Origin of the sequence: Streptomyces sp. NBC_01116, assembly GCF_041435495.1 — a bacterium.
Lineage (GTDB): Bacteria > Actinomycetota > Actinomycetes > Streptomycetales > Streptomycetaceae > Streptomyces.
Genome location: NZ_CP108644.1, coordinates 2,809,577 through 2,923,421, shown reverse-complemented (window position 1 = coordinate 2,923,421; position 113,845 = coordinate 2,809,577). Strand labels below are relative to the sequence as shown.

The 113,845-nt window shown below is 71.9% G+C and carries 97 protein-coding genes, 4 tRNA genes and 2 pseudogenes (1 of these 103 only partly in view); 42 read left to right on the top strand and 61 right to left on the bottom strand.

The genetic code is table 11. The annotated features are described in order from the left end of the window. Both OG245_RS12695 and OG245_RS12690 read left to right on the top strand, forming a co-directional pair. A protein-coding gene (locus tag OG245_RS12695; RefSeq protein WP_371623628.1) for a class F sortase crosses the window boundary here: on the top strand, positions 1–512 show its 3' portion. It extends 223 nt beyond the left edge of the window; only the last 512 of its 735 coding nucleotides appear in the window; its start codon lies off the left edge, out of view; its stop codon occupies positions 510–512. 398 nt (positions 513–910) lie between these two features. Then, the gene (locus tag OG245_RS12690; RefSeq protein WP_371623627.1) at positions 911–1,948 is read left to right on the top strand and encodes a glycoside hydrolase family 6 protein; all 1,038 of its coding nucleotides are present in this window, start codon (positions 911–913) and stop codon (positions 1,946–1,948) included. A gap of 66 nt (positions 1,949–2,014) precedes the next feature. Here OG245_RS12690 and OG245_RS12685 read toward each other — a convergent pair whose 3' ends face one another. The 3 genes from OG245_RS12685 to OG245_RS12675 form a co-directional block, all read right to left on the bottom strand. Then, positions 2,015–4,015 carry a galactose oxidase-like domain-containing protein gene (locus OG245_RS12685; protein WP_371623626.1) on the bottom strand — a complete coding sequence of 667 codons (2,001 nt, stop codon included), beginning with the start codon at positions 4,013–4,015 and terminating at the stop codon, positions 2,015–2,017. Next, positions 4,012–5,961, bottom strand: coding sequence for a glycosyltransferase (locus OG245_RS12680; RefSeq protein ID WP_371623625.1), 1,950 nt, complete (start codon positions 5,959–5,961; stop codon positions 4,012–4,014). Before OG245_RS12680 ends, OG245_RS12685 begins: the two co-directional genes overlap by 4 nt. Positions 5,962–6,503: 542 nt before the next feature. After that, positions 6,504–6,577, bottom strand: a tRNA-Lys gene (locus OG245_RS12675). Positions 6,578–6,769: 192 nt separating this feature from the next. On the opposite strand from OG245_RS12675, the gene OG245_RS12670 reads away from it, so the two are divergent. The 4 genes from OG245_RS12670 to OG245_RS12655 all read left to right on the top strand — a co-directional run bounded on the left by OG245_RS12670 (position 6,770) and on the right by OG245_RS12655 (position 13,083). Next, complete coding sequence (locus OG245_RS12670) at positions 6,770–8,062, top strand: peptidoglycan-binding protein (protein ID WP_371623624.1); 1,293 nt, start codon at positions 6,770–6,772, stop codon at positions 8,060–8,062. A gap of 5 nt (positions 8,063–8,067) precedes the next feature. Beyond that, positions 8,068–10,575 (top strand): SPFH domain-containing protein, encoded by a 2,508-nt coding sequence (locus OG245_RS12665; RefSeq protein ID WP_371623623.1) that lies wholly within the window; start codon positions 8,068–8,070, stop codon positions 10,573–10,575. 238 nt (positions 10,576–10,813) lie between these two features. Further along, positions 10,814–11,404 carry a lytic polysaccharide monooxygenase gene (locus tag OG245_RS12660; RefSeq protein ID WP_026290621.1) on the top strand — a complete coding sequence of 197 codons (591 nt, stop codon included), beginning with the start codon at positions 10,814–10,816 and terminating at the stop codon, positions 11,402–11,404. A gap of 26 nt (positions 11,405–11,430) precedes the next feature. Further along, positions 11,431–13,083, top strand: coding sequence for an AMP-binding protein (locus OG245_RS12655; RefSeq protein WP_371623622.1), 1,653 nt, complete (start codon positions 11,431–11,433; stop codon positions 13,081–13,083). 55 nt (positions 13,084–13,138) lie between these two features. Here the strand turns inward: OG245_RS12655 and OG245_RS12650 are convergent. From OG245_RS12650 to OG245_RS12620, 7 genes are all read right to left on the bottom strand, one after another. Beyond that, positions 13,139–13,212, bottom strand: a tRNA-Lys gene (locus OG245_RS12650). A gap of 84 nt (positions 13,213–13,296) precedes the next feature. Further along, positions 13,297–14,055: an IclR family transcriptional regulator gene (locus OG245_RS12645; RefSeq protein WP_371623621.1), complete on the bottom strand. Its 759-nt coding sequence runs from the start codon at positions 14,053–14,055 to the stop codon at positions 13,297–13,299. A gap of 167 nt (positions 14,056–14,222) precedes the next feature. After that, the gene (ehuA, locus tag OG245_RS12640) at positions 14,223–15,080 is read right to left on the bottom strand and encodes an ectoine/hydroxyectoine ABC transporter ATP-binding protein EhuA (protein WP_371623620.1); all 858 of its coding nucleotides are present in this window, start codon (positions 15,078–15,080) and stop codon (positions 14,223–14,225) included. Then, a complete protein-coding gene (gene ehuD, locus OG245_RS12635; RefSeq protein ID WP_073801073.1) occupies positions 15,070–15,711 on the bottom strand; it encodes an ectoine/hydroxyectoine ABC transporter permease subunit EhuD in 642 nt (213 codons plus the stop codon). The genes ehuA and ehuD overlap by 11 nt, the downstream gene beginning before the upstream one ends. Continuing rightward, positions 15,708–16,439, bottom strand: coding sequence for an ectoine/hydroxyectoine ABC transporter permease subunit EhuC (gene ehuC, locus OG245_RS12630; protein ID WP_371623619.1), 732 nt, complete (start codon positions 16,437–16,439; stop codon positions 15,708–15,710). The genes ehuD and ehuC overlap by 4 nt, the downstream gene beginning before the upstream one ends. A gap of 22 nt (positions 16,440–16,461) precedes the next feature. Beyond that, the gene (gene ehuB / locus OG245_RS12625) at positions 16,462–17,364 is read right to left on the bottom strand and encodes an ectoine/hydroxyectoine ABC transporter substrate-binding protein EhuB (RefSeq protein ID WP_371623618.1); all 903 of its coding nucleotides are present in this window, start codon (positions 17,362–17,364) and stop codon (positions 16,462–16,464) included. Between the two features lie 227 nt (positions 17,365–17,591). Next, a complete protein-coding gene (locus OG245_RS12620) occupies positions 17,592–18,566 on the bottom strand; it encodes a D-2-hydroxyacid dehydrogenase (protein WP_371623617.1) in 975 nt (324 codons plus the stop codon). Positions 18,567–18,812: 246 nt separating this feature from the next. Here OG245_RS12620 and OG245_RS12615 point away from each other — a divergent pair, with 246 nt between their 5' ends. Both OG245_RS12615 and OG245_RS12610 read left to right on the top strand, forming a co-directional pair. Continuing rightward, on the top strand, positions 18,813–19,577 hold the full coding sequence (locus tag OG245_RS12615; RefSeq protein WP_371623616.1) for a decarboxylase: 765 nt from the start codon (positions 18,813–18,815) through the stop codon (positions 19,575–19,577). A 173-nt stretch (positions 19,578–19,750) separates the two neighbouring features. Next, the gene (locus OG245_RS12610; RefSeq protein WP_371623615.1) at positions 19,751–20,920 is read left to right on the top strand and encodes an LLM class flavin-dependent oxidoreductase; all 1,170 of its coding nucleotides are present in this window, start codon (positions 19,751–19,753) and stop codon (positions 20,918–20,920) included. Positions 20,921–20,987: 67 nt separating this feature from the next. Here OG245_RS12610 and OG245_RS12605 read toward each other — a convergent pair whose 3' ends face one another. Next, positions 20,988–22,862, bottom strand: coding sequence for a putative bifunctional diguanylate cyclase/phosphodiesterase (locus tag OG245_RS12605; protein WP_371627869.1), 1,875 nt, complete (start codon positions 22,860–22,862; stop codon positions 20,988–20,990). Positions 22,863–23,338: 476 nt separating this feature from the next. Here OG245_RS12605 and OG245_RS12600 point away from each other — a divergent pair, with 476 nt between their 5' ends. Next, positions 23,339–24,580: a M6 family metalloprotease domain-containing protein gene (locus OG245_RS12600; RefSeq protein WP_371627868.1), complete on the top strand. Its 1,242-nt coding sequence runs from the start codon at positions 23,339–23,341 to the stop codon at positions 24,578–24,580. A 69-nt stretch (positions 24,581–24,649) separates the two neighbouring features. Here OG245_RS12600 and OG245_RS12595 read toward each other — a convergent pair. The 7 genes from OG245_RS12595 to OG245_RS12565 all read right to left on the bottom strand — a co-directional run bounded on the left by OG245_RS12595 (position 24,650) and on the right by OG245_RS12565 (position 31,228). Next, a tRNA-Lys gene (locus OG245_RS12595) sits at positions 24,650–24,723 on the bottom strand. Continuing rightward, positions 24,714–25,409 carry a bifunctional DNA primase/polymerase gene (locus OG245_RS12590; protein ID WP_371623614.1) on the bottom strand — a complete coding sequence of 232 codons (696 nt, stop codon included), beginning with the start codon at positions 25,407–25,409 and terminating at the stop codon, positions 24,714–24,716. The genes OG245_RS12595 and OG245_RS12590 overlap by 10 nt, the downstream gene beginning before the upstream one ends. A gap of 228 nt (positions 25,410–25,637) precedes the next feature. Beyond that, positions 25,638–25,979 carry a hypothetical protein gene (locus tag OG245_RS12585; RefSeq protein ID WP_371623613.1) on the bottom strand — a complete coding sequence of 114 codons (342 nt, stop codon included), beginning with the start codon at positions 25,977–25,979 and terminating at the stop codon, positions 25,638–25,640. Positions 25,980–26,115: 136 nt separating this feature from the next. Continuing rightward, positions 26,116–27,450, bottom strand: coding sequence for an AAA domain-containing protein (locus tag OG245_RS12580; protein WP_371623612.1), 1,335 nt, complete (start codon positions 27,448–27,450; stop codon positions 26,116–26,118). 28 nt (positions 27,451–27,478) lie between these two features. Next, positions 27,479–29,098: a hypothetical protein gene (locus tag OG245_RS12575; protein ID WP_371623611.1), complete on the bottom strand. Its 1,620-nt coding sequence runs from the start codon at positions 29,096–29,098 to the stop codon at positions 27,479–27,481. Further along, positions 29,089–30,096: a hypothetical protein gene (locus OG245_RS12570; RefSeq protein ID WP_371627867.1), complete on the bottom strand. Its 1,008-nt coding sequence runs from the start codon at positions 30,094–30,096 to the stop codon at positions 29,089–29,091. The genes OG245_RS12575 and OG245_RS12570 overlap by 10 nt, the downstream gene beginning before the upstream one ends. 106 nt (positions 30,097–30,202) lie before the next feature. Beyond that, on the bottom strand, positions 30,203–31,228 hold the full coding sequence (locus OG245_RS12565; protein ID WP_371623610.1) for a phosphatase PAP2 family protein: 1,026 nt from the start codon (positions 31,226–31,228) through the stop codon (positions 30,203–30,205). Positions 31,229–31,474: 246 nt separating this feature from the next. Between OG245_RS12565 and OG245_RS12560 the strand changes: the two genes are divergently transcribed. Next, positions 31,475–32,071: a histidine phosphatase family protein gene (locus OG245_RS12560; protein ID WP_371623609.1), complete on the top strand. Its 597-nt coding sequence runs from the start codon at positions 31,475–31,477 to the stop codon at positions 32,069–32,071. 337 nt (positions 32,072–32,408) lie between these two features. Here the strand turns inward: OG245_RS12560 and OG245_RS12555 are convergent, their stop codons facing one another. After that, entirely contained in the window at positions 32,409–33,890 is a 1,482-nt protein-coding gene (locus OG245_RS12555) for a tetratricopeptide repeat protein (RefSeq protein ID WP_371623608.1), read from the bottom strand. A gap of 243 nt (positions 33,891–34,133) precedes the next feature. On the opposite strand from OG245_RS12555, the gene OG245_RS12550 reads away from it, so the two are divergent. Both OG245_RS12550 and OG245_RS12545 read left to right on the top strand, forming a co-directional pair. Further along, a complete protein-coding gene (locus tag OG245_RS12550) occupies positions 34,134–34,553 on the top strand; it encodes a hypothetical protein (RefSeq protein WP_371623607.1) in 420 nt (139 codons plus the stop codon). Between the two features lie 76 nt (positions 34,554–34,629). Beyond that, entirely contained in the window at positions 34,630–35,595 is a 966-nt protein-coding gene (locus tag OG245_RS12545) for a spermidine synthase (protein ID WP_371623606.1), read from the top strand. Between the two features lie 21 nt (positions 35,596–35,616). On the opposite strand, the gene OG245_RS12540 is transcribed toward OG245_RS12545, so the two are convergent. Beyond that, a complete protein-coding gene (locus tag OG245_RS12540; protein ID WP_371623605.1) occupies positions 35,617–36,189 on the bottom strand; it encodes a hypothetical protein in 573 nt (190 codons plus the stop codon). Between the two features lie 154 nt (positions 36,190–36,343). Here OG245_RS12540 and OG245_RS12535 point away from each other — a divergent pair, with 154 nt between their 5' ends. Next, positions 36,344–37,084 (top strand): response regulator transcription factor, encoded by a 741-nt coding sequence (locus tag OG245_RS12535; RefSeq protein WP_371623604.1) that lies wholly within the window; start codon positions 36,344–36,346, stop codon positions 37,082–37,084. Further along, the gene (locus OG245_RS12530; RefSeq protein ID WP_371623603.1) at positions 37,081–38,514 is read left to right on the top strand and encodes an ATP-binding protein; all 1,434 of its coding nucleotides are present in this window, start codon (positions 37,081–37,083) and stop codon (positions 38,512–38,514) included. Before OG245_RS12535 ends, OG245_RS12530 begins: the two co-directional genes overlap by 4 nt. A 273-nt stretch (positions 38,515–38,787) precedes the next feature. Here OG245_RS12530 and OG245_RS12525 read toward each other — a convergent pair whose 3' ends face one another. The 3 genes from OG245_RS12525 to aspT (OG245_RS12515) are packed head-to-tail and all read right to left on the bottom strand — an operon-like array spanning position 38,788 to position 43,845. Next, on the bottom strand, positions 38,788–40,440 hold the full coding sequence (locus OG245_RS12525) for a bifunctional aspartate transaminase/aspartate 4-decarboxylase (protein ID WP_371623602.1): 1,653 nt from the start codon (positions 40,438–40,440) through the stop codon (positions 38,788–38,790). 23 nt (positions 40,441–40,463) lie between these two features. Next, a complete protein-coding gene (gene aspT / locus OG245_RS12520) occupies positions 40,464–42,167 on the bottom strand; it encodes an aspartate-alanine antiporter (protein WP_371623601.1) in 1,704 nt (567 codons plus the stop codon). A 1-nt stretch (position 42,168) separates the two neighbouring features. Then, entirely contained in the window at positions 42,169–43,845 is a 1,677-nt protein-coding gene (gene aspT, locus OG245_RS12515) for an aspartate-alanine antiporter (RefSeq protein WP_371623600.1), read from the bottom strand. A 362-nt stretch (positions 43,846–44,207) separates the two neighbouring features. On the opposite strand from aspT (OG245_RS12515), the gene OG245_RS12510 reads away from it, so the two are divergent. From OG245_RS12510 to OG245_RS12485, 6 genes are all read left to right on the top strand, one after another. After that, complete coding sequence (locus OG245_RS12510; RefSeq protein WP_371623599.1) at positions 44,208–45,530, top strand: extracellular solute-binding protein; 1,323 nt, start codon at positions 44,208–44,210, stop codon at positions 45,528–45,530. 140 nt (positions 45,531–45,670) lie between these two features. After that, positions 45,671–46,669 (top strand): carbohydrate ABC transporter permease, encoded by a 999-nt coding sequence (locus tag OG245_RS12505; protein WP_371623598.1) that lies wholly within the window; start codon positions 45,671–45,673, stop codon positions 46,667–46,669. 14 nt (positions 46,670–46,683) lie between these two features. Then, positions 46,684–47,604 (top strand): carbohydrate ABC transporter permease, encoded by a 921-nt coding sequence (locus OG245_RS12500; protein WP_371623597.1) that lies wholly within the window; start codon positions 46,684–46,686, stop codon positions 47,602–47,604. A 151-nt stretch (positions 47,605–47,755) separates the two neighbouring features. Beyond that, positions 47,756–49,225, top strand: a complete 1,470-nt coding sequence (locus tag OG245_RS12495) for a GH1 family beta-glucosidase (protein WP_371623596.1) — start codon at positions 47,756–47,758, stop codon at positions 49,223–49,225. A gap of 173 nt (positions 49,226–49,398) precedes the next feature. After that, positions 49,399–50,436: a LacI family DNA-binding transcriptional regulator gene (locus OG245_RS12490; protein ID WP_371623595.1), complete on the top strand. Its 1,038-nt coding sequence runs from the start codon at positions 49,399–49,401 to the stop codon at positions 50,434–50,436. A 224-nt stretch (positions 50,437–50,660) separates the two neighbouring features. Continuing rightward, the gene (locus OG245_RS12485) at positions 50,661–51,251 is read left to right on the top strand and encodes a lytic polysaccharide monooxygenase (protein WP_371623594.1); all 591 of its coding nucleotides are present in this window, start codon (positions 50,661–50,663) and stop codon (positions 51,249–51,251) included. An 82-nt stretch (positions 51,252–51,333) separates the two neighbouring features. Here OG245_RS12485 and OG245_RS12480 read toward each other — a convergent pair. From OG245_RS12480 to OG245_RS12470, 3 genes are all read right to left on the bottom strand, one after another. Further along, positions 51,334–51,406, bottom strand: a tRNA-His gene (locus tag OG245_RS12480). Between the two features lie 120 nt (positions 51,407–51,526). Next, positions 51,527–52,132 carry an oligoribonuclease gene (orn, locus tag OG245_RS12475; protein WP_371623593.1) on the bottom strand — a complete coding sequence of 202 codons (606 nt, stop codon included), beginning with the start codon at positions 52,130–52,132 and terminating at the stop codon, positions 51,527–51,529. A gap of 10 nt (positions 52,133–52,142) precedes the next feature. After that, positions 52,143–53,360, bottom strand: coding sequence for a helix-turn-helix domain-containing protein (locus OG245_RS12470; RefSeq protein ID WP_371623592.1), 1,218 nt, complete (start codon positions 53,358–53,360; stop codon positions 52,143–52,145). 1,039 nt (positions 53,361–54,399) lie between these two features. Here OG245_RS12470 and OG245_RS12465 point away from each other — a divergent pair. Beyond that, entirely contained in the window at positions 54,400–54,921 is a 522-nt protein-coding gene (locus OG245_RS12465; RefSeq protein ID WP_026290787.1) for a universal stress protein, read from the top strand. 107 nt (positions 54,922–55,028) lie between these two features. Here the strand turns inward: OG245_RS12465 and glmS are convergent, their stop codons facing one another. From glmS to OG245_RS12410, 11 genes are all read right to left on the bottom strand, one after another. Then, complete coding sequence (glmS, locus tag OG245_RS12460) at positions 55,029–56,858, bottom strand: glutamine--fructose-6-phosphate transaminase (isomerizing) (RefSeq protein ID WP_371623591.1); 1,830 nt, start codon at positions 56,856–56,858, stop codon at positions 55,029–55,031. A gap of 74 nt (positions 56,859–56,932) precedes the next feature. Continuing rightward, positions 56,933–57,208 (bottom strand): hypothetical protein, encoded by a 276-nt coding sequence (locus OG245_RS12455; protein ID WP_003968990.1) that lies wholly within the window; start codon positions 57,206–57,208, stop codon positions 56,933–56,935. A gap of 86 nt (positions 57,209–57,294) precedes the next feature. Then, positions 57,295–58,182, bottom strand: a complete 888-nt coding sequence (locus OG245_RS12450; protein ID WP_371623590.1) for a DUF4429 domain-containing protein — start codon at positions 58,180–58,182, stop codon at positions 57,295–57,297. Positions 58,183–58,299: 117 nt separating this feature from the next. Continuing rightward, the gene (locus OG245_RS12445) at positions 58,300–60,078 is read right to left on the bottom strand and encodes an IucA/IucC family siderophore biosynthesis protein (protein WP_371623589.1); all 1,779 of its coding nucleotides are present in this window, start codon (positions 60,076–60,078) and stop codon (positions 58,300–58,302) included. Continuing rightward, on the bottom strand, positions 60,075–60,644 hold the full coding sequence (locus tag OG245_RS12440) for a GNAT family N-acetyltransferase (protein ID WP_371623588.1): 570 nt from the start codon (positions 60,642–60,644) through the stop codon (positions 60,075–60,077). The genes OG245_RS12445 and OG245_RS12440 overlap by 4 nt, the downstream gene beginning before the upstream one ends. Next, complete coding sequence (locus OG245_RS12435; protein WP_371623587.1) at positions 60,641–61,918, bottom strand: lysine N(6)-hydroxylase/L-ornithine N(5)-oxygenase family protein; 1,278 nt, start codon at positions 61,916–61,918, stop codon at positions 60,641–60,643. Before OG245_RS12435 ends, OG245_RS12440 begins: the two co-directional genes overlap by 4 nt. After that, positions 61,902–63,350 carry an aspartate aminotransferase family protein gene (locus OG245_RS12430; RefSeq protein WP_371623586.1) on the bottom strand — a complete coding sequence of 483 codons (1,449 nt, stop codon included), beginning with the start codon at positions 63,348–63,350 and terminating at the stop codon, positions 61,902–61,904. The genes OG245_RS12435 and OG245_RS12430 overlap by 17 nt, the downstream gene beginning before the upstream one ends. 258 nt (positions 63,351–63,608) lie before the next feature. Then, on the bottom strand, positions 63,609–64,511 hold the full coding sequence (locus OG245_RS12425; RefSeq protein ID WP_371623585.1) for a siderophore-interacting protein: 903 nt from the start codon (positions 64,509–64,511) through the stop codon (positions 63,609–63,611). 119 nt (positions 64,512–64,630) lie between these two features. Continuing rightward, complete coding sequence (locus tag OG245_RS12420) at positions 64,631–66,052, bottom strand: FG-GAP and VCBS repeat-containing protein (RefSeq protein WP_371623584.1); 1,422 nt, start codon at positions 66,050–66,052, stop codon at positions 64,631–64,633. A gap of 123 nt (positions 66,053–66,175) precedes the next feature. Then, positions 66,176–66,826 carry a GNAT family N-acetyltransferase gene (locus tag OG245_RS12415; protein WP_371623583.1) on the bottom strand — a complete coding sequence of 217 codons (651 nt, stop codon included), beginning with the start codon at positions 66,824–66,826 and terminating at the stop codon, positions 66,176–66,178. Between the two features lie 134 nt (positions 66,827–66,960). Continuing rightward, positions 66,961–68,367 (bottom strand): MFS transporter, encoded by a 1,407-nt coding sequence (locus OG245_RS12410; protein ID WP_371623582.1) that lies wholly within the window; start codon positions 68,365–68,367, stop codon positions 66,961–66,963. A gap of 216 nt (positions 68,368–68,583) precedes the next feature. Between OG245_RS12410 and OG245_RS12405 the strand changes: the two genes are divergently transcribed. Beyond that, positions 68,584–69,027 (top strand): winged helix-turn-helix transcriptional regulator, encoded by a 444-nt coding sequence (locus tag OG245_RS12405; RefSeq protein ID WP_371623581.1) that lies wholly within the window; start codon positions 68,584–68,586, stop codon positions 69,025–69,027. Positions 69,028–69,065: 38 nt separating this feature from the next. Here OG245_RS12405 and OG245_RS12400 read toward each other — a convergent pair whose 3' ends face one another. Next, complete coding sequence (locus OG245_RS12400) at positions 69,066–69,458, bottom strand: DUF6281 family protein (RefSeq protein ID WP_371623580.1); 393 nt, start codon at positions 69,456–69,458, stop codon at positions 69,066–69,068. Positions 69,459–69,597: 139 nt separating this feature from the next. Here OG245_RS12400 and OG245_RS12395 point away from each other — a divergent pair, with 139 nt between their 5' ends. Both OG245_RS12395 and OG245_RS12390 read left to right on the top strand, forming a co-directional pair. After that, entirely contained in the window at positions 69,598–70,140 is a 543-nt protein-coding gene (locus OG245_RS12395) for a DUF1707 domain-containing protein (RefSeq protein ID WP_371623579.1), read from the top strand. Between the two features lie 162 nt (positions 70,141–70,302). Then, positions 70,303–70,998 (top strand): alpha/beta hydrolase, encoded by a 696-nt coding sequence (locus OG245_RS12390; RefSeq protein ID WP_371623578.1) that lies wholly within the window; start codon positions 70,303–70,305, stop codon positions 70,996–70,998. Between the two features lie 116 nt (positions 70,999–71,114). Here OG245_RS12390 and OG245_RS12385 read toward each other — a convergent pair whose 3' ends face one another. From OG245_RS12385 to OG245_RS12370, 4 genes are read right to left on the bottom strand one after another with little or no spacing between them, the layout of a single operon-like run. Continuing rightward, entirely contained in the window at positions 71,115–72,281 is a 1,167-nt protein-coding gene (locus tag OG245_RS12385; RefSeq protein ID WP_371623577.1) for an acyl-CoA dehydrogenase family protein, read from the bottom strand. 8 nt (positions 72,282–72,289) lie between these two features. Continuing rightward, a complete protein-coding gene (locus OG245_RS12380; RefSeq protein WP_371623576.1) occupies positions 72,290–73,261 on the bottom strand; it encodes a hydroxymethylglutaryl-CoA lyase in 972 nt (323 codons plus the stop codon). Beyond that, the gene (locus tag OG245_RS12375; RefSeq protein ID WP_371623575.1) at positions 73,258–75,201 is read right to left on the bottom strand and encodes an acetyl-CoA carboxylase biotin carboxylase subunit; all 1,944 of its coding nucleotides are present in this window, start codon (positions 75,199–75,201) and stop codon (positions 73,258–73,260) included. Before OG245_RS12375 ends, OG245_RS12380 begins: the two co-directional genes overlap by 4 nt. Before the next feature lie 7 nt (positions 75,202–75,208). Continuing rightward, positions 75,209–76,831, bottom strand: coding sequence for a carboxyl transferase domain-containing protein (locus OG245_RS12370; RefSeq protein WP_371623574.1), 1,623 nt, complete (start codon positions 76,829–76,831; stop codon positions 75,209–75,211). A 157-nt stretch (positions 76,832–76,988) separates the two neighbouring features. Between OG245_RS12370 and OG245_RS12365 the strand changes: the two genes are divergently transcribed. Continuing rightward, the gene (locus OG245_RS12365) at positions 76,989–77,606 is read left to right on the top strand and encodes a TetR/AcrR family transcriptional regulator (protein WP_371623573.1); all 618 of its coding nucleotides are present in this window, start codon (positions 76,989–76,991) and stop codon (positions 77,604–77,606) included. A gap of 113 nt (positions 77,607–77,719) precedes the next feature. Next, positions 77,720–78,385: a GPP34 family phosphoprotein gene (locus OG245_RS12360; RefSeq protein WP_371623572.1), complete on the top strand. Its 666-nt coding sequence runs from the start codon at positions 77,720–77,722 to the stop codon at positions 78,383–78,385. 123 nt (positions 78,386–78,508) lie between these two features. Here OG245_RS12360 and OG245_RS12355 read toward each other — a convergent pair whose 3' ends face one another. Then, positions 78,509–79,420, bottom strand: coding sequence for an NmrA family NAD(P)-binding protein (locus tag OG245_RS12355; RefSeq protein ID WP_371623571.1), 912 nt, complete (start codon positions 79,418–79,420; stop codon positions 78,509–78,511). Positions 79,421–79,525: 105 nt separating this feature from the next. Between OG245_RS12355 and OG245_RS12350 the strand changes: the two genes are divergently transcribed. After that, positions 79,526–80,095 carry a TetR/AcrR family transcriptional regulator gene (locus tag OG245_RS12350; RefSeq protein WP_371623570.1) on the top strand — a complete coding sequence of 190 codons (570 nt, stop codon included), beginning with the start codon at positions 79,526–79,528 and terminating at the stop codon, positions 80,093–80,095. 16 nt (positions 80,096–80,111) lie between these two features. Here OG245_RS12350 and OG245_RS12345 read toward each other — a convergent pair whose 3' ends face one another. After that, positions 80,112–83,159: an SGNH hydrolase domain-containing protein gene (locus tag OG245_RS12345; RefSeq protein WP_371627866.1), complete on the bottom strand. Its 3,048-nt coding sequence runs from the start codon at positions 83,157–83,159 to the stop codon at positions 80,112–80,114. Between the two features lie 23 nt (positions 83,160–83,182). Beyond that, positions 83,183–84,895: a glycosyltransferase family 2 protein gene (locus OG245_RS12340; protein ID WP_371623569.1), complete on the bottom strand. Its 1,713-nt coding sequence runs from the start codon at positions 84,893–84,895 to the stop codon at positions 83,183–83,185. 369 nt (positions 84,896–85,264) lie between these two features. On the opposite strand from OG245_RS12340, the gene OG245_RS12335 reads away from it, so the two are divergent. Continuing rightward, entirely contained in the window at positions 85,265–86,101 is an 837-nt protein-coding gene (locus OG245_RS12335; protein WP_371623568.1) for a phosphatase, read from the top strand. A gap of 79 nt (positions 86,102–86,180) precedes the next feature. On the opposite strand, the gene OG245_RS12330 is transcribed toward OG245_RS12335, so the two are convergent. Genes OG245_RS12330 through OG245_RS12320 form a run of 3 tightly spaced genes read right to left on the bottom strand, consistent with a single transcriptional unit; the run spans position 86,181 to position 89,274 of the window. Beyond that, positions 86,181–87,158: a cation diffusion facilitator family transporter gene (locus tag OG245_RS12330; RefSeq protein ID WP_371623567.1), complete on the bottom strand. Its 978-nt coding sequence runs from the start codon at positions 87,156–87,158 to the stop codon at positions 86,181–86,183. A gap of 56 nt (positions 87,159–87,214) precedes the next feature. Beyond that, positions 87,215–88,099, bottom strand: a complete 885-nt coding sequence (locus OG245_RS12325; RefSeq protein WP_371623566.1) for an acyl-CoA thioesterase — start codon at positions 88,097–88,099, stop codon at positions 87,215–87,217. A gap of 17 nt (positions 88,100–88,116) precedes the next feature. After that, entirely contained in the window at positions 88,117–89,274 is a 1,158-nt protein-coding gene (locus OG245_RS12320; protein ID WP_371623565.1) for an acyl-CoA dehydrogenase family protein, read from the bottom strand. A 253-nt stretch (positions 89,275–89,527) separates the two neighbouring features. Here OG245_RS12320 and OG245_RS12315 point away from each other — a divergent pair, with 253 nt between their 5' ends. The 4 genes from OG245_RS12315 to OG245_RS12300 all read left to right on the top strand — a co-directional run bounded on the left by OG245_RS12315 (position 89,528) and on the right by OG245_RS12300 (position 93,392). Continuing rightward, a complete protein-coding gene (locus OG245_RS12315; protein WP_371623564.1) occupies positions 89,528–89,869 on the top strand; it encodes a DUF5713 family protein in 342 nt (113 codons plus the stop codon). An 82-nt stretch (positions 89,870–89,951) separates the two neighbouring features. Next, positions 89,952–90,371, top strand: coding sequence for a helix-turn-helix transcriptional regulator (locus OG245_RS12310; protein WP_371623563.1), 420 nt, complete (start codon positions 89,952–89,954; stop codon positions 90,369–90,371). 10 nt (positions 90,372–90,381) lie between these two features. Continuing rightward, positions 90,382–90,795: a VOC family protein gene (locus tag OG245_RS12305; RefSeq protein WP_371623562.1), complete on the top strand. Its 414-nt coding sequence runs from the start codon at positions 90,382–90,384 to the stop codon at positions 90,793–90,795. A gap of 209 nt (positions 90,796–91,004) precedes the next feature. Continuing rightward, on the top strand, positions 91,005–93,392 hold the full coding sequence (locus tag OG245_RS12300) for an ATP-binding cassette domain-containing protein (protein ID WP_371623561.1): 2,388 nt from the start codon (positions 91,005–91,007) through the stop codon (positions 93,390–93,392). A gap of 30 nt (positions 93,393–93,422) precedes the next feature. Here OG245_RS12300 and OG245_RS12295 read toward each other — a convergent pair whose 3' ends face one another. Genes OG245_RS12295 through OG245_RS12285 form a run of 3 tightly spaced genes read right to left on the bottom strand, consistent with a single transcriptional unit; the run spans position 93,423 to position 95,095 of the window. Then, entirely contained in the window at positions 93,423–93,632 is a 210-nt protein-coding gene (locus tag OG245_RS12295) for a DUF397 domain-containing protein (RefSeq protein WP_371623560.1), read from the bottom strand. Then, positions 93,625–93,825, bottom strand: a complete 201-nt coding sequence (locus OG245_RS12290; protein ID WP_371623559.1) for a Scr1 family TA system antitoxin-like transcriptional regulator — start codon at positions 93,823–93,825, stop codon at positions 93,625–93,627. Before OG245_RS12290 ends, OG245_RS12295 begins: the two co-directional genes overlap by 8 nt. Before the next feature lie 55 nt (positions 93,826–93,880). Beyond that, positions 93,881–95,095: an RNA-guided endonuclease InsQ/TnpB family protein gene (locus tag OG245_RS12285; protein ID WP_371623558.1), complete on the bottom strand. Its 1,215-nt coding sequence runs from the start codon at positions 95,093–95,095 to the stop codon at positions 93,881–93,883. A 50-nt stretch (positions 95,096–95,145) separates the two neighbouring features. On the opposite strand from OG245_RS12285, the gene tnpA reads away from it, so the two are divergent. Further along, complete coding sequence (gene tnpA / locus OG245_RS12280) at positions 95,146–95,574, top strand: IS200/IS605 family transposase (RefSeq protein ID WP_274029715.1); 429 nt, start codon at positions 95,146–95,148, stop codon at positions 95,572–95,574. 111 nt (positions 95,575–95,685) lie between these two features. On the opposite strand, the pseudogene OG245_RS12275 reads toward tnpA, so the two are convergent. Further along, a pseudogene (locus OG245_RS12275) lies at positions 95,686–96,254 on the bottom strand (Scr1 family TA system antitoxin-like transcriptional regulator); the annotation flags it as partial. Positions 96,255–96,387: 133 nt separating this feature from the next. On the opposite strand from OG245_RS12275, the gene OG245_RS12270 reads away from it, so the two are divergent. Together OG245_RS12270 and OG245_RS12265 are read left to right on the top strand one after the other, a co-directional pair. After that, positions 96,388–96,732 carry a hypothetical protein gene (locus OG245_RS12270; RefSeq protein WP_371623557.1) on the top strand — a complete coding sequence of 115 codons (345 nt, stop codon included), beginning with the start codon at positions 96,388–96,390 and terminating at the stop codon, positions 96,730–96,732. Positions 96,733–96,774: 42 nt separating this feature from the next. Beyond that, positions 96,775–97,341 carry a YciI family protein gene (locus tag OG245_RS12265; protein WP_371623556.1) on the top strand — a complete coding sequence of 189 codons (567 nt, stop codon included), beginning with the start codon at positions 96,775–96,777 and terminating at the stop codon, positions 97,339–97,341. Positions 97,342–97,360: 19 nt separating this feature from the next. Here the strand turns inward: OG245_RS12265 and OG245_RS12260 are convergent, their stop codons facing one another. Beyond that, positions 97,361–97,855 carry a hypothetical protein gene (locus OG245_RS12260; RefSeq protein WP_371623555.1) on the bottom strand — a complete coding sequence of 165 codons (495 nt, stop codon included), beginning with the start codon at positions 97,853–97,855 and terminating at the stop codon, positions 97,361–97,363. Between the two features lie 27 nt (positions 97,856–97,882). Between OG245_RS12260 and OG245_RS12255 the strand changes: the two genes are divergently transcribed. Next, positions 97,883–98,473 carry a GNAT family N-acetyltransferase gene (locus tag OG245_RS12255; protein WP_371623554.1) on the top strand — a complete coding sequence of 197 codons (591 nt, stop codon included), beginning with the start codon at positions 97,883–97,885 and terminating at the stop codon, positions 98,471–98,473. Here OG245_RS12255 and OG245_RS12250 read toward each other — a convergent pair. Both OG245_RS12250 and OG245_RS12245 read right to left on the bottom strand, forming a co-directional pair. Continuing rightward, a complete protein-coding gene (locus OG245_RS12250) occupies positions 98,460–99,377 on the bottom strand; it encodes an alpha/beta hydrolase (RefSeq protein WP_371623553.1) in 918 nt (305 codons plus the stop codon). The two genes, OG245_RS12255 and OG245_RS12250, sit on opposite strands and share 14 nt — an antisense overlap. Before the next feature lie 175 nt (positions 99,378–99,552). Further along, positions 99,553–99,837 (bottom strand): DUF1905 domain-containing protein, encoded by a 285-nt coding sequence (locus tag OG245_RS12245; RefSeq protein WP_371623552.1) that lies wholly within the window; start codon positions 99,835–99,837, stop codon positions 99,553–99,555. 251 nt (positions 99,838–100,088) lie between these two features. On the opposite strand from OG245_RS12245, the gene OG245_RS12240 reads away from it, so the two are divergent. Next, positions 100,089–100,769 (top strand): GPP34 family phosphoprotein, encoded by a 681-nt coding sequence (locus OG245_RS12240; RefSeq protein WP_371623551.1) that lies wholly within the window; start codon positions 100,089–100,091, stop codon positions 100,767–100,769. 124 nt (positions 100,770–100,893) lie between these two features. After that, positions 100,894–101,822, top strand: a pseudogene (locus OG245_RS12235) (N-acetyltransferase). 86 nt (positions 101,823–101,908) lie between these two features. Here the strand turns inward: OG245_RS12235 and OG245_RS12230 are convergent. Beyond that, positions 101,909–102,811, bottom strand: coding sequence for a trans-aconitate 2-methyltransferase (locus tag OG245_RS12230; protein WP_371623550.1), 903 nt, complete (start codon positions 102,809–102,811; stop codon positions 101,909–101,911). A 193-nt stretch (positions 102,812–103,004) separates the two neighbouring features. Between OG245_RS12230 and OG245_RS12225 the strand changes: the two genes are divergently transcribed. Then, positions 103,005–104,423, top strand: a complete 1,419-nt coding sequence (locus OG245_RS12225; protein ID WP_371623549.1) for an FG-GAP and VCBS repeat-containing protein — start codon at positions 103,005–103,007, stop codon at positions 104,421–104,423. A gap of 61 nt (positions 104,424–104,484) precedes the next feature. Here the strand turns inward: OG245_RS12225 and OG245_RS12220 are convergent, their stop codons facing one another. From OG245_RS12220 to OG245_RS12205, 4 genes are all read right to left on the bottom strand, one after another. Beyond that, positions 104,485–105,315 carry a hypothetical protein gene (locus OG245_RS12220; RefSeq protein ID WP_371623548.1) on the bottom strand — a complete coding sequence of 277 codons (831 nt, stop codon included), beginning with the start codon at positions 105,313–105,315 and terminating at the stop codon, positions 104,485–104,487. A gap of 345 nt (positions 105,316–105,660) precedes the next feature. Next, positions 105,661–106,443: a hypothetical protein gene (locus OG245_RS12215; protein ID WP_371623547.1), complete on the bottom strand. Its 783-nt coding sequence runs from the start codon at positions 106,441–106,443 to the stop codon at positions 105,661–105,663. Further along, positions 106,440–107,360, bottom strand: a complete 921-nt coding sequence (locus OG245_RS12210) for a hypothetical protein (protein ID WP_371623546.1) — start codon at positions 107,358–107,360, stop codon at positions 106,440–106,442. The genes OG245_RS12215 and OG245_RS12210 overlap by 4 nt, the downstream gene beginning before the upstream one ends. Beyond that, positions 107,336–108,898: a PucR family transcriptional regulator gene (locus tag OG245_RS12205; RefSeq protein WP_371623545.1), complete on the bottom strand. Its 1,563-nt coding sequence runs from the start codon at positions 108,896–108,898 to the stop codon at positions 107,336–107,338. Before OG245_RS12205 ends, OG245_RS12210 begins: the two co-directional genes overlap by 25 nt. A 104-nt stretch (positions 108,899–109,002) precedes the next feature. Here OG245_RS12205 and OG245_RS12200 point away from each other — a divergent pair, with 104 nt between their 5' ends. From OG245_RS12200 to OG245_RS12190, 3 genes are all read left to right on the top strand, one after another. After that, positions 109,003–110,481, top strand: coding sequence for a sodium:solute symporter (locus OG245_RS12200; protein WP_371623544.1), 1,479 nt, complete (start codon positions 109,003–109,005; stop codon positions 110,479–110,481). A gap of 155 nt (positions 110,482–110,636) precedes the next feature. Next, positions 110,637–111,635, top strand: a complete 999-nt coding sequence (speB, locus tag OG245_RS12195) for an agmatinase (RefSeq protein ID WP_371623543.1) — start codon at positions 110,637–110,639, stop codon at positions 111,633–111,635. Further along, complete coding sequence (locus OG245_RS12190; RefSeq protein ID WP_371623542.1) at positions 111,632–113,314, top strand: thiamine pyrophosphate-binding protein; 1,683 nt, start codon at positions 111,632–111,634, stop codon at positions 113,312–113,314. Before speB ends, OG245_RS12190 begins: the two co-directional genes overlap by 4 nt. A gap of 86 nt (positions 113,315–113,400) precedes the next feature. On the opposite strand, the gene OG245_RS12185 is transcribed toward OG245_RS12190, so the two are convergent. After that, complete coding sequence (locus tag OG245_RS12185; RefSeq protein WP_371623541.1) at positions 113,401–113,763, bottom strand: hypothetical protein; 363 nt, start codon at positions 113,761–113,763, stop codon at positions 113,401–113,403. Positions 113,764–113,845 lie beyond the last annotated feature (82 nt).

Here is a 113,845-nt window from a genome sequence, read left to right as displayed (position 1 = left end):
AGGTCCCCTCCGTGGGGATCTCGGCCCCCGTCATCGCGCGCGGCCTCGACCCGGACGGGGCCATCGACCCGCCTCCGTACGGCATGCCGAAGACGGCCGGCTGGTACGGCGACGGCGCCCGGCCCGGAGCGGAGGGCGCGGCCCTGTTCGTCGGCCACGTCGACACCGACACGAAGCCGGCGGTCTTCTACGGGCTCAGCGCGGTGAAGCCGGGCGCCCGGATCGAGGTCGCCCGGACCGACGGCAGCGTCGCGGAGTTCACCGTGGACGACGTCCAGCTCGTCACCCGGACACGCTTCGACGCGCAGAAGGCGTACGGGCCCCGCGAGGACGGCCGGGCCGAGCTGCGGCTGATCACCTGCGGCGGAACGTACGACCACAGGACCCGCTCCTACACGGCGAACGTGGTCGTCTCCGCCTACCTCACCGGAGCGCAGGACGCGAGGGATGCCGGGGACGGCGGGGAGGGTGGGGAGCGCGTACAGGCCGTGAGCCACGGAAGCCGCGGCTGACCCGCCGTACCGCGCACCCACACGTCACACACCCACACGGCACGCACCGCGCGCCACGCGCACGACGCGCGCCACACGGTCAACCCGGCCCGGCCGGCCGCCTCTCACGGGGCGTGCGGGCCGGGCCGGTCCTCGACCGCGTGCGCCCGGCCGCGGGAGTCGCCCGGCGCGGTACGGGAGGTCGATGCGGTGGGAAGGCCCGATCCCCCGTCACTGTAGGCGCCCCCGGTGGACGGATGACCGGCTTTCGAACGGGATGTCCGGAACCGGCGACCCTGCGAGCGCGTTGTGCGGGCGGCGGCGTGGGCGCCCGGCCGCTGTGCCAGGATGGATCGGGCCGCCAGCACAACGGTGCAACCAGTGAGAACGGTGCAGGCAGTGCACCCAAGGGGGAGTGGATGTACGGCAGTTACACCGGCCGGTCCCGGACGCGCGGGCGCGCGGCGGTCCTGCGGACGACCGCTGCGGCGGCGCTCGGGGCGGCCCTGCTGCTGGCGGGCTGCTCCGGCGACGGGGACGGCGGCGAGAGCGCGCCGGCCATCGGCCAGCAGCCCAAGGCGAAGGACCCGTACTGGGTGAACCCCGACGGCACCGCGGCCCGTCAGGTCGCCGCGTACCAGGAGGACGGCGACCAGGAGAAGGCCGACCTGATCCGGCGGATCGCCGAGCAGTCGGCCGGCGAGTGGATCGGCCCGGGCGCCCCGGAGGACGAGGCGCGGCGCGTCACCGAGGCCGCGGCGAAGGCCGACCGGTACGCGCTGCTGGTCCTCTACAACATCCCGCACCGTGACTGCGGCCAGTTCTCCAAGGGCGGCGCCGCCGACGGCGACGCCTACCGCGCCTGGGTGGACGGCGTCGCCAAGGGCATCGGGGACCGCCAGGCGACCGTGATCCTGGAGCCGGACGCCCTGCTCCACCTGGTCGACGGCTGCACCCCCCAGGAACACCACCAGGAGCGCTACGACCTGCTCGAAGGAGCCGTCGAGCGGCTGAAGCGGCAGCCCGCCACCAAGGTCTACGTGGACGCGGGCAACGCCGGCTGGCAGTCGCCCGGGGCCCTGCACGAACCGCTGTGGCGGGCGGGCATCGAGAAGGCGGACGGCTTCTCGCTCAACGTGTCCAACTTCCGTACGACGGCCCTCAGCACGGAGTTCGGGAAGAAGCTGTCGGTGAAGGTGGGCGACAAGCCCTTCGTCATCGACACCAGCCGCAACGGCAACGGCCCCTACGAGGGCGGCGACCCGGCCGAGACCTGGTGCAACCCGCCCGGCCGCGCGCTCGGCGAGCCCCCGACCACGAGGACGGGCGACGAGCTGGTCGACGCGTATCTGTGGATCAAGCGGCCCGGCGAATCCGACGGCGGCTGCAAGGGCGGCCCGAACGCGGGCGAGTGGTGGCCGGAATACGCCCTGGGGCTGGCCCGCGCCACCGAGTAGCGCCAGGGCCGCATCCGCCTGCGACACCCGCGCGGGTACGCCCACTGTGGCCCCGCGCGGGTACGCCTACGGCACCTCCACCCACATCCCCTCGGACGGGGTGCCCTCCTCGTCGGTGACGAACAGCATGTACCAGCCCGACGGCACCAGCGCCCGGTTCTTCGGCACGGTGACCGTGATCCCGTCCGCCGACTTCTCGACCGCCAGATCGATGCTGCGCTGGTCGGTGTCGGTCACATGGGTGACCGCCGAGGGGCGCATCAGCTTCGCCGAGGTGATCGAGGAGGCCTGCCGCGTGGTGAACAGGCCGGTTCCGCCGCGCTCGATGCTCTTGGGCCCGGCCGTGAGCTCCGGCCGGGAGCCGCGGTAGAGGTAGGGCGGGGTGTAGATCTCGATGCGCTGCTCGAAGGTGCCCGGACGCGTGTTGATCTTGTCCGAGTAGAGCGGGTCCGATCCGAAGATCATGACCCGGCCGTCCGGCAGCAGCACGGACCCCGAGTGGTAGTTGCGCCCCACGGCCGGGTCCGCGACCCGCCGGTAGGTGTCCGTCTTCGCGTCGTACAGCCGGGCCTCCAGCACGTCCGAACCGCCACGCCCCCGGTAGTCGCCGGAGCCGCCCGCCACGAGCAGCGAGTCGTCGGGGAGCAGGGAGGCGCTGGGATAGCGGGTGCCCTTGTCCAGGGAGGCGCCCTCGGTGAACTTCGGGTTCTTCTCCTGGAGGTCGACCAGCCGGGACTTCGGGGTGGACTTGTCCGACTCGCCGACCCCGCCGCCGCCGATCACCATGAACCGCTCGTCCTGGGCCGGAGGCAGCCGTACGGTCGCCGAGGTCTCCATCTGGTCCGCGTCGGCGAGGCCGGGGATCTTGTCGAAGTCGTTCGTCCGCACGTCCCAGATCCCGGGGGTGCGGCCCTCGCTCTGGAGCCCGTAGCCGGAGTTGGAGCCGGAGTAGAACAGCCTGCCGTCGTTGAGCAGGAACAGCGCCGGGTAGGTGGCGAACTTCCGGACGATGCCGCTGTCCTTCCAGCTCTTCTTCTCCGGGTCGTAGACCTCGGCCTTGCCCACGTCGATCTGGCCGATGTCGTCCAGGCCGGAGACGGCGAGGACCTTGCCGTCCTCCAGCGTCGTGAGGGTGGGGTACCAGCGGGCCTTGGCCATCGGGTCGACGGGGATGTACTTCTCCGCGACCGGGTCGAACTCGTAGGCGTCGTTGATGCCCTGGAAGTCCTTCTTGTCCAGCGCCAGCTTCTGGGCGATCCCGTAGACGTTACGGGTGTCCTCGGCGGAGAGGCCCGAGACGCGGTAGTTGTCCTCGGTGCCGGTCTCGTACTTCCGCCCGGACTTCTCGGCCTCCACGTAGATGCGGCCGACGCCCGCTTCGTTGCGCTGGTACTCACCGGTCTTCTTGTCGAAGACCTTGGTGGCCTTCTCCACCAGCAGCGGGTCCTGGGAGATGAAGGTCTTGCCGCTCTCCTTGCCCGTGAAGCGGGTGCCCGCGGGGAGAGTGATCGGCTTGCGGGGGTTCTCGTTCCGGACGATCATCAGGCCGCCGGCCTTGGTGACGTCGCCCCCGAGCTTCTCGTAGCGCTTGGTGCCGCCGGCTATGAGGAGATTGCCGCCGGGGAGCTGGGTGTGACCGGCGCAGAACAGGTCCTTGGGCGTGTGGATGTCCTTGAAGACGTTCGTCTTCGGGTCCCACAGCACGGAGCGGAAGCTCTTCGCGTCGAAGTTCTTCTCGTTGTTGCCGGAGCCCGCGACGAGCAGCACCTTGCCGGTGCGCAGCAGCGCGGCGTGGACGGCGTTGACCCGGTGCTCGGCGGGGATGTCCAGGAAGTCCCAGTGGCCGTTGGCCTCTTTGTAGGACTGCTTGTTGATCGTGTAGTGGTGGTAGCGCTCGGTGCCGAAGCGGTAGAGCCACGGCCCGTTCGCCCCCGCGAGGGCGACCACGGCGACCGTGCCGATCGCGAACCGGCGCGTACGCAGACCGGAGCGGCGGGCCCGGACCCCCGCGCGGCGGGAGGTCCGGCCGACGGCACGGCGGGCACCCCGGCCCGAATGGCTTGTCATGACTGCGGTCCCCCCAGGGCGATGTTCATGGTCTGGTCAGAGCCGGGCGCGGCCCGGCCCGACGGTGGTCCGGCCGACGGTGGTCCGGCCGGCGGTGGTCCGGCCGGCGGTCGTCGGCCGGACGAGCCCGCCCGGCGCCGGCCGCGGCGCTTCTTCTTCTCCGCGCGGACCGTGTACCGCCAGCCGATGATCGGCGCGGCGGTGATCAGCAGCGCCAGCGTGGCCCAGGTGACCATCGCGGGGTGGCTGTGGCCCAGGAAGAACGAGGCGATCATCGACCCGCCGAAGACGACGATGAAGAACAGGTGGATGCGGAAGGTGCCGAACAGGGTGTCCGGGCTGGACGAGTCGCCCTTGGGGGTCACCACGAACGAGCTCTTGCGGCGCAGTACCGCGTCCATCATCGAGCGGGCGTAGATCGGCGCGGAGAGCGCGGACATCACCATGCCGGCCAGACCGCCGGAACCCTCGGGCTCGTGCGGCGAGACGTTGTGGCGGCGGTTCCAGACGTACAGGCCGATCTGGAGCGCGGAGGCGTTGCCGTACAGCATCATCCAGATCGTCGGGTCGATCTGCACGCCGGAGGCGCCCATGCCGAGGAACAGCGCGCAACTGAGGGCCGCGAGGATCCAGTTCAGGGCCGACATCGGATAGAAGATGATCATCATCGTGTAGTTGAAGAGCTTGCCGGGCGGCATGGTCCCGAAGCCCTTCCAGAACTGCCCGATGATCGTCTCGTAGGTGCCCCGGGACCAGCGCAGCTGCTGGGTGAAGAAGTCCGTCCAGGCGGTCGGGCCCTCGCCGACGGCCAGCACGTCCGGGGTGTAGACCGAGCGCCACTTGTTCCCCGTGGCCGGGTTGCGGTGGCGGTGGATCTCGAAGCCGGTGGCCATGTCCTCGGTGATCGAGTCGTACAGGCCGCCGATCTGCTTGAGCGCCGAGATGCGGACCGCGTTGCTGGTGCCGACGAACATGGGCGAGCCGTAGCGGTTGCCCGCGCGCTGGATCAGGGCGTGGAAGAGGAACTGCTGCGACTCGGCGGCCTTGGTGACGAACGTGTCGTAGTTGCCGTAGACCTGCGGGCCGATGACGAAGCCGATGTCCGGGTCGCGGAAGTAGCCGAGCATCCGCTCCAGGTAGTTCGCCATCGGGATGTGGTCGGTGTCGACCGAGGCGAAGAAGTCGTAGTCGCCGCCGTGCGCGTCCAGCCAGGCGTTGTAGTTGCCGTGCTTGGTCTTGGCGCGGTGCGGGCCCTTGGCCTGGTTCCAGTGCGCCACGCCCTTGCGGGAGAAGTGGTGCACGCCGAGCCGGGCGCAGACCTCCTTGACCGCCGGGTCGTCGCCCTCGTCCAGCAGCCACACGTGCATCAGACCGCGGTGACGGATCCTCACGGCCGCCTCCAGGGTCTTCGTCACCATCTCCAGCGGCTCCTTGCCGGGGACGAAGGAGGTGAGGAAGGCGACCTTGGTGCCGGACTCCGGTATCACCGGGACCGGGTCGCGGGCGACCAGGGTGGCATGCGCGTTCGACAGGACGTTCATCGTGCGGAACAGCTCGATCAGACCGATCGAGACCAGCATGACGATGTCGAGGGCCAGCAGGAGATCGTCGTCCAGGTTCGGATCGCGGTCCGTCCAGTGACTGGGCTGTATCAGCCAGGCGAAGAGGCCGAGCGAGACGAGGGGAGCCGCGCCGAGCAGGAGTGCCGCGCGCACCCGGTGCGGCTCCTGCGATATGAGCGAGCGGTACCGGACCTTGTACGGCTTGCCCGCGGGAGGCTGCGTCAGCGGTCCGGCGAGCCGGCTGTAGTGCTCGTAGTCGTAGCGCGGCAGTTCCTTCTTGGCACGCCGCCGCGCCGTGCCGGACCGCAGCCCCGCGGGTATCCGGAGCTGCGTCGTCCGGGAAGCGTCGTTCTCCTGCCGGTCGCCTGGCGGCGTCGACGTCATGGGTACATCCCCCTGCACGCATGCTGGTGCGTGACTGTTCGGTCTCTCTCTTCGTGCGCGGCGAGCCCCCGTTCTTCACCGGGCACGCACACGGTGGCGGGCCACCGCCCCACAGACAGGGGACCGCAGCCTTCCGGTTGCATGATGCCCCCTCGGCGTCCGCCCTTGAGCGGGACCCCCACCCCGCGGCGCACACAACCGGAACGTCACGCTCTGCTGCGCCAACTGTACGGATCAGCAGACCCCTTGGGGCCGACGGCCCCAGACAGATTGTCCGACACCGAACGGGACCGCAAGGGTGAAACGGACCGTTTGTCGGTCATGCGCACGATTTGGACCCACCTTGCGGAGGGGCTGTGATGAAGTGGAGACCGGTGGAGACCGGCCCCCACTCCCTGGCCCCTCACCGCTCCGTCATCGCTCGGTCACGGTCCGCAGTTCGGGTGGGTAGCTGTGCGTACACGGCCATCGGGTGTCACCGGACGCTGGACGGGGAATGATCAAAGCCCCCTCACGTTCAGTGAGGGGGCTTTGACTGTGCGTGCGCCGTCAGGGACTCGAACCCCGGACCCGCTGATTAAGAGTCAGCTGCTCTAACCAACTGAGCTAACGGCGCCTGCTGACCTGGAGAACTCTACCCGACTCCCAAGGGTGCTCCGAACCATTTACCGGCCGCCACGCCCCGTCAGATAGTCGTTTTTTTCCTTTGTTCCGTCAAAATGCCCTATGTAAGGAGAATTGAACGGCTGACGCCCGTTACGGCTGCGCCCAAAGATCTTGACGAATGACGAGTGCGGAGGGGAATCGCATGACTGTGCCGGTCTTCGAGGAGTACGAACCCGCCATCGACTGCGGATGCGCGGGGTGCGCGGTGCGGCGGCGCTCCGCCGCGAGGGCCCTGCCGGTGCGTCGCGGCGGTCACCCCGCCGCGCACGGTGCGCGCCGTGCCCTGGTGCTGGCCACCGCCGCCGGGGTGGTCCTCTCCTGCGGAGCCGCGGGGGCGGCCACGGCCGCCGGTCCTGCCCCCGGGCCCCCGCGCGCCGACGGGGGAGTCGATCCCGAACCGGCGACCCCGCAGGGTGAGCAGGGGCCGCTGCGGGGCACCGGCGCCTCGGGCCCGCCGTCCGCCGGCTCGGCCGTGCCGAAGACGACCCGGGCCGACATCATCGACCGGGCCAAGCGGTGGGTGAGCGCGAAGGTCCCGTACAGCATGGAGAAGTACTGGTCGGACGGCTATCGCCAGGACTGCTCGGGCTATGTCTCGATGGCCTGGAACCTCGGCAGCAACGAGTGGACCGGCAGCCTCGCCGCCTACGGGACCCGGATCGCCCGCGCCGACCTCCAGCCCGGCGACATCCTCCTCTTCCACAACCCGGCCGACCCCTCCAAGGGCTCGCACGTCACGATCTTCGGCGGCTGGACCGACTCCGCGCGCACCCATTACGTCGCCTACGAGCAGGCGCGCCCGCAGACGCGGAAGCAGTCGACGCCCCTGGCGTACTGGAACAACTCCGACCTCTATGTGGCCTACCGGTACAAAGGGGTCACAGAAGGTTCGCCCGGCTCCGGATCCTCCATCGCCTTCCCCGGGGCCGGGCAGTTCGGCCCCGGCAGCGACAACAAGCACGTCACCCAGCTCGGCCGGATGCTGGTCCAGCGGGGCGGCAAGCGCTTCTACGCGGTCGGCCCCGGGCCCGAGTGGAGCGCGGCCGACCGGCGTGCGACCCAGGCGTTCCAGCAGGCGCAGGGCTGGCAGGGCAAGGAGGCCGACGGCATTCCGGGCCCGGACACCTGGCGCCTGCTGGCGACCGGCGGCGGACGGAACATTCCGGCCGCCGGCGCGGGCGGCAGCCCTGATACAGCCGCCGCGTTCCCCGGACGCGGCCATTTCCAGCCGGGTCAGTCCAACAGCCATGTCGACCGGCTCGGCGAACAGTTGGTGAAGAAGGGATACGGCAGGCACTACGTGTCGGGCCCCGACCCGCGCTGGACCGAGGCCGACCGCCGCAACGTCGAGGCGTTCCAGCGGGCCCAGGGCTGGCGCGGCGGTGCGGCCGACGGTTATCCGGGGCCGGAGACCTGGCGCCGGCTCTTCGCGTGACGGACGTGACGGAAAGGAATCGGCAACCGGTGACCCCCAACGACGACCAGACCCCCCGGACCACCCCCACCTCAACCCCTCACCCTCTGGACGACCAGCTCCCGCCGTCCCTCTTCGCCCCGCCGGGCGAAGGGAGCCCGCCTCCGCTCTTCGGTTCCGCCGACGGCAGGGCCCCGACGCCGGAGGCCGGCCCTCCGCAGCGCCTGGACGCCGGGCTGCCGCCTCCGCCGTCCGACCGCGCGGCTGGGGACTCCCGGTCACCGGCGGGCGAGCTTCCGCCGCCGCTGTTCGGCCGGGTGGGCGGGGGCGCGGCCCCGACGGCCGGTGGCAGCACCCCGCTGTCGGAGGGCGACAGCGTCCTGCCACCGGACGGCGAGCTTCCGCCGCCGTCGGAGGGTGGCGGTGTTCTGCCGTCGGGCGACAGGCTTCCGCCGCCGCTCTTCCGTCCCGTCGGGGACAAGCCCCCGCCGCCGGATACGGACAGGACCCCGCCCACGCCGCCCCGGACGTCCGCGGAACCCCCGAGCGCGAGCCTGCACCTCGGCCCGCCCCCGGACCGGCACCGGGATGGAGCTGCTCCGGACCGGCCCACCCCGGACCGTCCGACGTCGGACCGGCACACGGATGGAGCCGCTCCGGACCGCTCGGCTCCGGACCGGCACCGGAATGGGGCTGCTCCGGATCGGCCCACCCCGGACCGTCCGACATCGGACCGGCACACGGACGGGGCCGCTTCGGACCGGCTGGCCACGGACCGCTCGGCTTCGGACTGCTCGGCCACGGACCGGCCTGCTCCGGACAGGCCGACGTCGGACCGGCCCACCCCGGACTGCCCGGCCACGGACCGGCCCACCCCGGACCGCCCGGCTTCGGACCGCCCGGCTTCGGACCGGCCCACCTCGGACCGGCCCACCCTGGACCGGCCCACCCCGGACCGCCCGGCTTCGGACCGGCCCACCCCGGACCGGCACCCCGACCGTCCGACCCCGACCCCGGCCTCGGCTCCTACCCCCGCCGCCGCCCCCGGCCGCCCCGCGCCCGCGCACCCTGTGCCCCTCGACGGGAACCTTTACCTCAAGCCCGTCCGGCGTTTGAGGACGGAACCCTCGGCGGAGTGGACCCCGCACCCTTCCTACGGGGCTGAGCCCGAGGGCGGGAAGAGGCCCGCCCGGACGGGCCCGGTCGGACGCGGGACCCAGGGTGCCCCCGCCAGGGGACCCGTGGACGACCCCGGGCCCGACACCGAGCTGGACCTCGTCCTGGACCTGGCCCCCGGCGGTCGGACCGCCTCCGCCACGTTCTCCGTACCCGCACCCGTACCCGCGGCCCCGACCGCCGCCACGACACCCGCTCCGGCCACGGAGAAGCCCCCGTACCCCGGTCGCCGCCACTCCGTCATCGCCAACGAGACCACCGCCTCCATCCCCGTACACCTCCTCTTCCGCGACGACCAGGAGCCGGCCGAACCGGGCACGGCGGCCGGCCTGCCCGCGGCCCTCGTCCGCCGGCCCGCCACCGGGGACCGCTCGCCCGCCACCCGGCGGCCCCCCGTGCCGCGTTCGCCGCGGACCCGGGTCGAGCCGTCGACCCGGCCCGCCCCTCCCGCCGACCCGCGCCTCGCCGAACGCCCCGGACCCGCCCTGCCCGGCTCCGCGGCCCTCCTCGTCGGCGCGGCCGGAATCGCCGGCGCGCTGGCCGTCCTGTGGTGGCGCGGCGTGCTGCCCGCCGCCTGGCAGACGGCCGTCGGCCTCGCCCCCCGGGCCGACCTCGGCATCGGCTTCGGCGCCTGGGCCCTGCTCGCCCTCCTCACCACCGTGGTGCTGCTCGCACTCGGCGGCCTCGGCCGGGGGAAGGTCGGGTACGCGTGGGTGCTGACGCTCTTCGGCGACTACCGGGGCAGCGTCCGGCGCACCGGTCTCGTCTGGGTCTCGCCCCTGCTGCTGCGCCGCCGCGTCGACGTACGGCTGCGGCACTGGCGCAGCGAGCCGCTGCCCGCCGTCGACGCGAACGGCACCGCGCTGCGCGTGGTCGTCCTCGTGGTGTGGCGGATCAAGGACACGGTCCGGGCGGTCCTCGGCATCGAGGACCACGAGGCGTACCTGAGCGCACAGGTCGAGGCCGCGATGGCCCGGGTCCTCTCCCAACTGCCCGCCGACGCGTTCCACGAGGACGCCCCGAGCCTGCGCGACGCCGAGGCGGTCGGCGACGCGCTGACCCGCATGCTGAAGGCGGACTGCGAACCCGTGGGCGTGGAGGTGTACTCGGCCCAGCCGACCGGCATCGAATACGCCCCCGAGGTCGCGGCGGCGATGCAGCGGCGGCGGATCGCCGCGATCGACTCCAGGCACCGGGACAGCGTGCTCACCTCCGTCGTGGACGCGGTGGACGACACGGTCAACCGGCTCACCACGCGCGGCATCGTCGAGCTCGACGACTACGAACGCAAAGCGCTCGTCAAGGACTTGACGGTCGCCTTCTACACCGGTCGCAGCGGAGGAGGAGACGGGGCCTGAGGATGCGGGGGAGGGCCGTGCGAGGTCGGAGAGGGGTGTGGGGGCGGTCCGGGGCAGTTCGCCGACCCGCCGGAATATGACCCTCATTGGTCTGGACATGTTCACGCCGCGTCAATAATCTAAGACTTGGTCTAGACCGCAGTACCTCGCATGCACAGCACCACGCACACGTACCAAGCGCGCAGTAGTCGAGCAATGCTCATGGAACCTCCCCCACGTTCTAGAGGAGCGACAGCCCATGCGGAAAAAGGCAAGCGCGGCCGTGATCGGTCTGGCGATAGCGGGCGTCTCGGTGCTCGCGACCACGAGCGCCAGCAGCCACGGCTACACGGACTCCCCGATCAGCCGTCAGAAACTTTGTGCCAACGGCACGGTGACCGGCTGCGGCAACATCCAGTGGGAGCCGCAGAGCGTCGAGGGGCTCAAGGGCTTCCCGGCGGCGGGACCGGCGGACGGCAAGATCTGCGCCGGCGGCAACGGGCAGTTCGCCCAGCTCGACGACCCGCGTGGCGGCAACTGGCCCGCCACCCAGGTCACCGGCGGACAGGGCTACAGCTTCCGCTGGCAGTTCACCGCCCGCCACTCCACCAGCGACTTCCGCTACTACATCACCAAGGACGGCTGGGACTCCACCAAGCCGCTCACCCGGGCCGCGCTCGAATCGCAGCCCTTCATGACGGTGCCGTACGGCAACAAGCAGCCGCCGTCGACCCTGACCCACCAGGGCACGATTCCCACGCAGAAGAACGGCAAGCACATCATTCTCGCCGTCTGGAACGTCGCGGACACCCCCAACGCGTTCTACGCCTGCTCCGACGTTAAGTTCTGACGCTCCTTCAGTTATCGTGCGGCGCCATGAGAGGCACCGGCACCGTCGCGGAACTCGTAGGACGTCAATGGGGTGACCACCGGCCCGCCCTGAAGCACGGCCCCACCGTGCTCAGTCATCACCAGGTGGTCGAGGGCGCCGCCGCACGGGCGGCGCTCCTCGCGGACCTCCTTCCGCGAGGCGGTGAGCCGCATCTCGGCGTACTGCTCGACAACACCCCGGAGTTCCCACTGTGGCTCAGCGCGGCGGCCCTGGCCGGGGCCGCCGTCGCGGGGATCAACCCGACCCGGCGCGGCCCCGAGCTGGCCCGCGACATCCTGCACACCGAAGCCCCGGTCCTGATCACCGAGCGCGCCCATCTGCCGCTCCTCGACGGCCTGGACCTCCCGGGGGTACGGGTCCTGGTCACCGACACCGAGGCGTACGCCGCCCTGCTCGCCCCCTACGCGGGCGCCCGGCCCGGCGACGCCGTCGTCGCCCCGGTCGGCCGCGACAGCCGTATGCTCCTCTACTTCACCTCCGGCTCCACCGGCGCGCCCAAGGCCGCGATCTGCACCCAGGGCCGGCTCGCCGGGGCCGGTGCGTCGCTCGCCGGACACTTCGGTGTACGGCCGGACGACGTCCACTACATCTGCATGCCGATGTTCCACGGCAACGCGGTCCTCGCCGACTGGGCCCCCGCCCTCGCCGCCGGAGCCGCGATAGCGCTGCGCCCCCGCTTCTCCGCCTCCGCCTTCCTCGACGACGTACGCGCCTACGGGGCGACGTACTTCACCTACGTCGGGCGGGCCGTGCAGTATCTGCTGGCCACCCCCGAGCGCCCGGACGACCGGAACCACCCGCTGCGCCTCGGCTTCGGGACCGAGGCCGGCGCGGTGGACGCGGCCCGGTTCCGGGAACGGTTCGGGGTGCGGCTCGTGGAGGGATACGGCTCCTCCGAGGGCGGCGCCGCCATCCAGCGCACCTCCGGCACCCCGCCGGGCGCGATCGGCCGGGCCGCCCCCGCCGACGACCTCGCCGTCGTCGACCCGGAGACCGGAGAGGAACGGGCCCCGGCCCGCTTCGGCCCGGGCGGGCGCCTGCTCAACGGTGACGAGGCCATCGGCGAGCTGGTCAACCGGGGCCCGACGCCCTTCGAGGGCTACTGGCGCAACCCGGAGGCGGACGCGGAGCGGGCCCGCTGCGGCTGGTACTGGACCGGGGACCTCTTCTACCGCGACGCCGACGGCTTCCTCTACTTCGCCGGCCGCACGGACGACCGGCTCCGCGTCGACAGCGAGAACCTGGCCGCCGCGACGATCGAGCACATTCTGGCCCGCTGGGAGGAGGCGGCCGCCACCGCCGTCTACGCCGTCCCGGACCCGGTCACCGGCGACCAGGTGATGGCCGCTTTGGCGCTCCGGGCGGGCGCGGTCTTCGACCCGGCGGCCTTCGCCGCGTTCCTGCGGGCCCAGCCGGACCTGGGGACGAAGATGGCTCCCCGGTTCGTCCGGATCCTCGGCCGGATGCCGGTCACCGCGACGAACAAGATCCACCGGGTGGAGCTGCGCCGGGCGGGCTTCCGCTGCCCGGACCCGGTGTGGTGGGACCGGGACGGCGACCGCTCGTACGCCCTGCTGGACGCCGAGGGTCTGGAGGGCCTGCTCGCCCGGTACGCCGACCACGGCAGACCGCTCTGACCTGGGCAAAGCACAGTGGGCGGCCTCCGTGAAGGAGACCGCCCACTGCGTGTCGTGCGCCGTCAGGGACTCGAACCCCGGACCCGCTGATTAAGAGTCAGCTGCTCTAACCAACTGAGCTAACGGCGCCTGCTGACTCGAAAATAATACCTGGTCCGCAAGGGTGCTGATGACACCCATCGTGGCCCCGCCCTCCGGGGGCGCCCCCGGCCGCTACAGAGCCAGCGACAGCAGGACCGGAGCCGCCCGGCGGCTGAGGGTGTCGGCCGCCGCCCGCAGCCGGTGCGCGTCCTCGATCGGCAGCGACAGGGCGAGGCAGCCCGCGGCGGAGCCGGCCGTCAGCGGCACGGCCGCGCAGACGGTGCCCACCGCGTACTCCTGGATATCCAGCACCGGGACCGTGACGGACTGCGCGTCCAGCTGGGAGAAGAGGATCTTCTCGTCGGTGATCGTCCGGGAGGTGAGCCGGGCCGTCCGGTGCCGGGAGATGTGGTCGCGCCGCCCGTCGTGGTCGAGCTGGGCCAGCAGGCACTTGCCGACCGCGCTGGCGTGCGCGGAGGAGCGGAAGTCCACCCACTCGTTGACCGCCGGGGTCAGCGGCCCGTCCGCGACCTGCTGCACGCTGACCTCGCCGTCGACGTAGCGGCTGAGGTAGACCGCCGCGCCGACGGAGTCGCGCAGCTCGCTCAGGGTGTGCTGGAGGCGGTCCTCCAGGGCCTGGCGGCGGGCCGCCCCGGAACCGAGCAGCAGCAGCGAGGCGCCGATGACGTACGCGCCGTCGCTGACCTGCTCCACGTATCCCTCGCGGCGCAGCGTGAGGAGCAGGGAGGCGAGGTGGCCGGTCGGCAGCCCCGTCTCGCGGGAGATCTGGGCATCGGTCACGCCGTTGCCGTGCTTGGAAACCGTTTCGAGCACGCGCAGGGCGTACTGCACCGAATGGAACGGCGCGGTCGGCTCGGGCTTCAACGCCACGGTGTCCCCCTACCAGGTTGTGACCGCAAGCTTTCGCCCCACGATAGCCGCCGGAACGCCGTCGCGGGGCGGCAGTTGACGGGTCGGTGGGCGCGCCCCGGAGCTGTCATCTGGGGCGCACCCGTCCGGCATATGCCAGCGTCATGGGCGCAAGCGCAACTGCGAGGTCACAGCACCGCGTTGAGGAACTCGCGCGTACGTTCGTGTGACGGATCGGAGAAGATTTTCTCCGGGGATCCGGACTCCACGACCCGTCCCGCGTCGAACATCAGCACCTTCTGCGAGACGTCCCGGGCGAAGTTCATCTCGTGGGTCACGCAGAGCATGGTGATGTCGGTGTTCCGGGCGATGTCCCCCAGCAGCTCCAGCACGCCCGCCACCAGCTCCGGGTCGAGCGCCGACGTCACCTCGTCCAGGAGCAGGATCTCCGGCTCCATCGCCAGGGCGCGGGCGATGGCGACCCGCTGCTGCTGGCCGCCGGAGAGCTGCGAGGGGTGGGCGTCGACCTTCGCGGAGAGCCCGACCAGGTCCAGCAGCTCCCGGGCCCGCACCTCGGCCTCCTCGCGGCTCTTGCCGAGCACGCTGACCGGGGCCTCGGTGATGTTCTCGATCACCTTCATGTTGGGGAAGAGGTTGAACTGCTGGAAGACCATCCCGATCTTCTTCCGGGACGCGCGCAGCTGCTTCTCGCCCGCGGGCTTCAGCGAACCGTCGGGGGCCCGTACGTGGGTCAACGGCTCGCCGTTGACCCAGATCACCCCGCCGCTGACCTTCTCCAGCGTCATCAGCAGCCGCAGGATCGTGGTCTTGCCCGAGCCGCTGGGCCCGATCAGCGTGACGTGCTCGCCGCGGTCCACGGTGAAGTCCAGCTCGTCCAGCACCACATGGTCGCCGTAGCGCTTCACCACCTTGTCGAACCGCACCAGCGGCTCACCCGTGCGGGCGGTGGCCGGCACCGCGTCCTCGGGAGCTGCGGCCGGCCCCGGCGACTCCGTCTTCTGCAGGGGGAGGGGTTCAGTGGCCAAGGCGCTTCTCCAGCTTTCTCATCAACAGCGACGTGGGGTAGCTCGCGACCAGGAAGATCAGGCCGGCGAGGGTGAACACCTCGGTGTACGCGAACTGCTCGGCCCCGTACTTCCGGGCCTCGAAGACCATCTCCTGCACCGTGATCACGGCGAGGAACGGCGTCTCCTTGAACATCGAGATCGCGTAGTTCCCGAGCGCGGGCAGCACGTTGCGCACCGCCTGCGGCAGGATCACGGCCTGCCAGGTGCGCCGGGGCGACAGCGACAGCGCGCGGCACGCCTCCCACTGGCCCTTCGGCACGCCGTCGATCCCGGCCCGGTAGACCTCGGAGGTGTACGCGGCGTAGTGGACGCCCAGCACGGCGATGCCGATGTACAGCGGCTCCACCGTGTTGAACAGGGCGGCAGCCCCGACCAGTTGGACCAGCAGCGGGGTGGAGCGGACGAACTCCGTGACGAGGCGCACCGGGACCGTCACGAACCTGCTGGGCGCGCGTCCGGCCATCGCGACGGCCAGGCCCAGCACGGCCGCCACCAGGGTGCCGAGCACCGTGGCGAGCAGGGTGACCTTGAACCCCTCCAGGAGAAGGGGCAGGGACTCGCCGACGGCGTTCCAGTCGAAGCCGTTCACCGGGTACCTCCCACGGCGGTCGTGGACGCGCTGCGGCTCTTGAACAGGCTCTTCGCGCCGGTGTCCAGGCCGAGCCGTCGCTTGGCGCTCCGCTCCAGCAGGTTCATCAGCATCGTGAGCGCGTAGGCCAGGACGAAGTAGGCGGCCAGCAGGGTCAGATAGGCGGTGAGGGTCTCACCGGTACGGTCGCGCAGCTGCTGGATCACCGTCATCAGATCGGCGGCGGAGATCAGCCACAGCAGCGGGGTCGCCTTCAGCAGCTGGATCAGCAGGTTGGTGAAGCTCGGGATCATCTGCACCCAGGCCTGCGGTAGGATCACCTTCCACAGCCGCCTGTTCGGGCTCAGGTTGAGCGCGATCGCCGCCTCGTACTGCCCGCGCGGCACGGAGTTGATCGCGCCGCGCACCACTTCCGCGCCGTACGCACCGAAGTTGAGGCCGAACGCGACCACCCCGCAGACGACCGGGGTCAGTTCGTAGCCGGTCAGCAGCGGCATCGCGTAGTAGAGCCAGAACAGCTGGATGTAGAGGGAGGTGCCCCGGAAGAACTCCACGACCACCCGGGAGACCCCCCGGGCCAGGAACAGCCGGCTGCCCGCCATCAGCCCGAGGGCGAAGGCCAGCACCCCGGCCAGCAGTGCGCCCAGGACCGTGGCCTGGAGCGTCACCCACAGACCCGACCGGACTCTGGGGAACTCCTCGACGAGGAGGGAGAGGAAGTCGCTCATGCGCGCGCGCCCGCCCGCCCCGTCAGCCCTCGCACAGGTCCGCCGTCTTCAGGTCGGCGGGCGGGATCTCCGTCTCCCCGAAGCCGTACGGCTCCAGCAGCTGCACATAGCGGGAGCGGTCCGACACGATCTTCTTCAGCTCGCGGTTGAAGGAGTCCCGCAGGTCCTCGTTGCCCTTGCGGAACACCGCGCCGCCGGGGGAGAACTGCTCCTTGCCGTCCAGCTCCGGCACGAACGCCTCGGTGACCTCGGTGTCCGGGTTGGTCTTCGCCAGCCAGCGCAGCGAGATGCCGGTGAGCAGGAAGGCGTCGACCCGGCCGCCCTTGACGGCGTCGGCCCCGTCCTGCGGCTTCTGCAGCGTCTTGATCCTGTCCTCGGCTATGCCGGCGCCCTTGGCGTAACTGCCCTCGACCGCACCGGACATCACGCCGACGGTGATTCCCGCTTCCTTCGCGGAGGCCAGGTCGGTGATCTTCTTCGGGTTGCCCTTCCGCACCATCAGCGCGGTCGGCGAGATGAACTCCGGCTCGGAGAAGATCGCGTTGCCGCAGCGCTCCGGGGTGATGGCCATGCCCGCGCTGACCACGTCGTACTTCCCGGCCTGGAGCCCGGGGATCAGCCCGTCCCACTCGGAGAGCGTCGGCTTCAGCTCGTCCACCCCGAGCGCCTTGAAGATCTCCCGGTGCAGCGTCGGGGCCTCGCCCTTGAGCTCCTTGCCCTCCAGGTAGCCGTACGGGGCCTCGTTCGCGTACGCCACCCGTACGAAGCCCTGCTTGCGGAGCTTGTCCAGGGCGCCCTCGCCGGTCGCGGAGCCGGCGTCGGTCTTGCTGCACGCGGTGAGGAGGCCGGGAACGACGAGGAGGCCGCCCACGGCAGCCGATCCGTTGAGGAAGCCCCGGCGGGACAGGTTCGGGAATTCAGCCATGGTTCGCAATCTCCTGGAGGTCGAACAGTCCGGACAGGGTGAGCGCCTGCCCGATCCCGTACGTCTATGCAGGAGGCCGGAGTCATGTAACCCAACAGTGGCCGGAAGGTGACCTTCCCGTGCCCGAACGGGGCAGAGTGCGACCGGGGGAGTGCGGGGCGTGTTCCCCGGTGGGGAAGGATTCATGACAGCGCGTCAGTGAGAGGCCGGTCACTCCGTGCGGCGCGTCAGTGCGCGGGGCCGTCCTCGGAGAGGTCGGTCGACGGGACGTAACCGAGCTTCTTGTCCACCGTGTTCGGCAACGGCGCCCCGCGCGACCACTGTTCGTACATCGCCACGAAACGCTCGCCCAGCCGGTCCCGCCAGCCCGCGGTGTTCCCGCCCAGGGCCGGGGTCAGGACGAGACCCGGGGCATCCCACAGCGGGCTCCCGGGGGCGGGCGCCTCCTCCTGGAAGGTGCTGAGCGCCGCCCCCGCGAGCCAGCGGCGGTTCAGCGCGTCCACCAGGTCGGCCTCGACCACCGTCGCCGCGCGCCCGGCGTCGATGAACCGTGCCGACGGCTGGAGCAGCCCGAAGAACCGGCTGTCGAACATCCCGCGCGTCGACTCCGTGAGCGGGACCGCCGCGATCACCCAGTCCGCGCGCGCCGCCAGCCGGTCCAGATCCGCCACCCCGTGGATCGTGCGCCGGGCCGTCCGCCCCACCAGCGCCACCGTGAGCCCCAGGCCGTGCAGCAGCCGGGTGATCTCCCGGCCGATCGGCCCCGCGCCCACCACCAGCGCCCGCGAACCGGCGACCCGCTGCCCCTCCCGGTCGTGCGGGCGCCGCTCCCGCCGGCACTCCAGGACGCCGGGCAGATCCGTGGCGAAGGCCAGCACCAGACCCGCCACGCTCTCCGCGACCGGCCGCTCGAAGACGCCCCGCGCGTTGGTGAGGACCGTGTCGGACGCGACCAGCTCCGGGCAGAGCAGCCGGTCCACGCCCGCGCTCGCCGTGTGCACCCACCGCGGCCGCGCGCCCGGCCCGGGCCAGGCCCGCCGCACCGCGTCGGACGCCAGGTCCCATACGAGCAGCACATCGGCGTCCGGGAGCAGCCCGGCGAGCGAGGAGGCGTCCGCGTACCGCACGTCCACCCGGCCGGTCAGCCGGCCGAGCCGCGGGGAGGGCGCCGCGTCGAGGACGAGCAGGACGGGATCCGGCATCGCTGGTCGGCCCTCCGGGACGGAACGGACGTACGGGATCCGCCCACGCTCGCAGCAGGCTCCCCCGCCGTCAACGAGGCCCGGCCGCGCGCCCCGGAGCCCGCCCGGGGGAATACTGGGAACAAGGCGGGGCAAGAGTGACCGGTCGCGCGGTCACGGCCGCCGGAGCGTCCGGACGGCCCGCAGCGACCCCGTAGCGGGGTCGCCCGCCGTGCGGCCAGCCGTCGACGCACAGGAAGGGTGGACATGACGACCGTAGGACTTCTCTACCCGGGCCACGCCGCCGAGGACGACTTCCCACGGACCGAGATCCTGCTCGACACCGACATCCGACTGCCCCTGTTCTCCACCGAGACCGGCGAGGACGCCTACCGCGCCGACGCGCTGCGCGAGCAGGGCGCACCCGCCCGGATCGCCGAGGGCGTCGAGGAACTGCGTCTCGCCGGGGCCGAGGCGCTGCTGTGGGCCTCCAGTGGCGGCAGCTTCGGGCAGGGCTGGGAGGGCGCGCACGAGCAGGTCGCCACGCTCGCCCGGAGCGCGGGCCTGCCCGCCTCCAGCACCTCGATCGGCTTCGTCCACGCGGTACGGGAGCTGGGCGCGGGCCGGGTCGCGGTCGCCGCCCCCTACCCCGAGGACGTCACCGGGCTCTTCGCGGAGTTCCTGGCGACGGCGGGCGTGGAGGTGGTGGCCGCCGTGTCCGGCGGGGCCGCGTCGTCGGCCGAGGCCGGTGGCTGGGCCCCGGAACGGGTGAAGCGGCTGGCGCGTGAGGCCGACCACCCGGACGCCGAGGTGGTGCTCGTCCCGGACACCTCCCTGCACACCACCGCGTACGTCCCCGAGCTGGAGGAACTCCTCGGCAAGCCCGTCCTCACGGCGAACCAGGTGACGGTGTGGGAGGGGCTGCGTCTCACCGACCGCCGGACCTGGGCCCCCACCCTGGGCACCCTGTTCGCCACCCGCGAGCCGGTGCTGAGGTCGCTGGAGCCGAAGGGCATCGAGGTACGGGAGTAGCCCGGCGGCGTCCGGTCGTCGGGTCGTACGGTCGTCGGGCCGTACGGTCGTCAGGTCGTCCGGGGCGTCGGGACGTGGCGCCCCGGACAGGTGCGGGAATAAACGGAGTCATCCTCCTGTTGCACCCCTCCGATACGCACCCGTACGACAGCAGCACCGGGAGAGGCCGACACGTGGACGAGATCCGAGGCGACGAGACCCGCAGCGACACGCGAGGTGACGCGACCACCGGGGGCGCGAGCGGCGGCCCGGCCGACGCCGACGGGATCCGGGGCGCCGCAGCCGGAACGGCCGCCGTTCCGCTGTCCGTCCTCGATCTCGTCACCGTGGGGCAGGGCAGCACCGCGACGCGGGCCCTGCGCACCAGCGTGGACATCGCGAAGCTCACCGAGAGCCGCGGCTTCCACCGCTTCTGGGTCGCCGAGCACCACTCCATGCCCGGGGTCGCCTCGTCCTCCCCGGCCGTGATCCTGGCGCACATCGCCGCCCACACCGAGCGTATCCGGCTCGGTTCCGGCGGGGTGATGCTGCCCAACCACGCGCCGCTGGTGATCGCCGAGCAGTTCGGCACCCTGGAGGCGATGGCCCCGGGCCGCGTCGACCTCGGCCTCGGCCGCGCCCCCGGCACCGACGGGGCGACGGCGGCGGCCCTGCGCCGCAGCGACCGGCTCAACGAGGGCGCGGACGACTTCCCGCAGCAGCTCATGGAGCTGATCCGGTTCCTGGACGACGACTTCCCCGACGGGCATCCGTACGCCCGGATCCACGCCGTGCCGGGCCCGGTCCAGGCGACCGCCCCCGGCGGCGTGCAGTCCGCGCACCGCCCGCCGGTCTGGCTGCTGGGCTCCTCCGGCTTCAGCGCGCGGCTGGCCGGGACGCTGGGGCTGCCGTTCGCCTTCGCGCACCACTTCTCGGCGCAGAACACCATCCCCGCGCTGGACCTGTACCGCGAGTCCTTCCGGCCCTCCGCCGTGCTGGACGCCCCGTACGCCCTGATCGGGGTCTCGGCGCTGGCCGCCGACGACGAGCGCGAGGCCCGCCGCCAGGTGCTGACCGGAGCCCTGTCCATGGTCCGGCTGCGCACCGGCCGCCCGGGGCTGATCCCGAGCCCCGAGGAGGCCGCGGCGTACGACTTCTCCCCGATGGAGCGGGAGTTCGTCGACGGCTGGCTCGCCAACGTCGTCCACGGCACCGCCGACGAGGTCCGCGGCGGCCTCGACGACCTGGCCAAGCGGACCGGCGCCGACGAGCTGATGATCACCGCCAACGCGCACGGCGGCGAGGCGCGGCTGCGCAGCTACGACCTGATCGCGGACGCGTACGGCCTGCCCGCGGCCCCGTAGCGCCGTGCGGGGCCCGTGGCGCCGTGCGGGGCCCGTGGCGCCGTGCGGGGTCCCGGCCGGGGGGGGGTCAGCCCTCCAGCGGGCGGGAGCCGATCAGCCCGGCGATCTGCTCCGGCGCCACGGCCCGCGAGTACAGCCAGCCCTGCCCTGTGTCGCAGCCGATCCGCCGCAGCCGCTCCGCCTGCCCGGCCGTCTCCACGCACTCCGCGGTGACGGTCAGGCCCAGGCGGTGCGCCAGCTGCACCATGGCCTCCACGATCGTCTCGTCGGCCGGGCTCGGGTGCGTACCGTCCTCGTACCGGAAGCCCTTCACGAACGCCCCGTCCAGCTTCAGCACGGAGACGGGCAGCCTGCTGAGGTAGGCGAGGTTCGAGTAGCCGGTCCCGAAGTCGTCGATGGCGATCCGTACGCCCATGTCGCTCAGGGCCTGGAGCGCCCGCAGCGGACGGCCGCCCGACCCCATCACCGCCGACTCGGTCAGCTCCAGCTGGAGCAGCCCGGGGGCCAGCCCGGTCTCGGCCAGGATCTCGGCCACGTCGGCGACCAGGTCGGAGTCCCAGACCTGCCGTACGGCGACGTTGACGCTGATGAACAGCGGCGGCTCGTCCGGGTGGTCCAGCTGCCAGCGCCGCGCCTGCCGGCACGCGGTGCGCAGCACCCACCGGCCGAGCTGGACGATCGAGCCGTCCTCCTCGGCGATCTGGACGAACCGATTCGGCGGCAGCACGCCGAACTGCGGATGGTTCCAGCGCACCAGCGCCTCGACGCCGCGCAGCACCCCGTCCGCCATCCCGACCAGCGGCTGGTACTCCAGGGTGAACTCGCCGCGCTCCACGGCGGGCCGGAGCGTGGAGGAGAGCGACTGCCGGGTCATGCGGTGGGCGTTGCGCTCGGGGTCGAACAGGGTCCAGCGGGCCTTGCCGTCCGCCTTCGCCCAGTACAGCGTGGTGTCGGCGGCCTGCATCAGACCGGTGGGCGAGGTGCCCGCCGCGGTCCGTTCGACCACCCCGATCGACGCGGAGACCGAGAGCCGCTGTCCGGCGAGGTCGAACGGCTGCTGGAGCGCGGCGAGGACCGAGCGGGCCAGCTCGGTCAGCTCCTCGGTGCCCGTCGAGTCCTCGACCAGGATCGCGAACTCGTCGCCGCCCAGGCGCGCCACCAGCCGGCTGCCCCCGGCGTGGCGGGAGGCGTCGTTCTCGGCGCAGTCGGTGAGCCGTGCGGCGACGGCGGCCAGCAGCCGGTCCCCGGTCCGGTGCCCCAGCGTGTCGTTGATCGCCTTGAAGCCGTCCAGGTCCAGATAGCAGAGCCCGATCCGGGCGTGCCGCCGCGGCGGCATCGCGTCGTCCTGGTACGGCGGGGTCTCCAGGGCCGAGGCGAGGCGCTCGAAGAACAGCGTCCGGTTGGGCAGCCGGGTCACCGGGTCGTGCATCTGGAGGTGGCGCAGCCGCTCCTGGAGCTCGCGGCGGTCGCTGACGTCCGCGACCGTCAGCAGGACCCGGGCGGGCTCCGCCGCCGACGTTCCGGTCATCGGCACGATGGTGACCTCGGCCCACAGGGAGCGCCCGTCGGGATGCTTGAGGCGTCGGGTGCAGCGGAACCGGGAGCGGCGGCCCAGGAGGACCTCGCGATAGGCGTGCCAGGTGCGGTCGTCGGACGCGAGGTCGAGCAGTTCGCTCGCCCGCCGGCCGGTGAGGACCGCCACCGCGGTGCCCAGGAGCCCGCCGAGCGCATCGTTGGCCCGCACGACGTGGCCCCGGCCGTCGACGACGCCCATGGGGAGTGCGGCGGCGTTGAAGGCGGCCCGGCAGTCGCGCAGCTCGGAGGCGGTGGGGCCGTGACCGGCGCGGTCGCCGTCGCCGTCGCCGGCGGGGGGCGGGGCCTCGGCGGCCGGGGCCCCGGGTGGTGGGGCCGTGGCCGGTGCGTCCGTGACCAGCGGTTCCATCGCCGTCATATGACGCTCCGTGACCGGCGCGGGGGGCACGCCGGAGGCCGTGCCCGCCCGTGCGCTCGGCCCTTCGGAGGTTCCGCTCACCGCTCGCTCCCGCTGTGAAGGTCGTCGTGAACTGGTGGGGTCGGACTGGTCACCGGGTGGCGGTCCCGTGAACGGGCCCGTTCCACGCGGGAAAGCGTGGTGAAGCATAGAGGGTGCCGCGTCGGCCGTTCCAGCTCACCGTCAGGTCCGGGCCATCGCGCGCGTTCGCGAGGGGACGGGAGCAGGCGTTCCGCTTTGCCCGATCCTGGTTGTTTCTGTGCGGATCTGTTTCGTTGGATGGCTGAAATGGCTGGCAGTGACGTTCCGTGAAGGTGTGGGCGACGATTCTGACCGCTTACCCGTGTGGGGCAGCACAACAGGGCGTGGCGTGGTGAAGCGGCACAGGGTGGACGGGATGGACCGTGTTTCCCCACCCGGAGGTCGATGTGCCGTGCCGTCGCGGACCCGGGGGAGCGGAACGGCCGCCACTGCGCAGTCTGGCCGCCGCCGCCACCTCCCTCCTGGCGCTCGCCGCCACGTCCCTCGTCGCGGGCCCCGCCGCGGCCGCCGCGAGGGACGCGGCACCCTGCGCCCTGCCCCGGTCGGCGGCGCACCACTCGCTCGGGCTGAACACCTGGAACGCGGCGTACCCGCGCCCCGACCAGGGTCTCGACGCGGTCATGATCTTCCTGTCCTTCCCGGACTCCGAGCCCGTGCTCACCCCCGAGGCGCTCACCGCCGACCACTTCCCCGCCACGACGCGCTTCTTCGAACGCGCCAGTTATGGCCGGTTCACCCTGCGCCCCCATCCGCAGCGGACCTGGACGCGGATGCCGCGCGACTCCACCTGGTACGGCATAGAGCGTGACTGGAACGCGGAGCGCCGCACCGCCTATCTGCGTGACGCCATCGACGCCGCCGACCCGGAGGTGGACTTCTCCCGGTACGACGTCGTCTACCTGGTGGCCGACCCGGACGCCCCCGGCGTCGACTCCGACGCCACCAAGGTCGTCAACTTCGACCGGCCGCTCCGCGCCGACGACAGCGACATCCGGCGCGTTGTCACGGTCTTCGAGCAGCACCCGCCCGACCGCAACGTCCTCGCCCACGAGACCGGGCACGTCTTCGACCTCGCCGACCTCTACCACCGGCCCACCGACGGCAAGGGCGACTGGGACACCCACGTCGGCGACTGGGACGTCATGGGCAGCCAGTTCGGCCTCGCCCCGGACCTGTTCGGCTGGCACAAGTGGAAGCTCGGCTGGCTCGGCGGACGCCAGGTCGTCTGCGTCCAGGGCTCGGCCGACCTCACGCTGGAACCGGTCGCCGCCGCCCCGGTGCCCGGCGGGTCGATCGGGACCCGGCTCGCCGTCGTCCGTACCGGCGCCGACAGCGCCCTGGCCATCGAGGCCCGCAGCGCCACCGGGAACGACCGGGGCACCTGCGCCGAGGGTATCCTGATCTACCGCGTCCGCAGCGGGACGGCCTCCGGTGGCGGGCCCGTCGAGGTGGTCGACACCCACCCGGACACCGGGGCCTGCTGGGACCGCTCGGTCTACCCGCCGCTGGCCGACGCCCCGCTCGGGATCGGGGAGACCTTCACCGTGCCGGGCGACGACACCCGCATCGAGGTCGCCGACCGCACCCCGTCCGGCTCCTGGACCGTCCGGGTCACCACCGGCGTCTGAACCGGCCCGGGGCGCGGGCCTCCGTACGCGAAGAAGCCCCCCGCTTCCGCGGGGGGCTTCTTCCGTCTGTGCGCCGTCAGGGACTCGAACCCCGGACCCGCTGATTAAGAGTCAGCTGCTCTAACCAACTGAGCTAACGGCGCCTGGTGACGTCGTAGACATTAGCACCCTGATCCGCCCGAGGAAAAATCGCCTGCGCGGCACCCGGACAGGACGCGGACCGGCTCACCCGCACACACGCCCAGAGCAGCACATCGGGGCCCGGGAGCCACGGATTACGGGTGTCGGGGGCGACCACCCAGCGTGGCCCGCTCTCGGACGACGCGCAGGTCAGCGGCGGTACGGTCACGGCGTCGCCGGTGCCGTGGCAGAGCAGCGGCGGCACCGTGCCGCGCCGCTTCCCGGAGTCTCCGGCGCCCCCGGAACCGCTGGTTCCCCACTCCTCCCAGGCGAGCAGCGAGGGCAGCCGCTGGGCCGTTCCCGGGGCGGCGAACAGCAGCATCCGGCCCCGGTGCGTGGCGACCGGGCCGGAGCCGGGCCCCTCCGCCCAGAGCTGCTCCAGCATCCGCCGCCCGAACAGCGCCGGCACGTTCACGACGTCGAAGGCGGAACCGCAGGGCAGCACACCGGGGGCCTTGGGACGCTCCTCCCAGTGGGCGAGCGTGCTGCGCGGGTAGGGGGCGGCCCCTGCCAGCCAGGCGGCGCCGGCCGCCGTGACCTGTGCGGCCTGGGGTCCGGACTGGTCCCGCAGCAGGGCGAAGATGTCGACGCCGTGGTGCGGGGCGGCACCGGTCTGCAGGGTCGTTTCGTCTTTCGGCCATGCGCTCATGGAGCAAGGTCTACCGGGAGTAATGGAGAGGATTCCGAGAGTTGCGGGAAACCGGGACAGGCCGGGAGGGGAAGGGGTATCTTGCCCGCCGGAATATGCCACGGGACCTGACCCCCGGTCTGGCGCAACATCATCCGCCCCGGCCGCCCCACAGGCCCTGTCCACCCTCACAGGTCACATCGGCATCACCGACCCCACCGGCCGCAGCGGCCTCGCGGGCCCCGTAGGTCAGGCTCCGGGCGCGTCGAGCAGCGAGCGGCCGAACTCGATCATCTTCTTCGCGTAGTCCTCGGTCCACTCCGCGCGCTCCGCGACGTCCGCCGCGGTCAGCCGGTCGAACCGGCGCGGGTCGGCGAGCTGCGCCGCCGCCATCGCCTGGAACTCCACCGACCGGTCCGTCGCCGCCCGGAAGGCATGCGTCAGCTCGGTCGCACGGGCCAGCAGCTCACGGGGGTCCTCCACCGACTCCAGGTCGAAGAAGTGCTCCGGATCCGCGGTGGCCTGAGACGGCTCGAAGAGCAGCGGCGCGGGGCGCAGCCGCTGCCGTTCGTTCCGCTCGGACTGTGTCATGTGGGGTTCCTCCCTCGGACGACCTGATGACCGGAGGATCCGGACGGCCACCCTCCATTGTCCAACCCCGCGCAAGGGGGCCGGGGCGTGCGGCGGGGGCGCGCCCCCGGGCCGAGGGCGTGGACGCGCCCCCGGCTCAGGGCCGCCACCGCACCCGCCGTTCCGAGAGGTGTGCCAGCACCGCGTGGTTCGCCTCCCAGCCGTCGGGGAACTTCACCGTGACGCCCAGCTGGACCGGCTCCGTGGACGGGTGCTCGTCCAGCAGGTCCGCCACCCCCTCCCGGCACACCACGACGCAGGCGTGCCGGTGCCGCGAGGCCAGTACGCACAGGCGGCCCGTCTCCAGGTGGAACGCGGTCGCGTCGGGCCGCCCCGACAGCGGGTGCAGCACCACCGTGACGTCGAACTCGCGGCCCTGGAGGCGGTTGGCCGTGTCCACCGCGACCCCGGTGACGCCCAGCTCCGTGAGGGCCGCGCGCACCGCCGCGGCCTGGTCCCGGTGGGCCGTCCCGACCGCCACCCGGTCCGCCGTCACCGGCACCGGCTCCTCGGCCCGCTCGCTCGTCGCGACCCCGCCCCGGTCCAGCATCCGCCGGACCACCAGCGCCACCGCCCGTACCGCCTCGGGATCGGTGCGCGGGGTGTGCCGGGCGGGCAGCTCCAGCAGCCCCCACCCGGACTCCGCCGCCTCGTCCAGCACCCGGTCGGGCCCCGAACCGTCCGACGCCACCCCGAAGGAGAGCTTCCGGTCCCCGTGGTCCGTGCCGCTGCGGAACGGCGTGTACGGGTAGAACGCGTCCGACACCAGCGGGGCCGCCGACGCCGGGAGCCGCCAGGACACCGGCAGCCGGTGCTGCGGCAGCTCCGGATTGTGCGCGAGCAGCGTGGACACCGCACTCGCCGACGGGTCGTAGCTCAGCCCCGCCCACTGGTCCGCGCCGACGATCGAGAACGGGTCCAGCTGGCCCGGGTCCCCGACGAACAGCGCCCGCTCGAACAGCCCGGCCACGGCCAGCAGCGCGTCCGAGCGCATCTGGTACGCCTCGTCGACGATCGCGTGCCCCCACGGCTCCACGTTCTTCACGTGCGCCCACTTGGCGGCCGTCGAGATCACCACGTCGAGCCCGGCCAGATCCGCCGCCTTCGCCGACTTCGTCACGTTGCCCAGCCCGTCCAGGACCTTGTCGTACGGGTCGGAGTCGCTGCTGTGCAGCCGGCCGACCGGCAGCTCCGGGTCCTTCTCCGCGAGCCGTACCACCAGGTCGTCGACCTGGGCGTTGGTCTGCGCGATCACCATCAGCGGATGCCCGGCGGCGGCCAGCTCCAGGGCCGCCCGGACCACCAGCGTCGACTTCCCGGCGCCGGGCGGGGAGTCCACGACGATGCCCCGGGCGGTGCCGCGCAGCGTGTCGTCGAGGATCGCCCCGGTCGCCCGCGCCGCCGCCGCGCCCGGGTCGAAGACGGTCGTCATCACAGCAGGCCCTCACAGACGGCGGTGGTCACAGCAGGTCCTCCGGGGTCACGGGGTCGGGTCGCTCCGCGCGCGTCGCGGCGTCCGCGCCCGGCGGGCCGCCGTGGGTCCACGGCGTCTCCTCCGGGTCCGGCAGCTTCGGGCCGCCGCGCTGGTCGTGCTCGAACAGGGTCCAGGCGATCCGCTCGCCGGGCTCCGGCACCGAACCGGGCGCGGGCTCCTTGCCCCGGCCCATCCGGTCCAGGATCCGCAGCACCAGCGGGATCTCCCCGTCGTCGGCCGGAGGTCCGTCCGCGTACCGCACGAACTCCGCCGTCTGCGGCTTGCCCTCCAGCGAGCGGTAGACCTTCGTCCGCTCGGCCAGGTGCGGACGCTCGTCCGTGCGGACGGTGACCAGCGGGCGCGGGGAGGGCCGCTTGGACTCGGTGTACGCCATCTCCACCTCGGACACCGTGGCGAGGAACGCCTCGCCCGCCAGCCGCCGCCCCGCCAGCACCAGCGGATCGTCCAGTGCCTCCTGCGCCTCCAACTGGGCCTGGGCGGTCTCCCGGGAGGCCAGCTTCTGGGCCGCCGTCACCGCGTCGTCACGGCGCGGCTGCGGCGGCTCGCCCGAGCGCACCCGGTCCCGGTGCCCGGTGAACGACCACCGGTCCCGGGTCCAGCGGTCCTCGGCCCGCGACCCCTCGGGCAGCTCCCGCAGCAGGTCGAGACCCCGCCAGACCGCGTCCCAGGTCGGCAGCATGACCCGCGCCAGCAGCGAGCGGATCTCCCGCTCGGCGGCGCTCAGCTCACCGAGGCGGGCATCGGCGGCGAGGCCGTCCTCGGCGGACGCGAGCGCGGTGCGCGCCCGGTCGTACCGCTCGATCGCCGGGGCGAGGAGGCGGTTGTCGAAGTCCGGGTCGGTGGCCGGTCCCGCCGGCGGGCACAGCAGCTGGCCCTCCCAGTCCCGGGCCAGCTCGGCCCGGAGCGCGGCCTCGGCCCCCGACGAGCCGGCCGGCGGGTCGATCCAGGCCAGCAGCGCGCCCAGGTGCTGGTCCTCCAGGCTGCTCTGCCCGGTCGCCCAGTGCCGGTTCAGCAGATCCGTGACGGCGGGCAGCAGCGAGGAGCCGGGCACCCGGGCCCGCTCCCCGTAGTGCGTCAGCCAGCGGCCGAGCAGCGGCACCCGCGCCGGGGCCGGATACGGCGTGTCCGGATCGTCCTCGGCGGTGCGCCGGAACCGCATGGACCGCCCCAGCAGCCGGACGAACTCGACGCCCGCCCGGCTCGGCACGATCAGCTGGGCGGCGTCCGTGCACAGCTCGACCTCGACCTTGGTCTTCTTACCGGTCGCCGGGTCGGTCTCGTTGCGCTCGGCGGGCTCGACGACGTCCGCGTACGCCTCGATGTGCGGCAGGACCGCCTCCGCCAGCTCGGCCAGGAACGCGAACCGCAGGTCCCGGTCGCGCGGCTGGGCGACGGCCAGCAGCCGGGGCGCCTCCCGGTCCGTGCCGACCAGCGCGCCGAGCGGGGCCCCGGCCTCGCCGGCGGTGGTCAACGGCACCAGCACGAGCGGCCGGTCGGTGAGATGGCGGTGCCGTACGGTCGCCAGCGGCTGGGCGCGGCCGGTGTCGACGGCCTCCAGCCGGGCCAGGGTGGTGATCAGCGACATGCGCCCGCACCCTCCGGCGCCGCGGTCCCGGCACGTGCGGCGGACGCGCTCTCCAGCGCCTCGGCGCGCAGGGCGGCGGCCCGGCGCAGCGCCGCGACCGTCGGATCGGCGGGATCGCCCTCCTTGCCCGCGGCGGCGGCCAGCACCCCGGCCACCGTGGTCAGTCCGCCCAGCTCGCCGCGCACGCTCCGGCCCAGCGCCTCCACGGCCCCCTCGGCCCGGGACCTCGACCGGCAGTGAAAGGCCAGCTCGCAGGCGGCCAGACACTCCGGGGCGTACGCCGGGGGCACGGCTGCCACGGCGGCGTCGAGCTCCTCGGGCGGGCACGCCGGATCGAACGTCGTCCCCTCCGGCAGCGCCGCCGCGATGTCCTCGACGCGCGTCAGCCGGGTCAGCTGCCGACGGGTCACGGCACGCTGCTTGCGCACGTCCACGACGGAGGCGGTCGGCAGGTTCGAGAAGTCCTTGGGGCAGACCAGCAGCACCCGGTGCCCGACCTCCGCGCCCTCGGTCACCGCCGCGACCCGCTCCAGCGCCAGCACGTACACCGCGGCCTGCCGGGCGGCCGCGCCGACCTTCGACGGGTCGGCCGACGCGTCGATCATCGGAAACGACTTGATCTCGACCACCGTCCACCGGCCGTCGGGGTGCACCACGACCGCGTCGGGCTCCAGATAGGCGGGGGAACCCGCCACCTCCAGGGCCAGCATCGGGTGGTCCAGCAGCGCCCAGCCGCCAGCCGCCGTGGCCTCGCGGAGCGCGAGCGCGGTGCGCGCGGCACGGCCCTCGGGACCGGCGGCACTCAGATCGGGTGCGGCGGCGTCCCCGGCCGGGGCCTCGGCCCCGCCGCCGAGCCGTTCGTACAGCAGGCGCAGCAGCTCGGCGCCGCCGTCGGCCTTGACCCTCGCCTCGAACGCGTTGCCCCGCATGAAGGCGAACTGGGACTGCCCGAAGGGGGCGGGGGAGCCGAGCGCGGTGGCCAGCACGCTCTTGTCCACCCCGGCGCCGTCGAGCAGGGCCCGCCGCTTGCAGCCGGGGTTGGCGGCGAGGGCGGCCAGGGCTCTCGCGTCGAGCGGGTGCGGCTGGACGGACGGGCCGCGCAGCTCAGCGAGCCGCTGCCGGAGCGTCGTCGCTCGCGGACGCGTCGGCGTCGTCGCCGGCTGTCGTGCCGCTGACTGCCGGGCCGGGGGGATCTGCGGAGGTGGTCCGCTGGCCGGGGATTCGCTCACCCGGGGAAGTCTTGCATCCGGTACTGACATTCGGGGGCACGGTCGCGGATACGGTCGCGGACACGGACCCGGCGACGGTGCTCCGGCCGCCCTCGCCGCGGCCCGCGAACAGGACGGCGGCGGGCCCGGTGAACCGCGCCGCGCCCCACGCCTTGAACCGGTCGGCGATCCGCATGACGGGCCTGACCAGCAGGGCCCCGACGCCCATCACCGCGGCGCCCGCGACGGCGTCCAGGAAGTAGTGGTTGGCGGTGCCCATCACGATGACCGTGGTAATCAGCGGATAGGCGATTCCCGCCGCCCGTATCAGGGGGTGGCGGCCGTGCCGCCACAGCAGGATCCCGCACCAGAGCGACCATCCGACGTGCAGGCTGGGCATCGCCGCGTACTGGTTGGTCATCCCGCTCAGCCCGCGCGGGGCGCTCGCCCCCTCGCCCCACCAGCCGTACGCGCTGTACTGCGCCATCGTGTCGACGAAGCCGTGGCTCGCGTCCAGCAGCCGGGGCGGACAGGTCGGCATCAGCGTGAAGCCGACCAGGCCCAGCAGTGTGGAGTTCATCAGCCAGACCCGGGCCGCGCGGTACGCGGCCGACCTGCGCCGGAACATCCATATGAGGACGGCCGGGGTGACTACGTAGTGCAGGGACGCGTACGCGAAGTCGGCGGGTATCCCGAGGGACGGGGTGCTGGTGAAGAGACGGTTCAGCGGGTGCTCGGCGTTGAGGTACAGCGCCTGCTCCAGCCGCAGGATCGCCAGACCGTGGTCGACCGCCGTCGACACGTCGCCGCGCACCAGGAGCCGGCCCACCGAATACAGCGCGTACACCACCGCGATCAGCGGCAGCTCCGTCCACCAGCGGGGGCGATGACCGGTTGCGGGCGGCGCGGTGGCGTGCGGCATCCGGTAGCTCTCCCCATGTTCATGCGGCCGACGACGAACGTTCAACCGTACGGCGGCGCCGTGCCGCCGATCCCCCCGGGGGTCCCCTTCCGGACGTCCCGTACGCAGCGGTCCCCGCCCTGGTCCGAGCTGTCGGCCGGGGCGCTGCTCAGGGTGGGACGCCCGCACGTCCCGGGAGGTTGCCTGTCCGGGTGGTACGGGATGATGGAAGATCCCAACAGCACCAACGTTCCAGGGAGAGCCTTCATGGCACCGCGCATCCTGCTCGCCCGGCACGGCCAGACCCAGTGGTCGGTCCGGGGCAACCACACCGGCAGGACGGACATCCCGCTCCTGGACGACGGGCGCGAGGGCGCGAAGCTCCTCGGCGAGCGGCTGCACCGGGCGCCGTGGGCGGGGCTGCCCGGCGTCGAGGTCCGCACCAGCCCGCTCGTCCGGGCCGCCGAGACCTGCGAACTCGCCGGGTTCGGGGAGCGGGCCGAGCCGTGGGACGCGCTGATGGAATGGGACTACGGGGCGTACGAGGGCCTGACCCCGGCCCAGATCAAGGCGGACCGCCCCGACTGGCTGATCTGGCGCGACGGGGTCCCGGACGGGGAGTCCGTCGCCGACGTCACCGCCCGCGCGGACGAGATCGTCGACTGGGCCCGGTCGGCGGACCGGGACGTCCTGGTCTTCGCCCACGGCCACATCCTGCGGGCGCTGGGCGCGCGGTGGCTGGGCGAGGACCTGTCCTTCGGCGCCCGCATCCGCCTGGAGCCGACGTCGCTGTCGGTCCTGGGCTGGGCGTACGGCCTGCCGGCCGTGGAACGCTGGAACGACACGGGCCACCTGGACCGGTAGCGGCATCGGTCCGCCGGGACCCGGCCCACCCAAGCCCGTCCGGCGCTTGAGGACGGAACCCTTCGTCCGGTGGGCGTGCTCTCCGCGGGTCCGTGGCGCGGGAGGCCCTGATCAGCACCCTGGAACGTGCTTGCCGGTTCCGTCCTCAAACGCCGGACGGGCTGGGATGGCCGCCGGACGGCTGCGGCAACCGCCGGACGGGCGTGGGCGGCCCCCCACAGGTCGGTATGGCCGCCGGACGGGCTGGGACGGCCGCCGGACGGCTGCGGCAACCGCCGGACGGGCGTGGGCGGCCCCCGACGGGCTGGGGCGGCCGCCGGAGCGGCCAGGTGTCGACCTACCGGCCGGGGTGGCCGCCGGCGTTGCCCGGGCCGGCAGGGATGCCGGGCACGGCCGACTCCTGGTGGCGGGTCAGGAAGGCCGCCACCGGGCCCGCCCCGGCCCGCGGCTCCAGCACCCGCGCCGCCCCCGCCAGCATCCCCCGGATCCGCGAGGACTGGACCCGGGTCAGCAGGTCCAGCACCTGCTGCCCCGTCGCCGCAGCCTCGTCCGCCCGGCCCGCCCGGGCCAGGTCACCCGTGAGCTGGGCCCGGTACAGCGCCAGGTTCCGGGTGAAGTGCGGGTCCTGGAGCGCCGTCGCCCGCCGCCCGTGCCGCGCCGCCCGGGACCAGTCGCCCAGCGCCGACCAGCACTGCGCCTCCAGCAGCTCCAGCTCCGCCTCCCGGAAGAAGCTCATCCACTCCGGATCACCCGCCGCCGTGCCCCGGTCGAACGCCGCACGGGCCCGCCCGATCGCCCGGTCGCACCCCGTCCGGTCCCCGAGCCCCGCCCGGCCCCCCGCCTCCCGCAGCGCGAGCAGCGCCAGCAGCCGGGGCGACCCCAGCGTGCGGGCGGCCCGCTGGCCGGCCTCCGCCGCCCGTACCGCCTCCCGGGGCCGCCCCGCGTCCCGGGCCAGGAACGAGGTGTTGCAGAAGGCGTGCGCCTCAAGACCCGCGTCCCCGGCCAGCCGCGCCGTGGCCAGCGCCTCCGCGTAGTGCGAGCGGGCGTCGTCGAAGCGGCCCGAGTCGTGGGCCAGCCAGCCCACCGAGATGGCCAGCTCGCCCGCGCCCGCGTGCAGCCGGTCCGAGGTGGCGCGCCGTGCGGTGGTCCCGGCGTCCAGCAGCTCGTACGCCGTGCGCAGCGGCTGGGCGGCCCGCCGGTACAGCCCGTCCGCGCCGTGCCGGTCGTCCAGCAGCCGGATCTGCCGCACCGCCTTCTCGACGGCGTTCACCTCCGCCTCGCCGACCCGGCGCTGCGTGGGCAGAGAGACCCGGGCGGAGGCGGGCGCCCCGCCGAGACCCAGGGAAGCGGCGGCCACCGTGGTGGTCCCGCTCGTCATGAACACGCGACGCAGCACGTCGCTCTCCTCGGGGAAGTCGTCGGTTTCGGTGTCGCGGTGGAAAGGGGCGGGACGGGAAGGGGACAGGGAAGAGGGACGGGAGGCGGAGGGGGGAGCGGCGGATACGGTCGGGCCCGGGCCCGTCGTGGGCGGAGGTTCGGACACGATCCGGGCGCCCCGCCCCCGTACGCTCTCGCGTGCCGAGAACCCCAGGTCGGCCAGGGACGCCCCGGGAAACATGTGCAGGAACACGCGTTCGTAGGCGTAGTTGGGGCAGCGGATCTCCCCCGACTCCACCCGCCCGATGTAGCGGGCGTCGCACGCGACCTGCTCCCCGATCTCCCGCGCCGCTCTGCGGACGGCCGCCGCGAACTCCCCGGCGGAGCGTTGTCCGCGCAGCCGGCGGAAGGCGAGGTTGGGAACTGCCGCTGTCGACACCATGGCCGGCCCCTCTCTGGTGCGGCCGGAGCCCGTGGTTCCCGGTGTCCCGGCGGAGCAAGAACGTACCTGTTGTGACGGGTCGCACACGCAGCGTTTCGTTGCGAAAGGGGCATACCACCCGTGATCTGCCATGAACTGCCACCCTTTGCGGCGGTGTGGGCCCGTAGCCCTTGACGCACTCGGGGCGTTGGTCCATGCGGAGACGGAGCGTGGCTCCGTTCGGCGATGAGAGGAGGGGTTCCCTTGTTGCATCTCGGCAGGGAGACCGGCTCACGGACGACCGCGACGAAACCGACGGCCCCGGCGCAGGGGGACCAGTCCTGCGACCTCGTCACGGTCCCGGCCCGGCAGGGGCTGGAAGCCGTCGACATCCTCCGCCGCGGACGGGACCAGGAGGCCGTCGGCCCGGTCCTGCACGACGGCGCCTGCGACACCCTCGGCTTCCTCGTCCCGCCGGGCACCGCCGACGCCTGGGACGTACCGGGCAGCGCCTGTACGCGGACCGACGGCCGCGGGCTGCGCATCCCCGCCGAGCCGCCCGGCTCCGGCTCCGGCTGGCTGCTTCCGCCCGCCGAGGACGCCCCGGTCACCGATCCGGCCGTGCTCCGCGCCGCCCTCGACCAGGCCGCCCGGCTCATCGAGGCGGTCGACAACTGCCGCTGAGCCCATAATGGCCGGACGGGCGGAACACCTCCGCGCGGCCGGCGAACCGGGCCCCCACCAGCAAGGACCAGCGAACGTGGCACGTCGAGGAGCGTCCGCCCAGGGCAAGGACAAAGCCGCGGGCAAGAACAAGGCCACGGGCAAGGGCAGGGCCGAAGGCGCGAAGGGGCGGCAGGGCGGCGGCCGGGGAGCCGGCCGGGCCGAGCGGGAGCCGGTCTCGCAGCAGGTCGGCGGCGGGTTCGCGGAGCTCATACCCGACCGGGAGCGCCCGGGCGCCTGGACGCTCCTGATCGACGGCGCCCCGCAGTCCCACGTGGACCTCGACGACCCCACGCACCTCGCCTTCGCCTATCAGCGCCGCCTCGGGCACGTCATCGACCTCGCCGCACCCCCGCTCCAGCCGCTGCACGTCCTGCACCTGGGCGGCGGCGCCTTCACCCTCGCCCGCTACACCGCCGCGACCCGCCCCCGCTCCACCCAGCAGATCGTCGAGCTCGACGCGCCCCTCGTGCAGCTCGTGCGCGACCGCCTCCCGCTGGACCCCCAGGCCCGGGTCCGGGTCCGGGCCGCCGACGCCCGCGAAGGGCTCGGCAGGTTCCCGGACGGCTGGGCCGACCTGATCATCGCCGACGTGTTCAGCGGGGCCCGCACCCCCGCCCACCTGACCTCCGCCGAATTCCTCGCGGAGGTGCGCCGGGTCCTGAAACCCGAAGGGCGGTACGCCGCCAACCTCGCCGACGGCCCACCGCTCGCCCATCTGCGCGGCCAGGTCGCCACCGCCGCCGCCGTCTTCCCCGAACTGGCGCTGGCCGCCGACCCGGTGGTCTGGCGGGGCCGCCGCTTCGGCAACGCGGTCCTGCTCGCTTCGGCCGTGGCGCTCCCGGTCGCGGAGTTCACCCGGCGGGTGGCGAGCGATCCGCACCCCGGCCGCGTCGAACACGGCCGCGCGCTCACCGACTTCACCGGCGGCGCGGCCGTCGTCACCGACGCGGCGGCCAGACCGTCGCCCGCGCCGCCGCCATCCGTCTTCGAGAACCCGTGACCACTGCCGGCCCGGCCCGGATCAGGGTTCGACGACCTGCACCGTCGGCCGCGTCCCGTTCCAGGTGCAGAACACCGAGTACGTCGTCCCGTCCTTCCCGCCCCCGTCGCTGAAGTCCACCCGGATCCAGGCGTCGTTGGTCCACACCTGCATCGACCAGCCCGGCTCGGGCGTCGCCGAGACGAGCTTCGCCGAGCGCGCGGCGAACTCGAACACCACCCGGCCGCCGTCGGTGCGATAGCTCTTCACCTCGCTCTGCGCCTTGTCCGGGGCCGACGGCGCGGGCGGCTTCTTCGGCGTGGCCGAAGGCGTACGCGAAGGGCGCGGGGCCGACGGCGAGGGGCTCGACCCGCGGGTGCGCGACGGGGCGGAGGCGGACGGGGCGGGCGAGGTCCGGTGCGTCGAGGAGACGAGCGGCGCCCCGGTGCTCTGCCCGATGCGCTGAGGAGGCCCCGAACCCAGCGAGACCGGCACGGCCCGGGGCGGGTCGTAGGCCGTCCCCGTCATGACCGTGTGCACGCCCCACCACGAGAGCGTGACCGCCGAGCCGGTGGCGAGCGTCCACGCCAGCGCGTGTACGAGTCCTCGTTTCATCGGCACATCCTGCACCACCCGGCCCGTCCTGGCCCGCCCCGGTCCGCGCCCGCTCTTCCTCCCGGGCCCCGGACAACCGCTCTTCTCCGGTCCTTTGCGGAGGTTTCCGGCGGGGCCGGGACCGGGCCTGCCGGCATGGCGTACGGTGCGGCCCATGGCAAGTGTGCTCGTGGTCGAGGACGACCAGTTCGTACGTTCCGCCCTCATCCGGCACCTCAGTGAGGCCTCCCACACGGTACGGAGCGTGGGCACCGCGCTCGAAGCGCTGCGCGAGGTCGCGCACTTCCGCTTCGACGTGGTCATCCTCGACCTCGGGCTGCCCGACCTGGACGGTGCCGAGGCGCTGAAGATGCTGCGGTCCATCACCGATGTGCCCGTGATCATCGCCACCGCCCGGGACGACGAGGGCGAGATCGTCCGGCTGCTCAACGACGGCGCCGACGACTACCTGACGAAGCCGTTCTCCGTCGAGCACCTCTCCGCCCGGATGGCCGCCGTGCTGCGCCGCTCGCGCGCCGCCGGGGGCGGGGCGCCGCCGCCCCGGGTCATCCGCGTCGGCGGACTCTCGATCGACCCGCTGCGCCGCACCGCCGAGCTGGACGGAGCCGAACTCGACCTGACCCGACGCGAGTTCGACCTGCTCACCTTCCTGGCCGGGCGGCCCGGCGTGGTCGTCGCCCGCAAGGAGCTGCTGGCCGAGGTCTGGCAGCAGTCCTACGGCGACGACCAGACCATCGACGTCCATCTGTCCTGGCTGCGCCGCAAGCTCGGCGAGACCGCCGCCCGGCCGCGCTATCTGCACACGCTGCGCGGCGTCGGCGTGAAGCTCCAGCCCCCGGCCGACGCCCAGGTCGGCACCCCGGCCGATACACCGGTCACGGAGCCGCCCGGATGAGATGGGCCCTGGTCAAGGTCTGCCTGGCGGTCACCGCCATGGTCGTCATCGCCTTCGCCGTGCCGCTCGGACTCGTCATCCGGGAGATGGCCAGCGACCGGGCGTTCTCCGACGCGGAACGCCAGGCCGCGATGATCGCCCCGACGCTCTCCATCACCACCGACCGCGAGAAGCTGACCCGGGCCGTCCTGTCCACCGAACCGGGCGACCGGGGACGCCTCGCCGTCCATGTCCCCGCCGAGGGCGCGCCCTTGGACATCGGCACCCGCCGCGCCACCGCCAAGGACGTGGCGACCGTGCGCAAGGCCGGCCGCGCCTCCATCACCGAGGTCACCGACGGCTTCGCACTCCTCCAGCCGACCGCGCTGGGCACCGGGGACATCGCCGTCGTCGAGGTGTTCGTCCCCGAGCGCGAGGTCTCCCACGGGGTCGCGACCGCCTGGCTGACGCTGGCGGGCGTGGGCGTCGCGCTGATCGTCGGCTCGGTCGCGGTCGCCGACCGGCTCGGCATACGGATGGTGCAGCCCGCCCAGCGCCTCGCGGGCGCCGCCCAGGACCTGGGGGAGGGGCGCCTGGGCACCCGCGTCCCCGAAGAGGGCCCCACCGAACTGCGTTCCGCCGCCGTCGCGTTCAACTCCATGGCCGACCAGGTCGTCCAGCTCCTGGCCAACGAGCGCGAGCTGGCCGCCGACCTCTCGCACCGGCTCCGCACCCCGCTCACCGTGCTCCGGCTGAACGCCGCGTCCCTCGGCGAGGGCCCGGCGGCCGAGCAGACCCGGGCGGCGGTCCAGCAGTTGGAGCACGAGGTCGACACGATCATCCGCACCGCCCGCGAGCAGCGACCGCAGCCCCAGAACGGGCAGGCGGGGGCGGGCTGCGACGCCTCCGAGGTGATCCGCGAACGGATGGGCTTCTGGTCGGCGCTCGCGGAGGACGAGGGCCGCGAGGTGCGCCTCGCGGGAGTCGACCGTACGGTGCGCATCCCCGTGGCCCGGCCCGAACTGGCCGCAGCCCTGGACGCGTTGCTCGGCAACGTCTTCCGCCACACCCCCGAGGGCACCGCCTTCTCCGTCGACGTCCACCACAGCGGCGACGCGGTCATCGTGCTCGTCTCCGACGCCGGCCCGGGAATCTCCGACCCGAAGGCCGCCCTCGCCCGGGGCGCCAGCGGGCGCGACGCGGCGAGCGGGTCCGTCGGCTCCACCGGCCTCGGTCTCGACATCGTGCGCCGGGTCGCCGAGTCCACCGGCGGCGACCTGCGCATCGGCCGCTCCGTCCTCGGCGGCACGGAGGTCCGGATCTGGATCGGCCTGCACGGCAGCCGTCCCGAGCGCGGCCGGCGCGGACACGGCCGGCGGGTCGGCCGCCGGACCGGCTGGCAGCGGCGCAAGGAGCCCCGGTCCCCGGCCGCCCCCGGCCCCCAGCATTAACCCCCGCCCATGGGTTCCTTAAGCCCGCCCTAAGAACACCGGCCGCGGCCCGCAATGCCCTCTTCGCCCGTTCCGTTGCCGCTAGCGTGATCGTCGTACCTCCTCGTCGGCGGTACGGACCCCCACGCCGGCCCCCACCGCCACCGGTCGCCCCGGTGGCGGCGGGGAAACCGGCGGCCAGCAGCCCGAACGCCCCCTCGGGCCCAGAACCGCACGGCCCCCCACCGCGCGCTCCGGCCGGACCCCACCCCACCTCCGGCCGGAGCGTGCACCTCACCCGGCCTGCGCCCGCCACTCCTGCGCGTACGCGTCGAAGATCGCCCGCAGATGGTGGCCGATCTTCAGGTAGTCCAGGTCGTCCAGGTTGGCCAGCGACACCCGCACCGACCACTCCGGGCCGTCGAAGCCGCCGCCGTTGAGCAGCACCACCGACGTCTGCTCGGCCAGTCGGAACAGCGGGTCGACCGGCTCGTAGTTCTTCTCCAGGAAGTCGGCGAACGGCTTTCCGTGCACCCGCTCCGCCTCGGCCAGCAGATCCAGCTCGATGTAGTACGCCGCCCGCTTCGGGTCCTCCGAGACCTTCATGTGCACGCCCTCCAGCAGGAGTTCGAGCCGCTGCTGGACGATCGCCCGGATCCGGTGCTTGTACGCCTGGCCCTCGTCCAGCATGTCGAACAGCGAGAACAGCACCATCATCGTCTGCTGCGGCAGCGACAGGCCCGCCGTGTGGTTCAGCGCCACCTGCCGGGAGTCCGCCACCAGCCGGTCGATGAACCGGATCTTCTCCGGCTCCAACGACAGTGTCCCGTACCGCCTGTCGAGCCGGTCCTTCTGCGCCCGGTCCTGCTCCGCCAGCATCGCGTCGATCACGTTGTCGTCGTGCAGCGCGATCACCCCGAGCCGCCAGCCGGTCGCCCCGTAGTGCTTGGAGTAGGAGTAGACGAGGAGCGTGTTGCGCGGCAGGTCGGCCGCGAGCGAGCGGAAGCCCTCCACGAAGGTCCCGTACACGTCGTCGGTCACGATGATCAGGTTCGGGTTCCGCTCCCCGACGATGGAGACGATCTGCTCGGCGACCCGGGTGGAGAGCGCGAGGGAGGGCGGGTTGCTCGGGTTCACACAGCAGACCAGCTTCACCGACGGGTCCGCCAGCTTGGCGACCTCCTCCTCCGGATAGCGCCACTGCCGCACCCCGGTCTCCGTGAACAGACTCGCCTCCACCCGCACCACGTCGAAGTCGTACGTGTCCAGCTCCGGGATCTCCAGGTACGGGGTGAACACCGGCACCATCAGGGCGATCCGGTCGCCCTTCTTCAGGATGCCGTTCTGCATCAGCGAGTCGAAGACGTAGCACATCGCCGCCGTGCCGCCCTCGGTCGCGAACAGGCTCAACGTCTGCCCCTCCGGCGGCCGGTGGTCGAACATCTCGTCCGCGATGTAGCCGCGCACGATCTGCTCGGTGTGGTGCAGGATCCGGTCCGGGACGGGATAGTTGTCGCCGATCGAGGAGTCCGCCAGCTCGTGCACGAACGCGTCCCGGTCGAAACCGAACCGCTTCAGCGCCAGGTCCACGCTCGCCTTCAGCAGCTCGATGCCCGGCAGCTCCGGGTGCGTACGGACGAAGTGCTCGAAGCGGTCCGCGCACCCCGACTGCTCCGGCATGCCGCCCAGGTTGTCGGCCGTCCACACCCGCCGGGACTCCGCGATCGCGAAGTAGCCGAGCGCGTGGTACGCCTCGCGGGGTCCCGTGGCCACCCAGTTCGGGTTGCCGCGGCCCGCGTTGAGCATCGTCCGGGTCGACTTCCCCTTCTGGCCCGGCTGATCGCTCTGCGCGGCCGTCGCGATCTGGATGAACTTATCCTTCAGCTCGAACGGGGAGAGCTGGGCGAACGAGCGGATCTCTTCACGGCTGAGGCTGGTCTTGGGCATGGTGGTGTCCACTCCGTAGCGGGTCAGTGGTTCAGCAGGACGATCACGGCGCCCCACACCGTCAGCAGGACGTTGCCGACGGCGTACGGGATGGTGTAGCCGAGGGTGGGGATCTGGGACTTCGAGGTCTCGTTGACGGCGCCGATCGCCGCCGTGGTGGTCTGGCCGCCCGCCAGGACGCCCATCAGGATCGGGAAGCGGATCTTCTGCGCGTAGTGCCCGACCAGGAACCCGACGATCAGCGGGACGACGGTGGCGACCGCGCCCAGCAGCAGCAGCCCCCAGCCGGCCGTGGAGAGACCGCTGGTGAAACCGGGCCCGGCGTTGATGCCGACGACGGCCACGAACAGGCAGAGCCCGAGCGTGTCCATGAACCACTGCGCGCCCGGCGGCACGTTCCCGTACGTCGGGTACTTGCCGCGGATCCAGCCGAAGACGAGCCCCATGATCAGGCCGCCGCCCGAGGTCGACAGGGAGATCGGCACCCCGCCCGCCGTCAGCGCCGGAATGCCGATGCAGCCGCCGAGGAAGATGCCGAGGCCGACCCAGACCATGTCCGTCGCGAAGCTCGTCGGGACGGGCTTGCCCAGCGCCTTCCCCGCCGGACCGACCAGGCGTTCCGGGCCGGTGAGGACGAGCGTGTCGCCGCGCTCCAGCTTCGTGGACAGCCGGTAGGGGAAGACCGCCCCCGCCCGGTACAGCTTGTCGATGTACACGCCGACCATGAACGGCTGCCGCCGCACCTCCTCCACGGTCCGGCCCAGCTGAGCCTTCTCCGAGACGACGACGTGCAGCGTCTCCGTGCGGTAGCCCAGCAGCGTCACGTCGTCGGCCTCGGCCCCGATGTGCGTCACCGCGTCGAACGCCACCAGGTCGCCCCGGATCGCGCTGACCGCGACGGTGTCGCCGAGGCGCAGGACGCGGGACTGGTCGTGCTCCAGGACCGTGCCGTCGCGGCGGATCCCGGTGAGGTAGACCCGGCGGCCCAGCGCCTTCTGCTGCTCCTCGAAGTCCGCCACCGAACGGCCCACCAGATCGGGCCGCTGAACGCTGTACGCGCGCAGCACCACCTCGTAGTAGCCCTCGCCCTCGTCCGGGCTCTCGTCCGGCGCGTCCAGCTCCGCCGCCAGCTCCGCGCTCTCCTTCGCCAGGTCACGGCGGTAGAGCCTCGGCAGCACGTTGGCCAGGAGCATCGCGCACAGGATGGTGCCGAGCGGATACGTCACCGCGTACCCGACGGCGACCAGGTTCTCCTGGGTCTTCACCTCGGCGGGGGAGAGGCCCGGCAGGGTGCCGATCGCGTCCTGGGCGACCCCGATCGCGGCCGACTGGGTCAGCGCCCCGCTCATCAGGCCGGCGCCGAGCCCGGGACCGTAACCGAGCAGGTGCGCGAAGAGCCACGACACCAGCAGCCCGGTCACACAGACGACCACCGCGTTGACGACCTGCGGCAGCCCGTCCTTCCGCAGCCCCCGGAAGAACTGCGGGCCGACCCGGTAGCCCAGGGCGAACAGGAACATGATGAAGAACAGGTTCTTCACCGTGTCGTCGATCTGGACCTCGAACTGGGCCCCGAGCAGCAGCCCGGCCACCAGACAGCCCGTCACCGCGCCCAGCGCGATCGCCCGGTAGCGGACCTTCCCGAGCAGGAAGCCGAACGCGACCACGAGGAAGACGAGCAGCTCGGGGTGGGGCTGGAAGATGTTCCGGTTCAGGAAGTCGATCACGTCATGCCCCCAGGACGCCGACGAGGATGGGCCCGGTCAGCGGCAGCAGGAAGTTGGAGAGCGTGTACGTGATCGTGTAGCCGAGAAGCGGTACGGAGCTCTGGGCCACCTGGGTGATGGAGGTGATCGCCGGGGTCGAGCACTGCTGTCCGGCGATCGCGCCGATCAGCAGCGGCTTCTCGATCTTCAGCAGCTTGCGCCCGACGATCAGGGAGATCGTCGCCGGGACCAGCACCATGGCGATGCCCGCGAACGGCAGCAGCGCCCCGTACTCCTTCAGCAGTGGCCAGGCCTGGGGCCCCGCCGCCAGCCCCGTGCAGGCGATGAAGACGGCCAGGCCCATGTCCTTGAGCGTGCTCGCTGCCTGCGGCGGGAACGCGCCGAACGTCTGGCTGCGGGAGCGGAACCAGCCGAAGACCAGGCCGGAGATCAGACAGCCGCCGCCGGTGCCGAGCGACATCGGGATGTCCCCGATCTTCACGACGATCTGGCCGAGCAGGGAGCCCGCCACGATGCCGAAGCCGAGGTAGATGAAGTCGGTGGCGTCGTTCTTCACCACCGCGCCGAGCTTCGCGACGAGCCGGTTCAGCCCGCCCCGGGCGCCGACCAGGGTGAGCACGTCGCCCCGGGCGAGGACCGTCTCCCCGCTGGCGGGCAGGTGCTGGTCGTTGCGCAGCACGTCGGTGACGTAGACGCCGTCCTTGCGGAACTCCGGATGGCGCTTCTCCAGGCGGTCGATCGTGGCGCCGATCGTCTCCTTCTCGGTGACGGCGACCTGACTGGTGGCCAGCGGGGCGTCGAGCCCCGGCACGGCCGGGGTCTCCGGGCCGATCTCCCGGCCCGCCTCGATGATGGCCGCCCGCTCCCCGACCACCTGGATCAGGTCGCTGAGCGTCAGCTCCAGACCGGGGGCGGGCGTCAGCAGCTTGCTGCCGCGCTTGACGCCCTCGACGGTGATCCGGCCGCCCAACGCGCTCTCCAGAGCACCGACGGTCCGCCCGTCGGCCAGCGTCACCAGATAGGTGCGGCCGACCATGCCGGGCAGCGCCTCGCGCTCGTCGGACTCCAGCCCGCCCTGGCCGCCGCGCATCTTCTCCCACAGCTCGCGCGAGGCGTCCGCCAGGTTGATGCGCATCAGCATCGGCATGATCTGGCTGGTGTAGAGCACGATGGTGATCAGGCCGAACAGGTAGCAGACCGTGTACGCGGTGGCGACGTGCCCCTGGTACTGGCTGATCTGCTCGGAGGTCAGGTCCTCCAGCTTGCCGATGGCCTCGGTCGCCGTGCCCACCACGGCGGACTCGGTGGCCGCTCCGGCGAGGATTCCGGACGCCGTGCCCACGTCCAGGTCGAAGGCCTTGGCGAGCCCGTAGGCGATGCCCAGGACGCAGACCAGCTCGATCAGGCAGAGCGTGAAGAAGCGCAGGCTCTTGCGGTTGAGGTTGGCGAAGAACTGCGGCCCGGCCATGTAGCCGAGCGAGAAGATGAACAGCGCGAAGAAGACGGTCTTGACGTCGTCGTCGACGCTGACGTGCCGGGTGCCCAGCAGCAGCGACACGATGAGGGTGCCGCAGATACCGCCGAGCGTGATCGGGCCGACGCGGAGCTTGCCGACGAGGTAGCCGGCCGCGAGGCAGAAGAAGAGGGCCAGTTCGGGATGGTCGCGCAGGACGCCCATCCCGCCTCACTCACCGGGGCTGGGGTCGGCGACCTGGATGATCAAAAGGTACATAAAGGAGAAATTAACAGGGGTCGAGTGCCCCGGCAGCTCGCCCGGCCCGGCCTGCCCCCGTTCACCTTCCGATGGGAGGGCGGCCCAACGCCCCCTCGGTGACGCGCCGGACATCCCTCGGCAACGGAATCGTCTTCAACTCTTGACACCCACCCCCTTCAGGCAGCAACCTTCCGGCAACGGCGCATGGGAGCGCTCCCACTCTGGGGGAAGGTCTCGCGCGCTTCCTCTTCCCGCACCAGATCCGACGCCCTCCGCCCTGCCTCGCGGAACAGCGCCGGTACCACCCCGGAACAAGGAGCAGTGGAATGCGCATCACCCGCAGCGTTGCCGGTCGACGCAGGAGAACCGCCTTCGTGGCCACCACGGGCATCACGGTCACCGCCCTCCTCCTCACCGGATGCGGCGGCTCGTCCGACTCGGACAAGGGAGCCGACGCGGACGGGAACATCACCCTGACCCTCGCCGACTTCGGGCAGTTCGGGTACAAGGAGGCCGGGCTCTTCGAGAAGTACCACGAGCTGAACCCGAAGATCACGGTCAAGGAGGACACCACCGCCGAGGAGAAGAACTACTACCCCAAGCTCCTCCAGCAGCTGAACTCCGGCAGCGGCCTCGCCGACGTCCAGGGCATCGAGGTCGGCCGGATCAAGGAGATCGTCGACACCAAGGCGGACTCCTTCGCCGACCTCTCCAAGACGATCGGCGTGGACGAGTGGGTGTCGTGGAAGGCGAAGCAGGCCACCGCCCCCAGCGGCGCGGTCATCGGCGCGGGCACCGACATCGGCCCCATGTCCCTCTGCTACAACCGTGAGCTGTTCGAGAAGGCCGGACTGCCCACCGACCGCGCCGAGGTCGCGAAGCTGACCGAGGGCGGCTGGGAGGACTTCCTCGCGCTGGGTGAGCGGTACAAGAAGAAGGCCCCCGAGGGCACGTACTTCATGGACTCCGCGAGCGCCATGTTCAACGCCGTGGTCAGCTCCAGCCCCGAGCAGTACTACGACGCGAGCGGCAAGCCGGTCTACCAGGAGAGCGCCGGCGTCGAGAAGGGCTGGAAGCTCGCCGCCGAGGCCGCGTCCAAGAAGCTGACGCAGGGCCTGGCGCAGTTCGAGGACCAGTGGCAGGCGGCCCTGCGCAAGAGCACCGTCGCCACCGTCGTCTGTCCCGCCTGGATGGCCGGCCAGATCTCCACCTACGCCGGTGACGCCAACAAGGGCAAGTGGGACATCACCAGCGCCCCCGGCGACACCTCCGCCAACTGGGGCGGCTCCTTCCTCGCCGTCCCGAAGTCCGGGAAGAACGTCGCCGAGGCCACCAAGCTCGTCAAGTGGCTGACCGCCCCCGAGCAGCAGGCCGCCGTCTTCAAGGCGATCGGCGTCTTCCCGTCCAACCAGGGCGCCTACGACCTGCCGGACGTGAAGAACGCGACCCTGCCGTACTTCAACGACGCCCCCATCGGCCAGATCTACGCCGACGGCGCGAAGTCCATCCCCGAGGCGGTCCTCGGCCCGAAGGACGGCGTGATCAAGGACTCCATCTCGACCCAGATCAACAACATGGAGCAGCGCGGCACCAGCCCCGACGACGCCTGGGACGCGGCCGTGCGGACGATCGACAAGGCCATCGGCTGACCTCCGGCACCTGACACCGGACCGGCCCGAGCCGGTCCCGAGCCGGGGTGGGCGGGCGACACCCGCCCGCCCCGCCGCCCGCCCACCCCTCCAGCCGCCCCGGCCGTCCGTCGGCGCACCCAGGGAAGGACTCCCCGCCCGTGGCAACCTCGACCCCCACCCGGGATGCGTACGTACCCCCGCCCCGCCAGCCGCAGAAGGAACCGCCCAGCGAACGGCGGCAGTTGTGGCGCAGCAGGCTGTGGCGGTTCGACGACAAGGCGTCCCCGTACGCGTACATCGCCCCGTTCTTCCTCGTCTTCGGGGCCTTCGGGCTCTACCCGCTCCTCTACACCGGCTGGATCGCCCTGCACCGGGTGGAGATGACCGGCCTGGACTCGATGGAGTGGGTGGGCTGGGAGAACTTCGACAAGATCCTGCACGACCCCGAGTTCTGGACCTCGGTCAGCAACACCTTCCTGATCGGCGTCATCTCCACCGTCCCGCAGCTCCTGGTGGCCCTCGGCCTTGCCCACCTCCTCAACTACCGCCTGCGGGCCAGCACGTTCTGGCGCACGATCATCCTCACCCCGTACGCGACCTCGGTCGCCTCGGCCGCCCTCGTCTTCGCCCTGGTGTTCCGGGCCGACGGCGGACTGCTGAACTGGGCCATCGGCCTCGTCGGCTTCGACGACGTCAACTGGTCCAACGGGCACTGGACATCGAAGATCGCCATCTCCGTCATCGTCATCTGGCGCTGGACCGGCTACAACGCGCTGATCTACCTCGCGGCGATGCAGGCAGTCCCCAACGACCTGTACGAGGCCGCCTCGTTGGACGGCGCCTCGCGCTGGCAGCAGTTCCGCAAGGTCACCATCCCCTCGCTGCGGCCGACGATCCTGTTCACCATCGTCATCTCCACCATCGGCTCCATGCAGCTCTTCGGCGAGCCGCTGCTGCTGGAGGGCGGCGCGCTGGGCGCCACCGGCGGCAACGAGAACCAGTACGAGACGCTCAGCATCTACCTCTACAACTACGGCTGGAACCTCGGACACCTCGGTCCGGCCGCCGCCGTCGCCTGGGCGATGCTCGCCCTCCTGCTCATCATCGCCGCGGCCAACTGGTTCATCGGCCGATTCGTCCGCAAGTCCGCGGTCTGACCGGGAGCGCCTCCATGACCATGACCAGCCCTACGCACACCGCCCCCGTGAAGCTCGCACCCGCCCCGAAGGGCAGCGCCCCGCGGCGCCCGAGCCGCTTCCGGATGGGCGCCGGACAGCAGATGAGGGGCGGCCCGTTCGCGTACGTCGCGCTCGCCGTCGTCGGTTTCGGCTCGCTGCTGCCGCTCTACTGGACCCTGGTGGCGGCCTCCCGCACCCAGGACGAGGTCCTCGCCTCCACCCCGCCGTTCCTGCCGGGCGGAAAGCTGCTGGAGAACGTAGAGACCGCCTGGGAACAGGCCAACCTCGGCAAGGCGATCCTCAACAGCGTCATCGTCTCGTCCTCGATCACCCTCGCGACGCTCTTCTTCTGCACCCTCGCCGGCTACGCGTTCGCCAAGATGCGCTTCCGGGGCCGGGGCTGGCTGATGACCGCGGTCATCGCCACCCTCACCATCCCGCCGCAGCTCAGCGTCGTCCCGCTGTTCATGATGATGTCCGGCCTCGGCTGGGGCGGGCAGCTCGAATCGGTGATCTTCCCGACGCTGGTGAGCGCGTTCGGCGTGTTCTTCATGCGCCAGTACCTGATCGAGGCGCTGCCGTACGAGCTGATCGAGGCGGCCAGGATCGACGGCGCGAACAACCTCCGCATCGTGGTGAGCGTGGTGCTGCCGGTGGCCCGCCCCGCGATGATGGTGCTCGGGATGCTCACCTTCGTCCAGGCGTGGAACGACTTCTTCTGGCCCTACCTCGCCCTCAACCAGCAGAACCCGACCCTTCAGGTGGCCCTCGGCCAGCTCAGCGCCTCCTACACCCCCGACCAGTCCATCGTGATGGCGGGCGCGCTGATCAGCACGCTGCCGCTGCTGGTGGTGTTCGTGGTCTTCGGCAAGAAGATCGTCGGCGGGATCATGTCCGGCGCGGTGAAGGGCTGACCGACCGCCGCGCGGTGGAGGGCCGACCTACCGCCGCGCGGTGAAGGGCCAGCCACCCTTCACTACCCGACGGCGTCCCGTCCCTCCCGCCTCACCCCGTCCTCGTTCCTCACACCCCTCACCCCTCACTTTCTCAAGGGAGCGCTCCCACATGACAGCCGTCCGACCTGACACGGTCCCGCAGCAGGCCCCCGCCGCCACGGCCCCCTTCCCGACCGGTTTCCTCTGGGGCGCGGCCACCGCCGCGTACCAGGTGGAGGGCGCGGCCGCCGAGATGGGCCGCACCCCTTCCATCTGGGACACCTTCAGCCACACGCCCGGCCGGACCCTCGGCGGGGACACCGGGGACGTGGCGGCCGACCACTTCCACCGCTACCGCGACGACGTCGCCCTGATGAAGCGCCTCGGGCTCCAGGCGTACCGCTTCTCGGTCTCCTGGTCCCGCGTCCAGCCCACCGGCCGGGGGCCCGCGGTGGAGCGCGGTCTCGACTTCTACCGGTCGCTCGTCGACGAGCTGCTCGCCGCCGGCATCAAGCCCGTCGCCACGCTCTACCACTGGGACCTGCCGCAGGAGTTGGAGGACGCGGGCGGCTGGCCCGAGCGTGCGACGGCCGAACGGTTCGCGGACTACGCGGCCATCATGGCCCGCGCCCTGGGTGACCGCGTGGGCATGTGGACGACGCTGAACGAGCCCTGGTGCTCGGCCTTCCTCGGCTACGGCTCCGGGGTCCACGCCCCCGGCCGCACCGAACCGGCCGCCGCGCTGCGGGCCGCCCACCACCTCAACCTCGCCCACGGCCGGGCGGCCGAGGCGCTGCGCGCCAACCTCCCCGCTGCCGCGCAGATCTCGGTCACCCTCAACCTCCACCAGGTGCGCCCGCTGACCGGCAGCGAGGCGGACGCGGACGCGGCCCGCCGGATCGACGCGGTGGGCAACCGGGTCTTCACCGGGCCGATGCTGAAGGGCGCGTACCCGGAGGACTTGCTCACCGACACCGAACGCATGGTGAACTGGGCCGAGTTGATCCGTCCGGGCGACCTCGCCGCCATCGCCGCCCCGATCGACGTGCTCGGCGTCAACTACTACACGCCCACCATCGTCAGCACGCCCGTCTCCGGCGCCGGGGACACCCGCAACGACGGCCACGGCAGCAGCGAGCACTCCCCGTGGCCCGGCTCGGAGCACGTGGCCTTCCACCTCGCCGAGGGCCGGCCGGTCACCGCGATGAACTGGTCGGTCAAGCCGGAGGGTCTCTACGACCTCCTCATGGACGTCTCGCGCGAGCACCCGGACCTGCCGCTGATGGTCACCGAGAACGGCGCGGCCTTCGACGACGCCCCGGACGCGGACGGGCGGGTCCACGACCCGGAGCGGATCGCCTATCTGCGGGGCCACCTGGAGGCGGTACGCCGGGCGGCGGCGGACGGGGCGGACGTACGGGGCTACTTCCTCTGGTCCCTGATGGACAACTTCGAGTGGGGCTACGGCTATGCGAAGCGCTTCGGCGCGGTGTACGTCGACTACGCGACCCAGCGCCGTACGCCGAAGTCCAGCGCCCTCTGGTACGGCGACGTGATCGCCCGCCACGCGCTGCCCCCGGCCGCGGGCCCGGACGCCTGACCCGGTGTCGAGGCGGTGGGCCCGGTCGTCTCCCCGACCGGGCCCACCGCGCTTTTCGCCCCGTCGTTGGGAGCGCTCCCAATACACTGTCCGTACGCTCGTCGGGGTGATCGGTCCAGGACTTGGATTGACTGTACGGCTGTGAGAAATTGACCGGGAACGGGGAGGCGGCCATGGCGGCAGCGCGAGTACGGAGCGGCGGGCGGCCCACGCTCGAAGAGGTGGCGGCACGGGCCGGGGTCGGCCGGGGCACCGCCTCGCGGGTCATCAACGGCTCGCCCCGGGTCAGCGAGGCGACCCGGCAGGCCGTCGAGGCGGCCGTGGTGGAGCTGGGGTACGTCCCCAACCGCGCGGCCCGCGCCCTGGCGGGCAACCGCACCGACGCCATCGCGCTGGTGGTGCCCGAGCCGGAGACCCGCTTCTTCGCCGAGCCGTACTTCTCCGCGATCGTGCGCGGCGTCGGCGCGGCCCTGGCCGACACCGAGATGCAGCTGCTCCTCACCCTCGTGGGCAACGACCGTGAGCGCCGCCGGCTCGCCCAGTACCTCACCGCCCACCGCGTCGACGGGGTCCTCCTGGTCGCCGTGCACGCCGACGACCCGCTGCCGGAGCTGCTGGAGCAGCTGGGCATGCCCTGTGTGATCAGCGGTGCCCGGCACGCGGCCGAGACGCTGCCCTCGGTCGACTCGGACAACTTCGGGGGTGCGCGGGCCGCCGTCGAGCACCTGGTCTCCCGGGGCCGCCGCCAGGTGGCCACGATCACCGGCCGCCTGGAGGTCTACGGCGCCCAGCGCCGCCTGGACGGCTACCGCGCGGCGGTCTCCGCCGCGGGCCTGGCCCCCGACGAGCGCCTCATCGCCCCCGCCGACTTCACCGAGGAGGGCGGTGCGCGGGCCATGCGCGACCTCCTGGCCCGCCGCCCCGGCCTCGACGCGGTCTTCGTCGCCTCCGACGTGATGGCCGCCGGCGCCCGCCAGGTCCTGCGCGAGGCGGACCGCCGCATCCCCGAGGACGTGGCCCTGATCGGCTTCGACGACTCGGTGGTCGCCCGTCACATGCACCCGGCCCTCACCAGCGTCCGCCAGCCCATCGAGGAGATGGGCCGCCGCATGACGCAGCTCCTCCTGGACGAGATCGCGGGCCGGGCCCCGGGCGACGAGCGCCCTTCGCTGGTGCTGCCCACCGAGCTGGTGGTCCGCGACTCGTCGTGAGGGCGGTCGGGCCGGAGCGGCCCCGGGCGCTCCGGGGCCGGCGCGCTGACGGGCGGGTCCGGAGCGGACAGGTCGGCCCCGGTCCTCGGGCCGGGGTCTTTCAGTGGTATGGACATGACCAAAAGACAGGACTAGCCTCCGTCTTGGTCTAGACCAGGATGCGGTGAGCCGCCGCGCCCGGTCCGTCTGTCCGCAAGCTCCACCCCTCACCCCAGGAGCACCACATGCGCAGAAAGATCACCTCCTTACTCCTCGGCCTCGGCATCGCCGGAGCCTCCCTGCTGGCCACCTCCGGCAGCGCGCAGAGCCACGGGTACACCGACTCGCCGGTCAGCAGGCAGCAGCTCTGCGGCAACGGCACCGTCCGCAACTGCGGGCAGATCCAGTGGGAGCCGCCGAGCGTCGAAGGCCTCAAGGGCTTCCCGGCGCGCGGTCCCCGCGACGGCCTGATCTGCGCCGGGGGCAACCAGCGGTTCGCCGAGCTGGACGACCCGCGCGGCGGAGCCTGGCCCGCCTCCGCGGTGACCGCCGGGGCGAGCCACACCTTCCGCTGGCGGATCACCGCCCGGCACGCCACGACCGACTTCCGGTACTACGTCACCAAGGACGGCTACGACCCGGCGAAGCCCCTGACCCGGGCCGACCTGGACCCGCAGCCGTTCCTCACCGTGCCCTTCGGCGGGCGGCAGCCGGGAGCGACGGTCACGCACGCGGGCAACCTGCCGCAGAAGTCGGGCAAGCACCTGATCCTCGGCGTCTGGACCATCGCGGACACCGGCAACGCCTTCTACGCCTGCTCCGACGTCACCTTCTGAGTGACGGGCGGCACACCGCCCCGCAGCAGGCCCGCAGGCATGAAGAAGGGCCCCGGTCCGAAGACCGGGGCCCTTCCCTCAGGGTGAGTAACGGGACTTGAACCCGCGACATCCTGGACCACAACCAGGTGCTCTGCCAGCTGAGCTATACCCACCATGTCGCCCGGTCGTTTCCGACCGGCCGAGAAAAAGTGTACAGGGTCCGGGAGGGTGCTCGCGCCCCCGTTTCCCGGGGCCGGTCCACGGGCGCTCGCGCGCCCGTGACCAGCGGGTTCCTACGGTGCGGCCGGGGCCGACAAACGCGCCGCGATCTCCTTGGCGCGCTCGGAGTCCGGGCCGGGCTGCGGCACGAAGACCGCCTCCCGGTAGTAGCGGAGCTCCGTGATGGAGTCACGGATGTCCGCCAGCGCCCGGTGGTTGCCGTTCTTGGCCGGGCTGTTGAAGTACGCCCGGGGATACCAGCGCCGGGCCAGCTCCTTGACCGAGGACACGTCCACGATCCGGTAGTGGAGGTAGCCCTCCAGCTCCCGCATGTCCCGCGCCAGGAACCCCCGGTCGGTGCCGACCGAGTTTCCGCAGAGCGGGGCCTTGCCGGGCTCCTTCACATGCTCACGGACATAGGCCAGGACCTGCTCCTCGGCCTCCGCCAGGGTGGTGCCCCCGGCCAGCTCGTCGAGGAGGCCCGAGGCGGTGTGCATCTGCCGCACCACCTCGGGCATGGTCTCCAGGGCCGCGTCCGGCGGGCGGATCACGATGTCCACCCCTTCGCCGAGCACGTTCAACTCCGAGTCGGTGACCAGGGCGGCCACCTCGATGAGTGCGTCGTCCGTCAACGAGAGCCCGGTCATCTCGCAGTCGATCCACACCATGCGGTCGTTCATGCGCCCCACCCTACGGGGCACTCCGCTGTCCCGGCAGAGCCGGGCGTCCGGGAACGTACGCGTCAGGGCCCGGCAGGGACAGCTCCCCGGACCCCACCGACGCCGCCATGGCGACGGCCGAGGAGGACAGGGGCGAGCCCCGGCGTCCGGACGGTGGCCCCTGGCTGGGCACCATCGTCTCGACCACCGTCGCGGCGCTCTCCGCCACCCCCTGCGGACGGCGGGCCCGATAGGCGGCCCGGTACGCGGCGGGGGAGGAGCCGAGCTGGCGGCGGAAGTGCCCGCGCAGCGCGACCGGGGAGCGGAAGCCGCAGCGGCCGGCGACCTCGTCGACCGAGTAGTCGGAGGTCTCCAGCAGCCGCTGCGCCTGCAGCACCCGCTGGGTGATCAGCCACTGCAGCGGTGCGCTGCCGGTGAGCGAACGGAACCTGCGGTCGAAGGTCCGCCTGCTCATGTAGGCGCGCGCGGCGAGCGTCTCCACGTCGAACTGCTCGTGCAGATGCTCCAGGGCCCAGGCCACGACCTCGGCGAGCGGGTCGGAGCCGATCTCCTCCGGTAAAGACCTGTCCAGGTAGCGCTCCTGCCCGCCACTGCGCCGCGGCGGCACGACGAGCCGGCGGGCGAGTGCCCCCGCGGCTTCCGTGCCGTGATCGGTGCGGACTATATGGAGGCAGAGATCGATCCCGGCGGCCGTGCCGGCGGAGGTGAGCACATCACCGTCGTCCACGAACAGCTCGCGCGGATCGACGTGCACCGACGGATAGCGCTTGGCCAGCGTCGGTGCGTACATCCAGTGTGTGGTGGCCGGCCGGCCGTCCAGCAGGCCGGCGGCCGCGAGCACGAAGGCTCCCGTGCACAGACCGACGATGCGGGCGCCCTCCTCGTGGGCGCGCCGCAGCGCGTCCAGTGCCTCGGCGGGCGGCGGCGAGGTGATCGACCGCCAGGCGGGCACCACCACGGTGCCGGCTCTGCTGATCGCCTCCAGGCCGTACGGCGCGGTGAGTTCGAGCCCACCGGTGGTGCGCAGCGGTCCTTCCTCGCCGCCGCAGACGAGCAGGCGGTAGCGGGGAACTCCCGCGTCCTGCCGGTCGATTCCGAAAACGGAGAGCGGGATGGAGCTCTCGAAGATAGGGCCGCCGCTGAACAGCAGCACGGCAACGACTTCCCGGCGTCGCCGCCCGGTCAGCTTGCGTGCGGCCTCCGTCGCGGCGGCGGAGTCCTGGCTCATGACGCTAAGCCCCCCTCGGTGTTCGCGTCTCCCTGGTCCTTACGGGCCTGTCGCTCCTGCACGTTTCCCCTCGGTGTCGCACGTGTCCCCAGTCTCCGATTTCCAAGATCGAATCTACTGCGTCGCGTGGTCCCGCCGTGACACCTTCCCCCACCAGCTCAATGTCGATAAGGAAACGTGGCGTGAAGCGTTCGATCACGAAGCGTTTCACCTGCGAAGCGCACAGGGAAGTGCCCTTCGACAACGTGGCCCGTCCGCGTCGGGTGAAAGCGTACCGCGCGGTCCGTTCCTGCCTGGTGGGCGGTGGGCTGTCCGGCCATCTGCGGAAGGGTTGGGCACCCAGGTGAAGTTGGCTGAAAACCATCGGTTGTGTGTGCTGTATCCGGTCACGCCGGGCGCACAACCGGCGCCTGACGGCCGCGCCGGTGCGCTCCCTCGACGCCGTGAATCATGGCGTGTTCGGACCACCGCGGGCGGATACGGCGGGCCGTGGCGACGCGGACGGGGACGAGGCTCCGCGGGGCCGGGTGACCGACCGATGGGCCGTGGTGCCCCAGAATCGCGGGCCTCGGGCGCGGGCGGGGCGTCGGCCGGGGGCGGTCCGGTGGACCGTGCCGTCCGCCGGTCCGGGCGCGATCGCCGGGTCCGGCTCGAACGGAAGTCGCGTCGGGCCCGTCGCGGCGCCGTGCCCCGGGGTGGTGGCCCGGTGACGGTGTGGCCAACAGGGACCGGGTGCGGGCCTCGCCGCCGGGTGTGCCGGGTGGTCGCCGGCCGCCGCGAAAAACAGGACGGCGGACCTTGTTCGCCCCCTCCGAGGCCCGTGTACGACACAACCGGCATTGCCAACGCAGACAGGGTCGGGCATGCTCCCTCCAGCGTCACGCACGCTTTTGCGGGGGTCTGGGCGGTGGAGGAGTGACGCCGTACCCTTGGGGGTATGGGGTTGGGAAGATGATTCCCGGACAGAGCTTCACCACCAGCTGATGCACCTCTCGAAACCGTTTCCCTCCTCACGAGGACTCTCTTCGCCGAGACACCGATGGCCGGTCACGAAATCCCTGAACCCAAAGACCGCAAGCCGGTAGCCGACCCAGGGTCGGAGCCGCGGACGGTCGAAGAAGCACGCCATGCGTGCGATCCCGCCTTCCGGCACGGAGTCGTGGTCGGTTTCGACGGCTCCACGTCCAGCGAGCGGGCTCTCGCCTACGCCATCGGCATGGCCGGACGCTCCGGCTCCGGTCTGATCATCGTCCACGTCGCCAACCGGCTGCCGACCACGGTCTGGGCGGGCTGCGAGCCCCCCGTCTTCGTCGACGTCCCCGATCACCGCACCGAGGTCCTCGGCCTGGAACTGGCCTGCGCGGACTACCTCTCCGAGGTGCCCTGGGTGCTCGTCGAGCGCGGTGGCGACATCTGCCACGAACTGGAGGAGGTCGGCCGGGAGTACGCCGCCGACGCGATCGTCGTGGGCTCCACGCACGGCATCGTCGGCCGCATCTTCGGGTCCGTGGCCGGCCGCCTCGCCCGCCGCGCGCAGCGCCCCGTCATCGTCATTCCCTGAGGGCCGCCCGCATTCCTGAGGCGCCGCCAGAAAGCCCTGGAACGGCACGCGTTGGGCCCCGTACCGTCTTCGTGACGGTACGGGGCCCAAGGTCTGCGAACCGCCGTCTACTCGACCGTCACGGACTTCGCCAGGTTGCGCGGCTTGTCGATGTCACGGCCCATCGCGAGGGCCGTGTGGTACGCGAACAGCTGGAGCGGGATGCCCATGAGGATCGGGTCCAGCTCGTTCTCGTTCTTCGGCACGACGATGGTGTGGTCGGCCTTCTCCTGCACCTGGTGGGCGACGGCGAGGATACGGCCGCTGCGGGCCTTGATCTCCTCCATCGCGGCGCGGTTCTTCTCCAGCAGGTCGTCGTCCGGCACGATCGCCACGGTCGGCATCGCGGGCTCGATCAGCGCGAGCGGGCCGTGCTTCAGCTCGGAGGCCGGGTAGGCCTCGGCGTGGATGTACGAGACCTCCTTCAGCTTCAGCGAGGCCTCGCGGGCCACCGGATAGCCGCGCACCCGGCCGATGAACATCATCGACTTGGCGTCCGCGTACTCCGCCGCGAGCCGCTTGATCTCGTCCTCGCCCGCCAGGATCTCGCTGATCTGGTCCGGCAGCCGGCGCAGCCCGTCGATGATCCGCTTGCCGTCCGCGACCGACAGGTCACGGATCCGGCCCAGGTGCAGGGCGAGCAGCGCGAAGGCGACCACGGTGTTGGTGAAGCACTTGGTGGAGACCACGCAGACCTCCGGCCCCGCGTGGACGTACGTACCGCCGTCGGCCTCCCGGGCGATCGCGGAGCCCACCACGTTGACGACGCCGAGGACCCGGGCGCCCTTGCGCTTCAGCTCCTGGACGGCCGCCAGGACGTCGTACGTCTCGCCCGACTGGGAGACCGCGACGTACAGGGTGTCGGGGTCCACGACCGGGTTGCGGTAGCGGAACTCGGAGGCCGGCTCGGCGTCGGCGGGGATGCGGGCCAGCTCCTCGATCAGCTGGGCGCCGATCTGGCCCGCGTGGTACGAGGTGCCGCAGCCGAGGATCTTGATCCGGCGCACCCCGCGCGCCTCGCGGGCGTCCAGGTTGAGGCCGCCCAGGTGCACGGTGGAGAACCGGTCGTCGATCCGGCCGCGCAGGACGCGGTCCACGGCGTCGGCCTGCTCGGAGATCTCCTTGTGCATGTACGTGTCGTGGCCGCCCATGTCGTACGACTCGGCCTCCCACTCCACGGTGGTCGGCGTGGCCGTCGTGGTCGAGCCCTCCGTGGTGTACGTACGGAAGTCGTCGGCCTTCAGGGTGGCCATCTCGCCGTCGTCCAGCGTGACGACCTGGCGGGTGTGGGCGACCAGGGCGGCGACGTCGGAGGCGACGAACATCTCCTTCTCGCCGATGCCGAGGACGACCGGGGAGCCGTTGCGGGCGACCACGATGCGGTCGTTGAAGTCGGCGTGCAGGACGGCGATGCCGTAGGTGCCCTCGACGTGGCGCAGCGCCTCGCGGACCTTCTCCTCCAGGGTGTCGGCCTGCGCGCGGGCGATCAGGTGGACCAGCACCTCGGTGTCGGTCTCGGAGAGGAAGACGATGCCGTCGGCGGTGAGCTTGGCGCGCAGCTCGGAGGCGTTGTCGATGATCCCGTTGTGGACGACGGCGACCTTGTTCTCCGCGTCCAGGTGCGGGTGGGCGTTCTCGTCGCTCGGGGCGCCGTGGGTGGCCCAGCGGGTGTGGGCGATGCCGGTGGTGCCGGCGAAGCGCTTGGGGACCTTGGCCTCCAGCTCGCGGACCCGGCCCTTGGCCTTGACCATCTTCAGCGCGCCCGGCCTGCCCGCCGCGGCCTTGCCGGTGATGACGATGCCCGCGGAGTCGTACCCCCGGTACTCCAGCCGCTGCAGGCCTTCCAGCAGCAGTGGAGCGACGTCACGCCTACCGATGTATCCGACGATCCCGCACATGTGTTCTCTGCCCCTCCATCGACGTACACGCATTCCCGTTCGGCGCCCCGCACGGGCGCCCGGCCGACCCGGGGTCAGCCGTAGACGATGCGGCGCAGCTGGCGGAGCGAGAGCTCCGGCGGCGCCACGGCGCGGTGCGGCAGCTCGGCCGCGATCCGCTCGAAGATCTCCGTGTTGACCAGGCCGCCGGACTGTAGTTCGCGGTGGCGGCGCCGGACGAAGTCGTCGGTGCTCTCGTCGAAGTACGCCAGCACGTCGAGGATCACCCGGGCCGCCTCGCCGCGCTGGAGCGCGGTGGAGCGTACGAGGTGATCGATGAGGTCGTCATGCGACGAGCGGCGTTCAAGCACCCGTCGATACTGCTTGCCGAGGCGCCCTTACGCAAGAAATCTGCCCGATATCGGGCAGGAGCGCCAGGAAAGGGGGGCCGGACGCGTTACATGCTGCGCAGAACGGCCTGCTTCGCGGCGCTGAACTCCTCGTCGGTGAGCACTCCGGCCCGGTGCAGCTCGCCCAGCTCCCGCAGCCGCCGCAGCAGCGTGTCGTGGTCGCCCGCGGGCGGGGCGGCGGGGGTCTGCTCGGCCGCCTTGGCCAGGGCCGGGGCGGCCTCCGGGGCGGCCGGCACCGCACGGGCCCCGGGCAGCCGCATCAGCACCGCCGCCGCGACCAGGACCGCCGTGTGCTCCTTCTTGGACATCCCCCACAGGTCCAGGGCGTACGTGTCGTACTTCGGCGGGGCCGAGACGGGCCCCTCGACCGGCTCGAAGCGCAGATAGCCGTTCTCCAGGCCGATCGACGGCATCCACCGCACGCCGGCGATCCGCGACAGCGGGAAGGTGGTCGGGCCCCCGGCGGTCTTGGACTCCTCGGCCTTCCAGTTCCAGGTCAGCCGGACGCTCTCGCCGTCGAAGGACGCCGTGCCGTCGCCGCCCCCGCCGGAGACCGGCAGCGCGGGACCCGGCAGCAGGAAGCGGTCCACGGGGCCGTCCGGCACCTGCTCGATCAGCAGCGCGTTGCGGACCTCGTCGACGAAGTACTCCGCGACCCCCGTGCGGTCCTTCTCCACGGTCAGCGCGTAGGGGTCGGCGCCGTCCTTGAGGCGGCCGTCGGCGGCCCGCAGCACCGGGCAGGCGCCGCCGCGCAGGCGCAGCCGCAGCCGCCCGCCCCTGCGGTCCGGTTCGAACGAGACGCCCGCCACCGCCTGCACGGGTACGGCTATCTCACCCAGCTCCTGCCGGACCGGGTGCGCCTTTCCGCCGGGCACGATGCGCACGGTGTCCCCGTCGAAGGTCCATGTGCCGTCCCGCTGGATGATTTCTGCCATGCCCGTGATTCTGCCAGCCCGGTCGCGGGCCGCACCGAGGAAGGTGAGCGCCCGGGGGACCGTCCCCGGGCGCTCACCGGTCAGGAGGGCCGCCGCGGTCCGGCGGCGGGGACCGGCTCAGAACCCGGCGATCGGGTTCTTCAGGCGGCCCACCAACTGAAGCGCTCCGGCAGGGTCGTTGAGGTCGACCATCTGCTGGTTGTTCCGCAGTTGGAGGCGGTTGAGGCAGGAGAGCGCGAACTCCGGCTCGAACAGGTCGTACTGCTTGAACTTGTCCGCGAGATACGGCACCGATCCCTGGTAGTCGCGCACACAGGCGGCGACCGTCCGCCAGAAGGTGTCCTCGTCCAGGACGCCCTCGGTGTCCAGGCCCGCGCCCAGGAAGCGGAAGAAGCAGTCGAAGACGTCGGTAAGGACCGACAGCAGTTTCATGTCCTCGGGGACGTCGGCCCGGATCCGCTCGACCTGCGGCGGCAGCACCGCGTCCGGGTCCATCACCGCGATCTCCTCGGCGATGTCCTTGAAGATCGTGCGGGTGACGACACCGTCCTCCACGACCAGGATCACGTTCTCGCCGTGCGGCATGTAGACGAGGTCGTAGGCGTAGAAGCTGTGCAGCACCGGCACCAGGTAGGCGTCCAGGTAGCGCCGCAGCCACACCTGCGGGTCCAGACCCGACTCGGCGATCAGCGCCCCGGCCACCGAGCCGCCCTCGTGGTCGGTGTGGAGCAGCGAGGCCATCGTCGCGACCCGCTCGCCGGACCCGAGGCCCGGCACGGGGCTCTCGCGCCACAGGGCGGCCAGCATCTTCCGGTACGGGGAGCCCTTGGCGGTGGCCGCCTCGTAGGACCGGTGGTGGTAGCCGATCGCGGCCCGCTCCCGGATGATCGAGAACCCGGCCCCGCGCAGCAGTGCGTCGCGCTCGATCAGGCCGGCCAGCCAGTCGTTGATCGCGGGCGTGGCCTCCATGTACGCGGCGGACAGGCCGCGCATGAAGCCCATGTTCAGGACCGACAGCGCCGTTTTGACGTAGTGCTTCTCCGGGTGGTCGGTGTTGAAGAACGTGCGGATCGACTGCTGGGCGAGATAGCCGTCCTCGCCCTCGCCGAGCACCACCAGATGCCGTGCCGCCAGCTCTCCGGCGAAGGTGACCGCGAGCTTGTTCCACCACTGCCAGGGGTGGACGGGCAGCAGGAAGTAGTCGTCCGGGTCGAGGCCGAGCCCGCGCAGCGTGCCGTCGAACCGCTCCCGGGCCGCCTCGCTCAGCTCGCCCTCGATCAGCGCGTCGTAGTCGAGACCGGCGCCGGCGGTGAAGGTGGCCCGGTCCCGGTGGGCGGCCAGCCAGACGAGCCGGATCTCCGAGGCCGCCTCGGGGGCGTACGCGCGGTACTCGTCCACGCCGAAGCCGAGCCGCCCGTTGTTGGCGACGAAGCACGGGTGGCCCTCGGTCATTCCGGTCTCGATGGCCTGGAAGCCCGCCGCGACGAGCTGGCCGGAGGTCGCCGGTTCCTTGGTGAGTTTGTAGGCGGTTCCGGCCAGGGTGGAGGAGACCTCCTCCAGGTAGACCGGCAGGACCTCCGCGGAGATCCCGAGCGCGTGCCGCAGCTCGATGAAGAACTCCAGCGTGTCCAGCGGAAGTTCGGAGCCGTGACGGTGCCGGGTGATGGTCTCGGCGTCGATCTGCCAGTGGTCCAGGGCGAAGAGGCGCGCGGTGAAGCGGTACTCGGTGGAGGCGTCGTCACTACGGACGGTGTAGCGGTCGTCGCCGAGCGGCGTGGGGGACAGGAGTCGTTCGTGGCTGAATTCCGCCAGCGCTTTGCGTACCAGCAGTCGGTTTGCGGTGGCCCAGCGTCCCGGGGAGAGGTGGGCGACGCTGTCGGTGAGGGCGGTCGTCATCGGTCGTTACCTCCGGTTGCTGCTTCGAACTGCGCACGGGTGCAGGCGCTGAGCAGGGCGTCCTTCTCCGGCTTGGCGATCTCGCGGAGCACCTCGAAGCCGACGGCCTTGTTGAGGGCCTGCACGGCGCTGTTGGTCACGTCGGGCTCGACGACGACCCGGCGCACCGACGGGTCGGCGAACAGGAAATCCATCACGGTGGTGATCACGGCCCGGGTGAAGCCGTGCACCGGGGTGTCGGTGGGGGCGACCAGGAAGTGCATCCCGATGTCGCCGGGCTCCGCCTCGTACAGCCCCTTCAGCTCGACCTCGGTGGGGTCGTAGCGCTCGATCAGGAAGGCGGGTTCGCCGTCGTGCAGCCCGATGAACGCGTCGTGGTGCGGGTGGGCGGCGATGGACCGGTACTCCCGCTCCACGTCCGCGAGTCCGGCGTCGCCCATCAGCCAGAACGCGGCCTTGGGATGGGTCACCCAGCGGTGCACCAGTGCGGCGTCGGCGGCGGGGTCCAGCGGGCGGACGGCGAAGGCGCCGGGTCGGGCGGCGTGGCGTTGGTCGGGGCGGCTCATACGGCGAACTCCTGGAAGGCGATGGATTTCTCGACCGGGTAGACCTCACGGCCGAGCAGCTCGCCGATGATGTACGCGTTGCGGTAGGCGCCCATGCCGAGGTCGGGCGAGGTGATCGAGTGGGTGTGCACCGAGGCGTTCTGGAGGAAGACCCCGCGCCCGGTGGTGTCGATGCTGTAATTGCGGGCCACGTCGAAGCGGCCCCGGCTGTCGTGGCGCAGCCGGCCGCTGACCGGGGCGAGGAAGGCGGGGGCCTCGTACCGGTAGCCGGTGGCGAGGATCAGGCCCTCGGTGGTCAGGGAGTAGTCCTTGCCCTGCTCCTCCTGGCGCAGCCCCAGGCTGTACGCGCCGCCCTCGGCGTCGTGACGCGCGCTGACGAGCGCCGAGTTGGTCAGCAGTCTGGTCGGCGCGGGTCCGGCGACGTTCTTCTGGTAGAGCAGATCGAAGATCGCGTCGATCAGCTCCCCGTCGATGCCCTTGAACAGCCCCTTCTGACCGGTCTCCAGCCGGTAGCGGGTCTCCTCGGGCAGCGCGTGGAAGTAGTCGATGTACTCCGGGGAGGTCATCTCCAGCGTCAGCTTGGTGTACTCCAGCGGGAAGAACCGCGGGGAGCGGGTGACCCAGGTGAGCCGGTAGCCGTACGTGTCGATCTCGGAGAGCAGGTCGTAGTAGATCTCCGCGGCGCTCTGCCCGCTGCCGACCAGGGTGATCGACTTCTTCTTCTGGAGGTCGGCTTTCCCCTCCAGATAGCGGGAGTTGTGCAGGAAGTCCCCGCCGAGCCCCTGGCAGGCGTCCGGGATGTGCGGCGGGGTGCCGGTGCCGAGGACCAGGTGCCGGGACCGGAACAGCCCACCGGAGGCGGTGCGCACGGTGTAGAGCGCGGAGCCCTCGTCGTAGGTCACCGCCTCGACGGTCTGCTCGAACCGGATGCTGCTCAGTTTCGCGGCGGCCCAGCGGCAGTAGTCGTTGTACTCGGTCCGCAGCGGGTAGAAGTTCTCCCGGATGTAGAAGGAGTAGAGCCGGCCGCGCTCCTTGAGGTAGTTCAGGAACGAGTACGGCGAGGTCGGGTCGGCCATCGTGACCAGGTCCGACATGAACGGCGTCTGGAGATGGGCCCCTTCGAGGAACATCCCGGCGTGCCACTCGAAGTCCGGCTTCGACTCCAGGAAGACGCCGTTCAGCTCGTCGATCGGCTCGGTCAGGCAGGCCAGGCCGAGGTTGAACGGGCCGAGCCCGATCCCGATGAAGTCGTGGGGTTCAGGAAGCGCGGTCAAGGGAGTCTCCCAGGTACTTCTCGGCGTGGCCGGAGATCAGGTCGAGGACCGCGGCGATGTCGTGCACGGTCGTTTCGGGGTTGAGCAGGGTGAACTTCAGATACTGGCGGTCGCCCACCTTGGTGCCCGCGACGATGGCCTCGCCGGAGGCGAACAGCGCCTTGCGGGCGTGGAGGTTGGCGCGGTCGATCTCGTCGGGGGAGGTGACACCGGACGGGATGTAGCGGAAGACGAGCGTGGAGAGCTGCGGTTCGACGACCACGTCGAACCGCGGGTCGGCGGCGAGCAGCTGCCAGCCCTCGGCGGCCAGGTCGCAGACCTCGTCGAACAGTTCGCCGATGCCGTCCGCGCCCATGACGCGCAGCGTCATCCACAGCTTGAGCGCGTCGAACCGGCGGGTCGTCTGGAGGGACTTGTCGACCTGGTTGGGTATCCGCTCCTCGGCCATCCGGCGCGGGTTCAGATATTCGGCGTGGTACGTCGCGTGCCGCAGGGTGGCCCGGTCGCGGACCAGCAGGGCCGATGAACTGACGGGCTGGAAGAAGGACTTGTGGTAGTCCACGGTGACCGAGTCGGCGTGCGCGATGCCTTCCAGGAGTCCGCCGCGCTCGCGGGAGGCGAGCAGTCCGCAGCCGTACGCGGCGTCCACGTGCATCCAGACGGCGAACTGCTCGCAGAGCGCGGCGATCTCGGGCAGCGGGTCGATGGACCCGAAGTCCGTGGTGCCGGCGGTGGCGACGACGGCCATCGGGACGGTGCCCTCGGCGACACAGCGCTCCAGGGCGCGGGCGAGGGCCACGGTCCGCATGCGCTTGTCGCGGTCCACGGGGACGGAGATGACGGCGTCGGGTCCGAGGCCGAGCAGTTTGGCGGACTTCTGCACGCTGAAGTGGCTGCACTCGGAGGTGAGGATCCGCAGCCGGGTGAAGTGCTCCGGCCGGATCTTCGCCTCCTCCCGCGCCAGCAGCAGGGCCTGGAGGTTGGACTGTGTGCCGCCGCTGGTGAAGATGCCGTCGGCGGCCGGGCCGAGCCCGATCCGCTCGGTGGTCCAGTCGATCAGCCGGCGCTCGATGAGGGTGCCGCCCGCGCTCTGGTCCCAGGTGTCCAGGGAGGAGTTGATCGCGGAGAGCACGGCCTCGCCGAGCACGGCGGGTATGACGACCGGGCAGTTGAGGTGGCCCAGATAGCGGGGGTGGTGGAAGTAGACGGCGTCACGGAGGTAGACCTCGCCGAGCTCGTCGAGGGCCGCGGCGGCGTCGCCCAGCGGCCGGTCGAGGTCGATCGCGTCGACGACGGGGGAGAGCTCGTCGACACCGACCCCGCTGAAGGGGCGCTCGGTGGCGGCGAGTGTGGCCGCGACCCGTTCCACTCCTGCGGATACGGTGTGCCGATAGTGCTCCGCGGTCGTGTTGTTGAGCAGGTGCGAACGCATGGAGGGTCCTCCCGGGTGAGGGGAACTTCATCGCGGCCCTCCGGGCAGGAAGGGGGGACGAGGGCGCGATGCCGAAGTAAGGTGAGCCTAACCTAACTCCGAGTCGATCGTTTCCCCCGCCCCCGGGGTGCACCACTTGTCCCCCTCTCCTCCCCTTCCTCTGCCCCTTCCCCCGTCGGCGGCGTTCCCGGACGCCCACCGGAAAGGGTGAACCTCGGACGGGCTCCGACGTCGGACCGCGCCGAGGATGTCAGTAGCTCACGACTTCTTTCCCGTGGGTTCTTCGGGACCGCCGCTTCCGGCGCCGGCGGCGGCTTCCGCTTCCGCCCTCCGCAACTGCTCCTCGGGGAGTCCGCGCCGCCAGTACGCGGAGGAGGTCACCCGCGCGCGGTCGAAGCCCCGCTCGTGGACGAGGTGGTGGCGCAGCGCCCGCACCCCGGACGCCTCGCCCGCGATCCACGCGTACGGCGTGCCCCCGGGCAGCGCGGCGGCGCGTACGGTCTCCACGCCGCAGGCGGCCCCCTCGTTCCGGACGAGCCAGCTGATCCGGGCCTTCGCCGCGGTGTTCAGCGCCTGCCGGTCCTCGGTGCACGGGACCTCCAGCCAGACCCGGGCCGGCAGCCCCGCGGGCAGCCACGCCAGGGCGGCGGCCGCGGCGGGCAGGGCGGTCTCGTCGGCCCGGATCAGCACCCAGTCGGTGTCGGCGGGCGGCCTGAAGCGTACGGCGGCGTTGTCCGCGGCGGCGGGGCCCAGCACGGTGAGCCGGTCGCCGGGGGAGGCCGTCAGCGCCCAGCGGCAGCCGGGGCCGCCGACGGCGTGCAGCACGACGTCGACGTCGACCTCGGTGGAGCCGTCCGCCCGCAGCCGCTGGGCCCGTACGGCGTACGAACGCGTCACCGCCCGTTCGTCCTCGGGCAGCGCCCGCCCTCTCTCCCGCCGCGCCCCGATCCCGCCCGCCGGGACCACCGCCTCGCTCTGTCCCGGGCGGGGCAGCAGGACCGACAGGCTCTGGTCGCGGCCCCCGCCGCTGAACCCCTCGGCTCCCGGTCCGCCGAGCGTGATCCGCAGGATGGAGGGGCCCAGCCGCCTGGTCCGCAGAACGGTCATCTCGAAGAACCGGAACGGGGCGACTTCGGGGGCGGTGGCGGTCGTCGGCGTCAACGGGGGCTCCTCCGGGACGGGCCGGAGCGCCGGGCGGACGGGCCCGGCGCTCCGGCTGGGGTGATCCGAAGGAAGGTTAGCCTACCCTTGCTTGATTGGGGGGTGTGTGACGCCCGCGACTACTCCGGCAGATCCGCCCCGGTCTCCCGCAGGACGGCCGAACCGGCCCCCGTCACGCCGCCCTTGGCCCCGGGCAGGATCCGCACCGTGTTCTCGCCCGGCACCGCGACCGCCAGATCGGCGCGCCCGTTCCGGTCGAGGTCCCGCAGCCGCAGGTCGTAACCGAAGTAGTCGTGGGCCACCGTGCCTCCGGCCACGCCGGGCAGAGTCTTGTCGAACACGGCCGAACGCGACCCCTTCAGCCCGCCCGATCCGCCGCGGAACACGTACGCCGCGCCGGCCGCGCGCTTCTTCCCCGCCGTCTCGCCCGGTACGCCGACCGCCAGGTCCGCGTATCCGTCCCCGTCGGCGTCCCCCGCGGCCAGTGAAGCGCCGAACTCGTCGTCCGCCTCCGAGGCCCCCGCGATCCCGGCCGTCGACTGGCTGAACGTGACGCTCCGCGAACCCGGCCCGGCCGAGGCCCCGTACCAGAGGGTGACCGAGCCCCGGCCGCCGCTCGTGTACGGATTGCCGACGGCGATGTCGCCGTAACCGTTCCGGTCGAAGTCGCCGATGACCGCGTCGAGCTGGTTCTTGCCGTCGATGACCTTGGCCGGGCCGGAGGAGAGACCGGCGGCGGCGCCCTTCAGGAACCACGCCTCGGTCCGGAACGTGCTGCCGGTGCCCCGCACCCCGACGGCGACCAGGTCGGTCTTCCCGTCACCCGTGACCTTCCCGGCCGCCAGGCTGTCGGCGTACCAGCCCTGCCCCGACCGGTCGTACGCGGTGACCTTCCCGAGGCCGCCGGACTTGGTGAACCCGCCCCGGTACAGCAGGACGTCACCGGCGTTGACGGTCGCGACGTCGGGCCGTCCGTCCCCGTTGAAGTCGCCGGTCGCGATGTCCCTGCCGAACGCGCCGTACGCCCCACCGCCCTTGCGGGGCAGGGCCGTTCCGCCCTTGAGCCCCTTGGCCGAGCCCCAGACGACGGTGACCGAGCCCACGGGGGTCGTGCCGGACTCCTCGCTGGGGTTGCCCACGACGAGGTCCGCGTATCCGTCCCGGTCCAGGTCCGCACCGGCCAGCGCCGCGCCGAACTGGTCGTTCTCCTCCCCGGCCCCGGGAACCCCCGGCGAGTCCTGGTGGACGAGCTGCTTCTTCGTGGTCAGCCCCTTCGGCCCGCCGAAGGTGACGAGCACCGCGCCGCCCGAGAAGGAGAGCGTGCCGTCGTCGACGCCGTTGTACATGTACGGCACGGCCAGGTCGGGGTAGCCGTCCCCGTTGAAGTCGTCGTAGTGCTTGGCGGCGGCGGCCGACGCCGGACCGGCCAGCAGAAGCGGGGCCGGGCAGGCGGCCAGCACGACGCCCGCGGCGACCGACGCCGCACGGAGGCGGGGAAGGCGCATGCGGGAGGCGCGGGGAAGGGGAGAGGTCTCGGTCATGAAGGGCTGCTGCTCCTGCGTTCGAGGGCCGTGTCCGCCACGGGCACGGCCGGCTGCCGACGACACACCGAAGACCCTTACCGGGGTCGAAGGGTTGTGTGCCGGGAAGCGGAAATCGCCGGTTCAGATCCCGAACTGCGCCCGGCAGGCGTCGAGCCCCTCCACCGACACGTCCACGCGCCGGTGCGCCTCCCACCGTGCCCGGTCCAGCCGCAGCCGCCGCAGGTCGACGGGAACCCCGCGTACGACCTCCGTCTGCAGGCCGTCGTCCGTGTACCCGAGCCGACGCGAGACCCCGAGCGAACCGGGGTTGTCGGTCATGGCGGCGGAGACCGCGTACCGCGCGCCGAGCCCGGCGAACGCGAGGTGGAGGACGGCGGCGCGCATCTCCGTACCGAACCCCTGCCCCTGGTACGGGAGCCCGAGCCACGATCCGGTCTCCGCCTCCCGCCGCACCCCGAACCGCCGGCCCATCAGGTCCTGCCGCCCGATGGCCTTCCCCTCGTGGAGGACGGCCAGACCGAGCGTCCAGTCCTGCGCGGACCAGCCGGCCACGGTCCCCAGCAGGTGCTGGAAGGCCGCCCGCCCCACCTCGTCCGGGGTCCCGTCGGTCCACGGCACGCTGAACGGCATACGGTCCGGGTCGTGCACCCCGTGCGCCGCCGCCGAGGACAGTTCGTCCAGGAGTCCGAGGCCGGGCAGCCGCAGTTCGAGGCGCGGAGTGCGCAGGCGGAGCCCGTAGAGGGGCCAGTGCTGGTGGTGCGTGAGATCCATGAGGAGACTCTGCCGGACCCGCGCGCGGGGTGTCGAACCCGGTACGGGGCGGTGCGGAGATGCCGGCGTACGGCTGCGGGGTGCGGGCGGGTGGTCCCGCCCGCACCCCGCGGCCGTATCTCCCGCCGGCGTCCTCAGACTCCGATCGTGGCGGGCCGCTCGACGCCGCCCGTCGCCGCCGCACGCCGGGCGCGGAGACCGGGCGCGCTGACGGCGGCGGCGGTCAGGGCGGCGGCCAGCGGGACGACCAGGGCCGCCCGGTACCCGTCGAGCAGGGCGGCGGAGGAAGTGCCGTCCGTGGCGGCGATGTTGACGGCGGCCACCGCCGACAGCCCCAGCGCGGCCCCGAACTGGAAGGACGTGTAGAGCAGCCCGCCCGCCACGCCCTGCTCCTCCTCGGCGATGCCGTCGGTGGCCACGATGGTGAGCGGCCCGTAGACCAGGGAGAAGGCCACGCCCAGCAGGAGCAGGCCCGGGAACATCGCCGCGTACGTCCAGTCCGCCGCGACCGGCAGGAACAGGGCGTACGACAGGGACGCCAGGAGCAGCCCGCCGAAGATGACCCGGGCGTTGCCGAACCGGGCCACCAGCTTCGGGGTGAGGAGCGGCGAGAGGACCGCGTCCACCCCGATCACGATCAGCGCGAAGCTGGTCTGCAGGGACGACCAGCCGCGCAGTTCCTGGAGGTAGAGGACGGCGATGAACTGGAAGCCGAAGAACCCCGCGGCGAACAGCAGCCCCGACACATTGGCGCGGACCAGCGCACCGCTGCGGAAGATGCCCAGGCGCACCAGCGGTGACGACGAGGCGCGCTCGATCAGGACGAACGCGAGGAAGAGGAGCAGGGCCGCGCCGATCGTGCCGACGGTCCAGCCGGCCGGGACGTGCGTGGCCCGTTCGACGCCGAAGACGAGCAGCAGGATCCCGGCGGTGACGGTGACCGCTCCGGCCAGGTCGACGCCCTGCCCGGCGCGCTCCGGGCGGGGCGAGGCGGGGATGAGGGCGAGCGCGGCGAGAAGGATGCCGAACGAGAGGACGACCGGGACGAAGAACACCCAGCGCCAGTCGATGGCGGAGAGCAGCCCGCCGACGACCAGGCCGATCGAGAAGCCCCCGGCGGCGGTGCCCGCGTAGAAGAGCAGGGCCCTGTCGCGCTGCGGACCCTCCGGGAAGCCGGTGGTGATGATCGACAGGCCGGCCGGTGTCATGAAGGCCGCGGCGACTCCGGTGACGAAGCGGGCGACGATCAGCATCCAGCCCTCGGTGGCCAGCCCGCCCAGACCGGAGAAGAGCAGGAACACCACGAGCCAGAGGACGAACATCCGCCGCCGGCCGAACAGGTCGGCCGCGCGTCCGCCCAGCAGCATGAAGCCGCCGTAGCCGAGGACGTACGCGCTCATCACCCACTGGAGCGTGCCGGTGGACAGGTCCAGGTCCTCGCGGATCGCGGGCAGGGCCACGTTGAGCATGGCCACATCGATGCCCTCCAGGAAGATCGCGCCGCACAGGACGAGCAGCACGCCCCAGGCGCGGCCGGTCATGCGGTCACTGCTCGATCTCGGAAGGGACGGTGATGGGGACATGGGGCTTCTCCTTGAGCGCGGACGAAACGGGCATGACGAGGTGCCGCAACAGCGGTCTGTCAAAGCCGGGTTGGCAGATGGAGGCCGCAAGCAGCCTGGACCGGCACCGAGTTACCGAAGTGCTGGTCGGTTCCCTCTTGTAACCACTCGAAGCTTGCGGCACCGTGGGGAGGTATGGAAGAAGGCACTTCGAAGTCACCGAGTAACTGCGCGGATACCGGAGTCGGTCAGGACTACGACATCAGCCAGTGGGACGTCCGCGAGGGATGCGAGGTGCGGCAGATCCTCGACCGCGTCGCGGACAAGTGGTCGCTCCTGGCCATCGCCCACCTGGAACGCCGCACGCTGCGCTTCTCCGAGCTGCGCCGGCTGATCGAAGGCATCAGTCAGCGCATGCTGACGGTGACCCTGCGCCAGCTGGAGCGCGACGGCCTGGTGCGGCGCACGGTCTATCCCGTCGTACCGCCCCGCGTGGAGTACGAACTCACCGAACTGGGGGCGACGCTGCACGCGACGATCAGTTCCCTGGTCGACTGGACCGAGACCCATCAGCAGGAGATCGCGAAGGCCCGTTCCGACTACGACTCCCGCAAGGACGCCGAGGTGCCGGTCTCCTGAGCACGCGGGGCCCGGACGCGTCCGGGCCCCACGGCGCGTCACGGGCTGTCGATCAGTTCCCGTATCGCGGGCGGGAGCGTCGAGCCGGAGTAGGAGACGACGAACACGGCGTCCTCGGGTGAACTGCCCACGGCGATGGCGGTCCCAGGGGGCAGGCCCTTCACTCCGTAGGCGCTTTCCCGGGTCGCCCTCTCCGCGGTCTCCTCATCGCCGCCGGTGTCGTCGCAGGGCGGCTGGGTGGCGGTGCCCAGCTTGTCGGTGACCGTGAACTCCACGTTCGCGACGTCCCGATAGGTCCGCCCCTGGTAGGTGACCTCGAATGCGCAGGACGCCTCACCCTCGCCACGGTCGCCGTCGGCGCCGCACCCGGCCGCCGTCATCACCATGACCGCCGCCAGTAACGCGCCCGCGGATCTTCCGGACCGACTCATGTGTCTGCTCCCTCGGTAGGCGCTGCGGAGGGCGAGGACGTCGCCCCTCGCCAAGGATCCCGGCCCCGGGCTCCGGGCGGTGGTTTCCCGGCCATGTCCGTGAGGCCGGGAATTGCGGGTCAGCCCTTAGAGTGAAGCGGTGAACTCGCCCAAGCCGCACGCCACTTCGCGCGTGAGCGAGGACGACCGCGAGAGCGCGGTACGGCGCGTGCGCGAGGCGTACGCCGACGAGCACATCCCGCACGAGGAGATGGACGAGCGCCTCGGCCGGGTGCTGGCCGCCACGACGCACGGCGAACTCGCGGCGGCCCTGGACCAGCTCCCGGCGGAGGACCCGGGCACCACCTCGACGATCGCCGCCGCCGGCGGACGGATCAAGCGGCGCGGCGTATGGCGGGTACCCCGCGTCCTCAAGGTCGAGTCCGCCTTCGGGCGGGTGCGGCTGGACCTGTCCCGGGCGATCATCGAGGGCCCGGTCGTCGACATCGAGCTGAGCCTGGGCACCGGCAACGCGAGCATCACCGTGCCGCGCGACGCGACCGTCGAGGTCGAGGGAGTGACGACCGGCTGGAAGGACCTGCGCTACAAGCCCCAGCAGCCGGCCCGCGCCGGAGCGCCGCGCATCCGCTTCTCGGGAGCGGTGGGCTACGGACGGCTGAAGATCCGGCACGCCTGGCGCTGAGGCGGCCCGACGGGCCCTGTCCTCCACCGTGACCGGGCCGCCACCCTGACCGGGCCCCGGGCGGCCACCTGAATGACGGCTCCCGGCATGCAAGGACGGGCGGACGGGCGTCTGCTGGGGAGGAACGGCTTCCGCCGCGCCCCCCTCGAAAGGCACCGCCCGATGGCTGACGAACCCGCGATCGTCCTGGTCCACGGCTTCTGGGGCGGCGCCGCCCACTGGGCCGGAGTCATCACCGAACTGCACCGCCGCGGTTTCGGCTCCCTGCACGCGGTGGAGAACCCGCTGACCTCCCTGGCCGAGGACGCCGAGCGCACCCGCAAGATGGTCCGGCAGATCGACGGCCCGGTGGTCCTGGTCGGCCACTCCTACGGCGGTGCGGTCATCACGGAGGCCGGCGACCTGCCGAACGTCACCGGCCTCGTCTACATCGCCGCGTTCGCCCCGGACGCCGGTGAGAGCCCCGGACAGATCAGCCAGGAGAAGCCGCCCGCCGCCTTCGAGAACCTCGCCCCGGACTCCGACGGCTACCTGTGGATCAAGCAGGACAAGTTCCACGAGAGCTTCGCCCAGGACCTGTCCGAGGAGGAGGCCCTGGTGATGGCGGTGACACAGAAGGCGCCGCTGGCCTCGACGTTCGGCGACAACGTCACCGCCCCGGCCTGGCGGTCCAAGCCCACGTGGTACCAGGTCTCCGCCGCCGACCGCATGATCCACCCCGACAACGAGCGCCGCATGGCGGCACGGATGCAGCCGCGCAGGACGATCGAGCTGGACGCTGGTCACGCCTCCCTCGCCTCGCAGCCCGGCCCGGTCACCGACCTCATCGAGGAGGCGGCGGGAGCCGCCGGCTCGTGAACCCCGGCCCCGGCCGCCGTTCGCCGGCCCCGACGCCCTTGTCCGGGACAGGCTGGACGACCGCCCCGGCCGCCGTGGGCACATCCACGGCGGCCGGGGCGGCGGCGATCGGAGCGTCAGCCCGGAAGCCCCAACTCCCGGGCGATCAGCATCCGCTGCACCTCGCTCGTCCCCTCGCCGATCTCCAGGATCTTCGAGTCGCGCCACATCCGCGCCACCGGGTACTCGTTCATGAAGCCGTAGCCGCCGTGGATCTGCGTCGCCTCGCGGGCGTTGTCCACCGCGACCGTCGAGGAGTACAGCTTCGCGATCGCCGCCTCCTTCTTGAACGGTTCGCCCGCCACCAGCCGCGACGCCGCGTCGCGCCAGCCCACCCGGGCCATGTGCGCGCGCATCTCCATGTCGGCGATCTTGAACTGGATCGCCTGGTTCGCGCCGATCGGCCGGCCGAACGCGTGGCGCTCGGCCGCGTACTTCACCGACTCGTCCACGCAGCCCTGCGCCAGGCCCGTCGCCAGCGCCGAGATCGCGACCCGGCCCTCGTCCAGGATCCGCAGGAACTGCGCGTAGCCGCGGCCCTCCTCGCCCAGGAGGTTCGCCGCCGGGACGCGGACGTCGGTGAAGGACAGCTCCCGGGTGTCCGAGGCGTTCCAGCCGACCTTGGAGTAGGGGGCGGCGACCGTGAAGCCGGGGGTGCCGGAGGGGACGATGATCGCGGAGATCCGGGGGCGGCCGTCCTCCTTGCGGCCGGTCACCGCCGTCACCGTCACCAACTCGGTGATGTCCGTGCCGGAGTTGGTGATGAAGCACTTCGAGCCGTTGATGACCCACTCGTGCCTGGCCTCGTCCAGCACGGCCGTCGTCCGGGTGCCGCCCGCGTCCGAGCCGCCGTCCGGCTCGGTCAGGCCGAACGCGCCCAGCGCCTCGCCCGCGCACAGCTTCGGCAGCCACTGCCGCTTCTGCTCCTCCGTGCCGAACAGGTGCAGCGGCATCGCGCCCAGCGAGACCCCGGCCTCCAGGGTGATCGCCACCGAGGAGTCGACCCGGGCCAGCTCCTCCAGGGCGATCCCGAGTGCCAGGTAGTCGCCGCCCATGCCGCCGTACTCCTCGGGGAACGGCAGCCCGAACAGGCCCATGCGGCCCATCTCGCGCACGATCTCGTACGGGAACTCGTGGCGCTCGTAGAAGTCGCCGATCTTCGGCGCGACCACGTCGTGCGCGAACGCCTCGACCGTGCGGCGCAGTTCCTCGTGCTCGGCGGTCAGCCGGTGGTCCAGGGACATGGTGTGGCTCACTCCTTGTGGGAGAGGGAGGAAGGGGAGGGGGTCAGGGCGCGGACCGTGCGGGACGGGCTCGGCCGGCCCAGGTGTCCGGCCAGCCAGACGCTGGTGGCGGTCAACTCGTCGAGGTCGACACCGGTTTCGATGCCGAGGCCGTCGAGCATCCACACGAGGTCCTCGGTGGCGAGATTGCCCGTGGCGCTCTTCGCGTACGGGCAGCCGCCCAGGCCGCCCGCCGAGGCGTCGACCGTGCTCACCCCGTGCTGGAGCGCCGCCAGGGTGTTGGACAGCGCCTGGCCGTACGTGTCGTGGAAGTGGACGCCGATGGAGTCCGTGGGGACGGACGCCTCGTTCAGCGCTGTCAGCAGGGCGGTCACCTGGCCCGGCGTCGCCACGCCGATCGTGTCGCCCAGCGACAGCTCGTCGCAGCCCAGGTCCATCAGGGCCTTCGCGACCCGGACCACCTGGGCCACGGGCACCGCGCCTTCCCACGGGTCGCCGAAGCACATCGACAGATAGCCGCGCACCTGCGCCTTCTCCGCCTTGGCGCGGGCCACCACCGGCTCGAACATGGCCAGCGACTCGTCCACGGTCCGGTTCAGGTTGCGCGCGGCGAACGTCTCCGTGGCCGAGCCGAACACCGCGATCGACCGGGCCCCGAGCGCCAGCGCCCGGTCCAGTCCGCGTTCGTTCGGCACGAGGACCGGGAGGGAGACGTCGCCCACGTCCGCGATGTCCCCGAGGAGGGGGAACAGGGCCTCCGCGTCCGCCAGTTGGGGCACCCACTTCGGGTGCACGAAGCTCGTCGCCTCGATGGTGGTCAGACCGGCCACGGCCAGGCGGCGGATGAACTCCGCCTTCACCTCCGTGGGAACGGTCCGCTTCTCGTTCTGGAGGCCGTCCCGCGCCCCCACCTCGTGGATCCGGACCCGGGCGGGAAGGCCCGGGGCCGGGACCTGCATGGGCAGTGCGCGCGTCGTCATGAGTCCTCCAGGGGGACCACTACCGCCAGGATCTGGTCCATCGCCACCGTCGCACCCGCCGTGACGTCCAGCTCGGTGACGGTCCCCGCGTGCGGGGCGGAGATCACGTGTTCCATCTTCATCGCCTCCACCACGAGCAGGCTCTGCCCCGCCTCGACCTCGTCCCCGACGGCGACTTTCACCACCGTGACCGTGCCCGGCATCGGGGCCGCCAGGGTGTCCGCCCCGCTCCGGCCCGCCCCGCTCAGGGACGCCTCCACCGGATCGTGGTCCTGGACCTGCCAGGTGTCGCCGTCCCGGCCGAGCCAGTCCCCGGAGCGGTGGAAGTGGCCCACCGCGCCGTCGAGTTCGACCGTGACGCGGTCGGCCGTGACCGTCGCGGAGGCCGGAGCGCCGTAGGTCACCGGGTCCGCGCCCGCCACCCGCAGCGGGAAGAGCAGCGGCGCCGGCGCACCCCCCGTCCGCCACCCGCTCGGCACCGAGAACGGGTCCGTCCAGCCGCCCGCGTCCGGCCGGGGCTCCAGCGCCTCCCGGCGGACCGCGGCCGCGGCCGCGTACACCTCGTCCGGCACCCCGTCCGGCACCAGGCCCTCCGCCTCGCGCTCCACGAGCCCGGTGTCCAGGTCGCCGGAGACCACGTCCGGGTGGGCCAGCAGGCGGCGCAGGAAGCCCGCGTTGGTCGGGACGCCCAGGATGACCGTGTCCGCGAGGGCCGCCCGCAGCTTGCGGACGGCCGTCGCGCGGTCGGGGCCGTACGCGATGACCTTCGACAGCATCGGGTCGTACAGGCTGCCCACCGGCACGCCCTCGCTGAGCCCCGAGTCCGTCCGCACCCCGCCGCCCTGCGGCTCGCGCAGCGCCAGCACCGTACCGCCGGACGGCAGGAAGCCCCGGGCGGGGTCCTCGGCGCAGACGCGGGCCTCGATCGCCCAGCCGGCCAGGGTGATGTCCTCCTGCGCGTACGGCAGTCGCTCGCCGGACGCCACCCGCAGCTGCCACTCCACCAGGTCCAGGCCGGTGACCAGCTCGGTGACCGGGTGCTCGACCTGGAGGCGGGTGTTCATCTCCATGAAGTAGTACGAGGCCGGGTCGTCGCCCGGGACGATGAACTCCACCGTCCCCGCGCCCGCGTACCCGCAGGAGCGCGCCGCCTGCACGGCCGCCTCTCCCATCGCCGCCCGGGTCTCCTCGTCGAGGAGGACCGAGGGGGCCTCCTCGATGATCTTCTGGTGGCGGCGCTGGAGCGAGCACTCGCGCTCACCGAGGTGGATCACGTTTCCATGGGCGTCGGCCAGCACCTGGATCTCGATGTGGCGCGGCCGGTCGATCCACCGCTCCACGAGGAGGGTGTCGTCGCCGAAGGAGGCCCGTGCCTCGCGGCGGGCCGCCGCGATCTCCTCCGCCAGCGCCGAGGCGTCCCGGACCAGGCGCATGCCCTTGCCGCCGCCGCCCGCGCTCGGCTTCAGCAGCACCGGCGTGCCGATCTCCCGCGCCGCTGCCTCCAGTTGGGCGTCGGTCAGGCCGCTGCCCGAGGAGCCCGGGACCACCGGGACCCCGTACGCCGCGACCGTCTCCTTGGCCCGGATCTTGTCGCCCATCAGCGAGATCGCGGAGGCGGGCGGGCCGATGAAGACCAGCCCCGCGTCCGCGCACGCCTGCGCGAAGCCGGCGTTCTCCGCGAGGAATCCGTACCCGGGGTGCACGGCCTGAGCGCCGGTGCGGCGGGCCGCCTCCAGGAGCGCGGGCACGTTCAGATAGCTCTCGGACGCGGGCGGCGGGCCGATCCGGACCGCCGTGTCCGCCTCCCGTACATGCCGGGCGTCCGCGTCCGCGTCGCTGAAGACCGCGACCGAGCGCACACCCTGCTCCCGCAGGGTCCGGATCACCCGGACCGCGATCTCGCCGCGGTTGGCGACCAGAACGGTGTCGAACATCGTCATCTGTTCCTCACATCCGGAAGACGCCGAAGCCGGGCCCGGCCGGGTCCTTCTGGGGCAGCGGGGCATTGGCGCAGGCCGTGAGCGCGAGGCCCAGGACCTGCCGGGTGTCCACGGGGTCGATCACGCCGTCGTCCCAGAGCCGGGCGGTCGCGTAGTAGGCGTTGCCCTGGGTCTCGTACTGGGCGCGGATCGGGGCCTTGAACGTCTCCTCGTCCTCGGCGCTCCAGTCGTCGCCGAGCTGGTCGCGCTTGACGGTGGCCAGCACGGAGGCGGCCTGTTCGCCGCCCATCACCGAGATCTTGGCGTTCGGCCACATCCACAGGAAGCGGGGGCTGTAGGCCCGGCCGCACATCGAGTAGTTGCCCGCGCCGTACGAACCGCCGACCACGACCGTCAGCTTCGGCACCCGGGTGCAGGCCACGGCGGTGACCATCTTCGCGCCGTGCTTGGCGATGCCGCCCGCCTCGTAGTCCCGGCCGACCATGAAGCCGGAGATGTTCTGGAGGAAGACGAGCGGGATGCCGCGCTGGTCGCACAGCTCGATGAAGTGCGCGCCCTTCTGGGCCGACTCGGAGAACAGGATGCCGTTGTTCGCGACGATTCCGACCGGGTGGCCGTGGATGCGGGCGAAGCCGGTGATCAGCGTCTGCCCGTACTCCGCCTTGAACTCCTGGAAGCGGGAGCCGTCGACCACGCGCGCGATCACTTCGCGTACGTCGTAGGGCGTCCGGGAGTCCACGGGCACGGCCCCGTACAGCCCGGCCGGGTCCACCTTCGGCTCCTCGGCCGGCTCGACCGACCAGGGGAGCGGAGCGCGGTCCGGGAGGGTCGCGACGATGTTGCGGACGATCCGCAGGGCGTGCGCGTCGTCCTCCGCGAGATGGTCGGTGACCCCCGACGTACGCGAGTGGACCTCGCCGCCGCCCAGCTCCTCCGCCGTGACGACCTCGCCGGTGGCGGCCTTCACCAGCGGCGGGCCGCCGAGGAAGATCGTGCCCTGGTTGCGGACGATCACGGCCTCGTCGCTCATCGCCGGGACGTACGCCCCGCCCGCCGTGCAGGAGCCCAGCACCGCCGCGATCTGCGGGATGCCGGCCCCCGACATCCGGGCCTGGTTGTAGAAGATCCGGCCGAAGTGGTCCCGGTCGGGGAAGACCTCGTCCTGCATCGGCAGGAACGCGCCGCCCGAGTCGACCAGATAGAGGCAGGGGAGACGGTTCTCCAGCGCCACCTCTTGGGCGCGCAGGTGCTTCTTCACGGTCATCGGGTAGTACGTGCCGCCCTTGACGGTGGCGTCATTGGCGACGATCACGCACTCCCGGCCGCTGACCCGCCCGATCCCGGCGATCACGCCGGCGGCCGGGGCGGCGCCCCCGTACAGCCCCTCGGCCGCCAGCGGGGCCAGCTCCAGGAACGGCGAGCCCGGGTCGAGGAGGGTGTCCACCCGGTCCCGGGGGAGCAGCTTGCCGCGCGCCTCGTGGCGGGCCCGCGCCCTCTCACCCCCGCCCAGCCGTGCCGTGGCGAGGCGTCCCGCCAGCTCGTCGGAGAGCGCGCGATGAGCCGCCTCGTTGGCCTGCCAGGCCTCCGAGGCGGGATCGGCCGCGCTCGCCAGGACCGGTGCCTGCTGCATCGTGTCGAGCCCCCTTGCCCGTACCGCGATAGTCAACCGCTGCTGTCACTGCTGTCACTGCTGTCACTGCGGTTAGTGCTGTCACTGCTGTTAGTGATCGTTAACGCGTTTCCCTCAGGTTAACGAGCGCTAACGACCCTGTCTAGAATGAATCCTCATGAGCACCCATGCCGCCGCCCGCGTCGCGGCTCCCACCCGCCGCGAGCAGATCCTCCGGGAGGCCGCCCGCCTCTTCGCCGAGCGCGGCTTCCACGGCGTCGGCGTCGACGAGATAGGCGCCGCCGTCGGGATCAGCGGTCCCGGCCTCTACCGCCACTTCCCCGGCAAGGACGCGATGCTCGCCGAGCTGCTGGTGGGCATCAGCGAACGGCTGCTGGAGGGCGGCCGCATGCGGGTGTCGGAGGACGCGGCCCGGGGCGGCGGCTCCCCGGAGGCCCTCCTGGACGCGCTCATCGAGGGCCACATCGACTTCGCGCTCGACGACCGCCCTCTGATCACCCTCCACGACCGCGAGCTGGACCGGCTGCGCGACACGGACCGCAAGCGGGTGCGCAGGCTCCAGCGCGAGTACGTCGAGGTCTGGGTCGGCGTCGTCCGCGCCCTCTACCCGGCACTGGCCGAGAACCGGGCCCGCGTCACCGTGCACGCCGTCTTCGGCCTGCTGAACTCCACTCCGCACCTCGCCCGCCCGGAGGCGCTGCCCGGCCGGGCGGTGACCGCCGCCCTGCTGCACCGGCTGGCGCGGGGCGCCTTCGCCGCCGCGGAACCCTCCTGAGCAGCGGTTTCGCCGCCTGGGCAACCCCGGGCGAGGTTCGCACGTCTGTCCAGTGGACGGGGAGTGGACACCTGCCCGTCCGGTCGACACGCAAGGAATCGGGGAGCCGCACCATGGCCGTCTCGCTGGGCGAAGAGATCATGCTGCTGTCGCTGGACGACACGACCGGCGCGGCGAAGGGGGAGGCCGGGGCCCGCTGGGGCGTGGCGGCCGGGATGCTCCTGGAGCTGGTCATGGCGGGCCGCGTCACGGTGAAGGGCGGCCGCGTCGAGGTCTTCGACCCGTCCCCGACGGGCGATCCGCTCCTGGACGGGCGGCTCGACCGGCTGGCGCGCTGGGTCCACGGGACGTCCAGCAGCCGCAAGGTCACCGACTGGCTGACCCGGGACCACGCCAAGGGCTCGCAGGACGTCGTGGAGAGCCTCGTCGCCCGCGGCCTGGTGACCGAGGAGAAGCACCGGGCCCTCGGCGTCTTCCCCGTCCGCCGCTACCCGGAGGCCGACGGAACCGTCGAGCGGGAGCTGCGCGCCCGGCTGGCCGCCGCGGTGCTGCACGGGGCCGAGCCGGACGTCCGCACCAGCTCCCTCGTCGCCCTGCTGCACGCCACGGGCATGCACCCCCAGGCCTTCCCCGGCCTGCCGAAGAAGCAGGTCGCCCCGCGCATGGCCCACATCGCCGAAGGCCACTGGGCGGGCGTGAGCGTGCGCGAGGCGATCCGCAACCTCCAGGCGGCGATCTCCGCGGTGACGATGGTGACGGTCCTGACGGTGGTGACGTAGGGCCGACCGGGCCTACCGGGCCGTTCCCCGGATCGAGGCCGGCTGTCGGCCCTGCGCCGCCGGATGCCGGATCGAGGCCGGCTGCCGGCCCAGCGCCGTCAGTCAGATCCCGGGCGGCGGCTCTCAGGCCTCCGCCGTGAGGTTCCGGTGCGCCCAGTCGGTGAACGAGGTCACCGGAATCCCCAGCTCCGTGGCGAACTCGGGGCGGGCCGGCTGTGTGATGGCGTTGCTCCACAGGTGTCCGGCGCCCCAGGCCGGCATCCCCGCCGCGAGGGCCTCGTCGAGATCCAACGAGGGCGCTTCCACCGGGACGCCCCACACGTCCGACAGCACTCCGGCCACCTGCTCCATCGTGAGCCGGTCGCCCGCGAGCTCCAGCTCCACCCCGTGGAAGCGGTCGGGGTCCCGTACGGCGTGGGCGACGGCCGTGCCGATGTCCTCGCAGGCCACCAGCGCCAGGGTCGTGTCCGGCCGGACGACCGTCGCGAGACCGCCGCCGGGGCCGTCCGGCGCCAGCTGGGGCAGGTTCTCCATGAAGAACGCGGGCTTGACCACGGCCCAGCGGGCGAAGCCCGCCCCGCGCACCTTCTCCAGGATCGCCTGCTTGGTGTCGAAGTAGGGCTCCAGCGCCGCCCAGTGGCCCTCCGCCCAGCCCGGCGTCTCCGTGTGCCGTCCGGTCCCGCTGGTCGAGGACTGCACGAACTGCGGCACGCCCGCGGCCCGCGCCGCCCCGATGAGGTGCGTCGCCTGCGCCAGCTCTCCGGCGAAGTCGACGCCGCTCTCGCTCATCGGCGGCATCTGCACCGAGAACACGGCCCGGACGTCCGCGCAGGCCGCGTCCAGCGAGGACCGGTCGGTCAGGTCCCCGGTCACCAGCTCGACGCCCAGCGCCTCGACGTCCTTGGCGCGCCACGTGTCCGGGTCGCGCACCAGGGCGCGCACCGGGATGCCGGCGGCCAGCAGGGCCCGGGCGGTGGCCCCGCCCTGGCGGCCGGTGGCGCCGGTGACCAGGACGGGGGTGGATCGTGGTGCCATGGCGGTGTCTCCTCGCGAACCGGGGAACGCGAAACGGCGGGGCCCGCCGTTTCCTTCCCGGCTACGATATGGCGGGGCCCACCACTTAGCAACTGGAGTGAGAACGTGACCGGTCAGCGCGCGGACGCCCGCCGCAACTACAGCCGCATCCTCGCCGTGGCGGAGGCCGAGGTGGCCCAGCACGGAGCCGCCGCCTCCCTCGAACAGGTCGCCCGCACGGCAGGCGTCGGCTCCGCCACCGTGCGCCGTCACTTCCCCACCCGCCAGGCGCTCCTGGAAGCCGTCTTCCAGGAGCGCATCCAGACCCTCTGCGGGCGCGCGGACGAGCTGGGCCGGACCGGGGACAGCCGCGCCGCCCTGCTGGACTGGCTGCGTGCCTTCGTGGAGTACGCCGTCTCCGCCCGGGGGTTCGCGGACGCACTGACCTACGAGCCGCCGACCGACGCACCCGCCGGCGACGCCCCGCACTCCTGTGGCGCGGTGCTCGAAGGAGCGGCCGCACCCCTGCTCCGGCGGGCGCTGGACGACGGGACGGTCAGGCCGGGCGTCACCTTCCACGACCTGATCACCCTGGTCGTCGGCATCGCCCTGGCCACCGAGCACCACACCGAACCGTCGGTCCAGGCCGACCGCCTCTTCACGCTCGCGGTCGAGGGCCTCAGCCCGAGCCCCTGAGGGGTGCGGCTTCCGGTCAGCCCGCCGCGCCCCTGACCGCGACCCTGACCCGGTCGACCCGCATCGGGTGGCCCGGCTCGGTCGCGGGGCCCGCCGTCGCCCCGTCGGCCTCCGGCAGCTTGCCGCCGACCGCCACGTTCAGGATCAGGAACACCCCGTGGTCCACGGCCCGCTTCCAGGTCCCGGCGTCCATCGCGTCGGCCCGCACCCGGTGGTACACCCGGTCGTCCCGGTACCAGCGCACCTCCCGCGCCCCGGGGGAGAGGTCGACCTCGACGGCGTACGTGTGGAACGCCTCGCGGCAGTCCGCGCACGGCTGAGGGCCCGACGTCAGCCCCACGGGCTCCTCGCACGGGCCGCCGTCCAGGACCCCGCAGTGCATCGAGCCGAAGACGGTGTCCCGGCCGTTGACCGACTCCATCACGTCCAGCTCGCCCACCCCGGGCCAGCCGGTGTACCCGTCGCGCAGATCCGCGCCCAGGGTCCAGAACGCCGGCCAGTAGCCCGCCGCCTTCGGCCCCGTCACGTCCGGCAGCGCGATCGACGCCTCGATCCGCAGCACCCCGCCGGGCGGCGGCGCGAAGTCGGACCGCACGGTCGTGATCCGGCCCGAACTCCACCGCCCGCCCTTCCTGGTGGGCACGATCTCCAGAACGCCCTTCCCGTCCAGGCGTACGTTGTCGGTCGAGTCGGTCATGGTCTCGATCTCGCCGGTGCCCCACCGCGGCGCCGGGCAGCCGGGGTAGCAGGTGCCGAGGTCGTAGCTCCAGTTCGCGGGGGAGGGGCGGCTGTTCGCCGGGCCGTCGAAGTCGTCCCGCAGCAGCTCGGTCCAGCCGTCCGCCCCGGATGCGGCGGATCCGGCGGGAGCGCGGGACCCGGCCGGGGGCAGCGCGCCCGACTCCGTCAGCAGCCGCTCCAGCCGTGGGGCCAGCACGACGGCCGCCACGTTCGTCAGGTGGGCGTCGTCCCGGTAGAGCAGGATCCGGTCCCGTACCGCCGGGCAGGTCGGCCCGTCCCCCGGGCACAGCACCGGGTTCACGCTGACGGACCGCACGCCCGGCACCGCGCCCGCCGCGATCCGCCGCGCCAGCGGGTCCGGCACAACCGCCTCCGCCCGGCTGAACGCGCAGGCGGCGGCGGAGTCCGGAGCGCCGGAGACGCACGCGGGAATGTCCGTCCCCGGTACGGGGGTGTCCTCGATGTACACGATCGGCGCGCCGGTCGCCCGCAGCGGCTTCAGCGTCTTCTCCCAGGCGGCGGCGAGGAGTTCACGGTCGGCGGTGTAGCGGTTGAGTGAGGCGATCACGATGAGCCGGGGCTTCGGCCCCGTACGCAGCCGGTCCAGTGCGTCGGCCCGCCAGGTGTCGCACTCCCGGTACTCGCGGCCCAACTGAGGGTTCTTCACGGTCAGTTCCGGCAGCGGGCAGCCCTGCTTCACCAGCTCCTGGAGCGCCCAGCCGCGCTGGGAGGCCAGTGCGAGCAGCGGCGAGAACCACTGCCCGGCGTGGGAGTCGCCGAGCAGGACGACGCGGTCGGGGCTGTCCTCCGCCCCGAACAGGCACTCCGGGCTGCGGGTCACCGCGGGCGCGGCCTGGCAGGCCCCGTCCGGCGGGAAGTCCTCGCGCGCCTGGGCCGGGCCCGGCACCAGCGGGCCGTCCGCGAGCGGGGAGCCGTCGGCCCGGGCCAGCAGCGAGGGGCCGGAGGCCGCACCCGGCGGGAGGCCCCCGGCGTCGACGGGGGTGGCCGGGCCCATCAGGTGCAGGGTCGTGGTGCCGACGACCAGCGCGAGGACGACCGGCAGGACGATGGCGGAGATCCCCACCGCCAGCCCGCGGCGCGGGAGTTCGGAGACCGTACGGCTGCGGCGCAGCGGCTGCTCGACCCAGCGCATGGTGGCGAGGGCGGGCAGCGCGGCGGCCAGCGTCAGCGCCGTCTTCGCGGGCCAGCCGAGCGTCCCGAGCCGTGCCTCGGCGAGGACCAGCACCGGCCAGTGCCACAGGTAGAGGTTGTAGGAGAGCCGCCCGACGGCCCGAGGGGCCCGTCCGCTCAGCAACCGGCCGACTCCGTAGGCCCCTTGGACCTCGCGCTCGCCCCGGCCCGGGATCGCGGCGAGGATCACGGCGGCCGTCCCCAGGGTGGGGACGAGTGCCGCGTGGCCGGGGTACGGGGTCGACGCGTCGTACGACACGACACACCAGACGATCGCCGCGGCCCCCGCCCATCCGCAGACCAGCCGCAGCGGGCGCGGCCCGCGCAGCAGGTGCCAGGGCAGCAGCGCCAGCAGCGCGCCGACGGCGAACTGCCAGACCCGCGAGGGGGTTCCGAGGTACGCGAGCGAGACGGAGTCCCGCGTCCAGTGCAGCGACAGTGCGAAGGACGCGAGTGCCACGGCGGCGGTGGCGAGCGCCACGACCGCGCGCACGGCCCGGCCCCGCCGGACCGCACGGGCGGCGACGAGCACGATCACCGCCAGCAGCGGGGCCCAGAACAGGTAGAACTGCTCCTCGACGGCGAGCGACCAGAAGTGCAGCAGCGGGCTCTGGTCGTGCCCGGCGGCCAGATAGTCGGTCTGCTGGGAGACGAACCGCCAGTTGGCGACGGACAGCGCGGCCGCGAGGACGTCCTGCTCCAGGTCGGCGCGGAGCAGCGGTACGGTCAGCCACGCCCCGGCCACCGCGACCGCGGCGAGGACGACGGCGGCGGAGGGCAGCAGCCGGCGGGCCCGGCGGGAGAAGAAGTCGCCGAGCCGGATCCGGCCGGTGGTGATCGCCTCCCGGACCAGGAGCCCGGTGATCAGATAGCCGGAGATGACGAAGAAGACGTCCACTCCGACGAAGCCGCCCGCCGTCCCCGGTATCTGGGCGTGGAAGGCGAGGACCGCGAGGACGGCGACGGCGCGCAGCCCTTCGATGTCGGGCCGGAACGTGGACCGGTGCGGGCTGGGCCCGGACTCGTTGCCCGGGCCGGCAGAGCTGCCCGAGCCGCCCGGTCGCGGGGGTGTGGCTGATGGTGGCGGAGGAGCGGACCGCTTCCGGCGGGGGCCGTGGGCGAGGAGGAACGGCATCGGGTGGCGCCTTTCGGTGCGGCTCAACTCAGCCACGGGAGCATCGGGTCGACCCACCCGGAGGCGAGCAGACCGGTGAGCAGGAGGACGGCGGAGGCGGCGAGGGCCTCGGGCCAGCGGCGGGGCAGCACACCCGTCCGGGGCCGGAGTCGGGTCCGGGTCCGTGAGCGGTGGTCGGCGGGCGGCCCGGCGGCCTCGGCGGGTGCTCGGCCGTCCGGCCGCAGTTCGGTCAGCAGGTCCCGGATCAGGGGCACGTTGATCTGGAGCTGGACCAGGAGATAGAGGCCGAGGCCCCAGGCGGGCTCCCAGCCGTTGCGGGCCACCACCAGCGCGAGACCCCCGGCGGCGGCCCCGTTGGACAGCACCAGCCAGATCAGCGAGACGCCCACGACCCGGCGGGCCATCGAGCCCGAACTCCTGCTGCTCCGCACGCCCGTGGGCACCCAGGCGGCGCTGCGGCCCCGCAGGGTGTGCCAGAAAGCGGTGGCGGCGGCCACGCTGGTGAGGACGTTCGCGCGGATCACCTCCACCCGCCACCGGGTCCGGCTGATCCGGGGCAGCAGCACATGCCACAGCCACAGCGGGGCCAGCAGCGGCAGCACGTGCCAGGGGCGGATGTGGTCCGGGTACCAGAACATCATCACCAGCGGAGGGAGCGGGGCGGCGAAGGTGTTCACGGCCGTGGTCAGGTAGCCGACGACACCCTCGTAGAAGCAGAGCCGCATCCGCCAGGGGGCGCCCATGCGCCCCAGGACCGGGGTGCCGAGGAGGTGCAGGTTGCCCATCGCCCACCGGTACTGCTGGTTGACGAACGAGGTGACAGTGTCCGGCGAGGTGCCCTTGGCGACCAGGACCGGGACGTACTGGGTGCGGAACCCCCGCTCGTGCAGGGCGAGTCCGGTGTACAGGTCCTCGCTGTGGTCGAGCCGGGCGAAGCCGCCCGCCAGGTCGATCGCGGAGCGCCGGTAGACGGCGTTGCTGCCGCAGCAGATCGCCGCGTCGCTGGCGTCCCGCGAGGGCTGGATCCAGCGGAAGAACCACTCCTGCGCGGCCCCGGCGGCGCGCTGGATCCAGTCCATGCCCGCGTCGGTGTCGAAGCACTGCGGGCTCTGCACGATGCCGACGGCGGGGTCCGCGAGATACGGGACCAGATGGCGCAGGAAGTCCGGCCGGGGCGCGAAGTCCGCGTCGAGGATCGCGATGTACTCGGCCCCGGACAGCGTGAGCGCGTGGTTGAGGTTCCCCGCCTTCTTCAGGTGGCCCCGGTCGGGGCGTACGACGTACCGGTAGCCGTGCTCGGCCGCCAGGGCCGCCACCTCGGCCCGGTCGGCGTCGTCCAGCACCCAGACGGTGAGCGCGTCGGGCCAGTCGAGGGCGGCGACCGCGCGGTAGGCGTTGGCGAGCACGGGCAGCGGCTCGCCGCAGGTCGGCAGATAGAGGTCCACGCCCGGCAGTCCGGCGGGCCGCCATGCGCGGACGAGCACCTCGTGCGAGGCCCGGGTCAGCCGGCGCTGGCGCAGGCTGTTCAGGGAGGACAGCAGCAGGGCCACGACGTTCAGCCCGAGGACGGCGAGGAAGGCCCACAGCACGGGGGTCCGTAACGCGAAGGTGAACATCGTCGCCGCCGTGAACACGAAGGCCAGCGAACTGCTCACCAGCACCCATCGGCGTTGCGGACCGAAGTACCAGTAGAGCTCGTCGTCGGACGGAGGTTGCGGAAGGTGATGCACGGTCATAAAGCCCCCCACGGCTGTGTATGTGCCCGTTTCAGGTGGCCCACCCTAATGTCAAAGGTATAGACCACTTACCCGAGAACGCCCCGACGGACAGAATCGGACACCGGTTTGGCGTGACTCAATTGGTCCAGACCTCTGGGTGATCCCATTCGAGCCCGGCGCCCGCCCGCAGGAGGAAGAAGCAGGTCACGCGGGGGTGAACAGTCCCGGAAGACTTGCCCGGCCGGACACCGACCGGGACGCCCGACCGGCCACCCGCCCGCACGCCCGGGGCGGAGGCGGACCCTCCGCCGGACGGATCGCCCGGCACACCCGTCCACCGGGCAGGACACCGGGCACACCCCGCACACCGGACGGCACAATGGGTCCATGCCGATACCCAGCCGCGCCGCCCTCGTCGACCACCTCGTCCGTACGCGTATCGCGGGGGACGTCGCCACGCCACGTGACAACAACCTCTCCCACTACCGCAAGCTCGCCAACGGCGACCGCCACTACTGGCTGGGCCTGGAGCTGGGCGACCGCTGGACCGACGAGCAGGACGTGCTCGCCGTGATGGCGGAGCGCTGCGGCGTCAACGACGACCCGGCGCACCGGCAGGGCCAGGACACCATCGACCCGGAGCTGACGGTCGACGCCCTGGAGCGGATGGCGGCCCGGCTGCGCAAGGCCGCGGACGGCCGCGAGCGGGTCCTGTTCGCCACCGGGCACCCCGGCGGCCTGCTGGACGTGCACCGGCAGACGGCGGACGCGCTGCGCCGCGCGGGCTGCGAGATCGTCCGCATCCCGTCCGGGCTGATGGCGGACGAGGGCATGGTCTTCCAGTTCGCCGACGTCGCGATGCTGGAACGCGGGGCGACCCTCTGGCACACCCACTCCCCGGCCCCGATGGCCGCCATCCTGGACGCCCTGGCCCACCTCGGCCGCCCGCTGCCCGACCTGGTCGTCGCCGACCACGGCTGGGCGGGCTGCGCGGGCCAGCGGGGGCTGGACGCGATCGGCTACGCGGACTGCAACGACCCGGCCCTGTTCCTCGGCGAGGCGGAGGGCACCCTCCAGGTCACGGTTCCGCTGGACGACCACGTCACCGACCCGCGCTTCTACGACCCGATGACGGACTACCTGCTGCACGCGGCGGGGCTGCTGGAGGATGAGCCGGTGGAGTCCGCGGAGCCCGTGGAGCCCGTGGAGGAGCCGGCCGCGTAGCCGACCGGACGGAGCGAAGGCGCGGGAGGCACGGGAGCGGCGGATCGCGAGGACGGTGGCGGAGCTGACGCCGTGGGGATCAGAGGCCGGTGCCCCGGTGCCGCCGCACCCGCTGCGCCCGCCCCGGCGTCGGGTCCAGATACACCCGCCGCACCGACGGGAACCGCTCGCGCAACTGAGCCTCCGCCTCCTCGCAGGCCCACTCGACCTCCGCGGCGGAGGCCATGTCCCGGAAGTCGATCTTCGCGGCGATCAGGATCTCGGTCGGCCCCTGGATCAGCGTGGTCAGCTCCAGCACGTCCACGATGTGCGGCACCGACAGCAGCTCCTCGCGCACCCCGGCCCGCATCGCCGGGGGCAGCGGCCGCCCGATGAGCAGCTGCGCGTTGGTGCGGCCGAGCACCCAGGCCACGTACACGAGCAGCAGGCCGATCAGGCAGGACGCGATCCCGTCCCAGACGCCCGAGCCCGAGAGCTGCCCGCCGAGCAGTCCGCCCGCCGCCAGCAGGAGCCCGATCAGGGCCGCCGAGTCCTCCATCACGACGGCCTTCACCGCCGTGTCCGGGGTGTGGCGCAGGTAGTACGTGTCCGGCACCCGCAGCCGTGACGCCTCGCGCCGCACCTGCTTGACCCCGGTGCGCAGCGAGTAGCCCTCCAGCAGGAAGGCGACGGCCAGGACGACGTAGGAGACGAGCGGGTCGCCCAGCTCCTCGCCCTCGACCAGGGTGTGGACGCCGTCGTAGAGGGAGAAGACGGCCCCGCCGACGAAGGTGGCGATGGAGGCGAGCATCGCCCAGATGTAGCGCTCGGGGCCGTGGCCGAGCGGATGGTCCTCGTCGGCCGGCTTCCCGCTCCGCTTGAGCGCGGCGAGGAGCATGACCTCGGTGACGGTGTCGGCGACCGAGTGGGCCGCCTCGGAGAGCATCGCGCTGGAGCCGCTGATCAGCCCCGCGACGGCCTTCGCCACGGCGATGCCGAGGTTGGCGACGGCCGCCACGATCACCGTGAACGTGGACTCCCCGCCATCGGTCCCACTGCCCGCTTCCGCGTCACCCATGGTGGGGAGTATGTCCGAAATGACACTTCAGGTGGTGCTCATCCCCGGGGGACGCGTCATCCCCGGGGGACGCGGACGACGCCTTCCTGGATGACGGTGATGGCGAGCCGTCCGTCTGCGGTGTAGATGCGTGCCTGGCCCAGGCCCCGGCCACCGGAGGCAGACGGGGACTCCTGGTCGTACAGCAGCCACTCGTCCGCCCGGAACGGCCGGTGGAACCACATCGCGTGGTCGAGGCTCGCGCCGACCACGTCCCCGACCGCCCAGCCGCCCCGCCCGTGGGCGAGGAGCACCGAGTCGAGCAGGGTCATGTCGGAGACGTAGGTCGCCAGGCAGACGTGCAGCAGCGGATCGTCCGCGAGCTTGCCGTTCGTCCGGAACCACACCTGGGACCGCGGTTCGCGCGCCTCGCCCACCGTGCCGAACGGCGGCGCGTCCACGTACCGCAGGTCCACCGCGGCCCGCGCCTCGATCAGCCGGTCCACGACCCCCGGATCGCTGAAGCGGTCCGTGTACCGGGGCAGCATCTCGGCCGCCGTCGGCAGGGTCTCCGGGTCGGGGGCGGCGGGCATGGGCGCCTGGTGCTCCAGGCCCTCCTCGTGGCTCTGGAAGGACGCGGAGAGGTGGAAGATCGGCTGCCCGTGCTGGACGGCGACGACGCGACGGGTGGTGAAGGACCGCCCGTCGCGGATGCGGTCCACGGTGTAGACGATGGGCGCGCCGGGGTCGCCCGCCCGCAGGAAGTAGGAGTGGAGGGAGTGGGCTCCCCGGTCGTCCGGGACGGTGCGGCCCGCGGCGACGAGCGCCTGGGCCGCGACCTGGCCGCCGAACACCCGGGGCACGAGCGAACTGCGGCTCTCGCCCCGGAAGATGTCCCGCTCGATCTGCTCCAGGTCCAGCAGGTGGAGCAGATCGAGCAGGGGGTCGGGACTCTCGTTCATGGACGGAACGTGATCCCTTACAGGCCCATGGACTTGGCGATGATCGACTTCATGACCTCGCTGGTGCCGCCGTAGATGCGGTTGACCCGGTTGTCCGCGTACAGGCGGGCGATCGGGTACTCGTTCATGAAGCCGTAGCCGCCGTGCAGCTGGAGGCAGCGGTCGATGACGCGGTGGGCGACCTCGGTGCAGAACAGCTTCGCGGAGGCGGCCTCGGCCGCCGTCAGCTCCCCGGCGTCCAGGGCCTCCAGCGCGCGGTCGGCGACGGCCTGGGCCGCGTCCACCTCGGCCTGGCAGGCGGCCAGCTCGAACTTGGTGTTCTGGAACGAGGCGACCGTCTTGCCGAAGACCGTGCGGTCCTGCACGTACTCCTTGGCGAACCGGACGGCCGCCGCGGCCTGGGCGTACGCGCCGAAGGCGATGCCCCAGCGCTCGGAGGCCAGGTTGGTGCCGAGGTAGCCGAAGCCCTTGTTCTCCTCGCCCATGAGGTCCTCGACGGGGACCTTGACGTCGACGAACGCCAGCTCGGCGGTGTCGGAGACCCGCAGGCCCAGCTTGTCGAGCTTGCGGCCGACCGAGTAGCCCGCGGACTTCGTGTCGACGGCGAAGAGGGAGATGCCGAAGCGGCGGTCGTCCTCGCGCGGGGCGGCGGTGCGGGCGCAGACGATCACGCGGTCGGCGTGGACACCGCCGGTGATGAAGGTCTTGGACCCGTTGAGGACGTAGTGCGTGCCGTCCTCGGAGAGCTTGGCGGTGGTCTTCATGCCCGCGACGTCGGAGCCGGTGCCCGGCTCGGTCATCGCGAGGGCCCACATCTCCTCGCCGCTCGCGAACTTCGGCAGCCAGCGCTTCTTCTGGTCGCCGGTGGCCAGCATCTTGATGTACGGGAGGCCGAGCAGGGTGTGCACGCCGGAGCCGCCGAAGGAGACGCCCGCACGGGCGGTCTCCTCGTAGATGACGGCCTCGTACTTGTGCGAGTCGATGCCCGCGCCGCCGTACTCCTCGTCGACCTCGATGCCGAAGACGCCCAGCTCGCCCAGCTTGAGGTAGAAGTCGCGCGGCGCCTGGCCCGCGGCGAACCACTCGTCGTAGACCGGCACGACCTCGGCCGCGATGAAGGCGCGGATGGTCTCCCGGAACGCCTCGTGGTCCTCGTTGAATACCGTACGGCGCACGGGATGCCTCCTAGGTCGGCAGTCGATTCGCGGAACTCGCGGTATGCGGCTAAGCGCTTGCTCAGACTCCCTTCGAAGTTACCCGCCGGTTGTGGTCGCTGTCCAGGGTGATGCTCGGCACGCGGGGGTCAGGTGCGCACCGGACCCCCGCTGCCCGCGTGCGGGCCGGTTGTCAGTGGCGTGGGGGAGTATCGGAACGACGGCGACGGAACGTACGCGCGACGGAACGTACGGACGTATACGGGAGACCATCGTGACCATCACGAACGAGCGGCTGGCGCAGTACACGTTCCTGGCCCTGCTGTACGAGGACGACTACTTCCCCGACCACGTCCTGGACAAGGGCACGGCGGTCCTGCGCGCCCTGTGCGAGCGGATCGAGGCCGAGAAGCCCGCAGACCTCACCGCCCTGTACGCGCTGACCGCCGCGCCGACCCGGGCCTTCAACGACCTGGAGGCGGAGTTCGAGGCGGCGGGCAGCGAGATCGAGACGGTCGCCCGCGAGGAGATAGGCGAGGCCTTCTGGATCATCGCGACGGCGTACGGCTTCGCGGACGCGGATCCGGAGCAGCTGATCGCCGAGCGCGAGTGGTGACCGTCTCCAGCCTCCGCCTCCGCCTCCGCGTCCTGTCTCCGGGGGACGGGCCGGGCGGCGGCGGCCGTGGGACGGTGAAGGAGTGAGGCTGGAGGACCTGGCCCGGTTGCGTCGGGCCCGCGACCGCATGGACCGCGAGTACGCCGAACCGCTCGACGTGCCCTCGCTGGCCCGTGCCGCGCTGATGTCGCCCGGACACTTCTCCCGCAGCTTCCGGGCGGCCTTCGGCGAGACCCCGTACAGCTATCTCATGACCCGCCGCATCGAGCGGGCCAAGGCACTGCTGCGCCGGGGCGACCTGTCGGTCACGGACGTCTGCTTCGCCGTCGGCTGTACGTCGCTCGGCTCGTTCAGCTCCCGCTTCACCGAGCTGGTCGGCGAGAGCCCGAGCGCCTACCGGGCCCGCCCCCACGACGCGGGCGGGACCATCCCCGCGTGCGTCGCCAAGATGCTCACGAGACCGGTCAGGAATGGAGAAGCGGATCGCAAGCCCCGCCCGTAGCGTGAAATGCATGAACATCAACCTCTCGCAGTGCTTCATCGCCGTCGACGACCACGACAAGGCGCTCGCCTTCTACCGCGACGCCCTGGGAATGGAGGTCCGCAACGACGTCGGATTCGAAGGCATGCGCTGGGTGACCGTCGGGTCTCCCGCACAGCCCGACGTGGAGATCGTCCTGGAGCCCCCGCTCGCGGACCCGAACGCCCCGGAGGCCGACCGCCGCACCATGGCCGAGCTGCTCGCCAAGGGCATGCTGCGCGGCGTCATCCTCTCCTCCGAGGACGTCGACGCGGCCTTCGAGAAGGTCCGCGCGGCGGGCGGAGAGGTGCTCCAGGAGCCGATCGACCAGCCGTACGGCGTCCGCGACTGCGCCTTCCGCGACCCCGCCGGCAACATGCTCCGCATCACCCAGGCCAAGAAGTAGCACCAGCCCATCAGCCCCTGGGGGGCCGGGGCCGAAACAGGCCCCGGCCCTCACGCACGACCAGTAGGCTCCCGCGCACCGGCGGGCGCCCGTACCGAGCCCCACGAGCCGTGTACCGAGCCCCACGAGCCGTACCAGCCCCACGAGCCGTACCAGCAGGGCCCCCGCACCAGCAGGCTCCGCGCACCAGTAATGGAGAGACGACGAGCATGGCTCCGCGAACGAAGACCCAGCAGCCGCCCGCGCCGCACGCTGCCGACAGCCACGACCTGATCCGTGTGCACGGCGCGCGGGAGAACAACCTGAAGGACGTCAGCATCGAGCTCCCGAAGCGCCGGCTGACGGTGTTCACCGGAGTCTCCGGCTCGGGCAAGAGCTCGCTGGTCTTCGCCACGATCGCCGCGGAGTCCCAGCGGCTGATCAACGAGACCTACCCCGCCTTCGTCCAGGGCTTCATGCCCACGCAGGCGCGACCCGACGTCGACGTCCTCGACGGGCTGACGACCGCGATCATCGTCGACCAGCAGCGGATGGGCAGCGACCCCCGCTCCACGGTCGGCACCGCCACCGACGCCAACGCCATGCTGCGCATCCTCTTCAGCCGACTGGGCGAGCCGCACATCGGCCCGCCCGGCGCGTTCGCCTTCAACGTCCCCTCGGTATCGGCGAGCGGCGCGATCACCGTCGAGCGGGGCAACAAGAAGGCGGTCAAGGCGACCTTCAGCCGCACCGGCGGCATGTGCCCGCGCTGCGAGGGCCGCGGCTCGGTCTCCGACATCGACCTCACCCAGCTCTACGACGACTCGAAGTCGATCGCCGAGGGCGCGTTCACCATCCCCGGCTGGAAGTCGGACAGCTGGTGGACCGTGCGGATCTACGCGGACTCCGGCTTCCTCGACCCGAACAAGCCGATCGCCAAGTTCACCAAGAAGGAGATGCAGGACTTCCTCTACCGGGAGCCGACCAAGGTGAAGGTCGAGGGTTCCACCCTCACCTTCGAGGGGCTGATCCCCAAGATCCAGAAGTCGTTCCTGTCCAAGGACCGCGAGTCGATGCAGCCCCACATCCGGGAGTTCGTCGACCGGGCGGTCACCTTCGCCACCTGCCCCGAGTGCGAGGGGACCCGGCTCACCGAGGGCGCCCGGTCCTCGAAGATCAACAAGATCTCGATCGCCGACGCCTGCGCGATGGAGATCCGCGACCTCGCGGAATGGGTCCGCCGCCTGGACGAACCCTCGGTCGCCCCGCTCCTCGAAGCCCTCCAGCAGACCCTGGACTCCTTCGTGGAGATCGGCCTCGGCTACCTCGCCCTGGACCGCCCCTCCGGCACCCTGTCCGGCGGCGAGGCCCAGCGCGTCAAGATGATCCGCCACCTCGGCTCCTCGCTCACCGACGTCACGTACGTCTTCGACGAGCCGACCATCGGTCTGCACCCGCACGACATCCGGCGCATGAACGACCTGCTGCTGCGGCTGCGCGACAAGGGCAACACGGTCCTGGTCGTGGAGCACAAGCCCGAGGCCATCGCCATCGCCGACCACGTGGTCGACCTCGGCCCCGGGGCTGGTACGGCGGGCGGCACGGTCTGCTTCGAGGGCACCCTGGAAGGGCTCCGCGCCTCCGACACCGTCACCGGCCGCCACCTGGACGACCGGGCCGTGCTCAAGGAGGAGGTGCGCAAGTCCACCGGGGCGCTGGAGATCCGCGGCGCGACCTCGCACAACCTCCGGGACGTCGACGTCGACATCCCGCTCGGCGTGCTCACCGTCATCACCGGAGTGGCGGGCTCCGGAAAGAGCTCGCTCGTCCACGGCTCGATCCCGGCGGGCGAGAACGTCATCTCGGTCGACCAGAGCCCCATCAAGGGGTCCCGCCGCAGCAACCCGGCGACGTACACGGGACTCCTGGAGCCGATCCGCAAGGCCTTCGCCAAGGCCAACGGCGTGAAGCCCGCCCTCTTCAGCGCCAACTCCGAGGGCGCCTGCCCCACCTGCAACGGCGCGGGCGTCATCTTCACCGACCTCGGCATGATGGCGAGCGTCTCCAGCCCCTGCGAGGACTGCGAGGGCAAGCGGTTCCAGGCCTCGGTCCTGGACTACCACCTGGGCGGCCGTGACATCAGCGAGGTCCTCTCGATGTCGGTCGCCCAGGCCGAGGAGTTCTTCGGCTCCGGCGACGCGGCCATCCCGGCCGCACACAAGATCCTCGACCGCCTCGTGGACGTCGGCCTGGGCTATCTGAGCCTCGGCCAGCCGCTCACCACCCTGTCCGGCGGCGAACGCCAACGCCTGAAGCTGGCCACGCACATGGCCGACAAGGGCGGCGTCTACGTACTCGACGAGCCGACCACCGGCCTGCACCTGGCGGACGTGGAACAGCTCCTCGGCCTGCTGGACCGGCTGGTCGACTCCGGAAAGTCGGTGATCGTCATCGAGCACCACCAGGCGGTGATGGCCCACGCCGACTGGATCATCGACCTCGGCCCCGGCGCCGGCCACGACGGCGGCCGGATCGTCTTCCAGGGCACCCCGGAGGACCTGGTCGCCGACCGCTCCACGCTGACGGGCGAGCACCTGGCGGAGTACGTGGGGGAGTGAGCCCCGGGCCCTTTCCGCCGGTCCTTCGGGTCAGGCGGAAAGGGCCCCGCGCTTGACCGCGTCCACGAACACGGCCCACCCGGCGGCGGGGATGAGCAGGGCGGGCCCGCCGGGGACCTTGGAGTCGCGGACGGGGACGGCGGTGGGGTGGTGGTCGTGGACTTCGAGGCAGCTGTCCTTGTCCGGGCCGCTGTAGGTCGACTTCCGCCATGTGGCGAGCAGGTTGGTGCCTTCACTCACGGTATCCGTACTCCTTCGCCGCTGCCCTGAGCACGTTCAGCGACTCGGGGAGGGACAGCGCGTCGCTCATGGCCAGAGCGTAGGCGGCCTCGATCCGCTCGACCAAGTGCGGTGCATCGTGCACCTTGGCCACCTGCGTGCCTTCGGAGTACGCCACCGGTGGCTGATCCTCGAAGTGCATCAGCGTCACCATGCTCTGGTGCAGATTGCAGGTGACTCCTCCCCCTCGTGAACGAGGGGGCTTCTCGCTATGCCTGGTCGGCGTTGCGACGGACCAGCCCGGCCCGTAGAACGTTCAGGGCGCCCACCGTGTCCGCGTGCGCTGAGTGGCCGCACGAGACGCAGTGGAACTTGCCCTGTGTGGGCCGGTTCTCCTTGTCGGTGTGCCCGCATTCGGGACACCGCCGGGAGGTGTTGCGGGGGTCTACAGCAATCACATCCCGCCCGGCACTCTCAGCCTTTGCGTTCAGGATCGCGAGGAACACCCCCCAACCGGCGTCGGCGATCGAGCGGTTCAGCCCGGCCTTGGACGAGGCCCCGTTGGGCAGGAAGCCGCCCGGCGTCTCGGGGGCGGGCTTCGGCTTGGGGGCCCGGCTCATGCTGCGGATCTTGAGGTCTTCGTGCGCGATGAAGTCGTGGTTGCGCACGAGGTCAAGGGCGGTCTTGTGCGCGTGGTCGAGGCGCTGGCGGCGGACCTTGCCGTGCAGGGCCGCGACCTTCTCCACGGCGCGCTGATGATGACGGGTGCGGTCCCTGGCCTTGCGGCGGGGGAACCGGCTGAGCGCCTGCTGTGCCGCTTCGAGCCTCTTGGCGGCCTTGCGGGCGTGGCGCGGGTTTGGGATGTGCTCGCCGCCCGACGTGGTGAGGAACGAGGCGATGCCCAGGTCGATCCCGACCACACTGCCCGTCGCGGGCAGCGGCTCGGGCTGCTCCTGCTCGGCAGTGAGCACGACGAACCACTTACGTCCCTCACGCTTGACCGACACGGTCTTGACCTTGCCGACCACCGCACGGTGCTGGTTGACCTTGACGTGCCCGACGCCCTGGAAGCGGACGCGGGTGACGGGGTCGTGCGGGGTGGAGTCCCACCGGCAGCCGTCGCCGTCCTTGGGAAAGTCAACTGTGTCGAACCAGTTCACCCCGCGAAAACGCGGGTAGCCCGGAGTGTCACCGGCCTTGATCCGGCGGAAGAACGCGGCGAACGCCTTGTCCAGTCGACGAAGCGTCGCCTGCTGCGAGGAGAAGGACCAGCGGCCTTGACGCTCCGGGTCGAACGCCCGGATCTCCTTGAGCTGCGCGGACTGCATCCCGTACTTGACGCTCGTCTTCGAAACGTGCCGGTAAGCGTCACGGCGTTCCTGCAAGGCCCCGTTATACAGCGAGCATTGATCACGGAGCATCTCGCCGAGCGCGATCGTCTGGGCCACGGTGGGCCGCATGAGGAACTTGTATGCACGGATCACCCAGCCCACCCCCTTCGGTCAAGTTCGCTTGATCATACTAGGCTTGGCATATGTCACCACGCTGGGAACCAAACCCCGATATCCGTACCGGCCGTCACGTAGCCTATAACCTGCACGCACACTTGGTGTTTGTTACGAAGTACCGGCGTGATGTGTTCGATGACCACATGCTCAAGCGGTGTGAAGAGATCATGCGGGAGGTATGCGGCAGCTTCGAGACCGAGCTGCGCGAGTTCAACGGCGAAGCCGACCATGTCCACCTGCTGGTGCACTACCCGCCGAAGGTCGCCCTGTCGAAGCTGATCAACTCGCTCAAGGGCGTCAGCTCCAGGTATCTGCGGGCGGAGTACACCGGCCGGATCAACCGGATCGGCATGGGCTCGGTGTTCTGGTCCCGCTCCTACTTCGCCGGGTCCTGCGGCGGCGCACCGCTGACCGTGATCCGCCAGTACATCGAAGGACAGAAGCGGCCCGTCTGACCGTCACCCCAGAGGTGCAGAGAACTCCGGCGCTCCGCGCCTCCGGGCCAAGGATGCGTTTCCCTCCCTGGCTGAAGCCGGGGATACCCACGCAAGATCAGGGATGGGACCGCCCAGAGGCAGTACATGGGCGCGGATTCGGCCATGCTCGGTCAGACGCACCACATGCATGATCTGTTCCGCCATGATGTCCGCACTCCCCGCCACGCGCCGGAGGACAGCTTCGTCCAGCACCGCCCAGACTACGGGCGACGTGGGACGCTCCAGGATCTTGGCCCTCTCCAGTCGTGAGAGACGGCCTTGTCACGTTCCTCATCGCTGTACGGCGGAAATGCTGTGCCCAGCACCGCATCCGCGTACCGGGGTGTCTGGAGGATTCCGGGAAAATAGGCGATGGCGAACTCGCGGATGAACGTCGCCTGTTCCTCAAGTTTCCGAGCAGCCTTGAATCGTTCCGCGACGGAACGGTCATCTGCCTGGGGCCGGAAAGTGGTCAGCACATCCCCTGTGCCCAGCGCTTTGTCCAGCCGCAGGGCGTCCTCCTCGCTCGGCATGCGACGCCCCGCCTCGATGTGCGAGATATGCGACCGCGTCATCAACGCCCGGTCCGCGAGCTGCTGCTGCGTCAGCCCGACTGCCTCCCGCTGAGCCTTCAACCATGCGCCATAGGTATTACTCACAGCCAACTTCCGTGCGACGAGCGCGATGTCACCCCGAACCCCCTGGCGAGCCTAGCCGCGCCGCTCGCACGCTGTGAGTGGATCGCTACGCAGCGAAGAATTCACCCCCACCGCGCACGGAGTTGACGCCCGCATGAACGAACAGCCCCAGAACGCCGCACGCCTTCTTCCCTGGGCCGGGACGGAAGGCCGGCCCTGCTACGTGGTCGGCGACGGCGACGGACAGGTCTCGCGTACGGCCGACCGGGTCGAGGCCATGCAGCTCGGTATGGCGTACGAACTCCTGGCCCAAGCGGACGACATGGTCGCGGACGACGGGTCCACGAGCGTCCAGCTCCGCCATGTCGCCGCCGCTCTGGCGCACTCCCTGCGGGACGTCCACCGGGTCGCCCGGAGCCGGGGCCTGAGGCTGGGGATTCCCGACGCCTTCGCGCCCGGTCACCCGTCGGGCCCGGGGCTGGTCCGGCTGCGGCCGTGAGGCGTGAGCGGCCGGCCGGGACCGCTCCGGTACGGTCGCGGCATGCCGTTCTACGTTTACGCCCAGGACCAGCCGGATGTGGCCCACCAGTTGATGGAGCTGTCCGAGGAGCACTGGTCCTACATAGACCGCTTCGACAGCCGGCTGATACTCCGCGGGCCCACCCTGTCCGACGACGGGGAGGAGCACACGGGGAGCGTCCACGTCGTCGACGTCGCGGACCGTGCGGCCGCCGAACGGTTCGCGACCGAGGAGCCGTTCTGGAAGGCCGGTCTCTACCGGGCGTTCACGGCGGACGCGACGGTGGTGCTGCTGCGCCGCGAACCGGCGGCGGACGCCCCGTACACGCTGATCACCGCCCGGTGGCCTGCGCAGGACCGTGCCTCGGGCCCGGTCGGGCAGGGGCTGCTGGGCGCGGAGCCGGACGGGCGACTGAGCTTCGTGGCGGTTCTGGTCGACGACGAGGGGGCCCGCACGACGGGAGTGGTCGCGGCCGTACAGGCGCTCCCGGACGAGGCACGGCACCTGGTCCAGCCGTTCGCGGACCGGCTCTCGGGCGGACCCACGCCCCTCGGGGCGCAGCGCTGGCAGCGCGGCGGACGCTCCTGAGAGGGCGGGACACGGGCACTCAGACCCCGGCCGAGCAGAACACGCACACGTCCCAGAACGGCGACCCGTCCAGCACCCGGTGACGTACGCACGAGGCCATCGCGGCATTCTCCGGCCCGGGCAGAGCAGCCGCGTCGGCCTTCGCCGTCGCAGGGTCGAACTCCTCCACCATCGACCGGTACGTGCGCAGGTAGCCCTCGGCGCGGGGAGGCTCGTACGTCAGTTCCTCCCACCGGTGGCGGGAGAGCGCCAGATCGAGGACGCGGAGCAGGAAGTCCTTCGCCGCGGCCCGCTCCTGCGGAGTGTCCCCCCAGTCGAGATCCGCCAGGCCGAAGCCGACCACCCCGCGCCCCATGATGCTCTGGTCCTGGAGCGTCAGCAGAGCGGCGAACCGGAAGTCCCACGGGTCGTGGGCGAGCGTGGACACGGCGAGCATCAGCACATCCACGAACACCGCCGTGCCGCCGTTGGTCATCTCCAGGTATCGGCCGTTACCGCCGTGGAACGTGTTCACGCGGGAAGCGTAAGGAGAATGGGAGCCATGACCCGCGTCCTGTCGACACCGCCCGCGATGATCTCCGGCTGCCTCGCCGGTGCTCCGCAGCCCGTGCTCCCGGTAAGCGGCGGCGACGGCCTGCTGCTGCGCCCCTGGGAGCGGAGGGACGCGGCGGCTTTCCTCTCCGCGTACGAGGACGAGGAGACCCGCCGCTGGCACACGCACCGGCCCTCGACCGAGGACCGGGTCCGGGAGTGGTTCGACGGCTACCGCCGGGACTGGGAGCGGGAGAAGGGCTGCCACTGGGCCGTAGCCCGCGACAGCGGCGAGGTGCTCGGCCGGATGGCGCTGCGCGGCCTGGACTTCGACGACGGCGTCGCGAACGCGGCGTACTGGGTGCTCCCGGACGCACGCGGCGCGGGGGTCGCCACCCGCGCACTCGCGGCGGTCAGCGCGTGGGCGCTGGACGACATCGGCTTCCACCGCCTGGAGTTGGACCACTCGACGCGCAACCACGCCTCGTGCGGGGTCGCCACGAGGGCCGGCTACCGCCTGGAGGGCACCAAGCGCAACGCGGCCGTGCATGACGACGGCCGGCACGACATGCATCTGCACGCCCGGGTCAGGGGCGACTGATCCTGTCGCGCAGCCAGGAGTGGATGCCTTCGAGCGCGGTCGCGGCCAGGGCGGTGGGGTGGCCGGTGAAGCCGTGGGGCGCCTCGGGATAGACGCGCAGCTCCACGTCGTTGCCGGCCGCCGACAACCGACCGGCCAACGTCAGGTTGTCCTCCAGCAGGATGTCCTCGCTGCCCACGACCAGCAGCGTCGGAGGAAGCCCGCTCAGGTCGGCGTAGAGGGGCGAGATGTCGGGAAGGGTGCGGTCGGCCACGTGGCCGGCGTACGCCTGGAGGAAGTACTCGTCGGCGATGAGGCGGCCGCCCGGGGTTCCCGCACTCAGGTCCCACGTACCGAAGCGGAGCGCGGCCCCGACGAACCGCTCGACGACGCCCCGGTCCCGCAGCCGGAGCAAGGTCGCCAGGGCGAGGGTGGCCCCGGCCGAGCTTCCGCCGATCGCGAGCCGGGAGGTCCCGAAGCGGGCCTCGGCCTCCTCGACGAGCCAGAGCGCGACCGCCGCGCAGTCGTCGGGCGCGGCAGGCCAGGGGTGCTCGGGCGCGAGCCGGTAGTCGACGCCGACGACGGCGATCTGGAGCGCGTCCGCGAGTTCGCGGTGGCGTTCGTCGCCCTGTGCTGCTGAGCCCATGTAGAAGCCGCCGCCGTGGATGCCCAGGTAGACGGCCCGGGGCGGGCCGCCGGCGGGGAGGAAGATCCGGACCGGGGCCCGTACTCCGGCGGCTTCGACCGTCTCTTCGACGGCGGGCGGAACGGCGGCACGAGGAGCGGGCTTCTTCGCGCGGGCCTCCTCCAGCTCCTCGTACGAGGCGGCCCCACGGCCTGCCACCCTCGACCGGTAGAAGGCGCGAGCCTCGGCGACCTGCTCGTCGGGCACGTCGACCAGCAGTGCTTCCAGCGCGAATCGCACGCGTCGCTCCTCATCCGTCGTCCTGGCCAGCCGTCCTGACTCAGCTGTTCTGGCTCAGCTGTTCCGGCTCGACCCGGCTGCCTGCCCGGCAGCCAATGTAGCGGCGGATCGTGGGGCACGGTTCGGTACCGCTGCGGTGATCGCTGCTGCCACGACAGGGCGATCTATGCGGAGGTCAAGCGTCCAACCGCTCCTCCAGGACGACGGTCACGCTGTCCCCTTCCGCCTTGCCGATCGCCTTGCGTACGTCCGCCTTCACCGGCAGCTTGTGCGTGCCGTCGCCCAGGGCCATGAACGAACTGCGGAAGGGATGACCGTCGATGGTGCCCCGGACCTTCACCAGGCCGCGGGTGCCGAAGAACTCGGCCGACCAGGGCCACACGACGTAGGTCCAGCCGCCTTTCTCCGGGCTCTTCCGCAGGGTCGCGGTGAACTGCTTGCCGATGGTGCTGTTCATCATGGATACCGCCTGTCCGGGAGCTTGCGATGCGAAGCCTTCGCCGTCGTCGTTGCCGTTCACCAGTAGGACCGGGGCGGGTGGGAAAACTCATCGGGGACACACGACGACCGCCCGACCCTTCATGACGTCTGTCATGAACAGTGGTGACAGCTCACACCGCCCGGCTCGCTCTCCGCGGGGCAGGCTCGGGTGGGAGAGCCGGGAGAGCCGGGAGAGCCGCGTACATCCGACGCCGACGCTGGGAAACGACCATGCAGACCGAGAACGAGACGCTCATCGTCGAAGACCTGACGCTGCTGATGATGGACGACATGTCCGGAGCCATCGCGGGGGCGGGCACGCTGTACTACACGCTGGGCGGCGCGGTCCTCGTGGAGCTGGGCCTCGGCGGCCACACCAGGGCCGACGAGGGCGACCAGGGGCTGAACGGCGTCAAGGTCCACGCCGTGACCGGCCGTGCGCCGTCCGATCCGCTGCTCCGGGCTGCCCACGCGAAGGTCGGGGAGCGCGTGCGCGGCGTACAGACGCTGCTGATCGAGATCGGTACGGGGGTGGTCACGCGGGAGGCGGTCCTCGACCGGCTCGTCGAGCGGGGCGTGCTGCGCCGGGAGACCAGGAAGACGCTGGGTCTGTTCCGTACGACGTCGACGACGGTCGCGGACACCGGATACAAGAAGGCCCTGGTGGAGAAGGTCCGGGCCGTCCTGATCGACGGAGCGGAACCCGACGCCCGTACGGCGGCGCTGGTCGGACTGCTCTCCGCGAGCGGCACACTGCCGACCCTGCACCGCTCCGTCCCGTGGTCCGGCAAGGTCCACAAGCGGGCGAAGGAACTGGAGCGGAGCAGTTGGGGCGCGGAAGCGGTGAACGCCGCGGTGATGCGGACCGTGGCGGCGATCTCGGCGGGAACGGTCGTCGCGGTCACCACGTGACCGGAGTGCACCGTTCCGCGGAAGCCGTCGCATCCGGGCCGGTGGCCCCTTCCACGCGTCTGTTGGCGTCGCGGTGTGCCGCATCGCATGGCGGTCTTCCCTCACTCCACTCCAGAGGATCGCCATGTCCTTCTCACCTGCCGTGCGCACCTTCCGCCGCAGTGACCGCCACCAGCTGACCGACCTGGTGAACCGCCATGTCTCCGCGGTGCTTCCCGGCGTCAGCACGTCGGTCAACACCGTCCTGAGCAGCCTTGAGGCCCGGCCCGACGAGTACATCGTCGATCCGTGGGTCGCGGAGCGCCTCACGCTCGTGACCGAGCACCGCGGCCGCGTCGTCGCGGCGGCCCATCTGCACCGCTACCGCGACGAGCCGGACGTCGGCCCCGACTACCGGGGAGCCGCGGCCATCCCCTGGGTCGTGCACCACCCCGGCGACGGCGACACCGTCTCCTCGGACGCGGCGGACCTCCTGCTCTCCGCGTGCCTGGCGACCGTCACCCGGTGGCGGTCGCGCAGCGTCCACGCCGACGGAACACTTCCCTGCCCGGGTGTGTACGGCGTACCCGCCGCCTGGCCGCACGTCCGCTCAGCGCTGGAGCGGGCAGGTCTCGTGCACACGGGCGCACGGAGGTGCTGCTGCTTGCCGAGGTGAGCGGCCTTCCCGACACCGGTGAGCAGGCCGGGCGGGAAGGCCCGGCCCTGCTGCGTACGCTCGGCTCCCTCGGTACCCGCTTCACCGCCCTCGCCGGTGACCGCGTGCTGGGCCACGTGGAGCTGGACACCACGCTCGACCGCCCCGAACGTGTCGGCCGTGGCGGCGGGTTGGCGGAGTTGGCCGATGTCGACCTGGTCACCGACGCCCCGGAGGAGGCCGAGAGGACTCTCGCCCGGCTGCTCGCCCAGGCCCGGGACTGGCTGACTCTCTGCGGCATCGACCGTCTCATCACCTGCGCGTACCCCGAGGACGTCGACGAGATCGAGGCCCTGCACCGCCACGGCTTCCGCGAGGTCACGCGGACGGCCCGGGGATGGGAGCTGCGCACGGTCTGAGGCCCGACCGGGGCCTGAAGCCGGGGCCTGACCTGGGCCTGACGCCGGGGCCGGACCGGTGCGGCCCCGGCGTCAGGCGCCAGACGTCAGGCGGGGCGGCGGGCCATCCACGTCTCACGGATCGACCGTACGACGAGGTCGTCCCGGTGGCGTACGTCCTCGGGCCCGCCGCCGATGAGCCGGTCGAGCGCGGCCAGGTCCTCCGGCGAGACGCGCCCGACCAGGTTGCCGCGGATGCGCTCGAAGACGAGGAGGGCGTACCGGCCGGCGCCCTCGGGCAGCGGGGCGCGCAGCTCCCACGGCTCGGCGCGCTCCTGCTCGACGGAGAAGCCGGCGGCTGCCAGCAGGGAGCCCCAGTCGGCGCCCCGGTGCGGCAACTGCTCGGCGTGCAGGCCGTCGAGGGCCTGGCGGCAGCGGCGCTCCAGCGCGCCCGGCTCCCCATCCTTGGGCAGGAAGGTCGGCATCCCGTCCACCTCCGCCACGGCCAGCAGCCCGCCGGGACGCAGCGCGGCCCGGATGCCGGCCAGGGCGGTGGCGGGGTCGTCCAGGTGGTGCAGGGACGCCGACGCCCAGACGAGGTCGGCGTCGACGACCCCGGGCAGCCCCGCGCCGGCGTCGGCCTCCAGCGTGCGCACGCGGTCGCCGAGCCCCCGGTCCCGGGCCGTGGAGGTGAGGCGCTCCAGCATCTCGGGGGAGCTGTCGACAGCGGTCACCCGGGCGGTCGGGAACCGCTCCAACAGGGCGAACGTGCCGGTCCCGGTGCCCGAGCCGAGGTCGACGACGTTCCGGACGTCGTCACCGGCCAGGCAGGCGATACGCCCGGTGAGGGCGGTCAGGTGGGGCGCGAAGAGGGCGGCGTCGAGGTCGAGGATCTCGGGGAGGCCGTTCGGCGTCGCATCGGAACCGTGGGAGTGAGCCGCATGTCGGTGCTGGTGCTGGTGCTGGTGCTGGTGCTGGTGCCCGTGCTGCTGCTGGTGTTCGTGAGCCATGGGATCGAGCGTACGGTCCCTTGCGCTAGATGCACGCAAGCTTGCTGATAACGCAAGAAGAAGGCTCCGGAGCCACCCTCGCACGCAAGGAGATCGAGTTGGTTCCGGAGCGCACAACCATTCGCGGTGCGGATGGTCTTCCTAAGCACGTGAGCACGTGCTCACGTGCGCACATCTGGGGGATGGAACAACGATGAAGACTTCTCGACTCCGCATCGCTTCGGCGATCTTCGTGACGCTCGCGGCCACGGCGGCCGTACCGGCCTTCTCCGGTGCGGCGGTGGCGGCCGCACCGGTCGCCGCCGAGCGCCAGCAGGTCGACTTCAACGGCGACGGATACGAGGACATGTACGCGTCGGTGCCCGACGGGACCGTGTCCGGCCTCAAGAAGGCCGGTTACCTGGTGGTCTATCCGGGCGACGCGAAGGGCATCAGCCCGGCCCGGCACCGGGTGATCAACCAGAACACGTCCGGGGTCCCCGGCACGGCCGCCGCGAACGCCCGCTTCGGGGCGGGAACGCCCGCGGACATCGACCGCGACGGGTACACCGACCTGCTGGTCTCGCCCGGCAGCGGCCCGAAGGTCATCCTGTTCGGCGGCAAGAGCGGCCTCGGCACCCGGGCCGTCGAGTTCCGGGGTCAGGGATACGCGCTGGGCGACTTCGACGGCGACGGCCGGACGGACGCGGCCGGCATCGACCGCACCGAGTGGGTCGGAAAGATCGTGCTGGACGAGAACATCGGCGCGGACGGCTCGGTCGGCAGCACGCGCACGGCGCTCACCGCCGACGGCGTCACCGTCTTCGAGCGAGTGCAGGCCGTGGACATGAACAACGACGGCAAGGACGACCTGCTGGTGAGCAGTGGCTGCGACGACGAGCCGGACTGCGGCGGGCGGTCGCTGTACCTGTCGACGGGTACGGGCTTCACCTACACGCCCATCGTCACCGCGCCGGGGACGTACCTGGAGCACTCCACGGTGACGGTCGGTTCGGTCAACGGCGACGCCTACCCGGACCTGGTCTTCACCCGCCGGCCCACCGGCATGGACAGCGACCTGGACTTCCCGAGCAAGGGCGGCGCCGTGGCGGTCGTCCTCGGCGGCCCCAAGGGCCAGAACACCGCGGTGAAGCCGAAGTGGATCAACCAGGACACCGCAGGTGTGCCGGGTGCGGACGAGACGGGCGACGGCCTGGGCGCGAGCGCCTCGGTGGGAGACCTGGACGGCGACGGTTACGGCGAGGTCGTCGTGGGCCTGCCGGGTGAGGACGTGGGTACGGCCAAGGACGCCGGCGGGGTCCTGGTCTTCAAGGGCCGCGCCTCGGGCATCACGGGCGCCGACACGAAGGTGATCGGCCAGTCGACGGCGAACGTCCCCGGAGCCGACGAGCAGGGCGACGCGTTCGGCGGCGAGGTCCACGTGGTGGCCCCGGCCAAGGGCGTACCGGCGACGCTCGCGGTGGCGGCCCCCGGGGAGAACACCAACCAGGGCGGCGTCTGGCTCTTCAAGGGCAGCCGCACGGGCCCGGTCACGAAGGGCAGCGTCTCCTTCGGCGAGTCGAGCCTGGGCGTGACGCCGTCGGCGGTCCGCTTCGGGGGCTGGCTGGGGTGAGGGGCTCTGCGGGGCCTGGAGCGCGCACCTTCCGGGCCCCGACAAGGGCGCAATGACTGCTCTATTCGCCGGCCATCCTTCGGAGCGCCCAGAACTCGATTGTCGCAGTCGGTGATTCACTCACGATATGTCCTGAAGTTCTGGCAGCGGGAGAATCCCTGAAGCTCTCCAGGGCTGCCGAGGGCGTCAAGCCACGCCCGAAAGCTTCATGTAGTTTCTTCAGCCAAGCCAGCCCTGCGTGATATCCGGCTAGATCGGCATCATCGTGTGGCTCGAAGCTCGCGGCACCCTCAGCCTCCGATGCCCACAAGTAGCCCAGAATCTCGTTCTCGCCATGCACGGGAAGGTAGGAAACTCGGCCTGTGGCCTCGCGCTTGTACGTTGACTGGAACGGTGGAGTGTGGCTGAACACGCTGTTTCGCTGAGGGATTTCGAAGCGAATCCACACATTGGAGGCGGATCCATCGTCATCGAAATGATTGTTCACCCCTTCTTCGGTAGCAATACCAAGCCGGGTTGGATTGTCTGGATCTACCTCCGTTCCTAGTGCTACCGAAATATCCTTCAGGAGATCCGCGAGGCGTGGTCGATTCAGTTGGAACAGAGAATCATTCTCCTTGCCTTTGAGGTCGTATTGCATCCAAGCGTCTGAAAATGTCGCCAGCGCTACGGTGAAGTAACTTTCAGATACATCCACAGAGAGGTTGAAAAGCCCTTCTGTCGCCACGGGTCCATCTTCTGTTTCCAGGACGCCGTCGCACGTCATGAACATCTCCACGCCGCTGATGTTTCCCGCCTTTGTGCCTTCTTCTATGGCGCCCAAAAGGCCGCTGGTGGCTGGATATTCCTGCTGTGTCAGGAAACTCCTGTGCCCTGGCTCCGGAATCTTCACGGAGACCTTGACCGCTGTGCGGTGTTCCGAGGCGGTGGCGGTCGAGAACCTCAAGGGCAGCCGAAAATCTGCGAACGGCCTCGTGGATCAGGTCGGTGTCGTACCCGCGGTCGCCCCAATTCCATTGAGCGACCGGTGTGCTGGCGATCAAAGTCGTCTTCCTTTTTTCGCCGCCGGAGGCCTGTCTGGCCCTTCGTGACATACCGATACCGGGAAAGGTTATCACCCCGAGAGGTCCGGCTCGTTGGGAGGTTCCCGGGAACGCGATCGCAGAATGTGATGATGCGGGAGTGTGGCAATGGCCAGAGCTCTTCGAAGAATCCTGCAATATTCATTTGCGGATGGTCAGGCTTGTTCCTGCCCTGCGCATCGAGGCGCGCTGAGTACGGCCACCTCAATGAGCCGGGCGGCTTCCTGGTCGTAGATCCGCGCATAGCCTCTATCGCCATCCGAGGCGAATGGTTGGGTTGTCGGTTGCCATCCCAGCTTTCCGCTGAATACCTCGTCGCGCTGCCCGCCCCCCTGCGGCAAAAGGCGCCTGAAGACGGGTCCTCGATCACTATCAGAGGCATAGAAGGTAACGCGTCCTTCAACGTCCAGAGCGTCGAGCACGGTGTTGTGGAGCGCGACAACGGGGGTGTTGCTCGCGTTGCCCTGCAAGCTTCCGGGGCGAAACGAGACACCTGTAAGATCCAAGGCTCCGGCATTGTCTGTCATGAACTCGCCACCTCGCTCATAAAGGCGAATGAGCGGCTCATAGAGGTCAGGGAGATTATCAGATCTGTTTGTAGGGTTTTGCAAGCGTAGTTCCGCAAGCCGTACGGCGCCGCGACAGGTTACTTTGACGTCTGCGCTCATGCGCGCACGGAGGAATTTATCCAATTCGTGTGCGATGCCGGGCGAAATCTTGAATTCTGGGTCCATGAACTCCGTAATGTCGTAGAACGGCCAGACGCTCTCTGCGGAGTACGTCTGGGCCCACAGTGCGGACCGTCTCAGGTATTCGCGCATCAACAGTCGCCGCGACATTGTTTTCCCGAAGACTTCATCCCAATCACCATCCCATTTCACCGCGTAGAGGCGCTCCATCACCTTTGATTTCGTCTGTTCGCCTTTTCCGTCAGTCACTTCAGATCAATCCCTTTAGAAAGCAGCTCCTGCCTGAGGGATGCAACGACGTCGTCAATATTTGCCAGTTGAGGTGCCACCTCGACCCGCGAAGCATCCATGCCCAATGAGCGCCAATGGCCGAACCCGCCCTTACCTTCATTCAAGGAAAGATCATGGGCGCCTGCGTCGAACGCATCCCGGGGCCAAACATGGTAATAATCAAACGTTTTGCCGTCGTCATTGGAGAAACGGTCCCACGCGTCCGGATACTCGCGCAAGTATGGTATGCCCGCCTCCATCAGATGGCTCTCGATATATTCATGAGCGAAGTAGACAGTCTTGCCGTCCTTGTCGGTGCCTTTGAAGACGATCTCGGGCAGGGCGGTGGTGCCTTCGGGGAGTTTGAGGGCGCCTTCCTGGATCGGTAGGGATCCTGCGGGCGGGGTCATACCTTCGGGGAGGTGGACCACGCCGTCGCCGAGGTCGATCGCTCCGGCGGGGATCTCGGCTCCCTCCGGGAGCTTGACCGAGTTCCTCGGGATGGTGAACGCGGCCTCCGGGACGGTCGCACCCTCGGGAAGGTGCAGTGTGCCGTCCGCGAGTTTGAACCCGCCGTCCGGCAGAGTGATCGCACCCGGCGGCAGCGTCGGGATCTCGACGCTGCCCGTGCCCCTGAGGCCGGCCATGACATCGCTGATCTTGGTCAGGCCCGCCCCGGCGCCCTTGAACAGGTACGTCGTCGGGTCGGCGTAGCGGCCGCCTTGTTCGCGAACGACAGAGCTTTGGCCGCTGCCGCCGCCTTGCCCGCGCCGGAGACCGCACCTCCGGTGCCGCCCGTGAAGATCGTCGTCAGGGCGTTGAAGGTGACCGCGCCGCCGGCGCGGGAAGGCTTTTGTGTCCGGGGAGGTGGTCAGAGCTGCCGCAGCGCGAACCACAACTCCGTCCGTACGTCCATGTCGTCCAGGTCCGAGCCCAGCAACTCCCCGCACCGACCGATGCGTTGGCGGACGGTGTTGCGGTGGACGCCCAGGGCCACCGCCGTACGGTCCCAACTGCCGTGGAGGGAGAGCCAGCAGCGCAGGGTGTCGGCCAGCGGCGCGGTGAGCGGGGCGAGGAGGGCTCGGGCGTGGGCGACCGCCTGTTCGTGCGGGACCAGTGCGGCGAGGCCGCTCGTGGGGGCGTCCACCGTCAACGGGGCTCGGGTCGCCCGCGCACGGGCCAGGGCGCGGGCGGCCAGGGTGTCGGCGGCGGCGAGAGCGGTGACGGGGGTGGGCGCGGACGCGCCGAGCGTCCAGCCGGGCTGCGGGGCGGGCCGGGCTGACCGGGGCCGTGCGTCCGTCCCCGCCGGATCGTCGTTCAGCGGCTCCCCGCCCGCCGCCGGCCCCTCCACGTCGCCCGGCAGCAGCAGCCGGACCGCCTCGCCCGCCCCGCGCCCCGCGTCGACCAGGGCCGTGCCCAGCGACGCGCCCAGGGCCCCGGCCGTCAGGGCGTCCGCCGGGGCGCCGTCCGTGCGGTGGGCGTGGATCACCGTCCAGGGGCCGGTGGGGCCGAGGAGCGGGGCCACCTCGGCGGGGGAGGCGCCCAGGAGCATCCGGACCAGGGCCGCCGAACGGCCCGCCGCGTCCGCGCCCTGGTGGGGGGCGGCCAGGAGGGAGAGGAGGACCACCGCGATGCCCGCCACCGTGTGGTCGCCGGACTCCCGCCGCCGGGTCGCCAGCGCCAGGACCAGGCCCTCGCCGCCGCCCAGCGCGTACGCGGACAGGTGGGTGCCGCCGTGGGTGTCGGTGGCCGATGAGGGGGAGCCGGGGCGTTCGCGGGCGACCACCCGGGCCAGCCGGGTCAGGGCCCCCGCGGCCTCCGGGTCCGGGCGGCGGCCCGCCGCGTGGACCTCCTCGCCCCGCGCCGTCAGCAGGACCGCCCGGCCGCCGAGCCGCGTCGCGAGCTGGTGGAGGACCGCCGGCACGGGGTCGGGGCGGGCCGCCGCCGTCGCCAGCGCCTGCTGGGCGCGGGTCACCCGGCGCAGCTCGCGGTGGCGCGCCTCGGCCATCAGCCGCCAGACCGCCCGCGCGATCGCGGTGAACGGGGTTTCCGGCCCCACCTCCAGCAGCGGCAGGCCCTCCCGGTCGCACGCCTCGATCAGGGCCCGGGGCACCGTCTCGTGCACCGGCCGGACCCCGAAACCCAGCGCCGCCGCCCCCGCCTCCACCAGCCGGCCGACGTAGTGGTCCGGGTCCGTCAGCAGCACGCCCGCGCTCAGCAGCAGTTCGCCGCCGAGCAGATACGGATACGGGTCGGCCATCTCCGAGGTGTGCACCCAGAGCAGATCGGCGTCGGCCGGGCCGGCGATCCGGCGCAGACCCAGCTCCTCGCGCGCCAGGAGCTCCGCCAGCGGGATGGGCGGGGTCGGCGGGCCGGCGGGCGGAGTCGGCTGCGGGGTGCCCGCGGAAGGGTTCGGCATGGACGGTTCATCCATTCAGTGCGTCGAAGATGGAGGAAACGTACACTTCAGCGTCGGCTTTCGGCCACCTACCGTCTTCCTCGCACGTACATCTGTTTGCGCGAGACGGAGGGAAGCCCATGGCTGTCGACTACGCCGTGATCGTCGTCTACCTGGCCGGCATGCTCGCCATGGGCTGGTGGGGCATGCGCCGCGCCAAGTCGAAGAGCGAGTTCCTGGTCGCGGGACGCCGTCTAGGGCCGGGGATGTACTCCGGCACCATGGCCGCGATCGTCCTCGGCGGCGCGTCCACCATCGGCGGCGTCGGTCTCGGCTACCAGTACGGCCTCTCCGGCGCGTGGATGGTCTTCACCATCGGCCTGGGCCTGCTCGCGCTGTCCGTCTTCTTCTCCGCCCGGATCGCCCGGCTGAAGGTCTACACCGTCTCCGAGATGCTCGACCTGCGCTACGGCGGCCGGGCCGGGATCATCTCCGGCGTCGTGATGTGGGCGTACACCCTGATGCTCGCGGTCACCTCGACCATCGCGTACGCCACCATCTTCGACGTCCTCTTCGACGTGAACCGCACCGTCGCCATCGTCCTCGGCGGCGCGATCGTCGTCGCGTACTCGACGCTCGGCGGCATGTGGTCGATCACCCTCACCGACATGGTCCAGTTCGTCGTCAAGACCATCGGGGTGCTGCTGCTCCTGCTGCCGATCGCCGTCGTCAAGGCGGGCGGCTTCAGCGAGATGAAGGCCCAGCTGCCGACCGAGTACTTCGACCCGCTCGGCATCGGCGGCGAGACGATCTTCACGTATGTGCTGATCTACACGTTCGGCATGCTCATCGGGCAGGACATCTGGCAGCGCGTGTTCACCGCGCGCAGCGACAGGACGGCGCGCTGGGGCGGCACGGTCGCCGGTACGTACTGTCTCGTCTACGCCATCGCCGGGGCCGTCATCGGCACCGCCGCCAAGGTGATGTACCCGAACCTGGCGAGCTCGGACGCCGCCTTCGCGACGATCGTCAAGGACGAGCTGCCGGTCGGTGTGCGGGGACTGGTGCTCGCCGCCGCGCTGGCCGCCGTGATGTCGACCTCCTCCGGGGCGCTGATCGCCTGCGCCACCGTCGCCAACAACGACATCTGGTCCCGGATACGCGGGGCGGTCGGCCGGGGCGGGGGCGGCGAGGAACCGCACGACGAGGTCAAGGGCAACCGGGTCTTCATCCTGATCATGGGCATCGGCGTCATCCTCATCGCCATCGCGCTGAACGACGTGGTCGAGGCGCTGACCGTCGCGTACAACCTGCTGGTCGGCGGGCTGCTCGTGCCGATCATCGGCGGGCTGCTGTGGCGGCGCGGCACGGCGGCCGGGGCGCTGTCGGCGGTGTGCGTCGGGGGTGTCGCGGTGATCGGGCTGATGGCGTACTACGGGATCCTCGCCAACCAGCCGATCTACTACGGGCTGCTGGCGTCGCTGGCCGTGTACGTCGTCGTCTCGCTGGCGACGCCGCCGACGGACGCGGTGGTGCTCGACGCCTGGCGCGCGCGGTTGGCGGGGCGGGGCGCTCCTGAGGCCGAGGCCCCGGTCGAACCCAGCCGTTCCGGCGCGTAACCCGGCCCGTCCGGCGCGTGACCCGGCCCGTCCGGCGTTTGAGGACGGAACCGTCGCGGCGGGTCGGCCGAGCTCAAAGACGTCCTCAATCGCCGGACGGTCTGGACTGCCCGCACACTTGACACCGTACGAAACCGAAGGAAAGGCACACCCCCATGAGCAGCACCGATGCGCCGCGCGGCCCCATCGACTCCTCCCGCGTCCCGCGGTACGCCGGGCCCGCGACGTTCGCCCGGCTGCCCCGGCTCGACGAGGTCGGCCGGACCGACGTCGCCGTGGTCGGCGTGCCCTTCGACACCGGGGTCTCCTACCGGCCCGGCGCCCGCTTCGGCGGCAACGCGATCCGTGAGGCGTCCCGGCTGCTGCGCCCGTACAACCCGGCGCAGGACGCCTCCCCGTTCGCCCTCGCGCAGGTCGCCGACGCCGGGGACATCGCGGCGAACCCGTTCAACATCAACGAGGCCGTCGAGACCATCGAGGGCGCGGCCGACGACCTGCTGGGCACCGGCGCACGCCTGATGACGCTCGGCGGCGACCACACCATCGCCCTGCCGCTCCTGCGCTCCGTAGCCAAGAAGCACGGGCCCGTCGCCCTGCTCCACTTCGACGCGCACCTGGACACCTGGGACACCTACTTCGGCGCGGAGTACACCCACGGCACCCCGTTCCGCCGGGCCGTCGAGGAGGGCATCCTCGACACCTCCGCCCTCTCCCACGTCGGCACCCGCGGCCCGCTGTACGGCAAGCAGGACCTGACCGACGACGAGAAGATGGGCTTCGGGATCGTCACCTCCGCCGACGTCATGCGGCGCGGCGTCGACGAGATCGCCGACCAGCTGCGCCGGCGCATCGGCGACCGGCCGCTGTACATCTCCATCGACATCGACGTCCTGGACCCGGCGCACGCCCCCGGCACCGGCACCCCCGAGGCCGGCGGTCTCACCTCCCGCGAGCTGCTGGAGATCCTGCGCGGGCTCTCCTCCTGCCACCTGGTCTCCGCCGACCTGGTCGAGGTCGCCCCGGCGTACGACCACGCCGAGATCACCTCCGTGGCCGCCTCGCACGCCGCGTACGAGCTGACGACGATCATGTCCCGCCAGATCGCGGCGCAGAAGGAAGCGAAGGAAGCCAAGGAAGCCGAGGGCGCCAAGTGAGCCACGACCACGACGACCGGCCGCAGCTCACCGCCGCCCAGGCCGCCGCAGTCCTGAATCCGCCGGCCGGCCGCACCGGCGGCGACCTCGTCGTCGAGTCCCTCCAGGGGCTCGGCGCGACCACCGTCTTCGGGCTGCCCGGCCAGCACGCGCTCGGCATGTTCGACGCGCTGCGCCGCTCCTCCCTCCGCTACGTCGGGCTCCGCGTCGAGAACAACGCGGGCTTCGCCGCCGACGCGTACGGCCGGATCACGGGGGAGGTCGCGCCGCTGCTCCTGTCCACCGGGCCCGGGGCGCTCACCTCGCTCGCCGCGCTCCAGGAGGCGGCCGCCGCCTCCGCGCCCGTCCTCGCCATCTCCAGCCAGATCCCCACGGCGGGGCTCGGCGGCGGGCGGCACGGCTATCTCCACGAGCTGCGCGACCAGCAGGCCTCCGTCCGCGACATCGTGAAGTCCGTCCACACGGTGCGCAGCGCCTCCCAGATTCCCTCCGCCATCGCCGCCGCCTGGGAGTCCGCGCTGACCGCCCCGCACGGGCCGGTCTGGGTGGAGATCCCGCAGGACGTGCTGCTCGCCGAGACGATGCTCCCGGTCGTCAGCGCCATGGACGCCACCCCGCGCGAGCTCTACCCGCGCCCCGAGCTGACGATCGCCGCCGCGCACCTGCTGTCGAACGCCGAACGCCCGGTGATCATCGCGGGCGGCGGAGTCGTCCGCTCCGACGCCTCCGGCAAGCTGCGCGCGCTGGCCGAGAAGCTCGACGCCCCCGTCGTCACCACCTTCGGCGGCAAGGGCGCCTTCCCCTGGGAGCACCCGCTGTCGCTCCGCTCCTGGCTGGAGGACCGGCACACCACCGACTTCCTGGAGGACGCGGACGTCCTGCTCGTCGTCGGCTCGGGGCTCGGGGAACTCTCCTCGAACTACCACACCTTCCGCCCGCGCGGCCGGGTGATCCAGATCGAGGCGGACGCCGGGAAGCTGGAGTCCAACCACCCCGCGCTCGGCATCCACTCCGACGCCCGCGAGGCCCTGTCCGACCTCCTGGAGGCCGTCGAGCGGCGCGAGGACGCGGGCGCCGCGGAGCGCGTGGCCACGGTGCTGGAGAAGGTACGGGCGCGGATCGACGCCCAGGAACTGACCCTGGAGCAGCAGGTCCTCGCCGCCGTCCGCGAGGCGCTGCCCGACACCGCGCCCAGCTTCTGGGACATGACGATCCTGGCCTACTGGGCCTGGTCCGCGTTCGACGCCCGCCGCCCCAACACCATGCACTCGGCCCAGGGCGCGGGCGGCCTCGGCTACGGCTTCCCGGCGGCCGTCGGCGCGGCCGCCGCCGACCCGACGAGGCCCGTGCTCGCGGTCTCCGGCGACGGCGGCGCGATGTACTCCATCGCGGAGCTGGCCACCGCCCGCCAGTACGACCTGCCGCTGACCTGGCTGATCGTCGACGACGGCGGCTACGGCATCCTGCGCGAGTACATGACGGACGCCTTCGGCGAGGCCACCGGCACCGAGCTGTCCCGCCCGGACTTCGTCGCGCTCGCCGAGTCCTTCGGCGTCCCCGCCGTCCGTACGACACCGGAGGCCCTCGCCACCGACCTCGGCAAGGCGCTGGCGGCCCCGGGACCGTCCGTCGTCGTGCTCCCGGCCCTGCTGCGGATGTTCGAGCCGACGCACCTGTAGACGGCCATACGCGTCCGGAGCGCGGCGGGAGGGTCCGGAGCGCGGGGAGGGGCGGGCCGGGTGTGAACCCGGCCCGCCCCTCCCGCTCACAGCTCCGCGAGTGCCTTCCCGATCGCGGCCTCCTGCGCCTGCAGACCCTCCTGGAACCGGGCCCGCTCCGCCGGGTCCCGGATCTCCCCGGGCAGCTCCCGGCGCCGTGGCAGAAGGTCCGGCAGCTGCCGGAAGACCACCGAGGCGGCGGGCCCCTCGCCCTGGTTGGCGGCGGCGGCCAGATACCGGCCCGCCTGCCACAGGTGCACGGTGAGGTGCTTGCGCGGTTCGGTGGACACCTGCCGCCGCGTCCCGGGCTTCCCCAGGGAATGGTGCGTGCCCCCGAGGCGCTCCAGCGCGGCGAGCGCCGCGTAGAGCTGTCCGCAGCGGTAGGCCTCGGTGAGCCGGTCGTTCGCCATGGTTCCTGCCCCCTTCGACGGCCCTTCTGACGGCCTTCCGACGAGGAGGCCGGCCATGCCGCCGCGGATGACTACCCGCCCG

What these genes read in the sequence shown, in the direction of transcription:
- OG245_RS12470 (WP_371623592.1), bottom strand. Translation starts at nt 53,360, where the DNA reads ATGAGCCAGGACTCCGCCGCCGCGACGGAGGCCGCACGCAAGCTGACC.
- OG245_RS12620 (WP_371623617.1), bottom strand. Translation starts at nt 18,566, where the DNA reads ATGCCGGATCCCGTCCTGCTCGTCCTCGACGCGGCGCCCTCCCCGCGG.
- OG245_RS12335 (WP_371623568.1), top strand. Translation starts at nt 85,265, where the DNA reads ATGCCGATACCCAGCCGCGCCGCCCTCGTCGACCACCTCGTCCGTACG.
- OG245_RS12530 (WP_371623603.1), top strand. Translation starts at nt 37,081, where the DNA reads ATGAGATGGGCCCTGGTCAAGGTCTGCCTGGCGGTCACCGCCATGGTC.
- speB (WP_371623543.1), top strand. Translation starts at nt 110,637, where the DNA reads ATGAGCAGCACCGATGCGCCGCGCGGCCCCATCGACTCCTCCCGCGTC.
- OG245_RS12445 (WP_371623589.1), bottom strand. Translation starts at nt 60,078, where the DNA reads ATGACGACCGCCCTCACCGACAGCGTCGCCCACCTCTCCCCGGGACGC.
- OG245_RS12680 (WP_371623625.1), bottom strand. Translation starts at nt 5,961, where the DNA reads ATGACGTCGACGCCGCCAGGCGACCGGCAGGAGAACGACGCTTCCCGG.
- OG245_RS12440 (WP_371623588.1), bottom strand. Translation starts at nt 60,644, where the DNA reads ATGAGCCGCCCCGACCAACGCCACGCCGCCCGACCCGGCGCCTTCGCC.
- OG245_RS12255 (WP_371623554.1), top strand. Translation starts at nt 97,883, where the DNA reads ATGACCCGCGTCCTGTCGACACCGCCCGCGATGATCTCCGGCTGCCTC.
- ehuC (WP_371623619.1), bottom strand. Translation starts at nt 16,439, where the DNA reads ATGAGCGACTTCCTCTCCCTCCTCGTCGAGGAGTTCCCCAGAGTCCGG.
- OG245_RS12670 (WP_371623624.1), top strand. Translation starts at nt 6,770, where the DNA reads ATGACTGTGCCGGTCTTCGAGGAGTACGAACCCGCCATCGACTGCGGA.
- orn (WP_371623593.1), bottom strand. Translation starts at nt 52,132, where the DNA reads ATGAACGACCGCATGGTGTGGATCGACTGCGAGATGACCGGGCTCTCG.
- OG245_RS12655 (WP_371623622.1), top strand. Translation starts at nt 11,431, where the DNA reads ATGAGAGGCACCGGCACCGTCGCGGAACTCGTAGGACGTCAATGGGGT.
- OG245_RS12290 (WP_371623559.1), bottom strand. Translation starts at nt 93,825, where the DNA reads ATGGTGACGCTGATGCACTTCGAGGATCAGCCACCGGTGGCGTACTCC.
- OG245_RS12300 (WP_371623561.1), top strand. Translation starts at nt 91,005, where the DNA reads ATGGCTCCGCGAACGAAGACCCAGCAGCCGCCCGCGCCGCACGCTGCC.
- OG245_RS12510 (WP_371623599.1), top strand. Translation starts at nt 44,208, where the DNA reads ATGCGCATCACCCGCAGCGTTGCCGGTCGACGCAGGAGAACCGCCTTC.
- OG245_RS12660 (WP_026290621.1), top strand. Translation starts at nt 10,814, where the DNA reads ATGCGGAAAAAGGCAAGCGCGGCCGTGATCGGTCTGGCGATAGCGGGC.
- OG245_RS12325 (WP_371623566.1), bottom strand. Translation starts at nt 88,099, where the DNA reads ATGAACGAGAGTCCCGACCCCCTGCTCGATCTGCTCCACCTGCTGGAC.
- OG245_RS12575 (WP_371623611.1), bottom strand. Translation starts at nt 29,098, where the DNA reads ATGTCGCTGATCACCACCCTGGCCCGGCTGGAGGCCGTCGACACCGGC.
- OG245_RS12400 (WP_371623580.1), bottom strand. Translation starts at nt 69,458, where the DNA reads ATGAGTCGGTCCGGAAGATCCGCGGGCGCGTTACTGGCGGCGGTCATG.
- OG245_RS12430 (WP_371623586.1), bottom strand. Translation starts at nt 63,350, where the DNA reads ATGCGTTCGCACCTGCTCAACAACACGACCGCGGAGCACTATCGGCAC.
- OG245_RS12580 (WP_371623612.1), bottom strand. Translation starts at nt 27,450, where the DNA reads ATGACGACCGTCTTCGACCCGGGCGCGGCGGCGGCGCGGGCGACCGGG.
- OG245_RS12370 (WP_371623574.1), bottom strand. Translation starts at nt 76,831, where the DNA reads ATGCAGCAGGCACCGGTCCTGGCGAGCGCGGCCGATCCCGCCTCGGAG.
- OG245_RS12560 (WP_371623609.1), top strand. Translation starts at nt 31,475, where the DNA reads ATGGCACCGCGCATCCTGCTCGCCCGGCACGGCCAGACCCAGTGGTCG.
- OG245_RS12540 (WP_371623605.1), bottom strand. Translation starts at nt 36,189, where the DNA reads ATGAAACGAGGACTCGTACACGCGCTGGCGTGGACGCTCGCCACCGGC.
- OG245_RS12340 (WP_371623569.1), bottom strand. Translation starts at nt 84,895, where the DNA reads ATGACCGTGCATCACCTTCCGCAACCTCCGTCCGACGACGAGCTCTAC.
- OG245_RS12615 (WP_371623616.1), top strand. Translation starts at nt 18,813, where the DNA reads ATGACGACCGTAGGACTTCTCTACCCGGGCCACGCCGCCGAGGACGAC.
- OG245_RS12355 (WP_371623571.1), bottom strand. Translation starts at nt 79,420, where the DNA reads ATGGCACCACGATCCACCCCCGTCCTGGTCACCGGCGCCACCGGCCGC.
- OG245_RS12385 (WP_371623577.1), bottom strand. Translation starts at nt 72,281, where the DNA reads ATGTCCCTGGACCACCGGCTGACCGCCGAGCACGAGGAACTGCGCCGC.
- OG245_RS12490 (WP_371623595.1), top strand. Translation starts at nt 49,399, where the DNA reads ATGGCGGCAGCGCGAGTACGGAGCGGCGGGCGGCCCACGCTCGAAGAG.
- OG245_RS12420 (WP_371623584.1), bottom strand. Translation starts at nt 66,052, where the DNA reads ATGACCGAGACCTCTCCCCTTCCCCGCGCCTCCCGCATGCGCCTTCCC.
- OG245_RS12465 (WP_026290787.1), top strand. Translation starts at nt 54,400, where the DNA reads ATGGCCGGTCACGAAATCCCTGAACCCAAAGACCGCAAGCCGGTAGCC.
- OG245_RS12230 (WP_371623550.1), bottom strand. Translation starts at nt 102,811, where the DNA reads ATGGCTCACGAACACCAGCAGCAGCACGGGCACCAGCACCAGCACCAG.
- OG245_RS12365 (WP_371623573.1), top strand. Translation starts at nt 76,989, where the DNA reads ATGAGCACCCATGCCGCCGCCCGCGTCGCGGCTCCCACCCGCCGCGAG.
- OG245_RS12500 (WP_371623597.1), top strand. Translation starts at nt 46,684, where the DNA reads ATGACCATGACCAGCCCTACGCACACCGCCCCCGTGAAGCTCGCACCC.
- OG245_RS12360 (WP_371623572.1), top strand. Translation starts at nt 77,720, where the DNA reads ATGGCCGTCTCGCTGGGCGAAGAGATCATGCTGCTGTCGCTGGACGAC.
- OG245_RS12485 (WP_371623594.1), top strand. Translation starts at nt 50,661, where the DNA reads ATGCGCAGAAAGATCACCTCCTTACTCCTCGGCCTCGGCATCGCCGGA.
- OG245_RS12555 (WP_371623608.1), bottom strand. Translation starts at nt 33,890, where the DNA reads ATGGTGTCGACAGCGGCAGTTCCCAACCTCGCCTTCCGCCGGCTGCGC.
- OG245_RS12205 (WP_371623545.1), bottom strand. Translation starts at nt 108,898, where the DNA reads ATGGATGAACCGTCCATGCCGAACCCTTCCGCGGGCACCCCGCAGCCG.
- OG245_RS12185 (WP_371623541.1), bottom strand. Translation starts at nt 113,763, where the DNA reads ATGGCGAACGACCGGCTCACCGAGGCCTACCGCTGCGGACAGCTCTAC.
- OG245_RS12380 (WP_371623576.1), bottom strand. Translation starts at nt 73,261, where the DNA reads ATGACGACGCGCGCACTGCCCATGCAGGTCCCGGCCCCGGGCCTTCCC.
- OG245_RS12345 (WP_371627866.1), bottom strand. Translation starts at nt 83,159, where the DNA reads ATGCCGTTCCTCCTCGCCCACGGCCCCCGCCGGAAGCGGTCCGCTCCT.
- OG245_RS12225 (WP_371623549.1), top strand. Translation starts at nt 103,005, where the DNA reads ATGAAGACTTCTCGACTCCGCATCGCTTCGGCGATCTTCGTGACGCTC.
- OG245_RS12605 (WP_371627869.1), bottom strand. Translation starts at nt 22,862, where the DNA reads ATGGAACCGCTGGTCACGGACGCACCGGCCACGGCCCCACCACCCGGG.
- OG245_RS12525 (WP_371623602.1), bottom strand. Translation starts at nt 40,440, where the DNA reads ATGCCCAAGACCAGCCTCAGCCGTGAAGAGATCCGCTCGTTCGCCCAG.
- OG245_RS12590 (WP_371623614.1), bottom strand. Translation starts at nt 25,409, where the DNA reads ATGAGCGCATGGCCGAAAGACGAAACGACCCTGCAGACCGGTGCCGCC.
- OG245_RS12375 (WP_371623575.1), bottom strand. Translation starts at nt 75,201, where the DNA reads ATGACGATGTTCGACACCGTTCTGGTCGCCAACCGCGGCGAGATCGCG.
- OG245_RS12240 (WP_371623551.1), top strand. Translation starts at nt 100,089, where the DNA reads ATGCAGACCGAGAACGAGACGCTCATCGTCGAAGACCTGACGCTGCTG.
- OG245_RS12535 (WP_371623604.1), top strand. Translation starts at nt 36,344, where the DNA reads ATGGCAAGTGTGCTCGTGGTCGAGGACGACCAGTTCGTACGTTCCGCC.
- glmS (WP_371623591.1), bottom strand. Translation starts at nt 56,858, where the DNA reads ATGTGCGGGATCGTCGGATACATCGGTAGGCGTGACGTCGCTCCACTG.
- OG245_RS12690 (WP_371623627.1), top strand. Translation starts at nt 911, where the DNA reads ATGTACGGCAGTTACACCGGCCGGTCCCGGACGCGCGGGCGCGCGGCG.
- OG245_RS12330 (WP_371623567.1), bottom strand. Translation starts at nt 87,158, where the DNA reads ATGGGTGACGCGGAAGCGGGCAGTGGGACCGATGGCGGGGAGTCCACG.
- aspT (WP_371623600.1), bottom strand. Translation starts at nt 43,845, where the DNA reads ATGGGCGTCCTGCGCGACCATCCCGAACTGGCCCTCTTCTTCTGCCTC.
- OG245_RS12405 (WP_371623581.1), top strand. Translation starts at nt 68,584, where the DNA reads ATGGAAGAAGGCACTTCGAAGTCACCGAGTAACTGCGCGGATACCGGA.
- OG245_RS12245 (WP_371623552.1), bottom strand. Translation starts at nt 99,837, where the DNA reads ATGATGAACAGCACCATCGGCAAGCAGTTCACCGCGACCCTGCGGAAG.
- OG245_RS12410 (WP_371623582.1), bottom strand. Translation starts at nt 68,367, where the DNA reads ATGACCGGCCGCGCCTGGGGCGTGCTGCTCGTCCTGTGCGGCGCGATC.
- OG245_RS12390 (WP_371623578.1), top strand. Translation starts at nt 70,303, where the DNA reads ATGGCTGACGAACCCGCGATCGTCCTGGTCCACGGCTTCTGGGGCGGC.
- ehuB (WP_371623618.1), bottom strand. Translation starts at nt 17,364, where the DNA reads ATGGCTGAATTCCCGAACCTGTCCCGCCGGGGCTTCCTCAACGGATCG.
- OG245_RS12305 (WP_371623562.1), top strand. Translation starts at nt 90,382, where the DNA reads ATGAACATCAACCTCTCGCAGTGCTTCATCGCCGTCGACGACCACGAC.
- OG245_RS12270 (WP_371623557.1), top strand. Translation starts at nt 96,388, where the DNA reads ATGAACGAACAGCCCCAGAACGCCGCACGCCTTCTTCCCTGGGCCGGG.
- OG245_RS12585 (WP_371623613.1), bottom strand. Translation starts at nt 25,979, where the DNA reads ATGACACAGTCCGAGCGGAACGAACGGCAGCGGCTGCGCCCCGCGCCG.
- tnpA (WP_274029715.1), top strand. Translation starts at nt 95,146, where the DNA reads ATGTCACCACGCTGGGAACCAAACCCCGATATCCGTACCGGCCGTCAC.
- OG245_RS12565 (WP_371623610.1), bottom strand. Translation starts at nt 31,228, where the DNA reads ATGCCGCACGCCACCGCGCCGCCCGCAACCGGTCATCGCCCCCGCTGG.
- OG245_RS12265 (WP_371623556.1), top strand. Translation starts at nt 96,775, where the DNA reads ATGCCGTTCTACGTTTACGCCCAGGACCAGCCGGATGTGGCCCACCAG.
- OG245_RS12200 (WP_371623544.1), top strand. Translation starts at nt 109,003, where the DNA reads ATGGCTGTCGACTACGCCGTGATCGTCGTCTACCTGGCCGGCATGCTC.
- OG245_RS12685 (WP_371623626.1), bottom strand. Translation starts at nt 4,015, where the DNA reads ATGACAAGCCATTCGGGCCGGGGTGCCCGCCGTGCCGTCGGCCGGACC.
- OG245_RS12450 (WP_371623590.1), bottom strand. Translation starts at nt 58,182, where the DNA reads ATGGCAGAAATCATCCAGCGGGACGGCACATGGACCTTCGACGGGGAC.
- OG245_RS12495 (WP_371623596.1), top strand. Translation starts at nt 47,756, where the DNA reads ATGACAGCCGTCCGACCTGACACGGTCCCGCAGCAGGCCCCCGCCGCC.
- OG245_RS12415 (WP_371623583.1), bottom strand. Translation starts at nt 66,826, where the DNA reads ATGGATCTCACGCACCACCAGCACTGGCCCCTCTACGGGCTCCGCCTG.